General features: G+C 66.0%; 94 protein-coding genes, 2 tRNA genes and 1 pseudogene (1 of these 97 running past the window's edge). 60 read left to right on the forward strand and 37 right to left on the reverse strand.

The features are described 5' to 3' along the window. From eno to Q8Z05_RS13620, 9 genes are all read left to right on the forward strand, one after another. A protein-coding gene (gene eno, locus Q8Z05_RS13580) for a phosphopyruvate hydratase (protein WP_305940148.1) crosses the window boundary here: on the forward strand, nt 1–642 show its 3' portion. Its footprint begins 639 nt before the window's first position; 642 of the gene's 1,281 nt are visible here — the last part of the coding sequence; the start codon falls outside the window, past its left edge; it ends in the stop codon at nt 640–642. Between the two features lie 85 nt (nt 643–727). Continuing rightward, nucleotides 728–1,459, forward strand: coding sequence for an FtsB family cell division protein (locus Q8Z05_RS13585; protein WP_305940149.1), 732 nt, complete (start codon nt 728–730; stop codon nt 1,457–1,459). Nucleotides 1,460–1,568: 109 nt separating this feature from the next. Further along, nucleotides 1,569–2,276, forward strand: a complete 708-nt coding sequence (locus tag Q8Z05_RS13590) for a DUF501 domain-containing protein (protein WP_305943566.1) — start codon at nt 1,569–1,571, stop codon at nt 2,274–2,276. Continuing rightward, nucleotides 2,273–3,220, forward strand: coding sequence for a Ppx/GppA phosphatase family protein (locus Q8Z05_RS13595; RefSeq protein WP_305940150.1), 948 nt, complete (start codon nt 2,273–2,275; stop codon nt 3,218–3,220). The genes Q8Z05_RS13590 and Q8Z05_RS13595 overlap by 4 nt, the downstream gene beginning before the upstream one ends. A gap of 49 nt (nt 3,221–3,269) precedes the next feature. Further along, complete coding sequence (locus tag Q8Z05_RS13600) at nt 3,270–4,649, forward strand: S8 family serine peptidase (protein ID WP_305940151.1); 1,380 nt, start codon at nt 3,270–3,272, stop codon at nt 4,647–4,649. Nucleotides 4,650–4,701: 52 nt separating this feature from the next. Continuing rightward, a complete protein-coding gene (locus Q8Z05_RS13605) occupies nt 4,702–6,171 on the forward strand; it encodes an NAD(P)/FAD-dependent oxidoreductase (protein WP_305940152.1) in 1,470 nt (489 codons plus the stop codon). Nucleotides 6,172–6,256: 85 nt separating this feature from the next. Continuing rightward, nucleotides 6,257–7,201, forward strand: a complete 945-nt coding sequence (locus Q8Z05_RS13610) for an N-acetyltransferase (protein ID WP_305940153.1) — start codon at nt 6,257–6,259, stop codon at nt 7,199–7,201. Nucleotides 7,202–7,221: 20 nt separating this feature from the next. Then, nucleotides 7,222–7,295, forward strand: a tRNA-Leu gene (locus Q8Z05_RS13615). Between the two features lie 256 nt (nt 7,296–7,551). Then, complete coding sequence (locus Q8Z05_RS13620; protein ID WP_305940154.1) at nt 7,552–8,901, forward strand: ABC transporter substrate-binding protein; 1,350 nt, start codon at nt 7,552–7,554, stop codon at nt 8,899–8,901. A gap of 248 nt (nt 8,902–9,149) precedes the next feature. Here the strand turns inward: Q8Z05_RS13620 and Q8Z05_RS13625 are convergent, their stop codons facing one another. The 4 genes from Q8Z05_RS13625 to Q8Z05_RS13640 form a co-directional block, all read right to left on the reverse strand. Continuing rightward, the gene (locus Q8Z05_RS13625; protein WP_305940155.1) at nt 9,150–9,920 is read right to left on the reverse strand and encodes an ABC transporter ATP-binding protein; all 771 of its coding nucleotides are present in this window, start codon (nt 9,918–9,920) and stop codon (nt 9,150–9,152) included. Continuing rightward, complete coding sequence (locus Q8Z05_RS13630; protein ID WP_305940156.1) at nt 9,917–10,903, reverse strand: ABC transporter ATP-binding protein; 987 nt, start codon at nt 10,901–10,903, stop codon at nt 9,917–9,919. The genes Q8Z05_RS13625 and Q8Z05_RS13630 overlap by 4 nt, the downstream gene beginning before the upstream one ends. Before the next feature lie 68 nt (nt 10,904–10,971). Beyond that, entirely contained in the window at nt 10,972–11,940 is a 969-nt protein-coding gene (locus tag Q8Z05_RS13635; protein WP_305940157.1) for a branched-chain amino acid ABC transporter permease, read from the reverse strand. Between the two features lie 9 nt (nt 11,941–11,949). After that, nucleotides 11,950–13,233 carry a branched-chain amino acid ABC transporter permease gene (locus Q8Z05_RS13640; RefSeq protein WP_305940158.1) on the reverse strand — a complete coding sequence of 428 codons (1,284 nt, stop codon included), beginning with the start codon at nt 13,231–13,233 and terminating at the stop codon, nt 11,950–11,952. Between the two features lie 508 nt (nt 13,234–13,741). Here Q8Z05_RS13640 and Q8Z05_RS13645 point away from each other — a divergent pair. Then, the gene (locus tag Q8Z05_RS13645) at nt 13,742–14,683 is read left to right on the forward strand and encodes a Bax inhibitor-1/YccA family protein (RefSeq protein ID WP_305940159.1); all 942 of its coding nucleotides are present in this window, start codon (nt 13,742–13,744) and stop codon (nt 14,681–14,683) included. Between the two features lie 104 nt (nt 14,684–14,787). Here Q8Z05_RS13645 and Q8Z05_RS13650 read toward each other — a convergent pair whose 3' ends face one another. From Q8Z05_RS13650 to galT, 3 genes are read right to left on the reverse strand one after another with little or no spacing between them, the layout of a single operon-like run. Next, nucleotides 14,788–16,026, reverse strand: a complete 1,239-nt coding sequence (locus Q8Z05_RS13650; RefSeq protein WP_305940160.1) for an acetyl-CoA C-acetyltransferase — start codon at nt 16,024–16,026, stop codon at nt 14,788–14,790. 20 nt (nt 16,027–16,046) lie between these two features. Then, a complete protein-coding gene (gene galK, locus Q8Z05_RS13655; RefSeq protein WP_305940161.1) occupies nt 16,047–17,222 on the reverse strand; it encodes a galactokinase in 1,176 nt (391 codons plus the stop codon). Then, nucleotides 17,219–18,409: a galactose-1-phosphate uridylyltransferase gene (gene galT, locus Q8Z05_RS13660; protein WP_305940162.1), complete on the reverse strand. Its 1,191-nt coding sequence runs from the start codon at nt 18,407–18,409 to the stop codon at nt 17,219–17,221. Before galT ends, galK begins: the two co-directional genes overlap by 4 nt. A gap of 179 nt (nt 18,410–18,588) precedes the next feature. Between galT and Q8Z05_RS13665 the strand changes: the two genes are divergently transcribed. Genes Q8Z05_RS13665 through Q8Z05_RS13680 form a run of 4 tightly spaced genes read left to right on the forward strand, consistent with a single transcriptional unit; the run spans nt 18,589 to nt 22,830 of the window. Beyond that, nucleotides 18,589–19,566, forward strand: a complete 978-nt coding sequence (locus Q8Z05_RS13665) for an aldose 1-epimerase family protein (protein ID WP_305940163.1) — start codon at nt 18,589–18,591, stop codon at nt 19,564–19,566. Between the two features lie 46 nt (nt 19,567–19,612). Then, nucleotides 19,613–20,974 (forward strand): AI-2E family transporter, encoded by a 1,362-nt coding sequence (locus Q8Z05_RS13670; protein WP_305940164.1) that lies wholly within the window; start codon nt 19,613–19,615, stop codon nt 20,972–20,974. A gap of 3 nt (nt 20,975–20,977) precedes the next feature. Beyond that, the gene (ilvA, locus tag Q8Z05_RS13675) at nt 20,978–22,216 is read left to right on the forward strand and encodes a threonine ammonia-lyase (RefSeq protein WP_305940165.1); all 1,239 of its coding nucleotides are present in this window, start codon (nt 20,978–20,980) and stop codon (nt 22,214–22,216) included. 5 nt (nt 22,217–22,221) lie between these two features. Further along, nucleotides 22,222–22,830, forward strand: a complete 609-nt coding sequence (locus Q8Z05_RS13680; protein ID WP_305940166.1) for a rhomboid family intramembrane serine protease — start codon at nt 22,222–22,224, stop codon at nt 22,828–22,830. 93 nt (nt 22,831–22,923) lie between these two features. Here the strand turns inward: Q8Z05_RS13680 and greA are convergent, their stop codons facing one another. Next, nucleotides 22,924–23,418, reverse strand: coding sequence for a transcription elongation factor GreA (gene greA / locus Q8Z05_RS13685; protein ID WP_305940167.1), 495 nt, complete (start codon nt 23,416–23,418; stop codon nt 22,924–22,926). A 202-nt stretch (nt 23,419–23,620) separates the two neighbouring features. Then, complete coding sequence (locus Q8Z05_RS13690; RefSeq protein ID WP_305940168.1) at nt 23,621–24,079, reverse strand: DUF4307 domain-containing protein; 459 nt, start codon at nt 24,077–24,079, stop codon at nt 23,621–23,623. Between the two features lie 94 nt (nt 24,080–24,173). Here Q8Z05_RS13690 and mca point away from each other — a divergent pair, with 94 nt between their 5' ends. From mca to Q8Z05_RS13715, 5 genes are all read left to right on the forward strand, one after another. Beyond that, nucleotides 24,174–25,079 carry a mycothiol conjugate amidase Mca gene (gene mca, locus Q8Z05_RS13695; protein WP_305940169.1) on the forward strand — a complete coding sequence of 302 codons (906 nt, stop codon included), beginning with the start codon at nt 24,174–24,176 and terminating at the stop codon, nt 25,077–25,079. Between the two features lie 66 nt (nt 25,080–25,145). Further along, nucleotides 25,146–25,532, forward strand: a complete 387-nt coding sequence (locus tag Q8Z05_RS13700; RefSeq protein ID WP_305940170.1) for a hypothetical protein — start codon at nt 25,146–25,148, stop codon at nt 25,530–25,532. Then, nucleotides 25,510–27,726 (forward strand): thioredoxin domain-containing protein, encoded by a 2,217-nt coding sequence (locus Q8Z05_RS13705; RefSeq protein WP_305943567.1) that lies wholly within the window; start codon nt 25,510–25,512, stop codon nt 27,724–27,726. Before Q8Z05_RS13700 ends, Q8Z05_RS13705 begins: the two co-directional genes overlap by 23 nt. Further along, complete coding sequence (locus Q8Z05_RS13710; RefSeq protein WP_305940171.1) at nt 27,726–27,872, forward strand: hypothetical protein; 147 nt, start codon at nt 27,726–27,728, stop codon at nt 27,870–27,872. Before Q8Z05_RS13705 ends, Q8Z05_RS13710 begins: the two co-directional genes overlap by 1 nt. A gap of 96 nt (nt 27,873–27,968) precedes the next feature. Next, entirely contained in the window at nt 27,969–28,136 is a 168-nt protein-coding gene (locus Q8Z05_RS13715) for a hypothetical protein (RefSeq protein WP_305940172.1), read from the forward strand. Here Q8Z05_RS13715 and trhA read toward each other — a convergent pair. After that, nucleotides 28,133–28,804 (reverse strand): PAQR family membrane homeostasis protein TrhA, encoded by a 672-nt coding sequence (gene trhA / locus Q8Z05_RS13720; protein WP_305943568.1) that lies wholly within the window; start codon nt 28,802–28,804, stop codon nt 28,133–28,135. The two genes, Q8Z05_RS13715 and trhA, sit on opposite strands and share 4 nt — an antisense overlap. A gap of 212 nt (nt 28,805–29,016) precedes the next feature. On the opposite strand from trhA, the gene Q8Z05_RS13725 reads away from it, so the two are divergent. Both Q8Z05_RS13725 and Q8Z05_RS13730 read left to right on the forward strand, forming a co-directional pair. Next, entirely contained in the window at nt 29,017–29,778 is a 762-nt protein-coding gene (locus Q8Z05_RS13725; protein WP_305943569.1) for an isoprenyl transferase, read from the forward strand. A 236-nt stretch (nt 29,779–30,014) separates the two neighbouring features. After that, the gene (locus tag Q8Z05_RS13730) at nt 30,015–31,457 is read left to right on the forward strand and encodes a PhoH family protein (RefSeq protein WP_305940173.1); all 1,443 of its coding nucleotides are present in this window, start codon (nt 30,015–30,017) and stop codon (nt 31,455–31,457) included. 100 nt (nt 31,458–31,557) lie between these two features. On the opposite strand, the gene Q8Z05_RS13735 is transcribed toward Q8Z05_RS13730, so the two are convergent. Together Q8Z05_RS13735 and Q8Z05_RS13740 are read right to left on the reverse strand one after the other, a co-directional pair. Continuing rightward, nucleotides 31,558–32,202, reverse strand: coding sequence for a GNAT family N-acetyltransferase (locus Q8Z05_RS13735; protein WP_305940174.1), 645 nt, complete (start codon nt 32,200–32,202; stop codon nt 31,558–31,560). A gap of 36 nt (nt 32,203–32,238) precedes the next feature. Beyond that, entirely contained in the window at nt 32,239–33,042 is an 804-nt protein-coding gene (locus Q8Z05_RS13740; RefSeq protein WP_305940175.1) for a hypothetical protein, read from the reverse strand. A 59-nt stretch (nt 33,043–33,101) separates the two neighbouring features. Here Q8Z05_RS13740 and Q8Z05_RS13745 point away from each other — a divergent pair, with 59 nt between their 5' ends. Both Q8Z05_RS13745 and Q8Z05_RS13750 read left to right on the forward strand, forming a co-directional pair. After that, nucleotides 33,102–33,662 (forward strand): prepilin peptidase, encoded by a 561-nt coding sequence (locus Q8Z05_RS13745; protein ID WP_305940176.1) that lies wholly within the window; start codon nt 33,102–33,104, stop codon nt 33,660–33,662. Between the two features lie 62 nt (nt 33,663–33,724). Next, on the forward strand, nt 33,725–34,195 hold the full coding sequence (locus Q8Z05_RS13750; RefSeq protein ID WP_305940177.1) for an NUDIX hydrolase: 471 nt from the start codon (nt 33,725–33,727) through the stop codon (nt 34,193–34,195). 23 nt (nt 34,196–34,218) lie between these two features. Here Q8Z05_RS13750 and Q8Z05_RS13755 read toward each other — a convergent pair. The 4 genes and pseudogenes from Q8Z05_RS13755 to Q8Z05_RS13770 all read right to left on the reverse strand — a co-directional run. Then, nucleotides 34,219–34,820, reverse strand: a pseudogene (locus tag Q8Z05_RS13755) (MFS transporter); the annotation flags it as partial. Between the two features lie 170 nt (nt 34,821–34,990). Next, nucleotides 34,991–36,412 carry a class II fumarate hydratase gene (locus tag Q8Z05_RS13760; protein ID WP_305940178.1) on the reverse strand — a complete coding sequence of 474 codons (1,422 nt, stop codon included), beginning with the start codon at nt 36,410–36,412 and terminating at the stop codon, nt 34,991–34,993. A gap of 86 nt (nt 36,413–36,498) precedes the next feature. Further along, nucleotides 36,499–37,113 carry a carbonic anhydrase gene (locus Q8Z05_RS13765; RefSeq protein WP_305940179.1) on the reverse strand — a complete coding sequence of 205 codons (615 nt, stop codon included), beginning with the start codon at nt 37,111–37,113 and terminating at the stop codon, nt 36,499–36,501. Between the two features lie 9 nt (nt 37,114–37,122). Continuing rightward, nucleotides 37,123–37,830, reverse strand: a complete 708-nt coding sequence (locus Q8Z05_RS13770; protein WP_305940180.1) for a DUF4245 domain-containing protein — start codon at nt 37,828–37,830, stop codon at nt 37,123–37,125. Nucleotides 37,831–38,024: 194 nt separating this feature from the next. Here Q8Z05_RS13770 and glpX point away from each other — a divergent pair, with 194 nt between their 5' ends. Beyond that, on the forward strand, nt 38,025–39,047 hold the full coding sequence (gene glpX, locus Q8Z05_RS13775) for a class II fructose-bisphosphatase (RefSeq protein WP_175417425.1): 1,023 nt from the start codon (nt 38,025–38,027) through the stop codon (nt 39,045–39,047). A gap of 60 nt (nt 39,048–39,107) precedes the next feature. Here glpX and Q8Z05_RS13780 read toward each other — a convergent pair whose 3' ends face one another. From Q8Z05_RS13780 to Q8Z05_RS13805, 6 genes are all read right to left on the reverse strand, one after another. Then, nucleotides 39,108–39,500, reverse strand: a complete 393-nt coding sequence (locus tag Q8Z05_RS13780; protein WP_305940181.1) for a hypothetical protein — start codon at nt 39,498–39,500, stop codon at nt 39,108–39,110. Between the two features lie 336 nt (nt 39,501–39,836). Then, the gene (locus tag Q8Z05_RS13785; RefSeq protein WP_305940182.1) at nt 39,837–40,784 is read right to left on the reverse strand and encodes a lipid II:glycine glycyltransferase FemX; all 948 of its coding nucleotides are present in this window, start codon (nt 40,782–40,784) and stop codon (nt 39,837–39,839) included. A gap of 4 nt (nt 40,785–40,788) precedes the next feature. Beyond that, nucleotides 40,789–42,039 (reverse strand): mannose-6-phosphate isomerase, class I, encoded by a 1,251-nt coding sequence (gene manA / locus Q8Z05_RS13790; RefSeq protein ID WP_305940183.1) that lies wholly within the window; start codon nt 42,037–42,039, stop codon nt 40,789–40,791. A 96-nt stretch (nt 42,040–42,135) separates the two neighbouring features. After that, a complete protein-coding gene (locus tag Q8Z05_RS13795) occupies nt 42,136–43,779 on the reverse strand; it encodes an LCP family protein (RefSeq protein ID WP_305940184.1) in 1,644 nt (547 codons plus the stop codon). Between the two features lie 10 nt (nt 43,780–43,789). Further along, complete coding sequence (gene purE / locus Q8Z05_RS13800; RefSeq protein ID WP_305940185.1) at nt 43,790–44,383, reverse strand: 5-(carboxyamino)imidazole ribonucleotide mutase; 594 nt, start codon at nt 44,381–44,383, stop codon at nt 43,790–43,792. After that, nucleotides 44,380–45,528, reverse strand: coding sequence for a 5-(carboxyamino)imidazole ribonucleotide synthase (locus Q8Z05_RS13805; protein ID WP_305943570.1), 1,149 nt, complete (start codon nt 45,526–45,528; stop codon nt 44,380–44,382). The genes purE and Q8Z05_RS13805 overlap by 4 nt, the downstream gene beginning before the upstream one ends. A 230-nt stretch (nt 45,529–45,758) precedes the next feature. Here Q8Z05_RS13805 and Q8Z05_RS13810 point away from each other — a divergent pair, with 230 nt between their 5' ends. Beyond that, nucleotides 45,759–46,355 (forward strand): GtrA family protein, encoded by a 597-nt coding sequence (locus Q8Z05_RS13810; RefSeq protein ID WP_305940186.1) that lies wholly within the window; start codon nt 45,759–45,761, stop codon nt 46,353–46,355. Between the two features lie 16 nt (nt 46,356–46,371). On the opposite strand, the gene Q8Z05_RS13815 is transcribed toward Q8Z05_RS13810, so the two are convergent. Beyond that, complete coding sequence (locus Q8Z05_RS13815) at nt 46,372–47,076, reverse strand: TIGR03089 family protein (protein WP_305940187.1); 705 nt, start codon at nt 47,074–47,076, stop codon at nt 46,372–46,374. Between the two features lie 417 nt (nt 47,077–47,493). Between Q8Z05_RS13815 and Q8Z05_RS13820 the strand changes: the two genes are divergently transcribed. From Q8Z05_RS13820 to Q8Z05_RS13830, 3 genes are read left to right on the forward strand one after another with little or no spacing between them, the layout of a single operon-like run. Continuing rightward, nucleotides 47,494–48,039 carry a WhiB family transcriptional regulator gene (locus Q8Z05_RS13820; protein WP_305940188.1) on the forward strand — a complete coding sequence of 182 codons (546 nt, stop codon included), beginning with the start codon at nt 47,494–47,496 and terminating at the stop codon, nt 48,037–48,039. Between the two features lie 29 nt (nt 48,040–48,068). Continuing rightward, entirely contained in the window at nt 48,069–51,413 is a 3,345-nt protein-coding gene (locus Q8Z05_RS13825) for a glycosyltransferase family 2 protein (protein ID WP_305940189.1), read from the forward strand. Further along, nucleotides 51,406–53,109, forward strand: a complete 1,704-nt coding sequence (locus Q8Z05_RS13830) for a DUF5719 family protein (protein WP_305940190.1) — start codon at nt 51,406–51,408, stop codon at nt 53,107–53,109. Before Q8Z05_RS13825 ends, Q8Z05_RS13830 begins: the two co-directional genes overlap by 8 nt. A gap of 7 nt (nt 53,110–53,116) precedes the next feature. On the opposite strand, the gene Q8Z05_RS13835 is transcribed toward Q8Z05_RS13830, so the two are convergent. Beyond that, entirely contained in the window at nt 53,117–53,644 is a 528-nt protein-coding gene (locus Q8Z05_RS13835) for a metallopeptidase family protein (RefSeq protein WP_305940191.1), read from the reverse strand. Between the two features lie 154 nt (nt 53,645–53,798). Here Q8Z05_RS13835 and Q8Z05_RS13840 point away from each other — a divergent pair, with 154 nt between their 5' ends. The 4 genes from Q8Z05_RS13840 (at nt 53,799) to Q8Z05_RS13855 (ending at nt 57,454) form a co-directional block, all read left to right on the forward strand. After that, nucleotides 53,799–54,188, forward strand: coding sequence for a DUF3499 domain-containing protein (locus Q8Z05_RS13840; protein WP_305940192.1), 390 nt, complete (start codon nt 53,799–53,801; stop codon nt 54,186–54,188). Between the two features lie 91 nt (nt 54,189–54,279). Further along, nucleotides 54,280–54,531 (forward strand): Trm112 family protein, encoded by a 252-nt coding sequence (locus Q8Z05_RS13845; RefSeq protein WP_305940193.1) that lies wholly within the window; start codon nt 54,280–54,282, stop codon nt 54,529–54,531. A gap of 112 nt (nt 54,532–54,643) precedes the next feature. Next, the gene (gene ahcY, locus Q8Z05_RS13850) at nt 54,644–56,122 is read left to right on the forward strand and encodes an adenosylhomocysteinase (RefSeq protein WP_305940194.1); all 1,479 of its coding nucleotides are present in this window, start codon (nt 54,644–54,646) and stop codon (nt 56,120–56,122) included. Nucleotides 56,123–56,221: 99 nt separating this feature from the next. Further along, a complete protein-coding gene (locus Q8Z05_RS13855) occupies nt 56,222–57,454 on the forward strand; it encodes a L,D-transpeptidase (RefSeq protein ID WP_305940195.1) in 1,233 nt (410 codons plus the stop codon). A 14-nt stretch (nt 57,455–57,468) separates the two neighbouring features. Here Q8Z05_RS13855 and Q8Z05_RS13860 read toward each other — a convergent pair whose 3' ends face one another. Next, nucleotides 57,469–58,278: an RDD family protein gene (locus tag Q8Z05_RS13860; RefSeq protein WP_305940196.1), complete on the reverse strand. Its 810-nt coding sequence runs from the start codon at nt 58,276–58,278 to the stop codon at nt 57,469–57,471. 71 nt (nt 58,279–58,349) lie between these two features. On the opposite strand from Q8Z05_RS13860, the gene Q8Z05_RS13865 reads away from it, so the two are divergent. Both Q8Z05_RS13865 and Q8Z05_RS13870 read left to right on the forward strand, forming a co-directional pair. After that, complete coding sequence (locus Q8Z05_RS13865; protein WP_305940197.1) at nt 58,350–59,342, forward strand: stage II sporulation protein M; 993 nt, start codon at nt 58,350–58,352, stop codon at nt 59,340–59,342. A 121-nt stretch (nt 59,343–59,463) separates the two neighbouring features. After that, nucleotides 59,464–60,651 carry a TIGR01906 family membrane protein gene (locus Q8Z05_RS13870; RefSeq protein ID WP_305940198.1) on the forward strand — a complete coding sequence of 396 codons (1,188 nt, stop codon included), beginning with the start codon at nt 59,464–59,466 and terminating at the stop codon, nt 60,649–60,651. Here the strand turns inward: Q8Z05_RS13870 and Q8Z05_RS13875 are convergent. Both Q8Z05_RS13875 and Q8Z05_RS13880 read right to left on the reverse strand, forming a co-directional pair. Beyond that, nucleotides 60,648–62,477 (reverse strand): AMP-dependent synthetase/ligase, encoded by a 1,830-nt coding sequence (locus tag Q8Z05_RS13875; RefSeq protein ID WP_305940199.1) that lies wholly within the window; start codon nt 62,475–62,477, stop codon nt 60,648–60,650. The two genes, Q8Z05_RS13870 and Q8Z05_RS13875, sit on opposite strands and share 4 nt — an antisense overlap. A gap of 91 nt (nt 62,478–62,568) precedes the next feature. Continuing rightward, complete coding sequence (locus tag Q8Z05_RS13880) at nt 62,569–64,275, reverse strand: dolichyl-phosphate-mannose--protein mannosyltransferase (RefSeq protein WP_305940200.1); 1,707 nt, start codon at nt 64,273–64,275, stop codon at nt 62,569–62,571. Between the two features lie 189 nt (nt 64,276–64,464). Between Q8Z05_RS13880 and rsmI the strand changes: the two genes are divergently transcribed. Both rsmI and Q8Z05_RS13890 read left to right on the forward strand, forming a co-directional pair. Further along, nucleotides 64,465–65,307 (forward strand): 16S rRNA (cytidine(1402)-2'-O)-methyltransferase, encoded by an 843-nt coding sequence (gene rsmI, locus Q8Z05_RS13885; protein ID WP_305943571.1) that lies wholly within the window; start codon nt 64,465–64,467, stop codon nt 65,305–65,307. Between the two features lie 155 nt (nt 65,308–65,462). Next, nucleotides 65,463–66,962 (forward strand): NAD-dependent succinate-semialdehyde dehydrogenase, encoded by a 1,500-nt coding sequence (locus tag Q8Z05_RS13890; protein WP_305940201.1) that lies wholly within the window; start codon nt 65,463–65,465, stop codon nt 66,960–66,962. On the opposite strand, the gene Q8Z05_RS13895 is transcribed toward Q8Z05_RS13890, so the two are convergent. From Q8Z05_RS13895 to Q8Z05_RS13905, 3 genes are read right to left on the reverse strand one after another with little or no spacing between them, the layout of a single operon-like run. After that, nucleotides 66,959–69,469, reverse strand: coding sequence for a transglutaminaseTgpA domain-containing protein (locus Q8Z05_RS13895; RefSeq protein WP_305940202.1), 2,511 nt, complete (start codon nt 69,467–69,469; stop codon nt 66,959–66,961). The two genes, Q8Z05_RS13890 and Q8Z05_RS13895, sit on opposite strands and share 4 nt — an antisense overlap. Continuing rightward, nucleotides 69,466–70,866 carry a DUF58 domain-containing protein gene (locus Q8Z05_RS13900; RefSeq protein ID WP_305940203.1) on the reverse strand — a complete coding sequence of 467 codons (1,401 nt, stop codon included), beginning with the start codon at nt 70,864–70,866 and terminating at the stop codon, nt 69,466–69,468. Before Q8Z05_RS13900 ends, Q8Z05_RS13895 begins: the two co-directional genes overlap by 4 nt. A 14-nt stretch (nt 70,867–70,880) precedes the next feature. Further along, nucleotides 70,881–71,999 carry an AAA family ATPase gene (locus Q8Z05_RS13905; protein WP_305940204.1) on the reverse strand — a complete coding sequence of 373 codons (1,119 nt, stop codon included), beginning with the start codon at nt 71,997–71,999 and terminating at the stop codon, nt 70,881–70,883. A gap of 189 nt (nt 72,000–72,188) precedes the next feature. Between Q8Z05_RS13905 and Q8Z05_RS13910 the strand changes: the two genes are divergently transcribed. From Q8Z05_RS13910 to Q8Z05_RS13930, 5 genes are all read left to right on the forward strand, one after another. Beyond that, nucleotides 72,189–73,076, forward strand: a complete 888-nt coding sequence (locus Q8Z05_RS13910) for a TatD family hydrolase (protein ID WP_305940205.1) — start codon at nt 72,189–72,191, stop codon at nt 73,074–73,076. 270 nt (nt 73,077–73,346) lie between these two features. Next, a complete protein-coding gene (locus tag Q8Z05_RS13915; protein WP_305940206.1) occupies nt 73,347–74,525 on the forward strand; it encodes a resuscitation-promoting factor in 1,179 nt (392 codons plus the stop codon). Nucleotides 74,526–74,709: 184 nt separating this feature from the next. After that, on the forward strand, nt 74,710–75,597 hold the full coding sequence (gene rsmA / locus Q8Z05_RS13920) for a 16S rRNA (adenine(1518)-N(6)/adenine(1519)-N(6))-dimethyltransferase RsmA (protein WP_305940207.1): 888 nt from the start codon (nt 74,710–74,712) through the stop codon (nt 75,595–75,597). A gap of 82 nt (nt 75,598–75,679) precedes the next feature. Then, a complete protein-coding gene (locus Q8Z05_RS13925) occupies nt 75,680–76,642 on the forward strand; it encodes a 4-(cytidine 5'-diphospho)-2-C-methyl-D-erythritol kinase (RefSeq protein ID WP_305940208.1) in 963 nt (320 codons plus the stop codon). Between the two features lie 62 nt (nt 76,643–76,704). Further along, nucleotides 76,705–78,531 carry an ABC-F family ATP-binding cassette domain-containing protein gene (locus tag Q8Z05_RS13930; RefSeq protein ID WP_305940209.1) on the forward strand — a complete coding sequence of 609 codons (1,827 nt, stop codon included), beginning with the start codon at nt 76,705–76,707 and terminating at the stop codon, nt 78,529–78,531. A 155-nt stretch (nt 78,532–78,686) separates the two neighbouring features. Here Q8Z05_RS13930 and Q8Z05_RS13935 read toward each other — a convergent pair whose 3' ends face one another. Then, complete coding sequence (locus tag Q8Z05_RS13935) at nt 78,687–79,286, reverse strand: TetR/AcrR family transcriptional regulator (protein WP_305943572.1); 600 nt, start codon at nt 79,284–79,286, stop codon at nt 78,687–78,689. 200 nt (nt 79,287–79,486) lie between these two features. Here Q8Z05_RS13935 and Q8Z05_RS13940 point away from each other — a divergent pair. The 13 genes from Q8Z05_RS13940 to Q8Z05_RS14000 all read left to right on the forward strand — a co-directional run bounded on the left by Q8Z05_RS13940 (nt 79,487) and on the right by Q8Z05_RS14000 (nt 101,050). Further along, a tRNA-Gln gene (locus tag Q8Z05_RS13940) sits at nt 79,487–79,558 on the forward strand. Nucleotides 79,559–79,650: 92 nt separating this feature from the next. After that, nucleotides 79,651–81,177 carry a bifunctional UDP-N-acetylglucosamine diphosphorylase/glucosamine-1-phosphate N-acetyltransferase GlmU gene (gene glmU, locus Q8Z05_RS13945; RefSeq protein ID WP_305940210.1) on the forward strand — a complete coding sequence of 509 codons (1,527 nt, stop codon included), beginning with the start codon at nt 79,651–79,653 and terminating at the stop codon, nt 81,175–81,177. Further along, nucleotides 81,174–82,154 (forward strand): ribose-phosphate diphosphokinase, encoded by a 981-nt coding sequence (locus tag Q8Z05_RS13950; RefSeq protein ID WP_305940211.1) that lies wholly within the window; start codon nt 81,174–81,176, stop codon nt 82,152–82,154. The genes glmU and Q8Z05_RS13950 overlap by 4 nt, the downstream gene beginning before the upstream one ends. A gap of 221 nt (nt 82,155–82,375) precedes the next feature. After that, complete coding sequence (locus Q8Z05_RS13955) at nt 82,376–82,975, forward strand: 50S ribosomal protein L25/general stress protein Ctc (protein ID WP_305940212.1); 600 nt, start codon at nt 82,376–82,378, stop codon at nt 82,973–82,975. Between the two features lie 92 nt (nt 82,976–83,067). After that, nucleotides 83,068–83,652 carry an aminoacyl-tRNA hydrolase gene (pth, locus tag Q8Z05_RS13960; protein ID WP_305940213.1) on the forward strand — a complete coding sequence of 195 codons (585 nt, stop codon included), beginning with the start codon at nt 83,068–83,070 and terminating at the stop codon, nt 83,650–83,652. A gap of 292 nt (nt 83,653–83,944) precedes the next feature. Further along, nucleotides 83,945–86,620, forward strand: a complete 2,676-nt coding sequence (locus Q8Z05_RS13965) for a helix-turn-helix transcriptional regulator (RefSeq protein ID WP_305940214.1) — start codon at nt 83,945–83,947, stop codon at nt 86,618–86,620. A gap of 124 nt (nt 86,621–86,744) precedes the next feature. Then, a complete protein-coding gene (locus Q8Z05_RS13970) occupies nt 86,745–89,378 on the forward strand; it encodes a helix-turn-helix domain-containing protein (RefSeq protein ID WP_305940215.1) in 2,634 nt (877 codons plus the stop codon). A gap of 352 nt (nt 89,379–89,730) precedes the next feature. Next, nucleotides 89,731–92,379 (forward strand): LuxR family transcriptional regulator, encoded by a 2,649-nt coding sequence (locus Q8Z05_RS13975; protein ID WP_305940216.1) that lies wholly within the window; start codon nt 89,731–89,733, stop codon nt 92,377–92,379. Between the two features lie 2 nt (nt 92,380–92,381). Further along, on the forward strand, nt 92,382–95,081 hold the full coding sequence (locus Q8Z05_RS13980) for a helix-turn-helix transcriptional regulator (RefSeq protein WP_305940217.1): 2,700 nt from the start codon (nt 92,382–92,384) through the stop codon (nt 95,079–95,081). Between the two features lie 504 nt (nt 95,082–95,585). Then, on the forward strand, nt 95,586–97,019 hold the full coding sequence (locus Q8Z05_RS13985) for a nucleotide sugar dehydrogenase (protein ID WP_305940218.1): 1,434 nt from the start codon (nt 95,586–95,588) through the stop codon (nt 97,017–97,019). Between the two features lie 65 nt (nt 97,020–97,084). Continuing rightward, a complete protein-coding gene (locus Q8Z05_RS13990; protein ID WP_305940219.1) occupies nt 97,085–98,092 on the forward strand; it encodes a dTDP-glucose 4,6-dehydratase in 1,008 nt (335 codons plus the stop codon). An 80-nt stretch (nt 98,093–98,172) separates the two neighbouring features. After that, nucleotides 98,173–100,149 (forward strand): S-layer homology domain-containing protein, encoded by a 1,977-nt coding sequence (locus Q8Z05_RS13995; protein ID WP_305940220.1) that lies wholly within the window; start codon nt 98,173–98,175, stop codon nt 100,147–100,149. A 133-nt stretch (nt 100,150–100,282) separates the two neighbouring features. Beyond that, on the forward strand, nt 100,283–101,050 hold the full coding sequence (locus Q8Z05_RS14000; RefSeq protein WP_305940221.1) for a hypothetical protein: 768 nt from the start codon (nt 100,283–100,285) through the stop codon (nt 101,048–101,050). A 10-nt stretch (nt 101,051–101,060) separates the two neighbouring features. Here the strand turns inward: Q8Z05_RS14000 and Q8Z05_RS14005 are convergent, their stop codons facing one another. Continuing rightward, on the reverse strand, nt 101,061–102,269 hold the full coding sequence (locus tag Q8Z05_RS14005) for a chitinase (RefSeq protein ID WP_305940222.1): 1,209 nt from the start codon (nt 102,267–102,269) through the stop codon (nt 101,061–101,063). Between the two features lie 590 nt (nt 102,270–102,859). Here Q8Z05_RS14005 and Q8Z05_RS14010 point away from each other — a divergent pair. Further along, on the forward strand, nt 102,860–104,308 hold the full coding sequence (locus Q8Z05_RS14010; RefSeq protein WP_305940223.1) for a polysaccharide deacetylase family protein: 1,449 nt from the start codon (nt 102,860–102,862) through the stop codon (nt 104,306–104,308). A 292-nt stretch (nt 104,309–104,600) separates the two neighbouring features. Further along, nucleotides 104,601–106,046: a glycosyltransferase family 2 protein gene (locus Q8Z05_RS14015; protein ID WP_305940224.1), complete on the forward strand. Its 1,446-nt coding sequence runs from the start codon at nt 104,601–104,603 to the stop codon at nt 106,044–106,046. An 85-nt stretch (nt 106,047–106,131) separates the two neighbouring features. Here Q8Z05_RS14015 and Q8Z05_RS14020 read toward each other — a convergent pair whose 3' ends face one another. After that, entirely contained in the window at nt 106,132–107,190 is a 1,059-nt protein-coding gene (locus Q8Z05_RS14020; protein WP_305940225.1) for a hypothetical protein, read from the reverse strand. A gap of 465 nt (nt 107,191–107,655) precedes the next feature. On the opposite strand from Q8Z05_RS14020, the gene Q8Z05_RS14025 reads away from it, so the two are divergent. The 3 genes from Q8Z05_RS14025 to sufU all read left to right on the forward strand — a co-directional run bounded on the left by Q8Z05_RS14025 (nt 107,656) and on the right by sufU (nt 112,092). Then, nucleotides 107,656–110,184: a helix-turn-helix domain-containing protein gene (locus tag Q8Z05_RS14025; protein WP_305940226.1), complete on the forward strand. Its 2,529-nt coding sequence runs from the start codon at nt 107,656–107,658 to the stop codon at nt 110,182–110,184. Between the two features lie 94 nt (nt 110,185–110,278). Next, nucleotides 110,279–111,610: a SufS family cysteine desulfurase gene (locus Q8Z05_RS14030; protein WP_305940227.1), complete on the forward strand. Its 1,332-nt coding sequence runs from the start codon at nt 110,279–110,281 to the stop codon at nt 111,608–111,610. A gap of 14 nt (nt 111,611–111,624) precedes the next feature. Then, nucleotides 111,625–112,092: a Fe-S cluster assembly sulfur transfer protein SufU gene (gene sufU / locus Q8Z05_RS14035; RefSeq protein ID WP_305943573.1), complete on the forward strand. Its 468-nt coding sequence runs from the start codon at nt 111,625–111,627 to the stop codon at nt 112,090–112,092. On the opposite strand, the gene Q8Z05_RS14040 is transcribed toward sufU, so the two are convergent. After that, complete coding sequence (locus tag Q8Z05_RS14040) at nt 112,089–112,313, reverse strand: helix-turn-helix domain-containing protein (protein WP_305940228.1); 225 nt, start codon at nt 112,311–112,313, stop codon at nt 112,089–112,091. The two genes, sufU and Q8Z05_RS14040, sit on opposite strands and share 4 nt — an antisense overlap. A 197-nt stretch (nt 112,314–112,510) precedes the next feature. Between Q8Z05_RS14040 and Q8Z05_RS14045 the strand changes: the two genes are divergently transcribed. Continuing rightward, nucleotides 112,511–112,648 carry a hypothetical protein gene (locus Q8Z05_RS14045; RefSeq protein WP_305940229.1) on the forward strand — a complete coding sequence of 46 codons (138 nt, stop codon included), beginning with the start codon at nt 112,511–112,513 and terminating at the stop codon, nt 112,646–112,648. Between the two features lie 353 nt (nt 112,649–113,001). Here the strand turns inward: Q8Z05_RS14045 and Q8Z05_RS14050 are convergent, their stop codons facing one another. From Q8Z05_RS14050 to Q8Z05_RS14060, 3 genes are read right to left on the reverse strand one after another with little or no spacing between them, the layout of a single operon-like run. Beyond that, on the reverse strand, nt 113,002–113,223 hold the full coding sequence (locus tag Q8Z05_RS14050) for an SCO4848 family membrane protein (protein WP_305940230.1): 222 nt from the start codon (nt 113,221–113,223) through the stop codon (nt 113,002–113,004). 3 nt (nt 113,224–113,226) lie between these two features. Continuing rightward, complete coding sequence (locus tag Q8Z05_RS14055) at nt 113,227–113,724, reverse strand: DUF2505 domain-containing protein (protein WP_305940231.1); 498 nt, start codon at nt 113,722–113,724, stop codon at nt 113,227–113,229. A 54-nt stretch (nt 113,725–113,778) separates the two neighbouring features. Further along, on the reverse strand, nt 113,779–115,275 hold the full coding sequence (locus tag Q8Z05_RS14060; protein ID WP_305940232.1) for an SDR family oxidoreductase: 1,497 nt from the start codon (nt 115,273–115,275) through the stop codon (nt 113,779–113,781). Nucleotides 115,276–115,343 lie beyond the last annotated feature (68 nt).

Raw genomic sequence — 115,343 nt, forward strand, 5'->3', positions numbered from 1 at the left:
TCCAACCGCGCTGCACTGGACCTGATCCAGGAAGCCATCAAGAACGCCGGCTACACCCCGGGCAAGGACATCGCCTTGGCCCTGGATGTCGCCTCCTCCGAATTCTTCAAGGACGGTGCCTACCAGTTCGAAGGCAAGGCCCTTTCCGCCACCGAGATGAGCGCATACTACGCCGAGCTCGTCGCCGACTACCCGCTGGTTTCCATCGAGGACCCGCTGGACGAGAACGACTGGGAAGGCTGGAAGACCCTCACCGACAGCATCGGTGACAAGGTCCAGCTCGTGGGCGATGACCTCTTTGTCACCAACCCGTCAATCCTGCAGCGCGGCATCGACACCAAGACCGCGAACTCGCTGCTCGTCAAGGTCAACCAGATCGGTTCGCTGACCGAAACCCTGGACGCCGTGTCCCTGGCCCAGCGTGCCGGTTACACCACCATCACCTCGCACCGCTCCGGCGAAACCGAGGACACCACCATTGCTGACATCTCCGTTGCCACCAACGCGGGACAGATCAAGACCGGTGCCCCGGCCCGCTCCGAGCGTGTTGCCAAGTACAACCAGTTGCTGCGCATCGAAGAGGAACTCGACGACGCCGCACGCTACGCCGGACGCAGCGCCTTCCCGCGTTTCAAGGGCTAGTATCCAAAAAAACAGCTGACCGGTGGCTATGGTTGAAAGACCATGGCCACCGGTTCTGTTTTCGGTTCGTTTTTGAAGGAGTGACATGGCCACCCGCCGTCCCAAGGTTCCCCGGGCCACGCCCGCGGCGCGCCAGTCCAAGGACGCCGACGACGGCGCTGAGGTCATCCGCGCGGATTTCGGTGCCACGCGGCACCTGCCCGCTGAAGACGAGGCCACAACGTCCCCCGCCAAAACGTCCCCTTCGCAACGGCCCGCAGCCCAGGGGAAGACCTCCACGGCAGGACGCCTCGGGGCATCGGTCAAAGCCGGCGTAGCTGCTGGCAAACAGGCCGCCCGCGGGCCGGCAGGCAGCCAGGTGTCTGGCAGTTCTGCCGGTAGTGCCCCTGCCAGTGCAGGCAAGGACGGAGCGGACAACCAGGATCCCGTACCCGCCAAAGCCTTCTCCGGCCGGATGCTGGCCCTGGCTGTCGTCATGATTGCCATCACCATCATGCTGGCCCCCACCGTCAAGATCTTCATCGACAAAAGAGCCGAGATCGCCGCGCTGGAGGCGGATATCGCAGCCCGGCAGGCGGAGCAGGAGGGCCTGAAGCTCCAGGTCTCACGCTGGCAGGACCCCAACTACGTGAAACAGCAGGCCCGCGACCGCATTAACATGGTTATGCCGGGAGAAACCGGCTACTGGGTGTTTGGCAGCGATCTGCCGGCCGGGACCGCCAGTGGCCAGGCCGGTTCAGGATCAGCTGAGGACCCGGCCAACCTGCCATGGGTGGACTCGCTTTGGGAGTCCATCAGGCGCTCGGCAACAGACTAGAGGCGGTGCCCTCCGCCGGCTTTCCCACGGGACAGCCACCAAGGGCAGGAAGGCGGCCGCGCCAGTGGACCAGAATGCAGCAGGCTTCAACGCCCAGGGCGGACACCCCGTGTCAGAAAGTGCCCCGACAGCGCCCGTGTCCAGCCACCCCTCCGCCAGGGACCTGGACGTCCTGAGCCGCCAATTGGGGCGGCCCGTGCGCGACGTCGTTGAAATCCCGGCCCGCTGCGTCTGCGGCAACCCGCTCGTTGCGGCGACATCGCCGCGGCTCAGCAACGGCACACCGTTTCCCACCACTTTCTACCTCACCCACCCTGTCATCACGTCCGCAGTGTCGCGGCTCGAGGCCGCCGGCCTGATGAACCGGATGAACGAACGACTGGTCGAGGACTCCGGGCTCGCAGCCCGGTACCGGGCTGCCCACGATGCCTATCTCGTGTCCCGGGCACAGATCGGCGAGCGGTCCGGCATTGGCGCTGTGCCGGAGATCGACGGCATCTCCGCCGGCGGGATGCCCACCCGAGTGAAGTGCCTCCACGTCCTGGTGGGCCACTCCCTGGCTGCAGGCTCCGGAGTCAACCCGCTGGGGGACGAGGCCATCGCCGCCATCAGTGAATGGTGGACAGCGGAGCGCTGCTATTGCGACGGCGCCTGGGACAGCGGCGGGGAAGCACCCTCAAAGGACCTCAGCCGCCACGGACCGCAGGGCCTCCCTGACATCGTGGGCCGTCCGGCGCCCGTCCGCAAGACCCAGCGCCACGCTGATATCAACCACGCCGAAGAGAACACCGACAACTCCCCGGAGGCCGCACAGTGACCCGAGTTGCCGCCATCGACTGCGGAACCAATTCCATCCGTCTCCTGATCGCCGACGTCGACGGAAAGGGGAGCGGCGCCAAGCTGACCGACGTCGTGCGTGAGATGCGGGTGGTCCGGCTTGGCCAGGGCGTGGACGCAACCGGCGAACTGGCGCAGGAGGCCCTTGACCGGACCTTCGCGGCCACCTCGGACTACGCCGCGCTGATCCGCGAACACGGGGCCGGGAAGGTGCGCTTCGTCGCCACGTCTGCCACCCGGGACGCCGGCAACCGGAAGGTATTCGTGGACGGCATCCGCGAGATCCTCGGAGTGGAGCCCGAAGTGATCACCGGTGACGAAGAGGCAGCGCTTTCCTTTGCCGGCGCGAGCAGCGTCCTGCCGTCCCGCGGCTCCGACCCCGTGCTGGTGGTGGACCTCGGCGGCGGAAGCACCGAATTCGTACTTGGCGACGCCGACGGCGTCATCGCCGCCAGGTCGGTGGACGTCGGCTGTGTCCGGATGACGGAACGCCACCTGCGCAGCGACCCGCCGTCGCCGGAGCAGATCGCTGCGGCGGAGGCCGACGTCGACGCCGCCATCAGCGAGGCGGGTCTGGCCGTTCCGCTTGACCGCACCACCGCCGTCGTCGGCGTTGCAGGGTCCGTCACCACCATCACAGCCCATGCGCTCCGGCTTCCGGAGTACTCGCCTGCGGCGATCCACGGCCAGGAACTTCCCCTCGGCACCGTCAGTGCGGCCTGCACCGACCTGCTGGAGATGATCAAAGCCGACCGCGCGGAACTTCCCTACATGCACCCGGGCCGGGTCGACGTCATCGGTGCCGGCGGACTGGTCTGGCGCCGCGTGCTGGAGCGCCTGGCGGAGGTCACCGACGGACGGATCACTTCGGCCGTCGCCAGCGAACACGATATTCTCGACGGAATTGCCCTGAGCATCAGCTGAGGATGTGGCATCAGCTCATGACCTTGCCTGTATAGCCGATTGGACCCGAATGACCAGAGCATCAACCCGCTGGGGCCGCACGGCCTCCGCCGTGACTGCAATGGCCCTTGCCGCAGGCAGCTTGGCAACGTCGCTGATCGCGGCACCGGAAGCCCGGGCCGATTCGTGGCGGGACAAACAGTACTGGCTGGCCGAGTCCGGCATCACCAAGGCGTGGGAAGTCTCCAAGGGCGCCAACGTGAAAGTCGCCGTCATCGACAGCGGCGTGGACGCCAAGCACCCCGACCTGAAAGGCGCGGTCGTTGGCGGGAGCGACGCCTCCGGAGCGGGCAGCGCGGACGGGCAGAAGAGCATCGGCTCGAAGCCTGAACACGGGACCCTGGTGGCGACCATGCTGGCCGGCCGCGGCCACCAGCCGCCGAAAGCCACCGCGAGTCCCACGCCCGGCGCCACGCCGGCGCCCGGCCCCGACGGAATAGTGGGCGTCGCCCCCGAAGCGCAGATCCTGTCGGTGTCCACCTGGCTCGGGTCCCAGAACCCCGGCGGCAAGACGGACCAGGAACAGATCCCCGCGGCTGTCCGCTGGGCAGTGGACAACGGCGCACGCGTGATCAATATTTCGCTGGGCAGTACGTCGCCGGAATGGCCGCAGAGCTGGGACGCGGCCTTCCTTTATGCCGAGCAAAAGGACGTGGTCATCGTTGCCGCGGCCGGCAACCGGGTGGGCGGCAACGTGCAGGTGGGAGCTCCCGCAACCATACCGGGCGTACTGACGGTGGCAGGCCTGGATCGCGAAGGCGCAGCCAGCATCGATTCGTCATCCCAGGGGATCAGTATCGGGGTGGCAGCACCGGCCGAAAACCTGATCGGCGGCATGCCCGGAGACGGCTATGCGGAATGGGCCGGCACGTCCGGCGCCACTCCGATCGTGTCCGGGGTCGCGGCCCTGATCCGTTCCAAATGGCCGGAAATGACAGCCAGCCAGGTTATTAACAGGATTGTGACCACGGCCAAGGATGCCGGGGCGCCGGGCAAGGACCCCATTTACGGGTTTGGCGTCCTTAATGCTGAAGCCGCGTTGAAGGACGACGTTCCCGAAACGAAAATCAACCCGCTGGGCACAGTGGCTGACTGGATCCGGATCCACCGCAGGGGCGAGGCCGCCGCAACCACGCCCGCCACCGAGCCCGGCAACACCCCCACGAGCGCCCCGCCCACCCTGCCCGCCGCCACGATTCCGGTGGCCGAGGCGCCGTCCCAGCTGGACAGTGCCGTGCCTGCCATAGTGGTGGTCGGTTTCGGAACGCTCTTCCTGGCCATCATTGCGGGCGCCCTCTTTCAGCTGCGAAGGGCGTCCAGGAACCCCCGGAACCTGCGCGAGGGGCCGGAGACCGGAGTGCTGGACAAAGTGGACTCCACCGGAACGTAACGGGGACGATTTACTTAGTGAAGATTTTCACAAACTACTGTATTCTTGAGTCATGGCAACAACCCCACAGCTCCAGGACCGTCCCAGGGTACTCGTCGTCGGCGGCGGGTACGTCGGCCTGTACGTAGCCCTCAAACTGCAGAACAAGATCGCGAATGCCGGTGGCATCGTCACCGTCGTTGATCCCCTGCCCTACATGACCTACCAGCCCTTCCTGCCGGAAGTTGCCGGCGGAAACATCGAGGCGCGCCACGCTGTCGTCTCCCACCGCCAGCACTTGAAGCAGACGGAACTTATCCAGGGCCGGGTCACCTCGATCGACCACGCGAACCGGACAGCCGTGGTTGCCCCGTCCGACGGCGGGCCGAACTTTGAGGTGCCGTACTTCGACGTCGTAATGGCCGCAGGTGCCATTACCCGTACCTTCCCCATCAAGGGCCTGGCGGACAAGGGCATCGGCCTGAAGACCATCGAGGAAGCGGTTGCGCTGCGCAACAAGGTCCTCGAGCGGATTGAAGCCGGTTCCACCATTACCGATCCCGCCGAGCGCGCCCGTGCCCTCACTTTCGTGGTGGTTGGCGGCGGTTTCGCCGGCATCGAGTGCATCACCGAGATGGAAGACCTTGCCCGCGCGGCAGTCAAAAACAACCCCCGCGTCAAGCAGGAGGAAGTCCGCTTCGTCCTGGTTGAAGCCATGGGCCGCATCATGCCCGAGGTCACGGCCAAGCAGGCAGACTGGGTTGTGGAACACCTGCGCAGCCGCGGCATCGAGGTGCTACTGAACACCTCGCTGGACAACGCCGAGGGCTCCCTGAAGCTCATCAACCTTCCGGACAAGACCGCCGCGCAGGAATTCGAAGCGGACACCCTCGTCTGGACTGCCGGTGTGCAGGCCAACCCGATGGTCCGCTCCACCGATTTCCCGCTGGAGCCGCGCGGCCGCGTCCGCGTTCTCCCGGACCTCCGCGTCGCAGGCGACGAAGGCATCATCGAAAACGCCTGGGCTGCCGGCGACATCGCCGCCGTGCCGGACCTTACGGGCAGCGGCCTGCCGGACGGCACGTGCGTACCGAACGCGCAGCACGCCCTTCGCCAGGCCAAGCGCCTCGCGAAGAACCTGTGGGCTTCCCGCTGGGACAAGGAGCTCAAGGACTACAAGCACAAGAACCTGGGCGCCGTTGCCGGCTTCGGCGAATGGAAGGGTGTTGCCAACATCAACCTCCTAGGCCGGATCGGGCTCAAGGGCCCCCTGGCCTGGCTGGCGCACCGTGGCTACCACGGAATGGCCATGCCCACGTTCGAGCGCAAGTTCCGCGTTATCTTCAACTGGATCCTGAGCTTCTTCATGGGCCGCGACACCACTCAGCTGGTGGACCTGGAAAACCCGCGCGGAGCATTCGTCGCCGCGGCCACCCCTGCCCCGAAGCCGGCAGCTGCCCCCGCCGCACCGGTGGCTGACAAGCCTGCCGGATCCGGCAGCAGCAGCCAGGCGAAGCAGCCTGTGTCGGCTGACACGAAGTAGCTTCCGTCCCGGCGTCACACCTGAAATCACCGGCAACGGCGGTCGTTCCCCACGGGCACGGCCGCCGTTGCTGTTTAATGGCTCAATGACTGGTGAAAAGGACATCCGGACCCTCCTGGCATCGATCCACCCCGTGCTCCGCGAGGGGGAGTATGTGTATGTTTTGTGGCCCTACGGCAGGCCGCTCGCTCCCGGCATTGAGGCCGCTGTCCGGGAAGCGGAAGGGCTCACCGTGGTGCTGCCCCGGGCCGAGGCAGACAGGCTCGAGCTTCGCTACGACTTTGTTGCCGCCTGGATCACGCTGCAGGTGCACTCCTCGCTTGAAGCACTGGGGCTGACGGCCGCAGTCAGTGCAGCGCTCACCGAAGCCCACATCAGCTGCAACGTCCTCGCCGGATTCCATCACGACCATCTCCTGGTTCCGGTGGCCGACGCGGACCGCGCCCTGGAGATTCTGCACGAGCTCGCGGCGTCAAGCTCCGACAAGCCTGCGCCCCCGCTCGTACTGCGCACCGAGCAGCCGGAAGACCGGCCGGCGATCCTGGAGCTCACCGCGGCTGCCTTCTCTGTGTCGCCGGAGACCGGGCTGCCCGTGGACGGCGAACCGGTGGAAGTGGGTTTGTTGAAGCAGCTCTTCGACTGTGACGAGTACTTGCCGGAGTTCAGCATCGTCGCCGAACAGAACGGCGAGGTGGTGGGCCACGTCATCAGCACGCGGGGCTGGGTGGGGGAGTTGGGGCTGTTGGGCCTTGGCCCCATCAGCGTCGTGCCGCGGCTGCAGCGGCACGGCATCGGCTCGGCGCTGATGCAGGAAACCGTCGTGCGGGCGAACGCCGCGGGGGAGCGGGGCATCGCCCTGCTGGGCGGCCCGGAGTACTACTCCCGTTTCGGCTTTGTGCCCTCGGTTTCACTGGGCATCGAGCCCCCGCAGGCCGAGTGGGGGGACTTCTTCCAACTGCTTCCGCTCGCCGTCTGGCCGGGAGGCATCCACGGCACGTTCCGGTATGCCGGGCCCTTCGAACGGCTCTGACGGGATACCATTGACCGGGCGCCCCAGTAGCCCAATTGGCAGAGGCAGCGGACTTAAAATCCGCGTGTTGTGGGTTCGAGTCCCACCTGGGGTACTTTTCGCGCAGTCGACCTCCCACAATGCCGCGCCTCGATCCGCCGCGCCGGCCTTCAGGCTGACCTCTTCCGGCCGGCTGCTTCCCGCGTGTCCCCGTCTTTTCCCCGTGGTTTCCCATATGCAACGACTGTTATAAGGATGTGACCATAGTCACTTATGTTCGCCGGGAAATTGCATTAGCTTGAATCTAAATCAGGAACACCTGGTAATTCGCATCAAAGGCCGTTCGCACCTTTCGATCGAGGAGACTCTCAATGATTTCACTCCCCCAGGCGGCGCCGCGAGTCGCTAAGCTCACAGCGCTTAGCATCGGCGTCGCCCTACTGGCTACGGCTTGTGGCGGCTCGTCCACCCCGAGTTCGACAGGCTCAACCACCCCTGCAGCATCCGGAATTGCCTGCCCCGCGCCGAGCGCCACCGGCAGTGCCACCACCGGAGCAGGCGCCGGCGGCTCGGTTCCGGCCTCGACCACCACAACCGACACCCCGCTTAAGATTGGATCGCTCCTGCCGACAACGGGGTCGCTGGCGTTCCTCGGCCCGCCCGAAATTGCCGGTGTCAACCTTGGCATCAAGGAAGTCAATGACGCCGGCGGCGTCCTCGGCAAGCCCGTCGAGGTGATCCACCGCGACTCCGGTGACACCAAGACGGACATCGCCACGCAGTCCACCACCGCGCTTCTTGGCAGCGGCGTCAGCGCCATCATCGGCGCTGCTTCCTCAGGTGTTTCCAAGACAGTCATCAACCAGATCACCGGCGCCGGCGTCATCCAGTTCTCGCCTGCGAACACGTCGCCTGACTTCACCACCTGGGATGACAAGGGCCTCTACTGGCGCACGGCTCCTTCGGATGTGCTCCAGGGCAAGGTCCTCGGAAACTACATGGCTACCTGTGGTGCCCAGACCGTCGGCATGATCGTCCTGAACGACGCCTACGGCACGGGCCTGGCAAAGAACGTCAAGTCGGCGTTCGAAGCTGCCGGCGGCAAGGTGGTTGCCGAGGAGCTCTTCAACGAAGGCGATTCGCAGTTCAGCAGTCAGGTAGACAAGGTCATCGCAGCCAAGCCTGACGCCATTGCCCTGATCACCTTCGACCAGGCCAAGAGCATCGTCCCCTTGATGACCGGCAAGGGCATCAAGGCAACCCAGATGTTCCTGGTGGACGGAAACACGTCGGACTACAGCAAGGACTTCCAGGCGGGCACGCTGAAGGGCGCCCAGGGCACCATCCCGGGCACGTTCGCCAAGGAGGACTTCAAGAAGAAGCTGCTGGCCATTGACCCGGCCCTGAAGGATTACAGCTACGCCGGCGAGTCCTACGATGCAGTCAACCTCATTGCGCTGGCAGCCGAGGCTGCGAAGAGCACCAAGGGCACCGACGTCGCCAAGCAGCTGAAGGCAGTCTCCGAATCCGGCGAGAAGTGCACCGACTTCCCGTCCTGCGTCACCCTGCTGCGCAACGGCAAGGACATCGACTACGACGGCCAGTCCGGTCCGGTGACCTTCTCCGAGGCAGGCGACCCGACGGAAGCCTATATCGGCATCTACGAGTACCAGGATGACAACACCTACAAGCCGTCCAAGGAAGAATTCGGCAAGCTGTAAAGCCGCCTCACCCTAGACAACAGAAAGCCCCCGTCCGGCCGGACGGGGGCTTTCTGTTGCCTGGGTGGTGGCTCCAGAACTAAGGGCGCCGGAGGAAGGCGCTTGTGAAAGCGCCTTTGTTGCGTGAGGAACGAGCGCAGGCGCCGAGCAAACGGCTGCTGAGGCGCCCGCACCCATCCCGTGGCCCCGGACACGCAGAAGGGCCGCCACCTTGCGGTGACGGCCCTTGTGCGGCTCCTGGCGGTGGTTTAGACCTCGTCCGCCAGCGTGCCGAGGTACAGCTGGATCACCTTGGGGTCCTTCATGAGCTCACGGCCGGTGCCCGTGTACGCATCCTTGCCCTGGTCCAGCACGTAGGCGCGGTCGCAGATCTGCAGGCAGCGGCGGGCGTTCTGCTCCACCATGATCACCGAGACGCCGGCCCGGTTGATCTCGTGGACCCGCAGGAAGGTCTCATCCTGTTTGACGGGGGAGAGGCCTGCCGAGGGCTCATCGAGCAGCAGGACGGCCGGCTCCATCATCAGGGCACGTCCCATTGCCACCATCTGGCGTTCCCCGCCGGACAGTGAGCCGGCCCGCTGGGCGCGGCGCTTGCCGAGCTCAGGGAAGAGACTGGTGACGAAGTCGAACCGTTCGGCGAAATCCTTGGGCCGCTGGAACATGCCCATCTGCATGTTTTCCTCAATGGTCAGCGTGGAGAACACGTTGTTGTTCTGCGGGACGAAGCCCACGCCCTTGGATACCAGCTTGTTGGCCTTGAGCCCGGTGATGTCCTGGCCCCGGACCACAACGGAACCCGAGTGCACCTTCACCAGGCCGAACATCGCCTTCAACAGCGTCGACTTGCCGGCGCCGTTGGGGCCGATGATGCCGATCAGTTCGCCCTTGCGGGCTTCGATGCTGCAGCCGTTAAGGATGTTGACGCCGGGGATGTAGCCCGCCACCAGGTCGGTGACTTTGACCACCGACTCGTCTGCAGCGGCTGGCGTGGCGGCCGCAGCCGCGCTGGTGGCGCTCATTCTGTGTCCTTCTTCCTGGTTTCGGGCGTCACCGTGGCAGAGTCCGTTTCAGGGGCAATGACGTCGACGGCGATAATGCCGGCGTTTTCGGTGCCCACGATTGACTCCTCGTCGGCCACGAGCTCGGCAGCCAGTTCCTTGATGCCTTCAGCGTCGCCCAGATCGACGTCGTGGTGGGCGCCCAGGTAGGCGTCAATCACGGCGGGGTTCTTCATGACCTCAACAGGCGGGCCTTCGGCGACGATCTTGCCTTCGGCCATCACCACAACCCAGTCGGCGATGTGGCGCACCATGTTCATGTCGTGCTCCACGAAGAGCACGGTCATGCCCTCCGCCTTGAGGTTCTTGATGTGGTCAAGGAGGGACTGGGTCAGTGCCGGATTGACGCCGGCCATTGGCTCATCCAGCATCACGAGCTTGGGCCTGACCATCAGCGACCGCGCCATTTCAAGGAGTTTTCGCTGACCGCCGGACAACGACGCCGCGTAGTCGTCCTTCTTCGCGTCCAGTTTGAACTTCTCCAGCAGGACGTTTGCCTGCGCCGTGATCTCCTTTTCCCGGCCGCCCCACATGCCCTTGAACAGTGCCTTGGAGAGCCGCTCGCCGGGCTGCTCCGAGCCGCCCAGCCGCATGTTTTCCATGACGGTCAGTTTGCCCATCACCTTGGTCAGCTGGAACGTGCGGACCATGCCCATCCGTGCCACCTTGTAGGGGGAGACGCCGGCGAGGCTGTTGCCTTCGAACTGCCACTTGCCGGAGTTCGGCGTGTCAAAGCCGGTCAGCAGGTTGAACAGGGTGGTCTTGCCGGCCCCGTTGGGTCCGATCAGCGCCGTGATCTTGTGCCGGGGGATCTCAAGGTATTCGACGTCGACGGCGTTGATGCCGCCGAAGCTCCGCGTGACATTTTCGGCGACGACGATCGGGTCGCGCTTCTTGCAGCCGGGGGCTGTTTCGCCGGCCGCGATCGGCCGCGTGTCCGTCATGTAGTCAATATTCTCGGTGTTACCGCTGTTCCTAGTGCCACTTGATGTTGGCACATTGCGTTGTTCACTCATGCGAACGCCAACTCCTTCTTGTTGCCGAAGACGCCCTGGGGCCGGAAGATCATCAGCAGCATCAGGGCAACACCCACGAGGATGTAGCGCAGCTGCCCCGCCTGGACCGTGTTCAGCCATGTGACCGCACCGGACTCAATGAGGCCGTAGAGAATGCCCTGGGTGAGCGAAAGCACCACCCAGAAGATCATGGCGCCCACCACCGGACCGAGGACCGTCCCGAGGCCGCCCAGGAGCAGGCAGGTGTACAGGAAGAACGTCAGCTCGGTGCCGTAGTTGGCGGGCTGGACTGCGCCGCGGGGAAGGGTGAAGATCATGCCGGCCAGAGCGCCCAGGACGCCGCCGATGACCAGTGCCTGCATCTTGTAGGCGTAGACGTTCTTGCCCAGCGAGCGGACCGCATTTTCGTCCTCGCGGATGCCCTTGAGGACGCGTCCCCACGGGCTGCGCATCAGGAGCCACACCAGGGTGCAGCAGATGACGACGAGTCCCCAGCCCACAACACGGATGAAGAAGTCCCTGTTGTTCATGCCGAAGTACGAGCCCTCCGGGAACGGGTTCATGGCGTAGAAGCCGCCCTCGAAGGCTGCCAGTCCGTTGGCGGAACCCGTCACGGACGTCAGCTGGTTGGTGGTGACGATGTAGCGGACGATTTCCGCCGCCGCAATCGTCACGATGGCCAGGTAGTCGGCACGCAGGCGCAGGGTGGGAATACCCAGCAGCAGCGCGAAGATCGCCGAGCAGATGACGGCGATGAGCAGGCCGACGAAGAACGGCACGCCGAAAGTCAGCGTGGAGATGGCGAAGCCGTAGGCGCCTACCGCCATGAAGCCCGCCTGCCCGAAGTTCAGCAGGCCGGAGTAGCCGAAGTGAACGGCGAGGCCAAGCGCGGCCAGCGCGTACGCCGCCGTCGTCGGGCTGAAAAGTTCACCGGCAGCGCTGGAGAAAATGAATCCCAAGTCCATGGCTGTCTCCTAACCCACGCGCTCGCGACGGCCCAGGATGCCCTGCGGCCGGAACAAGAGGACAACAATCATGATGAACAGTGCTCCCACATATTTGAGGTCGGCTGCGAGGCCGAACACGGTGGTCAGCTCCACGAAGATGCCGACAATGATGGATCCGATCAGTGCACCGAATACCGTGCCAAGGCCGCCCAGGGTCACACCTGCGAAGATGAGCAGCAGGATCTGGGAACCCATGTCGAACGTGACGCCGGGCCGGTAGTAGGCCCAGAGGATGCCGCCGAGGGAGGCCAGCATGCCGCCCGCCACCCAGACAATCCGGATGACATTGTCGACGTCGATGCCCGAGGCTGCCGCCAGGGCCGGGTTGTCGGCGACTGCACGGGTGGCCTTGCCCAGCCGGGTCTTCAGGAGGACGAAGCCGATCAGCGCGATGACGACGGCGCTGATGACGAGCGACCACAGGTTGTTGGGCGAGATCGACACCGGCCCGATCTGGATTTCCGAGCTCTGGGCGTAGGGCAGTTGCTGGGTGGATCCGCCGAAGTAGAACTGAATAACGTAGCGGACAGCCAATGCGAGGCCGATGCTGACGATCATCATGGGGACCAGGCCCGTGCCGCGGCGGCGCAAAGGCTTCCACAGGCCGGCGTCCTGGACGTAGCCGAAGAGGCCGCCGCCCAGCAGGGCGAGGACCACCGCCAGCCAGAACGGCAGGCTCATGGCATTGAAGGCGAAGACCAGCACGGCGCCGAACGTGACCATTTCGCCGTGGGCAAAGTTGGTGAGGCCGGTGGTGCCGAAGATCAGCGACAGACCCACCGAGGCCAGCGCCAGCAGGAGGCCGAAGCTCAGGCCGGCCACGAGCCTGTTGAGCAGGTTCTGGCCGAAGTCCTGCTGCTGGACCACAATGCCTTTGCCGAAGGCGAAGATGACGGAGAGATTGGACGTCTGGCTGAAGGTGACGGTGCGTGGATTTTCCTGACCGTCGGCGAGCTTGATGCCTTCGGGGAGGGTGGACTCGTCCAGTTCCACTTCATACGTGCCCTGGACCGGGACTCCGATGGTCCATGAGCCGTTGGCGCCTGATTTTGCGGTCCCGGTGAAATCGCCGCTTTTGGCGGTGATCGTAACGTCAGCGATTGGTGCACGTGCGTCGTCACGAAGGAAGCCGCTGATGCTGTTCTGGAACTGCTGGTTCGACGGGGATGGTGTCGGTGAGGGGGTAGTGGCCTGCGACGCCGGGGCGACGACGAGGAGAATTGCCACGACGGCGGCAAAAACAGCCCCCACCGCCTTAAGCAATCTGCCGCGTCGTCTGTGCGACAGGCCTCTCAGTGTGTTTCTCAAAATGAAAACCTCCACATGGGGGTGGACTGGGTTGCGCCTTTACAACCACTGCGAACGGTGCGAGGGGACGTTGTCGTGGCGCCAGATAGACGGCAAATACGCCGAATACTTTGTGATGTCAGTCACCCTGCTTGGGCTTATGTTACAGCCAGCCGGGGCCAAAGAAGCCTCGTGTAGGCACGCCTAAGATCGCGATCGGATAACGACCGTGAAGCCCGGCCACAGGATTGGTGCAGTTCTTCTAAAGAAAACTTTTGTTGATTCTGCGTATTCCTAAACAGTCGCGGCGCCGTGGCTGCTGTGGTATTCGTCACGCCCAGGGGTCGGCCATGTCACGGTTGGGTTTCGGCAGCCCCTTCCGGGGAACTATCCCTGCCGCCCGCGCGTGGAAATTGGTACCTTGAACTATAAGGATCACCACCCAACCCCCTTTATATGGAGGACACCCGCAATGGCACTTGGCGGAAACCCGATCTTCAACGGAAAGAATTTCCGTGGAGCCACCCAGGCACCGCCTGTTCCGCAGGCTCAGTACGGCCAGAACCCCTACGGCCAGCCGCAGTACGGGCAGAACCCGTACGGCCAGACACCGGGACGCACTCCCGGCCAGGTCATGGACGCACAGGGCGGCTGGATGGCCCAGCAGCAGAACATGACCCATGACCAGCTGCAGCAGATGTACAACCAGCCCGCAGCCGGACCGGCCGAAACCGGGCGGATGACCTTTGACGACGTCATCATCAAGACCGCAGCCTGCCTCGGCGTGCTGATGGCCGGTGCTGCCGTGACGCTCTTCGTCAGCATGCCGCTGGCGTCCCTGCTGATGATCGTCGGCGCGCTGGGCGGCTTCGTGCTGGCCCTCGTCAACACCTTCAAGAAGCAGCCGTCACCGGCCCTGATCCTTGCCTACGCGGGTCTGGAAGGACTCTTCCTGGGCGGCCTGACCCGCGTCCTTGACGGCCTCTACCCGGGCGTCGGCCTGCAGGCAGTGATCGGTACACTGTCCGTGTTCGGCGTCACGCTCCTGCTGTTCAAGAGCGGCAAGGTCCGTGCCACCCCCAAGGCCATGCGCTTCTTCATGATCGCGATTATCGGCTACGCGGTCTTCTCGCTGGTCAACATGGTGATGATGCTGACCGGTCTGCAGAACGAAATGTTCGGCCTGCGCAGCGTTGAGATCTTCGGCATCCCGCTCGGCGTCTTCATCGGCCTGCTGGCCATCGGCCTCGCTGCCTTCTCCCTGATCATGGATTTCACCAGCATCGAGGAAGGCGTCCGTAACGGAGCTCCGGAGCGGTTCTCCTGGACCGCCGCCTTCGGCCTCACCGTCACCCTGGTCTGGCTGTACGTGGAGATCATCCGCCTCCTGGCGATCCTCCGCGGCGACGACTAGCACCCAGCCGGCAAACGCCGTCGTACTTCGTCGGAACTTAGCCGAACTTAACAGAATGGGCCCCGCCACACGGCGGGGCCCATTCTGTTAAGCCGGGCGGCTCGTCAGCTGAGTCGCTCGTACACCACCGCCATGCCCTGGCCGCCGCCGACGCACAGGGTCGCCAGTCCGAGGGACCCGTCGCGTTCCCGAAGTCCGTTCAGCAGCGTGGTGGTCATCCGTGCACCGGTCATGCCAAACGGATGGCCGAGGGCGATAGCGCCGCCATGGACGTTGAGCCGTGCGGGGTCGATGCCGAGTTCGCGGGCGCTGGCCACCACCTGCACGGCGAATGCCTCGTTGAGCTCCACGAGGTCGATGTCCGCTATGGCCAGGCCTGCCCGTGCCAAGGCCCGGCGGGTCGCCTCGACGGGGCCCATGCCCATCAGCTCGGGGGAGAGGGCACTGACGCCGGTGGACACAATCCGCGCCAGCGGCTCCAGCCCGAGTTCACGGGCACGGTCGTCACTCATCACCACCACCGCGGCAGCGCCGTCGTTCAGAGGGCAGGCGTTGCCGGCGGTCACCGTCCCCTCGCTGCGGAACACGGGCTGGAGCGCAGCCACTCCTTCCAGGGTGACCCCGGCCCGTGGAGAGTCGTCCCGGTCCACCACGGTGCCGTCCCGGCGCGTGTACGGCGTGATGTCCCGGCCGAAGAATCCCGAGGCCAGGGCTGCTTCAGCCCGGTTCTGGCTGAGGACGGCCCACTCGTCCTGCTCGGCACGGCTGATGCCGTAGGTGGTGGCCACGTTTTCCGCGGTCTGGCCCATGGCGATGTAGATGTCCGGCATCCGCCCGCCCAGCCGGGGATCCGTCCAGGGTGTGTTGGACGCGGACCGGGCCTCGGTCCGCCGCCGGGCCGCTTCGAACAGCGGATTATGGGTGCCGGCGTCGGTTTCCCCGGCGCCCGTCCAGTGGGGATACCGGGAGACGGACTCGACGCCGGCAGCCACGAACGCGTCCCCTTCGCCCGCCTTGATGGCATGGAACGCCATCCGGACGGTCTGCAGGCTGGAGGCACAGAACCTGTTGATGGTGGCGCCGGGCACGTTGTCCAGCCCGGCCAGGATGGTGACCACCCTGGCCATGTTGGAACCGGCTTCGCCACTCGGCTCGGCGCACCCCAGGTAGAGGTCGTCGAGGCCCGGGCCGTGCCCTCCGCGGGGATCGAAGGAGGGGATCTTGTCCAGCGCGGCCGTGACCATCGCCGCGGCAAGGTCGTCCGGCCGTTCGTCCTTCAAAGACCCCTTGAAGGCACGTCCGATCGGGCTTCTGGCAGTGGAAACAATGACTGCTTCTGACATGCGCCCAGCCTACGCCGGAGCTATGCGAGCCGCATCGCCCCGGCCGCGGGGGTAACGGTGAAGATGTCCGGCTTCCGGTAGCCGGCGCGGGAGAAAGCCTGCTCGACGGCGGTGCGCACCTGCTGCTCGGCGGCCACCGGCGTCAGGGCGATCGCTGCCCCTCCGAAGCCGCCCCCTGTCATGCGGGCTCCGATGGCTCCACTGGCCCGGGAGGTGTCGACTGCCGTGTCCAGTTCGGGGCATGAAATCTCGAAGTCGTCACGCATGGAACGGTGGCTGGCATCGAGGAGGGGGCCGATGGCGCCCGGCCCGGCGGAGCCGAGCAGTTCCACGGTCTGCAGGACGCGGTCGTTCTCGGTGACCACGTGGCGGACCCGGCGGAACGTGACCTCATCCAGGAGGCCGCTGGCTTCCGCCAGGTCCTCCACGCCGACGTCGCGAAGCGCTTTGACGCCGAGTACTTCGGCACCGAGCTCGCATGATGCCCGGCGCGACGCATAGCCGCCGTCGGCATGTGAGTGGGAAACTTTCGTGTCGATCACCAGCAGGACCAGGCCCGCCGGCTCCGTTTCGAACGGAACGAGGCGGACGCTCTGGTCCCGGCAGTCGAGGAAGACCGCGTGGCCTTTGGCCCCGCGCAGGGAGGCCGACTGGTCCATGATGCCGGTGGGAGCCCCCACGAAGTCGTTTTCGGCGCGCTGGGTGGCCAGGACCATCTCCTCCGCTTCCAGCCCCGCGCCGGTCAGCTCATTGAGGGCTGAGATGACGGCGCACTCGATGGCGTGGGACGAGGAGAGCCCTGCGCCGAGCGGCACGTTGGAATCCAGCAGCAGGTCAAGGCCGGGTACCGCGATGCCCCGCTCCTGCAGCGCCCAGATGACGCCGAGGGGGTACTTGGTCCAGCCCTTGGCCTGCGGACCGGCCAGCGAGGAGGTGTCCGCCGTCGTCATTCCCTGGTCGCCATACGTGGACAGCAGCCGGAGGGTCGAGTCCTGACGGACCCGGACAGCCACCCGGGCCGTCCTGTCGATGGCGAACGGGAGCACGAAGCCGTCGTTGTAGTCAGTGTGCTCGCCGATCAGGTTCACGCGGCCGGGCGCCTGCCAGACGCCGTCCGGAGCGGAACCGAAGGCGTCCCGGAACCGTGCCTCGAGGTCGCTGCTGCTCAGGTTGCCGTTGCTGAGTGGGGCGGTCATGCGTGTGCGCCTTCCGGGATGGGAGTGAGGGCTGGGGCGGGAACCGTGACGCTGCGCAGCCGCTCCGCCACGAGTTCCGGGGTGGTGTCGTTGATGAAAGCACCCATGGCCGCTTCGGAACCGGCCAGGTACTTGAGCTTATCCTCCGCCCTGCGGGGGGAGGTGAGCTGGAGGTGGAGGTAACCCGCAGGCCGCAGCAGCTCATCGAGCGGGGCCTGGTGCCAGGCCGAGATGTAAGGGGTGGGCGTCGGGTAGAGGGCGTCGAGTCGCTTGAGCAGGTCAAGGTAGACGTGTGCCAGCTCGTCCTTCTCCGCGCCGGTGAGCGCCGCCAGGTCCGGCACCTGGCGGTGCGGGACCAGGTGCACTTCCAGGGGCCACCGGGCCGCGAAAGGAACGTAGGCGCTGAAGTTCTCGCCTTCAAGGACCATGCGGCTGCCGTCTTCGCGTTCCGAGCGCAGCAGGGAGCCGGTCAGCGTTTGCCGGCCGTCGCCGTCGTCGTAGAACTTCCGGGCGGCGGCCCCCATCACTGCTGCGCGGGGCGTCACGTAGGGGTACGCGTATATCTGGCCGTGCGGGTGGTGGAGAGTGACGCCGATGTCCGCGCCGCGGTTCTCGAACGGGAAGACCTGCCGGATGCCGGGAAGCGCGTTCAGGGCGCCCGTACGGTGCGCCCAGGCCTCAACCACCGTGCGGGCCCGGACCTCGCTCAGCCCGCTGAATGAACCGGTGTGCTCGGGCGTGAAGGACACTACTTCGCACCGGCCATAGGCGGCACCGGTTGTTCCCCAGCCGGCATTGTCGGGGACCGGTCCAAGCGCAGGTCCGAGCGACGGGAAACGGTTCTCGAACACCACGACGTCGTAGTCGGGTGCCGGGATTTCGGACGGGTTGGCCGGGGTTGTCGGGCAGATGGGGCACTGGTCCGCCGGAGGCAGGTGGGTGCGGCTCTGGCGGTGCGCAGCCACGGCCACCCATTCGCCGGTGAGGGCGTCGAACCTGACTTCGCCCGGTTCACTCCTTGCCGGCAGTTCGCGGAGGTCGGGGGTGTCCTCGGGCCGGCGTGTTGTTTCCGCCGTCCGGACCGCGGCTGCCGTGGCTCCTCCCGTCCGGGCCCCGCCTGCCGGGGCGTCATCGAAATAGAGCAGCTCCCGGCCATCGGCGAGGTTGGTGCTGGTGATGTGTGTCATGCGTCTAGTCCTTTACGAGCGGCGGCCATCGGAGCCCGCCTTCGAGGGCGCGGCAGCAGGCTCTTCAATTCTCCCACAAAACGATCAAAAAGAAATAGTTTCGAACAAAAAATAACATGAGGAGCTGGCGCGGCTGCGCCGGAGTGAGGTGGCGGGCCTGAACGGGTACGGTTGAGCCCATGACTCCGAGCACCCTCGATTCCGGCCCCAACGGCGCTGGCACCGCCGGCTCAGGCGAAACCGCAAGCGCGCCCCGCCGCTACGCCTCCGGCCGGCAATACGAACTCCGCCGCGGTGATGCCCTGGCCGTGGTCACGGAGCTGGCCGCGGGCCTGCGGCTCTATTCCCGGGGCGGCGTCCAGCTGACGGAAACATACGGGGACGGGGACATCCCTCCGGGAGCCACGGGAATCACGCTGGCGCCGTGGGCCAACCGGGTTGAAGACGGTGTCTGGTACCTGGACGGCAAGAAGCAGCAGCTGGACATCACCGAAGTTTCGCGCAACAACGCCAGCCACGGACTGCTGCGGAACGCGTCCTACGAACTGGTGGATGAATCCGAGTTTTCGGTGACCCTCGAGGCGCCGATCTTCCCGCAGCACGGCTACCCGTTCCTCCTGCGGCACCGCGTCCAGTACGTTCTGGCCGAGGACCTCGGGCTCGTGGTCCGCCAGACACTCCTCAACGATTCCCAGGGGTCCGCCCCCTTCGTCCTGGGAGCGCATCCCTACCTTAGGCTCGGCGACGTGCCAGCCGCGGAACTGGTGCTCACCGTGGGCGCCGCCCGCCGGCTTGTTGCCGATGACAGGCTCATACCCCGCAGTTCAGAGCCGGTCAGCGGCGGGACGGACCTGCGGAGCGGCCGGACCGTGGCCGAACTCGATATCGACGTCGCCTACACGGACCTGGTGTTCGACGGCGGGGTGGCCCGCCAAACGCTCCAGGCGTCCGACGGCCGCAGCATAAGCCTCTGGCAGGACGACAGCTGCGCCTACGTCCACGTCTTCGTCACTGACCAGTACCCCGGCAGGGCAAAAGCCGTTGCCATTGAACCCATGACCGGCCCGGCCAATGCGTTCAACAGCGGTGACGGCCTGCGCTGGCTGCCGGCAGGGGAGTCGTTCACCATCACGTGGGGTATCAGCGCGTCGCTGTAGTCCGCGACGGTTTCCCATCGAGGCGCTGCTGGGGAAGTATTAGGCTATGACGCCAGCTGAGGACGCCGCACCAAGCCAGAGCCAGGATGCCCGCAACGCCGCGGCCCTGCCCGCTTCCCTGGGCGGGACAGCTGAACCTGCGGCCCCGTTGCGGGTGGTGACTGACCGCGAACTGGACCAGGACATTCCCTACGGCGTGCGGATTGCTGCCTCGTGGGCCTGGCGACTGGGGCTGATCCTGCTCGTCGTTGCTGCGCTTGTCTGGCTGCTGAGCAAGATCAGCTTCCTGATCATCCCCGTCATGGTCGCAGCCCTGCTGGCCGGTCTCCTGAGCCCCGTTACCCGCTGGCTCAGGGCGCAGCGCGTGCCCAACGGCGGCGCTGTGGCCATCACAGTGCTGGGCTTCATCGGCCTGATCGCCGGCTCCCTGGCGCTCGTGGGGCGGCAGCTGGTTGCCGGCTTCAGTGAACTGTGGAGTGAGGCGTTGACCGGAATCCAGCAGATCCAGGGCTGGCTGGCGGAAGGCCCGCTCCACCTCACAGCGGCCCAGATCGACCAGTACCTGAAGGAGGCGACGGATGCGCTGCAGAACAACAGCAGCAGCATCCTGAGCGGCGCCCTTTCCTTCGGAAGCACCGCGGGTCACTTCGCTGCGGGCCTCATCCTCGCGTTGTTTGTGCTGATTTTCTTCCTCCTTGAGGGCGACCGGATCTGGGCGTTCCTGGTGCGGCTGCTGCCCAGGAAAGCACGCGCTGCCACTTTCGGTGCCGGCCGCAAGGGCTGGGCTTCCATGGTCAGCTACGCCCGCATCCAGATGTTCGTGGCTTTTGTGGACGCGGTGGGAATCGGCGCCGGCGCCGCCATCATCGGCGTTCCGCTAGCCCTTCCCCTGGGCGTGCTGGTGTTCATCGGCTCCTTCATCCCCATCGTCGGCGCGCTGGTCACCGGCGCCGTGGCCGTGCTCCTGGCCCTCGTGGCCAACGGCTGGGTCAACGCGCTGATCATGCTGGGAATCGTGCTGCTGGTCCAGCAGCTGGAAAGCCACATCCTGCAGCCGCTCGTCATGGGCAAGGCGGTGGCCCTGCACCCGGTGGCCGTTATTTTGTCCGTGGCCGCCGGTTCCTACCTCGCCGGCATCCCCGGCGCACTCTTCTCGGTGCCCATCCTTGCCGTAGCAAACTCGGCGATTCGATATATTGCTGCCAGAACGTGGGAACATGAAGGAGTGCTGGCGGCGGCAACCCCGGGTGTAACCGGGGACACCGGACCCGGCCAAGACAACACCTTCAAGGATGTCTACCTTCCCGGTGCGAATCCGGGCCGCGGCAAGGGCGCCGCACAGTCAACGGGAACTCCCGCCGGACATGCCGGCCCGGACGCCCCAGCCGAATTCCCCAAAGGAGACTAGTTCGTGAAAACCCTCAATAGCCTGCCCGTCACGTTGGACAATGTCCTGGAGGCGCAGAAGCTGCTTGAAGGGATTATTACGCGGACCCCGGTGGAATCCTCCCGGGCCTTGGGCAGCATGGTGGGCGGCGACGTCTACTTCAAGTGCGAGAACCTCCAACGGGCCGGATCGTTCAAAGTACGCGGCGCCTACGTCCGCATGGCCAAGCTCTCCGCCGAAGAGAAAAAGCGCGGCGTGGTGGCCGCGTCGGCCGGGAACCACGCGCAGGGCGTTGCCGTCGCAGCCAAGAGCCTGGGCATCAAGGCGCGCATCTACATGCCGCTGGGCGTGGCCCTGCCCAAGCTGGCCGCCACGCGAAGCCACGGCGCCGAAGTGGTCCTGCACGGGCACAATGTGGACGAAGCCCTCGCTGAAGCCCAGCGCTACGCCGATGAGACCGGCGCCGTCTTTGTCCACCCCTTCGACAACGTCGACGTTGTGGCCGGACAGGGAACGGTGGGGCTGGAAATCCTGGAACAGATCCCCAATGTTGACACCATCCTGATGGGAGTCGGCGGCGGCGGCCTGCTGGCCGGCGTCGCGGTGGCTGTGAAGGCGAGGGCCCGGGAGTTGGGCCGCGACATCCGGATCATCGGCGTCCAGGCCGAAAACGCCGCCGCCTACCCGCCGTCGCTCGCTGCGGACGCCCTGGTGCCGCTGAAGAAGGTCTCCACCATGGCCGACGGCATCGCCGTGGGCCGCCCCGGGCAGCTGCCGTTTAGCATCATCCGCGAACTGGTGGACGACGTCGTGACGGTCAGCGAGGACTCGCTCGCGCGGGCGCTGATCTTCCTGCTGGAACGCGCCAAGATGGTGGTGGAGCCGGCGGGTGCCGTGGGTGTTGCCGCCCTGATGGACGGCAAGATCGAAAACCCCGGCACCACCGCGGTGATCCTCTCCGGCGGCAACATCGACCCGATGCTGATGCTCAAGGTGATCCAGCGCGGTCTTTCTGCGGCGGGCCGCTACATGACGGTCCGCATGATGCTGGACGACCGGCCCGGTTCGCTGGCCACGATTGCCCGGATTATCGCAGAGAACGACGCCAACGTCACAGGCTTGGACCACACCCGGGTAGGCGGCTCCATCAGCATGGGGGACGTCTCCATCACCGTCAACCTGGAGACCAAGGGCCACGAGCACTGCGAGCAGGTCCTGGGCGCGCTCCGTGCCGAGGGTTTCCAGCCGATCGTGGTGCACTAGGGGCCATGGTGCTGGATGCTCAGGGGGGCCGGCCGCAGACGAGGCACACGCCTGCCGCCCGTGCTCAGGGCGGGCTCCTGGTTACGGGGCTGTTCGTCGTCCTCCTGTTTGCGATCGAGTTCGTCAACGCGGCCACGTTCCATGCGTTGAACAGGACGTTCGGCCTCCGCCCGCGCACCGCCGACGGACTGCTGGACATCCTCTCGTTCCCGCTGTTCCATGCCAACCTCGGCCATGTGGTTTCCAACGCGCTGCCGCTGGTCATCTTCGGCTTCCTCGTCTTTATGTCCGGGCTCAGGGTCTTCGTCACCGCAGTGGCGTTCAGCTGGCTCGGCTCGGGCCTGCTGGTGTGGCTGATCGGCGGCTGGGGAATAACGGTGGGCGCCTCCGGCCTGGTCTTTGGACTCTTTGCCTTCCTCCTGGTCCGCGGGTTCTTCAACCGCAGCTGGTGGCAGATAGCGCTGTCAGTAATCCTTTTCCTCAGCTACGGCGGCATCCTGTTCGGTATCCTGCCGGGCGTGGCGGGATTCGTTTCCTGGCAGGCGCACCTGGGCGGTGCACTGGGCGGCGTCGCCGCCGCGGTGCTGCTCAGGCAGCGGCTTCCGCGGGGCTGAACTGCCCGCAGCACAACGCACGACGCCGGCCATCCCCTGGAGGGGAGGGCCGGCGTCGTGCGTTTAGCTGTGCCGTGGGGGGGAGCTGCGCTCCTAGCCCGCGTACGGCTTGGCGGAGATGATCTCCACCGTGATGTCCTTGCCGTTCGGGGCGGTGTAGCTGAGCTTGTCGCCCTCCTTGTGGCCCACAATGGCGGACCCGAGCGGGGACTTCTCGCTGAAGACGTCGATGTCGGAATCGCCAGCGATCTCGCGGGATCCGAGCAGGAAGGTCTCCTCGTCGCCGGCGATCCGGGCGACGACGATCATTCCGGGCTCGACGATTCCGTCATCCGCCGGGGACTCGCCCACGTGGGCATCCCGGAGCAGAACGGTGAGCTGGCGGATGCGGGCTTCAATCTTGCCCTGCTCCTCCTTGGCGGCGTGGTATCCGCCGTTTTCCTTGAGGTCGCCCTCCTGGCGTGCTGCTTCGATCTTCTGGACGATTTCCGCCCGGCCGGCACCGGAGAGGTGGTCCAGCTCTGCCTTCAGGCGATCAAAAGCTTCCTGGGTAAGCCAAGCTGCAGTTGCGCTGTTGGTGGTAGACACGGACTTCTCCTTTTTCGTGGTCAAACAAGTTTGTGGTCAAACAAGTAAAGACCCCGCCACGGTGGCCACTTGTGGAACTCAGTAACCAGCTCAGCGGGGTAGAAGGTATTGATCCATTGTAGTCAATGCGCTGGACAAACCAAAGAAGGCCTGCGGTGTGGGTCACATGCCGGCGGGGGAAAGCAGGCGGAACTGCTGCCCGCTACTTGTCCTCGTCCGGGATCCAGCAGCTGTCCACGACCCCGGAAACCGAGAGCGATTCCGTGCGAACTACTGCGCGGTGGGCGGTGGTGCGGCCGCCGTCGGCCGTGGCATCGGCCGGGTTCGGACCGATATCAAGCACTTTCCAGCCGACCACCGCGAACTTCTCGTCCAGCGCCTTCACCGCACATTTAACGCTGGTTCCGGGTTCCTTGGTGACCTGGAAATCGATCTCGGCCTGGGTAGCGTCCGTGGTGCTGTAGCCGATGTCCTTGAAAGACACGGTCTCGGTGTTCAGGGAGGTGGAGATCCATGCCATAAAGCCGATTCCGGCAGCGAGTGCGGCGATTCCGATGTTGCGCTTGGCCTTGCGCGAGAGGGCGCGCTTTTGGCCCCCGTAACGATTAGCTAGGGTGGTAGTTGGCGGCGCCGAAGTGGCCGGCTGATCCTCGGAAGTCACCGTTCCAGTTTAGTGTGGATCCGAACGGGATATTTCCGCGTCCGCGTAGCCCTGAACCGCACGCCCAACATTCCAAGAAAGTGAGCCGTTTCAGATGACAGCGTCCGCAAGCCAGTCACAACCGCTCCGCCTGCTGGCCGTCCACGCTCACCCTGACGACGAATCGAGCAAGGGCGCAGCCACTATGGCCATGTACGCCGCGGCAGGGGTTGACGTCATGGTGGCCACCTGCACGGATGGATCCCGGGGCGACATCCAGAACCCCGCCATGGAAAACGATCCGCACCCCAAGCGGGACATGGCCGGTGCACGCCGCCTCGAAATGAACAACGCCGCCCGCGTGCTGGGAATCCGCCAGCGCTGGCTCGGATTCGTGGACTCCGGACTGCCCGAAGGCGATCCCCTTCCGCCGCTGCCGCCGGGTTCCTTCGCCCTCCAGCCGCTGGAGGTTGCTGCGGCCCCGCTGGTGAGGCTGGTGCGTGATTTCAAGCCGCAGGTCATCCTGAGCTACGACGAAAACGGCGGTTATCCGCACCCGGACCACATCATGGCCCACCGCGTGGCAGTGGAGGCCTTCGAGGCCGCAGGCGATCCGGAACGGTACCAGGGCATCGGCGAGCCGTGGGCGCCCAGCAAGCTGTACTACGACCGCGCCTTCAGCCCTGAGCGGTTCCGCGCACTGCACTTTGCGCTCGAAGAGGCCGGCCTGCAGTCGCCCTACGCCGAGCGCCTTGCAGCCTGGCTCGAGGCTGACGCCGAAGGCCACACGCCGCCGCCCCCGACGCACCCCACCACCACCCAGGTTGACTGCGGGGACTATTTCGAAGCCCGCGACGACGCACTCCGCGCCCACCGGACCCAGGTGGACCCGCTGGGATTCTTCTTCGCCGTGTCTCCGGACATGCAGCGCCGGGCCTGGCCCTGGGAGGACTACTCCCTGATCCAGTCGCGGGTGCCCGCGGAACTGCCGGAAAAGGATCTTTTCGCGGGGCTAAGATAGAACCAAGCCATGTTCTATGCCCTGTAGAAATCAGGGCCCTCAAGACGCTCCACAGAAGGTCTAAACGTGCATCACTTGCTCCTCGCCCTCGCGACAACCCCGGCGCCCAGCCCCACGCCGTCACTGCGCCCGGGCCTCTCCGAAGACCAGGTGACTCCGGGCATGTGGGGCTTCATCATGACCGCGTTCTTCGTGCTGGCCACCACGCTGCTGATCGTTGACATGGTGCGCCGTATCCGCCGGGTCCGCTACCGTGCCCAGGTGGAGGAAGAGCGCCTTGCCGCGATTGCTGCCGGGGCACAGGACATGGAGATGCCCGGCGACGGGGCGTCGGGCGCGCAAGATGGCACGCAGGCTCCGGGCACGAACGAGCCGGGCACCCTCGGCGGCCCGCAGGGCGGCGCTGACCTCCGCACGGATCGCAACGGTGATGAAGGCCGCGGACAGCGCTAACGGCGCAGCCGGCAACGGCGGGGGAGCCTGGCCCGGTGCAGCGAATGCCCTGGCCGGGGAACCGTCGGCCTACCTGAGGCAGCACGCGGACAATCCGGTCCATTGGCGGCCCTTCGGGGATGAAGCCTTTGACTTCGCGGCGCAGCGGGACGTCCCCGTCTTCCTGTCCATTGGCTACGCCGCATGCCACTGGTGCCACGTGATGGCTCACGAGTCCTTCGAAGACCAGGAGACCGCGGACTTCCTCAACGCCAACTTCGTGGCCATCAAGGTGGACAGGGAAGAACGCCCGGACGTTGACGCCGTCTACATGGCCGCAACCCAGGCGATCAGCGGGGAAGGCGGCTGGCCGATGTCCGTCTTCCTGACCCCTGACGGACGCGCCTTCCATGCCGGAACATATTTCCCGCCGCGGCCCATGCCCGGCCGGCCTTCCTTCCGACAGGTTCTCGAAGCTGTCCGCGAAGCCTGGCTTGAACGGCGCGACGGCGTGGAACACAACGCCGACACCCTTGCACGCGGGATGGCTGAAACGCAGCTTGCCGCGGCCGTCCGGCTGACCGGCCCGCCTGACCCCGTGGATGCCGGGCTGCTCGCCGAGGCCGTCCGGGTCCTGGCCCGCTCCGAAGACGCGCACGACGGCGGCTTCGGCGCCGCGCCGAAATTTCCGCCGTCGCCCGTGCTGGAATTCCTGGTCCGGCACGCTGCCGTGGCGTCGGACACCGCCGCCGCGGCCAGGGACATGGCCGGCCGGACGCTGGCAGCGATGTCCCGGTCCGCGCTGTTCGACCAGCTGGACGGCGGATTCGCCCGGTACTCGGTGACGCGCGACTGGTCCGTGCCGCACTTTGAAAAGATGCTCTACGACAATGCCCAGCTGCTGCGCGCCTACGTCCACTGGGTACGGCTCGGCGGCGACGCCGTATACACGGCCGGGGAGGCCGCGGACGTCGCATCACGCACTGCGGACTGGATGATCGCCTCGCTGCGCCTGCCCGGTGCAGGGGAGGCGGCAGGACATGCGGAGGCGTTCGCGTCGTCCTTGGACGCGGACACGGTGGTGGACGGCAAGCACCTCGAGGGCGCCAGCTACCTATGGACGCCCGAAGAACTGCTGGACATCCTGGGACCGGAGGACGGCCCTCCGGTGGCGCAGCTGATGAATGTCCGTGCCGCGGGCACCGTAACGCAGGCAGCCTCGCCGCTGCATCCGGGCCGCCCGTTCGACGACGCCGAGCGGCGCCTGTGGGACCGGGTCAGGCCGCGCCTGCTGGCTGCGCGCTCGCGCCGTCCGCAACCCGCCAGGGACGAGAAAGTGGTGGCGGGCTGGAACGGGCTGGCGGTCGCCGCCCTGGCTGAAGCAGGTGCCGTCCTGGACCGGCCCGAGCTGGTGGCCGCCGCCGTTAGTGTGGCCGCGTACCTTGAACGGATCCATTGGCGGGCCGCAGGCACCGGGGACCACGACGCCGGTGAGCGGGCCGCGGAACACGGCACCCTGGTGCGCGTATCGCATGCGGGCCGGGCCCGGGGGATCGGCGGGCTGCTCGAAGACTACGCTTTCTGCGTTGACGGACTTCTGGCACTGTTCGGAGTGACTGGTGACGGGCGGTGGTACCGACTCGCCGAGGACATCCTGCGGTCCGCCTGCCTGCGGTTCGCAGCGGACGGAACCCTGGTGGACACCGCCGGGGAATCATCCCAGGTGTTCAACGCCCAGGGCCAGCGGGCCGGCCTGGAGCCTTTCGACAACGCCACGCCCAGCGGTGCGGCCGCGTTCGCCGGGGCCCTGCTGGGTTATGCCGCGCTGTCCGGTTCGGCCGACCACAGGATCATGGCCGGCAATATTCTCTCGCTGCTGCCACCGCTGGCCACACGGGCACCCCGGGCGGCAGGGTGGCTCCTGGCCACGGCGCAGGCTGCCCTTGCGGGGCCCGTGGAGGCCGCCGTCGTCGGGCCTGATGTTCCGGCACGCTCCGAACTCCACCACGCGCTGCTGTTGTCGGCCAGCCCGGGACTGGTGGTTGCGGTCGCGTCCGACGCCGGGAATGGAGCCGTGGCGGCGGTGCCGCTGCTGGAAGGCAGGACTGCGGCGGCTGACGGCTCGCCACAGGTGTACCTGTGCCGCGGGATGGTGTGCGAGCGTCCGGTGGGCTCCGTGGCTGAACTGCTGGAGCGACTGGCTACGATGGCCTGATGACTTCCATGCCGCACCCTGCGTCCGGGGCTCCGCGGGACCCCATTGGGCTGGTCATTTTTGACTGTGACGGCGTCCTGGTCGATTCCGAGTCCGTTGCCATCAGGGTTGACCAGAGGGTCCTCGCGGGACCTGGTGGCGGTTGACGGCATCGTCGAGGCCCTGGCCCGGCTGCAGCTCCCGCACTGCGTGGCCTCCAGTGGCACCCACGCCACGATGGAGCGGAACCTGCCAACTGCGCCGTGGTGGAGGACAGTGTCTTCGGAGTCCAGGCGGCCCGGGCAGCCGGCATGCACGTCTTCGCCTATGGCGGGGGAGTGACTCCGGCGCACAGGCTGGCCGGCCCGGGAACCACGGTTTTCCGGCACATGACTGAACTCCCGGACCTCATCGCCGCGGGTCGGCCCTAAGCACTCCGGCTGAGGACTGCCATGGCGATGGCGATGAAGTGCGCGGCGAAGGCGAACACGGTGAAGGCGTGGAAGAGTTCGTGGAAGCCGAAGTGCCTGTAGCTGAAGTTCGGCTTCTTGAGCGCATAAAAGACGGCACCGGCAATGTAGAGGGCGCCGCCCACGCAGATCAGGACGGCTGAGGCGATGCTGGCCGCGAAAAAGTCCGGCAGGTAGAACAGAGCGCCGCAGCCGAGGGCGATATAGATGGGCACATAAAGCCAGCGCGGTGCGTCGGTCCAAAGCAGCCGGAACAGTACGCCCAGAATCGCGCCGGACCAGATGACCCACAGCAGCACCACTGCCTTGGGCCGTTCCAGCAGCGCCCACGCGAGCGGCGTGTAGCTGCCCGCGATCACCAGCATGATGTTGGTGTGGTCCAGGCGCTTCAGGACGATCTTGACACCGGGCGACCAGTTCCCTCGGTGGTACACGGCACTGATGCCGAACAGGAGTACTCCGGTCACAGCGTAGACGGCCGAGGCAATTTTCAGGTCGGTCGTGGGCGCCAGCAGGATCAGGACCAGCCCGGCGGCGAAAGCCAGCGGCGCGGTGAAGGTGTGGATCCAACCGCGCCACTTGGGCTTGATCATGAGCAACTCCGCGATGCGGACTGCCGCTTCATCCATCGGGCCCGACTTCCGGCTGCGGCCTGCTCCCGGGTCCGCCGGGGGAGAGTTGCGTTCCATGGGTCAAGAATAAACTACGTTCCAGTAAGTTACTTATGGGTAACAAGTCCGGGCCCTGCAATCCGAAGCCGTGTGCACCGTGCCGCCGCCGCGGGCGGGTAGCCTAGGAATGCACTGCCGTCATACATCAAGGAAGTCAGGTGAGTCTCCGGATGGAGTTGCCCGGGATCCTCTATGGCTTCTATGAACGCAGGCTCCTGCGCTCGCTGGACACGGACCGCATCCCCAAGCACATCGGTGTGATGGTGGACGGCAACCGCCGCTGGGCCAAGCAGTTCAACGCTCCCACCAGCCAGGGCCACCAGGCCGGTGCCGACAAGATCCACGAATTCCTCGGCTGGTGCCAGGAGCTCGGCGTCAAAGTCGTCACGCTCTACATGCTCTCCACCGACAACATGAGCCGCTCCGGCGAAGAGCTGGACCTGCTGATGGGCATCATCGCCAACACCCTTGACCGGCTGGACGAGGACGAGGACATCTCGGTCCATGCCATGGGGGCGCCGGAGCTGCTTCCCGACTACCTGGCAGACCGGCTCAACAAGCTCACGGCGCGGACGCCGGCCCACGAAAAACTCCACGTCAACGTCGCCGTGGGCTACGGAGGGCGCCGCGAAATCGTGGATGCCGTCCGGGAGCTCCTCCACGACGCCGTGGCCCGGGGCCAGGACATTAGCAAGCTCGCAGATGATCTCACCGTGGACGACATCTCAAGGTTCCTGTACACCCGGGGGCAGCCGGACCCGGACCTGGTGATCCGCACTTCCGGTGAGCAACGGCTGTCCGGCTTCCTGATGTGGCAGAGCGCCTACAGCGAGTTCTACTTCTGCGAGGCGCTCTGGCCCGCCTTCCGCAAAGTGGACTTCCTGCGGGCCCTGCGCGACTACGCGGGCCGGCAGCGGCGCTTCGGCTCCTGACGCCCGGTTCACGTGGAGTTCACGTGATCGCAACACGAATCGCCGGGAAATAGTTTGGGAAACAAAGCCGCGAGGAATTACGTTGAGCTTATTAGCAGGCACTCTGCCGGCTAATCGGGGAGGCCAGTACATGGAGCGGATTTTCGCACCGGATGTATGGGAGGCCGGAACCGGCCTCGTGGCCGATCCGCCTCACCTATAAATATCCGGGCGTGCGCCCCGGGGCTGGAGTCGATGTGGCTATTTCTGAACAACTGCCCGACGTCATTTCCGACCAGGGAGAGAAAGCTACCTCTCGCGCCAAGCGAGCAACTTCACAGACCGGTGCAGCGAATTATGACGCTGCGGCCGGTCTTGCTGTATCCGGCCAAAATACCGGGACGGACGACACCCTGTGGACCTTCGTCATCGACACCTCGGTTTTGCTCTCGGACCCCCGCGCGCTGCTGCGGTTCGCGGAACACGAAGTCATTGTGCCGATCGTGGTCATCACGGAGCTGGAGGGCAAACGGCACGACCCCGAGCTGGGATACTTCGCCCGCAAGGCACTGCGGCTCCTGGATGACCTCCGGGTCCAGCACGGCGGACTCGACCGTCCCATTCCGCTGGGCGACGACGGCGGCATCCTCATGGTGGAGATGAACCACATTTCCGCTGAGGTGCTCCCGGCAGGGTTCCGCGGCGGAGACAACGACAGCCGAATCCTCGCCGTCGCGAAGAACCTCGCGAACGAGGGCCGGAACGTCACGGTGGTCTCCAAGGACCTGCCGATGCGTGTGAAGGCCTCCGCGATGGGGCTCCTCGCCGACGAGTACCGCAACGAACTGGTGAAGGACTCCGGCTGGACCGGGATGGCAGAGGTCGAAGCCAGCGAGGAGGACGTCTCCACTCTCTACGGCCACGAGCCCGTCTTCATCCCTGCGGCGGCAGAGATGCCGGTCAACACCGGACTGGTGCTGCTCTCGAACCGGGGCTCTGCCCTGGGCAGGGTGGGCGCTGACAAACAGGTCCGGCTGGTCAAGGGGGACCGCGACGTCTTCGGGCTCCACGGACGTTCCGCGGAGCAGCGGCTGGCCATCGACATGCTCATGGATCCGTCCGTGGGTATCGTCTCGATCGGCGGCCGCGCCGGTACCGGAAAGTCGGCGCTGGCACTGTGTGCCGGGCTGGAGGCCGTGCTGGAACGCCGCGAACACCGCAAGGTGATCGTCTTCCGGCCGCTCTACGCGGTGGGCGGACAGGAGCTCGGCTACCTGCCCGGTTCCGAGTCCGAGAAGATGAACCCCTGGGCGCAGGCCGTCTTCGACACCCTTGGAGCCCTGGTCAGCCAGGAAGTCGTTGAGGAAGTCATGGACCGCGGCATGCTGGAAGTCATGCCGCTGACCCACATCCGCGGCCGCTCGCTCCATGACGCGTTCGTGATCGTCGATGAGGCCCAGTCCCTCGAAAAGAACGTCCTCCTCACCGTGATGAGCCGGATCGGCCAGAACTCGAAGATCGTCCTGACCCACGACGTCGCCCAGCGCGACAACCTGAGGGTTGGCCGGCACGACGGCGTTGCCGCCGTCGTCGAAACCCTCAAGGGGCACCCGCTCTTCGGGCACATCACCCTCACCCGCTCCGAGCGCTCGCCGATCGCGGCACTCGTCACGGAGCTGCTGGAAGGGGCGGAAATCTAGGCGTCCTGGTCGGCTGCGCCGGTCACCCTTCCTCTGCGTGCTAGCTCGTTCCTCGCTTTTACGCACGCTGCCGGATGGCTGACCGGCGCACCCACGAGCGCTAGAGTCCCAGAAACCTGGCCGTGGGTTCGTGGCCTTCCACCTTCAGCGTCCAGTCGGGTCGTTGGAAGGTGGCCGGGGTGACGCGGACTTTCTGGACTTCCTGCATTGTGCCGCCCCAGGATGCCCGGGTTGTGCCGTTCAGTTCGTAGCCCAGGGAGCGTGAGACGCCCAGGGATTTGTCGTTCCACGCGGCTGCCTCTGACTCGGCAACTTCCGCTTTGAGGTAGTCGAAGGCGTAACTGACGACGGCGGCCCGCATCTCCTTGCCGAACCCCTGGCCTTGCGCGGACTTCGTGAGCCACGAGCCGCTGGACACCGTCCTGAGCGTAACGAAATCCTTGCCCTCGAGGTCCTGGCAGCCGATAAAGCCGCCGTCATGCCAGATGCCGAGCAGGAGCGTCCACTCCCCGGGCGACATGTTCCCGCGGCAGCGCCAGTACCACTGCGCCATGTTCGGCCCGAGCTCCCCGGCGGGCGACTCGGCCCAGGGTCGGCTGAATGGGCTCCGGCCGGGCTCATGGACGCCGCCAAGGGCAGCTTCAACAGCGGCCGGAATGTCCTCGTCCCGGATGGGACGGAGGACCAGCCGGGGAGTGGTCAGAGTCAGGGCGAACGGGGGCCAGTAGGAGGCGGGCGCAGTCATCAGGGAAGCCTAGCCCTCGCTCCGGCGCGCAGCCAGTCACATGCCGCGGGAGATGTCCCAGCTGATGTGGCGGCGGACGTCGGTCAGGTTCATGGATTCGGCGAGGAACAGGTCATCGAGCATGTATTCGTCCACGGCCAGGATCCGGAGCCAGTGGCCAAGGTCCTTCCATTCCGCCTCCAGCGAGCGGCTTGAGACGCAGACTCCGGTGCCGACGTCGATCCTTACCAGGTTCCGTCCGGGCCGGCAGAGCGGTGCCCCGGGGTCCGAAGGCCGGTAGGCGGCATTGGGGTTGACGGTCGTTTCCAATGCCGGGCGACCCTCATGGTCCACGGCTGTGACGGGGCCGAGTTCCACGGCATTGAGGTTCGGGAACTCGATGGGGACGGGCGCGTTGCCCGCCAGCTCCACCGGATCCAGCGCCGCTGCAAAGCGGCCGTTCCCGAAGCAGGGTTCGCCGTAGGCGGCCTCCGGGCGGCGGCGGACCAGTCCGCCGTCGTCATAGACGGGAGTAACCAAGTGCGGTGGCAGGAGCCATGACCTCCGGGTGGAGCTGACGTAGAAGCCGTCCTTGGAGTCATTGATGCCCGTGGTGCTGTGCAGCACCACGCCGTCCGCGGACTCCAGCCGCAGGGCGCCGGGACGGCGCAGCCAGGCACGCACCGTGTTGTCGGGGTCAGGGTTGCCGGTGTCGGGCGCCGGCCGGTCCACGTATTCGAAACGGAGGCTTTGCCACTTCCAGGGCGAGGACCGGCAGAGGTTTCGGAACCGTGCGGCCGCATCTGCCGGCTGGTTCCGCGGACCGGCTTCCCCTTGGTGCCTCGCGTCCCATGTCGACATATCCACAGTTTACGCGCGGGGCTCAGCGGCGGGGCGGGAAAATCCAGTAGCATCCGAGGGTGATCCAACGACTGGGCGAACTTTGGGAATCCACGCCGCTGGCCTTCTGGCTAGTGCTGGCGGCCTGCGCCTACTTCGGGGTGATGGCCGTGCGTCTGACGGTCATCGACGTCAGGCACCACCTGCTGCCCAACAGCATTGTGTTCCCGTCCTACGCTGTAGGCGGGATCCTCCTGCTGACAGCTGTCGCCGCCGTCCTGATGGCAGGTGCGGACGCGGAGGCAGTGCCCGACGGCGCTGCCCGGCTTTTCGGGCTCCCGGGGGTCCGCGTCCTGGCCGGGGGAGCAGCCCTGTGGGTCTTCTACTTCGTCCTGCGCCTGATCTATCCGCCGGGGATGGGATTCGGCGACGTGAAGCTCGCCGGTGTGCTGGGCATGTACCTCGGCTATCTCGGGTGGGGACACGTGTTCGCCGGGACCTTCGCCGCGTTTCTCCTGGGCGGGCTCTGGAGCCTGGGCCTGCTGGCTGCCCGCCGTGGCACCCTCAAGTCCGACATCCCTTTCGGGCCCTTCATGCTTGCAGGTTCGGCCGCGGCCATGCTGCTCCTGCCCGCGGGCTGATGGCTTGCGCTTGACACTGTGAACGGCCCTTCGGCCCGCGTTGCTGCGTTTAGGCTGGAGGCATGGCAGCACCAGAATTCATCCTCAAGCTCCGCGAAAAGATCGGCCACGACCCGTTGTGGATTCCCGCCGTGCGCGGGGTGGTCTTCAACGACGACGGCCACGTCCTGTTGGGCCAACGCTCTGACAACGGCCGGTGGGCGCTGATCTCGGGAATGCTGGAACCCGGTGAACATCCCGCGCCGGGACTGGTGCGGGAAATCTTCGAGGAAACGGCAATCGTGGCGGAAACGGAACGGATGGTTTCCGTGGGCGTGGTGGGGCCTGTCACCTTCCCGAACGGCGACGTGTGCGACTTCCTGGATATTGTGTTCCGCTGCCGGCATGTTTCCGGTGAAGCCCGCGTAAACGACGACGAATCCCTGGCCGTGGGCTGGTTTCCGATCGAGGGGCTGCCGGACATCAGGCCGGGGGACCGGGAGTGCATCCGCCGGGCGCTGCTGCCCGAGGATGCCGTCCACTACGAACCCTGAGGGTCTCCCGGCCGCGGCACCGGCTACGCCGGCGCCGACTGGCGTTCGGCCTCCAGGCGCTCCGCTTCTTCGCCGCCCACAGCCTCGCCCGGGCCACCATTCCGGCGGTATCGGAGAGCGGGATCTGCTTCAGCGTCAGCGCGAGGATCAGCGCAATGCCCAGGAACGGCAGGAGGTACCAGAACACCGGTGCCAGCGAGTCTGCATAGGCATTCACGATGGCGTCCCGCAGTTGATCCGGGAGCTGGCTCAGGGCCTGCGGGTCGAGGGTCTGGGTGGACTGCGCGGCCTGTTCGACAGACGCGCCGGCTCCCGTGAACGCGCTGGTCAGGGCTTCGGCCAGCCGGGACGTGAAGATTGATCCGAACACTGCCACGCCCAGGGAGGCCCCCACTTCGCGGAAGTAGTTGTTGGTGCTGGTGGCCGTGCCGATCTGTTCGGCGGGCACGGAGTTCTGCACCACCAGGACAATAACCTGCATGATGGAGCCCAGGCCGGCGCCGAACACGAAGAGCTGGACGCAGATGACCCAGATGGGCGTGTCGGCCGTCAGGGTGGTCAGCCACAGCATGGCGCCCATCGTGAGGGCAGCACCCATGATGGGAAACATCTTGTACTTGCCGGTCTAAGTCGAAACTAGTGCAACTTTTGAACTGCCCTTGGAAGGCAGAAACGAACGACGACGGCCGCCCGCCTTCGCTGGGAAGGTGGGCGGCCGCCGTCGCTCCCTACAGGGGCCTCCGCCGCCGAGGGTTCCCTGGCTGAGCGGAGCGAAGGTAGGGAGGTGGTGGGGACCTATGCCTTGTGCGGGGGGCGCGTCATGGACATGACGTCCAGGGCGGTGTCCAGCTGCTCTTCCGTCACCTCGCCGCGCTCCACGAAGCCCATGGCGACGACGGTCTCGCGGATGGTGAGCCCTTCGGCGACGGCCTTCTTGGCGATCTTGGCCGCGTTTTCGTAGCCGATGTACTTGTTCAGCGGCGTGACGATGGACGGGGAGGCCTCCGCGAGGAAGCGGGCGCGCTCGACGTTGGCGGTGATGCCGTCGATCATCTTGTCGGCCATGACGCGGCTGGTGTTGGCCAGCAGGCGCACGGATTCGAGCAGGTTGGCGGCCATGACGGGGATGCCGACGTTCAGTTCGAAGGCGCCGTTGGTGCCGGACCAGGCAATGGCGGTGTCGTTGCCGATGACCTGGGCGCAGACCATGATGGACGCCTCGCAGATGACGGGGTTGACCTTGCCCGGCATGATCGAGGAACCCGGCTGGAGGTCCGGGATGGCGATTTCACCGAGGCCGGTGTTGGGGCCCGAGCCCATCCAGCGGAGGTCGTTGTTGATCTTCATGAAGGAGATCGCAATGTTGCGCAGCTGGCTGGAGGCTTCGATGAGGCCGTCGCGGTTTGCCTGGGCCTCGAAGTGGTCGCGTGCCTCGGTCAGCGGCAGGCCCGTGTCGGTGGCGAGCAGTTCGATGACGCGCTCCGGGAAGCCGGCAGGGGTGTTGATGCCGGTGCCCACGGCCGTGCCGCCGAGGGGAACCTCGGCCACGCGGGGCAGCGAGGCGTTGATGCGCTCGATGCCGTAGCGGACCTGTGCGGCGTAGCCGCCGAACTCCTGGCCCAGGGTCACCGGGGTGGCGTCCATGAGGTGCGTGCGGCCGGACTTCACAACGTCCTTGAACTCAACGGCCTTGCGGTCCAGCGAATCGGCGAGGTAGCCGAGGGCCGGAATGAGGTCGTTGATCAGCGCCGACGTTGCAGCCACGTGGACGGAGGTGGGGAAGACATCGTTGGAGGACTGGGAGGCGTTGACGTGGTCGTTCGGGTGGACCACCTTGTCGCTGCCGGCAGCTTTGAGGGCACGGGAGGCGAGCTCCGCGATGACCTCGTTGGTGTTCATGTTGGAGGACGTGCCGGAGCCGGTCTGGAAGACGTCGATGGGGAAGTCGCCGTCGTACTTCCCGGCAGCAACCTCATCGGCGGCGTCCGCGATCGCCTTGGCCAGCTCGCCGTCGAGCACTCCAAGTTCTGCGTTGGCCTGGGCGGCAGCCTTCTTGACCCGGGCGAGGGCCTCGATGTGCGCGCGTTCCAGGGTTTTGCCGGAAATGGGGAAGTTTTCAACTGCACGCTGCGTCTGTGCACGGTACAGGGCGTTCACGGGGACGCGGACTTCGCCCATCGTGTCATGTTCAATGCGGAATTCTTCAGTGGAAGTCATGGGGCTAGCTTAGGGCGATTGGCGGCCGGGGCTAAAACCGTGAAGCGCTTGAGTCAGCCCCGGCCGGGCGTGCGGAGGGCGGGGATTTAGAGTTCGCCGATTCCCGAAACGAGGTCGGCGCGGCCCTCTTTGAGGCTGTACGACAGGCCGATCACGGCCGCGCGTCCGGTTTCAATTGCGTCTGAAATCACACGGGAGCTGTCTACGAGCCGCTGCGAGGTCTGCTTCACGTGCTCCACCACCATGTCGTTGACTTCGGTTTCGTTGTTGCGCAGCGAGGTCAGCACTGACGGCGTGATCCGCTCAACAAGGTCGCGGATGAAGCCGGTGGGCATCTGGCCTGTCTCCACAGCGTCCTTCGTGGCGCTGACCGCGCCGCAGCTGTCGTGGCCCAGGATCACGATGAGCGGCACGCCCAAAACGCCGATGCTGTATTCGAGTGAGCCCAGGACGGCGTCGTCGATGACCTGGCCGGCGGTGCGGACCACGAAGGCGTCGCCCAGGCCGAGGTCAAAAATAATTTCTGCGGCGAGCCGGGAATCGGAGCAGCCGAAGATCACCGCGAACGGATGCTGGTTCTCCACCAGCGAGGACCGGCGCGAGGCGTCCTGGTTGGGATGGGAGGATTCGCCGGCGACGAAGCGTTCGTTTCCTTCGCGCAGTCGCCGCCAAGCCAGGGCAGGAGTCAGGTAAGTAGCCACGGGGCCACTTTACGGCGAAGGAGTGGCCGAGGGGGAAACTGTGGCGGCAGGATTACTTTCCAAGGACTTCACGACGGCGTCTGCCAGGACGGCGAACTCGTCGAGTTGGGCCGTGCCGGTCAGGATGACGGTGGTGCCTTTGTGGTTAAGGACCATGCTCTTCTCGCCCTTGCCGGTGTCCCGGAGCTCCCAGTCCAGGCCGCCGGCGTTGCGGTTCCCGGTGACCGGGGCGCTCTTGGTCTGCTGGAGCAACCACGTCGGATTCGCCTGGGCGGTCTGGACGAGGCCGATGAACGACTCCTTCGGCGTGAGGTATCCGACCTCCCACGTGGCCACCCCGCTGCCGGTCCCGGACTCCCAGCGGGCGTAATTGGGGCTGAATGTGTCGCCGGTCGCGGGTGCAACGGGTGTGAATCCCGCCACATCGGCGGCGTTCCGGGCCACGGCGCTGACATCAACGTTCGGCCGGTATCCGTCGGTCTTCGGCGACGGGTTCATCAAGACGATGGGGAGGAATGCGGCGACGCTCACCAGCAGTGCGATGATCATGCCGATGACCGAGGCGTTGGCCCTTTTTGCCGCAGCGGCGCGGATAACAGGCTTAACCACGGGTGCGTCCGGGGTGCCTGCCGCGGGTGCGGGGGTGCCCGTGCTGGCCGGCTGGGTTTCGGGGGTGGACTTGTCCTGCGTTTCGCTCACGCTTCTATAGTCGCCCATGTGGAAGCTGTTCTCACATTCCTGCCGGTCCGCCGGTGAGGAAATGCGATGTATCACGGACCGGTCATCCCATGACCTTCGGATGCTGCCGCGACTATGATCAGTAGCAGAGGAATCACCGTGACGGACTGATACCGGCCGCACGGGTTCAATGATCGCCACTCGAAGAAGAGGTTCACGTGTCACCAGCGCCTATGACCCAGCAGTATTCCACGATTTCGCCGTCGCTTGCCGTAGGCATTGACGAACCGGACCGCAACCTTGCCCTGGAACTTGTCCGCGTCACCGAAGCCGCGGCCATTGCCGGCGGCCACTGGGTTGGCTTTGGCGACAAGAACAAGGCCGACGGCGCAGCTGTCGACGCCATGCGCTCCTTCCTCCAGACCGTCCACTTCAACGGTGTTGTCGTCATCGGTGAAGGCGAGAAGGATGAAGCTCCCATGCTTTTCAACGGCGAGCACGTAGGTGACGGAACCGGCCCTGAGTGCGATGTCGCCGTTGACCCCATCGACGGAACCCGTCTGACCGCCCTGGGCATCAACAACGCCCTTGCCGTTCTGGCTGTTGCCGAGCGCGGCTCCATGTTCGATCCCTCCGCCGTGTTCTACATGGAGAAGCTCGTCACGGGCCCGGAAGCTGCCGACATGGTTGACCTGCGCCTGCCTGTGAAGCAGAACCTGCACTTAATCGCCAAGGCGAAGGGCGTGAAGGTCAACCAGCTGAACGTCATGATCCTGGACCGGGACCGCCACCGTCCGCTCGTGGAGGAAATCCGCGAAGCCGGTGCCCGCACCAAGTTCATCATGGACGGCGACGTCGCCGGCGCCATCGCTGCGGCCCGCTCCGGCACCGGGGTTGACGCACTCATGGGTATCGGCGGAACGCCGGAAGGCATCGTGGCAGCCTGTGCCATCAAGTCCCTCGGCGGCGTCATCCAGGGCCGTCTCTGGCCCACCAGCGACGACGAGAAGCAGAAGGCCATCGATGCCGGGCACGACCTCGAGCGGGTGCTGTCCACCAACGACCTCGTCTCCAGCGACAACTGCTACTTCGCGGCCACGGGCATCACCGACGGCGACCTCCTGAAGGGCGTGCGCTACTCCAAGGACAAGGTCCTGACCCAGTCCATCGTGATGCGGTCCAAGTCCGGCACCATCCGCTTTGTGGACGGCGAGCACCAGGCCAGCAAGTGGGAAGGCTACGCCCGCAAGAGCTAGTCCCTGCTTCACCTCCGCCTTGTTCAGCGCGAACGTACACTTGAGGCCCCCAGCAGGGCCTCAAGTGTACGTTCGCGCTTTTGTTTGCCGTTCAATGCCGCTTACCATGGCCGCTCTCACCTTTTCGAGCACGAACGGCTTGTCTCCCTCGAGATCCTCCTTGTAGACCCTGACTTCACGCCAGCCCATCCGATCTGTCAGGGACTGGCGGCGAAAATCGATGCTGACTTGGAGCGGATCGGCGTGGTGGCCGCCGTCGTACTGCAGAGCGATCCGTTGCTCCGGATAGGCCGCATCTGGCCACACGGCCGGCTGTCCCCAGGTGTTCCTGATGACATAATTCAGCACCGGTTCGCCGTGGCCGGAGCGGGCGAGGATCAGCCGCATCCGGGTCTCCTGAGGGGAATCGGCGCCCACACGGATTTCAGAGAGCGCCAGCCTTGCTGTCTTCATCCCCCGCATTCCAGGATGGGCCCCGACCGTTCGGCGGAGGTCGGCCAGCGTGCAGCGGCCCTCCTTGCCGCTTTCGGGTGACACCAAGGTCTTTGGCAGCAAGGTCGGTGAAGGAACCGGCAAGCAGTTCCTGGGGCAGGCGGGTTCGGGGCATGCTTCAGTTTGCACCGGCCAACCGCGCCCGAAGTCGTTATCCACAGGTCGGATTCCCGGGCTATTCGCGAACGGACACTTGACGCCCCAAATGACCGCGAGGGGCGAGGGGCCGCAAGTGTCCGTTCGCGCTAAGTTCGCGCTTGTCTGGCGCTTGGCTTGCGCTCCGAGGAGTGTGCCGGGTCAGCTGCGGAGGGCGCGGAGCTTTTCGCGGGCGCTTCGGGCAAGCTGGTATGCGCCGTACCGGACTTTCTTCACGGGCAGGTCCCAGGTGCCAGGGTAGGCAATTTCGCGGCCGCCGAACGACTTCTTGAACGCCGTGAACCCCGCCCACTTGTGGTTCGGCTGGTCCTCCGGGGCCACGCCCCACAAATCCACGTGCTTCAGGCCCTTCTCCTTGGCATCCGCGATGAGCGTCACCAGCAAAGGTATGCCGGCGCTGAGCTTGCGATGCGCGTCGTCCAGGGCGGCGTGTGCGTACGTGCGGGTGTCGGCGGAGTCGTAGGCCAGGGCCGCGGCGATGGGACCGCCGTGGCGTTCGGCGATGAACAGCGTGGCTGCGCCGGACGGCATGAGGGAACGGGCCACCTGCGTGAGGTACTCATCGCTCTGCGGCTTGAATCCGCTGCGTTTGGCCGTCATGTGCAGGAAGTTCAGCAGCACACGGATGTCTTCGGGATCCTGCGATGCCCGGAAGGTCACGTCCTTCTTGTGGATGTTCCGGTAGAGGTTCCGGTTCACGGGCTTCATGTCGGCCAGGACCTCCTTGAAGTCCCGGTCCAGGTCCACGATCCAGCTCAGTTCCGGCTGCTGGTTGACCGGAGCCGGCCGCAGGCCGCGGCTCCGCAGCACCGTGGGCGCCTCAGCCGCCAAGAATCCGGCGCTGACCGGCTCGATCCGGACAAACGCCGCACCGCACGCGCGTGCCAGTGCCACGAGGGCCGCCAAGGCGGCGTCGAACGCTTCGAGGGAATCGGCTACCGGACCGTACGGGGCGTACAGCACCTTGCCCGCCGGGTTCTTCTCCTCCACGGCGAGGAAGCTCCAACCCGGGCCCGACTCCTGGTGCACCGCGCGCCCCAGGGAACGCTGGAAATCGGCCCACTGCGGCGTCTGCAGGAAATAGTCCACCGGATCAGGCCTCCACTGCTGTGGTCACGGCAAACGCGACGGCGGTCCCTGCGGAGCCGGCCGCCGGGTGCACGTTCACCGGAGCCTCCGCGGCAGGGAGGAAGGCGCTCGCGCCGCGGTCCAGGTGGAGGTCGCCCTTGGGGGAGTCCAGCAACACTGATCCGGAGACCACGATGATCACTGCCGCCCCGGACTGTGCCAGCGGGACGGGCGTGCCGTCAGGTTCCAGTTCGATCCGCTGCAGCTGGAATTCACGGAACGGCGGCCGGTAGAGCTCCTGGCCCAGCTCAGACGTCTCGGCCGCCAGCATGGGAACGCCCACCGACTCGAACTCGACGGTGGCCAGCAGTTCGGGCACGTCCACGAACTTCGGGGTCAGTCCGCCGCGAAGCACGTTGTCCGAGGACGCCATGACCTCGATGCCGAGCCCATGCAGGTAGGCGTGGACATTGCCGGCCGGCAGGTAGACGGCCTCGCCGGGCGCCAGCGAGATCCTGTTCAGCAGCAGCGAGATGAGCACACCGGGGTCGCCGGGATAGTGGCCGTGCAGGCTCACCACTGTGGACAGTTCGGTCTGGTAGGGCGTCATCGGCAGCCCGGCCTTGAGGGCCGCCACGAGTTCGCGCACCGCGTGCGAGACGGCGTGGCCCCCGCCGATGAGCCTGGTGAACGCGGCTTTCAGGGCATCGTGCTCCACCGGCGCGGCCAGGTCCTGCACGACGTCGCGGAACACGTGCGGTACGTCAAGGGACATCGCGTCCATGGACGCCGTGAGGTGTTCAAAGAGGGCACGCGTCGACGCTGCCGGGCGGAAGCCGCAGAGCGCCTCGAAGGGCGTCAGGGCAAAGATCATCTCCGGCTTGTGGTTGTCATCCTTGTAGTTCCGCTCCGCCGCGGAGCGGTCGACGCCGGCGGCCTCCTCGCGGGCAAACCCTGCCCGCGCCTGGTCCAGCGTCGGGTGTACCTGAAGGGACAGGGGACTCTCTGCAGCCAGGACCTTGAGGAGGAACGGAAGGCGCGGGCCAAACTCCGCCACGCTGGCACTGCCCAGATGGTGGTCGGGATCGGAACTGATCAGTGCATCCAAAGGCAAAGGCCCGCCGTCGGCCGCTGTTGCCACCGACGGCGAGTCCGGGTGCGCGCCGACCCACAGCTCAGCCTCCGGCCCGCCGGAGGCCTGACGGCCCAGCAGCCCGGCAATGGCCGTAGTGGAGCCCCAGGCGTAGGGCCGGAGGACATTCTCGATTTCGTACAAGCCTGGTGTCCTTTACCTCAAGGCAGCCGTGCGGCTGCCGCAGTTTCATCGATGAGTGCCGACGCCGGAGGCGGCGGAAGGCGGTGGGCCCGGTGCTCAGAGCGGACGGCATTGGCCGTTGGTGGCCACAAGATCCCGGATCGCCTGCTCGTTGCCCTCACGCTTGAACTGGTTCAACATTTCTTCCGTGATGGGCTCGCCGTCGGGGGTGGTGGTCACCGGTGTGAAGTCCGACGACGACGGCGACGGCGACGGCTGCGTCAGGGGCGCCGCCGGTGCGGCGGCCATCAGCGGGCCCGCGGCCGAGCCTGCCTGCACGATGGCGTCCTCAGCGGCGGGATCCCCGGCTGCACCCGCTGAACCGCCGGACTGCGCGGCAAGCAGCTGATCAACCTTGCTGTGGATCTGGTCGAAGTCCGGAACCGTCGAGAACGAGGCGTCGAAGTCGGGCGGCCCGATGGTCAGCCGGCGGACTTCCGTGCCCTTGGCCTTCATGGCCAGGTCCACGAAGCTGCCGAGCTGGCTCGCCGAGATGTTGGAGTCCACCACCTTGGTGCCGGCGTTGGCAATGTCCTCGAACTTCGAGAGCAGGGTTGCCGGGTCGAGCTGCTTCAGCATCGCCTGCTGGACGCACTGCTGTCGCTGGATGCGGGCGTAGTCGTCCACGAATTCGCGGGAGCGTCCGTACCAGAGGGCGTGGTAGCCGTCCAGGTGCTGGTCTCCGGCGGGGATCCAGCCTGTGGGCATACCGTGGATGCCGTTGGCTTCGTCCACCATGTCGCCGCTCAGGGGCACCCATCCGCCGGCCTTGATCTTGATGCCGCCCATGGCGTCAATGAGCTTTGCGAAGCCCTCCATGTCAACCAGGACGTAGGCCTGGACCGTGATGCCCAGGGAACCCGACACGGCCTCGAGCGTTGCCTGGGCGCCGGGATCGGCGACTCCGGGGTAGAGGTCGGTGTGCTCGTTGGTCACTTCGGTGTTGATCGCGTTGATCAGGCATTCGTTGCCGCAGTCGTAACCGTCCGGGTAGACCTGCCGCATGGGGGAGCCTTCACTGAACTGGGCATTCTGCAGGTTGCGCGGGACAGAGATGATGGCGGTCTGCCCGGTCTTGGCGTCGACACTCAGGACCGACAGGCTGTCCGGGCGGCGACCCGTGCGGTCGTCACCGGCGTCCCCGCCCATCATCAGGAAGTTGTAGCGGCCGTCCACGGGATCGATTGCCGGGCCGGCGGAGAAGATGCTGCCGATCGCGTTCCGGCTCACGTTCAGTACGTACGCCACATACCCAAGGGTGCCGCTGCTGAGCACCATGGCCAGGACCAGTGCGACGCCGACGATGGGCCTCATTCCGGGTGCCAGCAGTACCGGCCGGATGAGCCTGAGGGTGTTGATGAACAGCGCCGCCCAGCCCAGGGCAAGAGCTATCAGGATGACGATGAGGAGGAGGGAGGCCACGGGGTTCGTGACGATCCCGATCAGGAGCGTGCGGTTGGCCAGCAACAGCACCAGAGCCACGATCAGCAGCCCCCAGACGGCAAGCGTCACCCGGAGGGCAATCCTTCCCAGCTTGCGGTCACCGGCCACGATCTGTGCGCTGCCCGGGACGAGCAGGGTCAGCAGCAGGAGGACAAACGCGCGCTTCGTCCGGACGGGCGCCGGAGCATTCGCCGGGTTGCGGACGGGGTCCGTCAGAGCCTGCTTCGGCGCCTGGGGGCGGTAGTGGCTGGTGGTCATCTGCTGATTCCTAACGGCTGCCCCGGAGAACGACGTTGCCGTCGGAGAACACTTCGCTGACTTTGTGCCGCAGGTTCGCGCCCTTGCGGGTGGCGACGTCATTCAGTTCCTGCGCGAACTCAATCAGGTCCCCGCGCAGGCGGACGGCGAGGTCGTCGGTTCCGGATGCCAGCATCCGGACGGCCAGCAGGCCGGCGTTCCGCGCGCCTGCGATCGAAACCGTGGCCACCGGCACACCGGCGGGCATCTGGACGATGGACAGCAGCGAGTCCATGCCGTCGAGCATCTTCAGCGGGACCGGGACACCGATCACCGGCAGCGGCGTCACCGACGCCAGCATGCCGGGCAGGTGTGCCGCGCCGCCGGCGCCCGCAATGATGACGCGCAGTCCGCGCTCATGGGCCGTCTGGCCGTAGCGGATCATTTCGGTGGGCATCCGGTGGGCAGAGACCACATCGGCTTCGAACGGGATGCCGAATTCGGCCAGGGCTTCCGCCGCGGCTTCCATGACCGGCCAGTCTGAGTCGGAGCCCATGACAAGGCCCACGATGGGCGCGGCGGCGTCGGTTTCGGACGGGCGGATTGACGCTGCAGGCGTGCTCATACTGTTCCCTCGGAGTTTCCTGGTGCTGTTCGGGCCGGAGCACGGCCGTCCCGGATGATGTTCGCTACGGTGGTGGCGCGTTGCCGGACGGAATCGACGTCGGCCGCTGCTGCCCCCACAAGGTTGACGTGGCCGATCTTCCGGCCGGGCCGGACAGCCTTGCCGTAGCAGTGGATTTTGGCAGCCGGCTCGTTGGCCATGGCCAGCGGATACGCCGAGAACAGTTCCTGGTTGTCGCCGCCAAGGAAATTCTTCATCACAACAATCGGCCCCAGCGCATCGGTGGCACCAAGCGGGAGGTTCAATACGGCGCGCAGGTGCTGCTCGAACTGGCTGGTCACTGATCCGTCCTGGGTCCAGTGGCCGGTGTTGTGCGGACGCATGGCGAGTTCGTTGATCAGGAAACCGGACCCGACACCGGGAGTTTCAAACAACTCCACTGCCATAACGCCGGTGACTCCCAGTTCGTTGGCGATGCGGATAGCGGCGTCTTCGGCTGCCGCCGCCACTTCCAGGGGAATGTCCTGGGCGGGGGCGATCACTTCGTCGCAGACACCGTCCACCTGGATGGTGTGGACGACCGGCCAGGCGCGGGACTCACCGTCGGGGGTCCTCGCCACAAGCGCGGACAGTTCACGGCTGAACTCCACCTTGGCCTCGGCCAGCAGGGGAGTCATGGCCTCGAACCAGTCAGCCGTTTCAGCCGCCTCCTCAACCGACCCGACCATGCGGACGCCTTTGCCGTCGTAGCCGCCGCGGGGCGTCTTCAGCACCACCGGCCAGCCGGTCTTCTCGCCGAAGGCAACCAGGGCATCGACGTCCGCAACAGAGGCCCAGGCCGGGTTCGGCAGCTCCAGCCTGTCGATTGCCGCGCGCATCACCAGTTTGTCCTGCGCGTGGACCAGGGCGTCCGGGCCGGGCTGCACGTTCACGCCCGCCTCCTGCAGCGCCCGCAGGTGGTCGTTGGGGACGTGCTCATGATCAAACGTCATGACGTCCAGGCCCTGGGCAAACTCGAGCAGGGCGTCGAGGTCCTTGTAGTCGCCCACCGGCGACGTCGGCACGGCGGAGACCGCCGAAACGTCTTCGCCTTCGGCCAGGACACGGAGTTCAAAGCCCAGGGCCGTTGCGGCGGGGGCCATCATGCGGGCAAGCTGGCCGCCGCCAACTACGCCTATTACTGGAAAAGTCACAAGAGCCAGCCTACAGAAGAGCAGGGGAGTTCCGGGCTTCACCACCGTTTCGGCCGGGAATTTGCGTCATTTCGCGGGCCGCCGGCGGCTGCGCCGCGGACCCGTCGGGACCGCTTCCCGCTTACGGGCTAAAATGGGTACTTGGCCCTGTGGCCTGAAATCTCAGACGGCCATGGAGGGTCATGTTTTACACACTTGCAGAACGTTTGCGCGGACTCGCCTCGCTTTTCTGGCGCGAGGTGGCCAAGTTCGGCGCCGTCGGCGGTGTCGCCTTCGTTATAGATAACGGCCTGACCTATTACCTGATGCACGGCCCCATGACGGACAGCGAAGCGAAAGCGCGGTTCGTCGGCGCCACAGTCGCCACCATCTTCTCCTGGATCGCCAACCGGTTCTGGACCTTCCGCCACCGCCGCCAGGACAACGTGATTCGCGAGTTCTTCATGTTCGTCCTGATCAACGGCATTGGCATCGGTATCTCCACGGGATTCACCGCCCTGGCCAAGTACTCATTCGGCATCACGGACAAGAACATGCTGTTCCTGGCGGGCGTGGCCGGCATCCTCGTGGCCACCGTGGTGCGCTTCTTCGCCTACCGGTTCCTGGTCTTCAACAAGGAACTCGACGAAGAGCCGGCATTCTCGCACGATCACGAAATCATCGAGCTGCACCACCACGACAAGCACCCGGTCCCTGTTCCGGGCAACGACGTTCCCGGTAATGTGCCGGCGGAGAGGGTGCAGGATCCGGACCTCCCCGGGCCGACCCGCAGCAGCTAGGCCCGAAGCTAAATACTCAGTCCCCCTGCACGCGCTCGTCGCCGAGTAACTTGTCGGTCACCGTGACGTCAGGGTGGACCAGGACGACTGAACCGTCGTTGCGCCAGGCTCCCAGGGACTGGACCAGGGCTGCTTCAAGCCCGTCGCCGGCCCGGACCAGCAGCCGTACGCCGGTGTCGTGGGAGGCGGCGAAGCCGTCCAGCAGGTCTGAATGCGGGTGCGGGGTGCCCGCTGACGACACGATCGCCCGCAGGGACGCATCCGGATCCTCATGGGCCATGAAAACGTCGCCATGGGACCGCACTTCGGCGGCAAAATCAACGACGCCGGGCGGCAGCTCACCGGGCCAGCGCATGGCGAGTGCCGGAAGCGGCACTGCGATGACGGCGTCGAACCCGGTGCCCTCGGAGCCGGCCTCCGGCGACAGCGTGGCGAGAAGCTCGGCGTCCGCGGAGTCGAGGACCACTTCCATTCCAAGCTGCCAGGCGGCCAACGCCAGGATCATGGACTTCCAATGCGCCGGCAGGTCCAGCCGCAGCCGCATCCCGGGTTCAGCGTCGAGTTCGTCCTGGAGCAAGTTGCTTGTCTTTGCCACCCAGTTGTCCAGCACACGGCCGGACAGTTCCACCCTCTCGGCGTCCGGTCCGTACCAGGTCAGTCGCGGTGACGTGGAATGGCCGGACCGCAGTGCAGTCATCAGGTCGATCGCCGGGATGCTCATGCCAACATCTTGCCACGGTGCCCGCCGGGCCGGGAGAGGTGTAGCGGCGGCCGGAACGCACGCGACGTGCCGGACCCGCATCTTCCGTCGTGTGATCTTCGCCACTGCGGCGTTTGGTCACTTTGATGGCGTAAATGGCGTCCGGGGGACGGGCGGCGCGGGATTCCCGGGAAATTCCCAGAAACTAGTCAGTATGCTGTCAAATTTCGCGGTATGGTGCGGAGCGGGGCAAAAAATCCCGGGCGTGGCGTGGCGGCGGTTTGTGCTCGCGGTTGATTATTATTCCGGCTGCCGCTTGACTCCCAACGACTTACACACGTGTAATTAGTTATCGAACGCCATTGCGCAAATACGGGCCACACAACCGAGTGTCCAGGTATTAAGTCAGGGGCAGCAATTTCAGAAGGGACGCCATAAATGGGGCAAGTTGAGCGTATCCAGGAAGATGCCGTCGTCGCCGGTCAGGCGTCGGCAAAGTACCGTTCGCGGGGGGTGCCAAGTGATTGGTATGTAGATCCGGCCGATCCGGATGCTGCCGAACGGTATAACCGAAGCACTAAAGATTCACTGCAGGACCAGGCCACGGCCTTCCTTGCAGCACATGAAGCACTCCTGGCGGGCAACCCGGACCAGGACAACGATCTCGACGATCCTCCGATGGAAGTGCAGACCCTCCACTCGGAAACCACCGCCCAGCCGGTGTGGATCGGTCTCCCGTTCGAGCAGGACTTCGACGACGAAGGTGAACTCGGATGGCAGACGGACGCCTTGTGCGCGCAGACTGATCCGGAGGCATTCTTTCCCGAAAAGGGCGGCTCCACCCGCGACGCCAAAAAAGTCTGCGGCGCCTGCAACGTCCGCTCGCAGTGCCTGGAATACGCGCTGTCGAACGACGAACGCTTCGGCATTTGGGGAGGCCTCTCCGAGCGCGAGCGCCGTCGGCTGAGGAAGCGAGCGGTCTAATTCTTCAGGAAGTACATGTCACCGCCGTTGTGGTCGCCCACAACGGCGGTGACTATCTCCCCAGCACCCTGGCGGCTTTGTCTCAGCAGACCCGTCCGGTGGACGCATACATTGGCGTGGACACCGGCTCACGCGACGATTCCCTCGTTCTGCTGAGCCAGGCTTTCGGTGAGGCCAGCGTCACCTCCTTCCAGCAGGGGAGGAGCGGGATGGGGGATGCGGTCAAGGCCGGCCTGGCCGCGATTTCCCCCCGGAATGCCGACCCGCGGAATCCTGACGTGCAGGGGGCAGGCACCGAGTGGATCTGGCTGCTGCACGACGACGCCGCTCCTGCGCCGGAAGCCCTTGCCGAGCTGCTCTATGCCGTGGAGCGGGCGCCTTCGGTGACGGTGGCAGGCTGCAAGCAACTGGACTGGGACGCCAGGCGCCGGCTGATCGACGTCGGACTGTCCACTAGCCGCTGGGCCGAACGGCTGACGCTCATCGAAGCGGACGAACTCGACCAGGGGCAGTACGACGGCCGCAGCGATACTTTCGCGGTCAACTCCGCCGGCATGCTGGTACGGCGTGACGTCTGGGAAGAGCTGGGCGGCTTTGACCATGCCCTGCCCGGCACCGGGGACGACGTCGACTTCTGCTGGCGCAACCGCCTGGCGGGACACCGCGTTGTCGTGGTGCCCACCGCACGGATGTTCCACGTCTCGCACCGTCCGCATGCGCTGGGCAGCGCCGGCGCGGCCCGCAAGGCCCAGGTTTACCTGCGCCTGAAGCACTCCGTGGCGTGGAAGCTTCCGCTGCACGCTGCCGGGGCACTGCTGGGGAGCCTCTTCAAGCTCGTGCTGAGCATTGCCGTCAAGGACCCCGGCCACGGATTCTCCCAGCTGATGGCGACGTTCGTGGCGCTGGGCCGCCCCGGGGCAGTGATCCGCGGACGCCGCGACGCTGCACGGACGCGGCGGATCCGCCGTTCCGTCATCAAAGGACTCCAGACCCCGCGGCGCGAGGTCTGGGCACACCGGCGTTCCCTGATCGAGGCCCTGGGCTCCGATGATTCCGATCCTGACCCGGCAAGGACGGATCCGCTGGCCGAACAGCCCAGCGGCGACTCCACGGACGACTTCGCTGCACTTAGCACGTCGGAACGCGGCTGGGTGGGCAACGGTGCCCTGCTTGCCGTGATCCTGACTGCGGCTGCCTCGCTGATAGGGCTTTCGGGCTTTTTCCGCGCCGAGGCCGTCACGGGCGGTGCCCTGATCCCGGTGTCGTCGAAAGTGGCGGACATCTGGCATCACGCCACGAGCTGGTGGATCGGCCTCGGAGCCGGGCTGCCCGGTCACGGCGACCCCTTCGACTTCCTCCTGTGGGTGCTTGGCCTGGTCGGCGGAGGGGACGCTAACGGCGCCCTCGCCTGGCTGCTGCTCCTGGCCATGCCGCTCGCAGGCTTGTTTGCCTGGTTCGCGGCCGGCGGCCTGACCACACGCCGGCGGTTCCGCCTGGTGGCAGCACTTGTGTGGGGCGGGGCGCCCGCCCTGCAGGTAGCGCTGAACCAAGGGCGCCTGGGCGCGCTCGTCGCGCACGTCATGGTGCCGCTGCTGGTCCTTGCGCTGCTGCGCGCCACCGGTACCGCCCGCGGCCAGGGCCGCTTCGCTGTTTCCGAACCCGGAGACCCGCGCTTCCTCGATAAGCCGCTTGCGAAGCCGGGCGTCAACGGCACCCCGTCCTGGACGGCCGCAGCGGCTGCCGGCCTGGCCCTCGCTGTTGTGGCAGCAGGGGCACCGTCGTTGCTGCTTCCATCCGCCGTCGTGGTTGTCCTGGCCGGGGTCCTGCTGGGCAGGCGCGGCCGCACCGTGTGGTGGGCGTTGCTGCCGAGTGCCGCGCTTTTCGTTCCGTTCGGGATCTCCGTGCTCGAACGCCCGCGCGCCCTGCTGGCCGATCCCGGCGTTCCGCTCGGATTTGAAGGCGCACCGTTGTGGCAGCAGATCCTGGGGCAGCCGCTCTATTTCGATGCCTACGGCGGTGTGGCCGGCCTTCCGGTCTTCGACGGATCGGCCGTCCCGTGGGCGCTGCTCCTGGCCCTCGTGATCGGGTTCCCTGTCCTTGCCCTCGCAACGGCGGCGCTTTTTGTCCCGGGCAAGCGCACCCGCGTGGCCCGTGCATTGTGGGTAGCGGCCCTGATCATCCTTGCGGGCGGCTGGCTCGCGGGCCACGTCGCCACCGCTGCCGGCGCCGACGCCCTGGTTACGCCCTTCACAGGACCGGCGGTGTCAGCGTCCGGATTCCTGCTGCTGGGGGCTGCCCTGATCGGGGCCGACGGCCTGCTCTGCTTCGCCGAGAAGACGGCAGCTGCCCCGGCTGCCCGCCGGATGGCCCTGCAGTCCCTGTCCGTCTTGGCAATCGTGCTGCTCCTGGCCGGACCCGTGGCCGGAATGACCGCCTGGGCCGCCGGGAACCTCCTGCAGTCGGCATCCGGGGCGGCGGCCGCAGCGGAGGCAGCGTTGCCCCTGGGAACCCCGCGGCAGATCGCGCCCACAGCCGCCCGCACCCTGCCGGCAACAGCCATCGACCGCGGTCAAGGCCCTGAGCAGACCCGGACACTGGTCATCGACACGGTGGAGGACGGCAGTTTCGACGCGTCCATCGTGCGGGGTGCCGGGACCACCCTGGACGGCCTGTCCACCATTGCAGCCGCCCGCAACATCATGGGGGACCCCGGCGAGGAGACCGTCAGGGATGACGACGCCGCCACGGCAGCCCTTCGCAGTGTCGTCGCCACCGTGGTGGCGGGTCAAGGCGTTGACCCCCGGCCGGAGCTGGAACGCCTGGGGGCAGGATTCGTTGTCCTGCGGGCCTCGGATACCGCTGCGCAGCTGACGGCGAGCCGGATGGATGCCGTGCCCGGGCTGGTGGCAGTGGGGCAAACCAACGTCGGCTGGCTCTGGCGGATCAGCCCGCTCAACCAGCCCGTCATCGATGCCGCCGACGTGGCCCACCGGGTGCGCATCGTGGACGGCACCGGCGCAGCGATCGGCCTGCTGCCCTCGCACCTGGAAACTGTTGATGCCGCTGTGCCGGAGGGGCCGGAAGGCCGCCTTGTGGTTCTGGCTGAACGGGCCGACCCGGGCTGGTCCGCGTGGATTGACGGCAGGCGGCTGACGTCCACGACGTCCGGCTGGTCCCAGGCCTTTACCCTCCCGGCCCAGGGAGGCCAGCTCTCCGTCCGCTACGAAAACCCATGGGCACTGTGGACCGCCATCGGGCAGGCGACGATCATTGGGCTGACCATCCTGCTGGCCATCCCCATGCCCGCCCGCCGGCCGAACACCGGCCTGTCCCGCGACGAAGGCTCCCTGCGTAAGGAACATCAGCATGCATAAGGACGGGAACGACGACGGCGCGCCGCAGGCCGGCCAGGACGATGCCACCGCCGCGGCGGCCGGGTCCGCGCCCGTGGCCGGGCGCCTGAAAGGACTTGCCGCACGCGGATGGACTGCACGCGGGGGCTCCGGCCGTGGAACGGTTGCCGGGATCGCTTCCGCGGTGGTGATCGTGGCCACCGCGGGGAGCATGATCGCGGCAGCGTCGATGGGCCCCCGGTATGCCAGCGGCCGACCGCTCGAAGCACCGCTTACCGCTGTGCCCGCCGGCAGCAACGTGGGGATCTGCCCCGGCCCCGCCCGCCTGCTGGAGGGAACCCCGGTAGGTACCGACCCGCAGTTCAGCCCGGAATCAGCCACCGCCAAAACCCTGGTCAACGCGGCCGTTCTGAGCACCAATGCGGGTGTGCTGCCCGGAAGCCGTCTCGCCGAAATAAATGGGAATCCCCTCGCCGAAATCGCTAAGGATCCCGGCAGTTCCGCCCCCACCGCCGCCGCCCCGCCCGCGTTGCTGGCAGGCGTCGTATCCCAGCGGGCGGTTGACGCCGTCAGCGTCCTGAGCGCGGACGCGGTAGGAAACCAGCAGGCAACGGCCGGAGCCGTCACTAGCTACACCGCCACCGACGGTGACCTCCAGGGCGCAGCCGCAGCCGGCTGCCAGGAGCCGGCCAACGACCTGTGGCTGGTGGGGGCCAACACGTCGTTGGGGCGGACTGCCGTCCTGCACCTCAGTAACGCCTCCAGTACTCCGGCCACCGTCAGCCTTGACCTGTATGGCGCGAAGGGCCAGATCCAGGCGCCCGGCAGCAGGGGACTCCTGGTTGCACCCGGGACCACCCGTTCAATCGTGCTGGCAGGCATAGCTCCTGACCAGGAAAGCCTCAGCATCCGCGCACGCAGCGCCGGAGGGCCGGTCACCGCCATCATCCAGCAGAGCGTTCTCCGGGGCCTCACCCCGGGAGGCGTGGACTTCATTGTGCCCGGGGCGTCCCCGGCCACCCGGCAGGTCATGTCCGGAGTGGACATCCAGGATCCGGCTTCGGCCAAGGCACTCACCGCCAAACCGGGATACGCTGACGCGGCCGCAGCGCTCCAGATCGCCGTTCCCGGACCCGCGGACGCCGTGGTGGAAATCAAGCTCTATGGACGCGACGGCCAAAAGGCACTCCCCGGCGGCGGCGTGGTGACGGCCAAAGGCGGCTCCGTGACCGAGGTTTCGATGGCCGGTGTACCAGCCGGGCAGTACACCGTGGCCGCCAGCTCCGATGTGTCGTTCACCGCTGCCGCGCGGGTCACCCGCGGGCTCGCATCAAACAGCGCCACGGACTTCGCTTGGTCGCCGTCGTCAGCCAGGCTCGGCAGCCAGCACGTGGTCACGGTGCCGCGCGCCGGTGATCGGTACCTGGTCCTGGGCGTCCCCGAGGGGCGGGCCAAGATCACGTATACGCCCATCACTGCCGACGGCAAGGTCCGCGCGGCCGCCACTGCCGACATCGCCGGCGGCACCACGGCCCTCATCAAGGTTCCCGGCGAAGCGGACGACGCCGCCGTGCTGGGCTACATTGTGTCCGCGTCCGGCGATGCCGCCTACGGCACAGTGCTGCTGGAAGAGGACGGGCGTGCGGACATCGCCACCGTGGCGGTGGCCCCGGGCGCAGCGGGCCAGGAGCAGGTCGCGGTGAAGCTGGGCTACTAGCGGCAGGCTAGTAGCGGCGCCGGTAGACGGGGTCCAGCGTTTCCGGCGCGACCCCCAGCATTTCGGCGGTGCGCTCCACCACGACGTCGTGGACCAGGTCCTGGAGTTCCTCCCGGCTGGAACAGGCGTTCTCGATGACCCGCCGGTAGAGGGTGATCACCGGGCCTTCGTCCGCCGTGGCAGGTTCGTACAATCCCATGGGCGCCGGGGACCGGTCCGCGACCAGCTGCTCCAGGCCCTGCGGGATCTCGTCAACAGCGAACCTGACTCCGTCCAGTGGCTTTCCCCAAATGTCGTGCAGGCGCTGGGCGGAGTCCATGACCATCTCGTCGAAGCGGTCTGATCGGGTGCGGTATCCCGGGAGGGTGGGCAGCATCAGTTCGCCGCGCAGGCCCCTGCCGTGGCGGTTCCGGCGGCGCTCCCGGAAACCCTTACCGCGGACCGCTCCTGAGGGCGTGGCGTTGTCCGCCGGCTGGCCGGCTCCCGGGTCAGCCAACCGGACCGTAAATCCCGGAACGTGGTGCGATTGCTGCATACATTGACTCTAAACCCGCCACCTGATTTACGCGACATAACCCGAAACGCCACACTGGCCCGCCCTGCATTGCAGGACGGCTATCGCGACACCGGAGGACGCCGGGGACCGGAATGCACGTTACCTCTGCAAACGGGGAGTAGTCTGTGATGTCGTGGGTGCTATTCGTCAATGTTCAAGGTCAGCCTGCCGTAACTCTGCGGTGGCAACTCTGACGTACGTGTATGCGGATTCCACAGCCGTCCTTGGTCCGCTGGCAACGTATGCCGAGCCGCATTGTTACGATTTGTGCGAACAGCATGCGGGGTCCCTCACGGTGCCCCGGGGCTGGGAAGTGCTGCGCCTGGCCATGCCGGCGACGCCCCCGCAGCCGGGACCCGATGACCTTTTGGCCCTCGCGAACGCTGTCCGGGAGGCTGCATTGCGGCCGTCCGCTGCGGACCCCGTGCCGGGTCAGCGTTCCGCGCACGCCGCGCTCGAAGCCCCGCCGGCTGCCGAGGGCGCCCGAAGGGGACACCTGCGCATCCTCCGCGAACCGTCCTGAGCCGCGGTTGCGGCGGGAAGCTTGTACGCTGGAAGCTGCAAATCCATCGGCCACCGGCGCCTGCTGCGGCGCCCATCAGGGAGCATCCACCATGCCAAAGATCAGTCCTGACCTCCTGTCTGTCCTGCGTTGCCCCGTGACTGGCTCACCGCTGGTGCAGGAAGGCGATGAACTCGTCTCGACCGCCGCCGGCGAGGCCGGGGAAAAGCTGCGCTACGCCATCGAGGACGGCATTCCGCTGCTGTTGCCGCCGGAACTTGTCTCCGCCGCGAACGCCGCGTCGTCGGACCAGCACGACGGCGGCCCGTCGGCGCCGAATAGCTTCCAGTCCGGCGCTGAATAACTCCCCGCCCGGCCCATCGCCCGTCCACTTGGCGCCGAACTTCCCATAGTTCGCCGAACGGACACACCATTCCTCCGTTCCAGTATTTTCCGGATCCAACACAAGGACTCACATGACTTTCGATTACAAGGTTGCCGACATCTCCCTGGCTGAGGCCGGCCGCCACCAGATCCGCCTCGCAGAGCACGAGATGCCGGGACTGATGTCCCTCCGCGAAGAGTTCGGCGCCAGCCAGCCGCTCAAGGGTGCCCGGATTGCCGGTTCCCTCCACATGACGGTCCAGACAGCCGTACTGATCGAGACGCTCACTGCCCTGGGTGCCGAGGTCCGCTGGGCTTCCTGCAACATTTTCTCCACCCAGGACGAAGCGGCCGCCGCCGTCGTGGTAGGCAACGGCACGGTTGAGGACCCGCAGGGCGTCCCCGTTTTTGCCTGGAAGGGCGAGACCCTCGAGGAGTACTGGTGGACTGCCGAGCAGATCCTCACCTGGCCCGGCGCGGACAGCAACCCGGACCTTGGCCCGAACATGATCCTCGACGACGGCGGCGACGCCACCATGCTGGTGCACAAGGGCGTAGAGTTCGAGGCCCTCGGGTCCGTCCCGGCCGCGGCAGAGGACGAGTCCGATGAAGGGCGGGTCTTCCTCGACGTGCTGCGTGCCTCGCTAGCAGCGGACGCGCAGAAATGGACCCGCATCGGCTCCCGCCTGCTCGGTGTCACCGAAGAGACCACCACCGGCGTGCACCGTCTCTACCAGTTGGCGGAGCAGGGCAAGCTGCTCTTCCCGGCCATCAACGTCAACGACTCGGTGACCAAGAGCAAGTTCGACAACAAGTACGGAATCCGCCACTCGCTGCCGGACGGCATCAACCGCGCCACGGACGTCCTGATGGGCGGCAAAATCGCCGTCGTCTGCGGCTATGGCGACGTCGGCAAGGGCGCCGCAGAAGCCTTCCGCGGCCAGGGTTCCCGGGTGATCGTCACCGAAATCGACCCCATCTGTGCACTGCAGGCAGCCATGGACGGCTACCAGGTGGCGAAGCTGGAGAGCGTCCTGGGTGAAGGACATATCTTCATCACCACCACGGGCAACAAGGACGTCATCATGGCCGAGCACATGGCCGGCATGCGTGACAAGGCCATCGTCGGAAACATCGGCCACTTCGACAACGAAATCGACATGGCCGGACTGGCCCGGATTCCCGGCATCAAGAAGGTCGAAATCAAGCCGCAGGTGCACGAGTGGGTATTCGATGAGGGAAGAGACAGCGAGCGTTCCATCATCGTCCTCTCCGAAGGCCGACTGCTGAACCTGGGCAATGCCACCGGCCACCCCTCCTTCGTGATGAGCAACTCGTTCGCGAACCAGACCATCGCGCAGATCGAACTCTTCACCAAGCGGGACCAGCCCGAGGGAGAACGGGAATACGAAAACCAGGTCTACGTGCTGCCGAAGATCCTCGATGAGAAGGTTGCCCGGCTCCACCTGGACGCCTTGGGCGTGGAGCTGACGGAGCTGTCCAAGGAACAGGCCGAATACCTGGACCTGGACGTTGCGGGTCCCTACAAGCCGGACCACTACCGCTACTAAGGACCCGTGGCCCGCCCGGGCGGGCCACGGCGCCCGCCCGGCGTGCGGTAAAATCGTTGGGGGCTGATCAAGGGCCTGTCGGGGGACATGGAGAAGGTCATGACTGAAGTCCACAAGCGGAAAACCATGAAAATATTGGGCGTGGCGGCTATTTGCGGCGCCGTCGCTGCCGGCGGCATCGGTGTAGCCACGGCACCCAGCTGGGCAGAGCCCGCGTTCCAGTCGGAGTCGTCCGCGCCGGTCCGCAACGAACCGGGACTGGCTTCTCCGGTTGTCAAGGCCGTCGAACTCGGCGTGACTCCCACGGACGGCGCCGCGGGTGTCAACCCCGCCGTCGCGCCGTCCGTCAAAGCCGTCAACGGAACGGTGAAGGACGTTGTCCTGGCAACGGCCGACGGCGGCGAGCCGGTCAAGGGCACGCTCAGCGCCGACGGTTCCACCTGGACTGCCCTGGACCCGTTGGAGTTCAACGCGGAGTACGAGTACGCCTTCACGATTGTGGACCAGGCGGGCCGCGAAACGAAGAAAACCCAGACGTTCACCACGGTGGCCACGGCCAACGAAGCCGACGCCGCCGTCTACCCGCAGAACGGTTCCACCGTGGGTTCGGGCCAGCCGATTGAAATCGTCTTCTCCGAGCCCGTCCTGAACAAGGAAGCCATGGAGAAGGCCGTCACGGTTACCCCGTCGTCGGGCCAGGCTGTCGCCTGGCGCTGGTACTCGGACCAGCGCGTGCGCATCCGGCCCGAGGCGTTCTGGGCCTCCGGAAGCCAGGTCACTGTCGACCTCAAGCTGTTTGGCGTGGATTTCGGGAACAAGATGGTCGGCAACATGGACACCAAGGTCAGTTTCAAAGTGGGTCCGCAGCGCGTCGCCGTGGTGGATGACGTCACCAAGACCATGAACGTCTACTTCGACGGCCAGCTGGTCAAGACAGCTCCCGTGACCCTGGGCGACGCCGAATGGCTCTCGCCCACCGGATACGCCGTGATCATGGAACAGGAACGCCATTCCAAGTTCAATGCCGGAAGCATCGGCCTGAAGCCGGGTGACAAAGGCTACTACCCGCCGCTGACGGTCGAATACGCCAACAGGCTCACCTCGTCAGGCGTCTACGTCCACCAGGCCCTCGAGTCAGCCTGGAGCTCGGTGGGCAAGGTCAACGTCTCGCACGGCTGCGTCGGATTGCTGCCGGCGGACGCGGCCTGGTTCTTCAACAACATGAAGACCGGCGACGTCGTACAGACCCTCAACACCGGCGCTCCGCCTGTGGAACCGCTGGAAGGCTACGGCGACTGGAACATCCCCTGGGCGCAGTACGCCAAGCGGTAGGACCCGCCGCCTACTTACCGGGTGTCCCGGGCGTAGGGCAGGCGGTTCAGCCGTTCCCCCACGCCGGTGCTCCGTGCCCGCGCCCGCGTCAACCGGCCCAGTTCCCGTTCGCGGCGTTCCACCAGCACTGCTGCGAGGTACTCTTCCGGGCCGGTGCCGCCAGGCGGCGGCGGGGCGACGCACGCTGAAACCTCCGTGGCCAGCGACACTGCCATGGAGGCGCGCGACGCCGGCGACATCCGGCCTGCCTGGCGGATGAACTGCGCCGAACGGCGGGCTACGGCATCCGGTATCCGGCCGATGTCAGCCAGCGCGGCCCAGGACCTCAGGTGCGGCGGCACGAACGGGACAAACGGCGGTTCTGCCGGCACCCGGCGCCGCAGGGAATAGGTTCCCGCCACAACGTCGCCGAGCCGCTTGGACTTGTCGTTGAACAGCGCGACGGCGATGGCCAGGCCACCGAAGGTCAGGTAAATCTCCAGGAAACCGATCAGGCCGCGGATCAGGGCGTGACGGAAACGGATGGCGCCGCCGTCGTCCCGGACGATCCGCAGTCCGGCCGCCAGCTTGCCCAGCGATAAGCCGCGGGTGAGGGTTTCCACCGCCACCGGGAGGATCACGAAGCAGAAAACCACGCTGACCAGCACCAGGGCGCGCGCTGCGGCCCCGTCCAGGTCACTGAAGGCGGAGGAAATCACCGCCATCATCACCAGGAGGAGCACGACGTTCGCTGCCACGTCCAGGATCAGGCCCAGCGCCCGTGCGGCGAATGACGCCGGGCGGAGCTCCAGTACAACTGCTTCACCAGTGATGATCGAGCTCAAGCCGGGTCCCCGTTCCCTACACGCCGCCTATGGACGCTCACAGTCTAATCGGGGCGCGCTAGGGTGGTGCCGTGGACATCGATGCGTTCTCCGCGGTCAACGGGGACAAGTGGGCGCGGCTCTACGCGCTGGCGTACAAGCGGCGGCTGAACGGAAGCGAAGCCGATGAACTGCTGCGGCTCTACCAGGCGACGTCCGCGCATCTTTCCCTGCTCCGTTCCGTTGCCCCCGAAAGCGGGCTCTCCGCATCCCTGTCCGCCACGCTGGCCCAGGCCCGTACCCGCTTCACCGGGGCGCGGTCCAACTTTATGGACGACCTCGCCCGGTTCTTCGTCATCGCGCTGCCGGCTGCCTTATACCGGATCCGCTGGCTGACCGTCTGGAGCGGGCTGGCGTTCTGCCTGGTGGCCGGCGCGTACGCTCTGTGGATCTCGACGTCCCCTGATGCGCTCCGGGCCCTGGGCTCGGACGCGACCATCAAGCAGTACGTCGAAGAGGATTTCATCGACTATTACTCGGAAAATCCCGCTGCGTCGTTCGCCGGTGCCGTCTGGACCAACAATGCGTGGATCTCCGCGCAAGCGGTTGCCTTGGGAATCACCGGGTTCTGGGTTCCCATGATCCTCTTTGGTAACGCCCAGGCCCTGGGCGTTGCGGCGGGTGTCTTTGCTGCGGTCGGCAAATCCGATGTCTTCTTCAGCTACATCCTGCCCCACGGTTTGATGGAGCTCACCGCAGTGTTCGTCGCGTGCGCGGCGGGCCTGAAAATCTTCTGGGCGCTGGTGTCACCCGGACCCCGGACCCGGGCGCAGGCGGTGGCGGCGGAAGGCCGCTCGCTGATCACCGTGGCCCTGGGGCTCGTCCTGGTGCTGTTCGTGTCCGGCCTCGTGGAAGGCTTCGTCACGCCCAGCAGTCTTCCGGTGTGGGCCAAGATCAGCATCGGCGCGGCAGTTCTGGCTGCCTTCTGGGTTTATGTCCTGGTGTGGGGCAGGCGCGCGTGCCGCTCCGGGGCCAGCGGCGATCTCCAAAGCGCCGACGCGGGATACACGGCTTCGGCCGCCTGAAGACATTCCGGAACGGGGTGGCACCTGCCGCCACGGAGTGCCTGACGGTAGGCTCATCTGGAGATATGTAGCGTTGCCGGATGTGCCCGGCAACGCGGACGCCTACGGAAGTGAAACTGCAGTGACTGAGAAGACGCCCAACCCGTCGAACCGGCAGGATCCCCACCTGGATCACGCTGACGACACCGACGAACCCGCGTTTGACTGGATGAGGCCCGCCGCTGCGGGAACAGCTACTGCGGGAACGGAAACAGCCGCGACGGGAGAGCCGGCAGCGTCCGCCGGCACCGCGCCAGTGCCCCGGGCCGGCGTCCCTGCGCCCCAGGCCGGGAGCCGGGCCGACCGCAAGGCCGCGGAGGCCGCCGTCGAGCCTGCTGCCGAACCGCAGGGGAGGGGGACGCATTTCCGGGAACCCCTGCCCACCTCCGCCCTCCAGGTGCGTCCGCCGCAGGACGAAGTGGAGCGCCGGAACGCCGAACGGGAGCTGGCGAACAATACCAAGCCCGTCCTGCCCCGCGTGATGCAGGTCCTTCTGGCCGTCTTCTACCCCCTGATCCTCCTGGTTCTCGCCGTCCGGGCCGTCACCAGTCCGTTGTTCCTCTGGGTGGAATACAACCGTCCGGGCTTTCCCGGCGACGGCTACGGCTTCAGCACGGATGACCGCATGACGTACGGGTCCTACGCGGTGGACTACCTCAGCAACTGGTCCGGCCCCCGGTATCTGGGCGAACTTGTGAACCGCAGCGGCGATGCCTTGTTCCAGGAGGGCGAAGTCAGCCATATGGCCGACGTCAAACTGGTCATTCTGTCCGCTTTCGCCGGCGGCGCCCTGCTGATCCTGCTGAGCATTGTCGCCATCGTCTACCTGCGCCGCCGCAGCCCCGGCGGAGTGCGCCGCGGCCTGTTCGCCGGCGCGATCGTCACCCTGGCGATCATTCTGGGGCTGGGCACGCTGGCCGCCCTGAGCTGGCAGCAGTTCTTCACTGAGTTCCACCGGATCTTCTTCGCCAGCGGGACCTGGACCTTTGCCCTGGATGACACCCTCATCCGGCTTTTCCCGGGACAGTTCTGGGTTGACGCCGGAATCGTCATCGGGGCCCTGGTGCTGGTTGCGTCCGTTGTGACCCTGATCCTCACCTGGCCCACCAGGAAGCGCCGCGGGCTGGCCGGGGGCGCAGCCGCCACAGGCGAGGTCAACAATGCTGACAAGAGCGGGGATAAGTCCGCAGACACGAACGATGACAAGACCGCCGCCAGGAACGCGGAGGCCCGGGACCGCCGCGCAGGGACCGCGGGCGTACCTGCTTAGCGGTACAGGCCGTTTATGTGTGCCTCGTAGTCACGGACGACGGCGGCCCGCTTGAGTTTCAGTGACGGCGTCAGGTGACCTGACTCAACGGTGAAATCGGCATCCAGCAGGACGAAGCTGCGGATCGATTCGGCTTTCGACACCAGCAGGTTGGCCTGGTCGACCGCGCCTTGGACGGCCTCCCGGACCCGGGCATCGGATGTTGCTTCTGCAACGCCCATGACCGGAATCCGCTGGGCCGAGCACCAGTTCTCCAGGCCCTCCGGGTCGAGGTTGACCAGCGCGGAGATGAAGGGCCGGCCGTCGCCCACCACCACTGCCTGGGCCACGAGCTGATGCTCCCGGATCTTTTCCTCGAGCGGGCCGGGGGCCACGTTCTTGCCGCCGGCGGTGACGAGGAGGTCCTTCTTCCGGCCGGTGATGGTCAGGAAGCCGTCTTCGTCCAGCGACCCGAGGTCTCCGGTGCGGAAGAATCCGTCCACGAACGCTTCCGCGTTGGCGGCCTCGTTGGCGTGGTAGCCCTTGAAGACACCGATGCCCCTGACCAGGATCTCGCCGTCGTCAGCCACCCGGATGGTGGTACCGGGCACGGGAATTCCCACAGTTCCCACTTTGGTCCGCGACGGGGTGTTGGCCGTACACGGTGCAGTGGTCTCCGTGAGGCCGTAGCCTTCCAGGACAGGAATACCGGCGCCTCGGAAGAAGTGCGCGTCGTTGGAGCTGAGCGGGCTGGCGCCGGAGACCGTGTACTTGACCTGTCCGCCGAAGGCCTGCCGGAGTTTGGGATAGAGCAGCCGGTCGAAGACGGCGTGCTTGGCGCGGAGCACTATTCCGGGTCCGTTGCCTTGTCCGCGGGCCTCAGCGTCAAGCGCCTTGGAGTAGTCGATCGCCACGGCGGAAGCGGCAGCGAAGAGCCTCTCCTTTCCGGCCAGGGCGGCCTTGTGGCCGGCACCCGCATAGACCTTCTCGAAGATCCTGGGCACCACCAGCAGGAAGGTGGGCTTGAACGTCGCCAGGTCCTCCAGCAGCTGGGCGGCGCTGGACGTGTGGCCCAGGGTTGCCCCGGCGCTGAGGCACACCACCTGGACGGCTCGGGCAAGCACGTGGGCCAGGGGCAGGAACATCAGGGTCCGGGCGTTCTCCTGCCGCAGGATCTCGGGAAGGAACCCCACGATGTTGGTGGCAACGAGGGCAAAGTTGCCGTGGGTTATCTCGCAGCCCTTGGGCTTTCCCGTGGTTCCGGAGGTGTAGACCAGCGATGCGACGTCGGCAAGGCCCGCCGCGCTGCGGTGCCGCTCCAGCTCCGCGTCGGTGACTCCGGCGCCGGCGGCGGCGAGGCTTGCCAGGTTGGGTGCCCCGCCGTCGTCGTCCATCCGCACAACGGTGACCACGGCGTCGCCGAGCAGCTCGGAGTGGGCGAGGACACCGGCCACAAGTTCAGCCTTCGCGTGGTCCTCTACGAACACCCTGCGGGCGCCGGAGTCATGCAGGATCCATTCGACCTGGCTCGCCGATGAGGTTTCATAGACCGGGACGGTCACGCCGCCGGCGAACCAGATGGCGAAGTCCACCAGGGTCCACTCGTACCGGGTACCGGACATCACAGCAACGGTGTCGCCCGGAGCGAGGCCTCCGGCGATCAGCCCCTTGGCCAGTGCCACGACTTTGTCCATGAACTGCTGGACGGAGACATCAACCCAGCCGTTGGGTCCCTTGCGGGCATAGATGGCATGGGACGGGTCCTTGGCGTGCTGTGCGAGCAGCAGGTCGGTCACGTTGCTGTCCTGATCCAGCTCCACGAGCAGTTCAGTGCTTGCTTCTCTCACAGCCAGTCTCCGTTCCAGATCCGTGATTTGCTTTCCCGTCGCCCGTAAATCGCGTGCGTTGCGTCGCCCGAGGCTCCCTTGCCATCCTGCCCTAGATCCAGGACGGCATCCACATCCGGAACCGCCAGTCCTGGTAGGGAATGATCTCCGCCGTCCAGATGGGATAGAAGAATGCCGAGAGCAGCACCGCACCGGCCACAAACAGTGCCACGAGGTAGAGCCCGGATCGCCGGCGCCACACCGGGTCCTGCCGCCGCCCGAGCACCAAGCCCAAGCAGTATGTCAGGGCGAGGACCAGGAACGGTTCAAAGGAGACGGCGTAAAAAGTGAACATGGTGCGTTCCGGATACAGGAACCAAGGGAGGTAGCCGGCGCCGACCCCGGCCAGAATGGCCCCGGCCCGCCAGTCGCGGCGCCCGGCCCACCAGAACAGCAGGATCACCAGCGAAACAGCGGCGCTCCACCAGATCAGGGGATTGCCCACTGAGAGGATGGCCGACGTGCAGTTGGCAACGTCGCAGCCCGGGCTTCCCTGCTTGGGGGACTCGTAGAAGAACGACGTGGGCCGGCCCATCACCAGCCAGCTCCAGGCGCTTGCCTCGTACGGGTGGTCGGAGCTGAGTCCCTGATGGAACTTGTACGCTTCCAGGTGATAGTGGGCCAGGGACCTCAGGGGCGCCGGGAGCCAGCCCCACTGGTCCGACGGGTTGGTGTCGGCCCAATGGCGGAAGTACGCGTCCTTCGACTGGAACCAGCCGGTCCAGGTGGCCACGTACACGAGGCCGGCCACGGGCACGATGCTCAGGAAAGCGGGAATTCCGTCCTTGATGATGCCGCCGCTGATCCATCCCCGGATGCCGGCGATCCGGCGCGCGCTCAGGTCCCAGAAGACGGTCAGGAGTCCAAAGCCGGCCATGAAAAACAGCGCCGACCACTTGGTGCCGACGGCGAGGCCCAGGCAGACGCCCGCGGCAATGCGCCACCAGCGGATGCCAAGCCAGGGCCCGGAAACCAGCTGGACCACGGATGGCCTGCCCTCCCGAGCGGCCGCGGCCTGGCGGCCCAACCTGGCGGCCAGCCGGCGTCGGCCGTCGTCGCGGTCCATCAGGAGGGCACCGAAGGCGGCGAGCAGCCAGAACATCAGGAAGATGTCCAGCAGGGAGGTCCTGGACATCACCAGGTGGTGGCCGTCAACTGCCAGCAGGAGTCCTGCCACGGCCCCCAGCGTCAGCGAGTGGAAGAGTTTCTGCGCGATCAGGGCGATCAGGAGGATGGACAGCGTCCCGGTCGCGGCAGCACCGAACCGCCAGCCGAGCGGGTTGTCCGGGCCGAACAGCCACATTCCTGCCGCGATCATCCACTTGCCGACCGGCGGGTGCACAACATACTCGGGGGAGGAGAGGATGACGCCGGGGTTCCCGGCCACGAAGGATTCGTTGGCCTTGTCCGGCCAGTTGCGTTCGTACCCGCTGACCAGCAGCGAATACCCGTCCTTGACGTAGTAGGTTTCGTCGAACACCAGACTCCGCGGAGTGTCGAGGCGGACGAAACGAAGGATGCCGCCCATCGCGGCGGTGATGGCCGGTATGAGCCAGAACCACAGCCGCAGCGACGGCGGATAGTCGCGCCAGGAGCGTATTCCGCCCAGCAGCCGTTCCTGGAGGGCACTTTCCGTAAACGCTTCCTGCGGCCGGCGGATCCACCGGTGCCCCTCAAGCTTGCGTCCCGGGGTCCCCGACGCCGGCTGGTCCGGGCGGGACGGATTGGCCTCGACAGGAGGTACGGAGGTCTGCGTCACGTGCCCATGCTACCTTTTGGCGCTGGAAGAGCCTGCCAGCAGTAGGCTGGTCGTGTGGACCAACAACTCAGCACTTCCCGCGCGGCCGGCTCCGATGACGACGGCACTCCTTCAGAGGGAGGCCCGGCTTCGACAACTGGCGCCACGGACGAGGCATGGGCTCCGGCTACGGAGCCGGGGGCCGGCCCCGTGGATGGAAGGCCGGGCAGGATCGTGCTCGCAGCGACGCCCATCGGCAATGTCGGCGACGCCTCCCCGCGGCTTGTCGAACTCCTCACAACGGCTGACATCGTTGCCGCCGAAGACACCCGGCGCCTGCACCGGCTGGTGCAGAACCTCGGCGTAACCGTGGCCGGAAGGATCATCAGCTACCACGAACACAACGAGGCTGCGAAGACCGCCGAACTCCTGGATCAGGTGCGGGCCGGCAAGACCCTCGTGATGGTCACCGACGCTGGAATGCCGTCCGTCTCGGATCCGGGGTTCCGGCTTGTCGAGGGTGCGGTGGCGGCCGGCCTGACGGTCACCGCCGTGCCGGGGCCGTCCGCGGTCCTGACAGCACTCGCGCTGTCCGGGCTCCCCACGGACCGATTTTGTTTTGAGGGATTCCTTCCCCGCAAGGCGGGCGAACGTGCCTCCCGGCTGTCCGAACTCGACGCCGAACGCCGGACCATGGTTTTCTTCGAGGCGCCCCACCGGCTGGAACCGATGCTCCGGGCGCTGCGCGAGCGGTTCGGCGGCGACCGCCCGGCAGCAGTCTGCCGTGAGCTGACCAAGACCTATGAAGAAGTCATCCGCGGCACGCTGGGGGATCTGCTCCAATGGGCGGAAAGCAACGAGGTGCGCGGTGAGATTGCCGTGGTGGTGGGCGGTGCCCCGGAGCGTGAACCGGGCAAGCCGGAGGACCATGTGGCCGCCGTCAACGGTCTGATTGCCCAGGGCATCAGGCTGAAGGAAGCCGTGGCGGCCGTCGCGGACGACGCCAAAGTCAGTAAGCGGGAACTCTATTCCGCGGTCCTGGCGGCCCGCTAGAGGCCGGACTCCGGGCTTGTGCAGCTGCACAGCAAACTCCGGGGTGCGTAGTGCGCGCATGCATAGACGCTCCCGAGCGCCCGGCAGTACCGTGGCTGTAAAGCAGCCAAGTGCTGAACCCATCCCCAACCCGAATTGCTGACGAGGGAGTCATCGTGACTGCAACTGCACAGCCCACTGTTACTGCGGAGCGCGAGAGCGAGCTGCTGGCCTCTGTTCCCACCGGACTGCTGATCAACGGCGAATGGCGCCCGTCCGCATCCGGAAAGACGTTCGACGTCGAGGACCCCGCCACGGGCAAGGTCCTGCTCAGCATCGCTGACGCGGGCGCAGAGGACGGCAGGGCTGCCCTCGACGCCGCCGCTGCCGCCCAGGACTCCTGGGCCAAGGTCCCTTCGCGTGAGCGCGGGGAAATCCTGCGCCGCGCCTTCGAGATGGTCACCGCCCGGGCCGAGGACTTCGCACTGCTGATGACCCTGGAAATGGGCAAGCCGCTGGCCGAGGCCCGCGGCGAGGTGACCTACGGTGCCGAGTTCCTGCGCTGGTTCTCCGAGGAAGCCGTCCGCGCGTTCGGCCGCTACTCCGTGTCCCCGGACGGGAAGTCCCGGCTGCTCGTGACAAAGAAGCCCGTGGGCCCGTGCCTGCTGATCACCCCGTGGAACTTCCCGCTGGCGATGGCCACCCGCAAGATTGCCCCGGCCGTCGCTGCCGGCTGCACCATGGTGCTCAAGTCGGCCAACCTGACTCCGCTGACCTCCCAGCTGTTCGCCGCCGTGATGCAGGAAGCCGGCCTGCCCGCCGGTGTGCTGAACGTTATCCCGACCTCAACGGCGGGGGCCACGACCGGTCCGCTGATCAAGGACTCCCGGCTGCGGAAACTCTCCTTCACCGGTTCCACCGAAGTGGGCCGCCGCCTGCTCTCCGACGCCTCCGAGACGGTGCTGCGAACCTCGATGGAACTCGGCGGCAACGCCCCGTTCGTGGTCTTCGAGGACGCCGACATCGATGCGGCCGTGGCCGGGGCCATGCTGGCGAAGCTGCGGAACATGGGTGAGGCCTGCACCGCGGCGAACCGGTTCATCGTGCACGAGTCCGTCGCGGACGAGTTCGCGGAGAAGTTCGCCGCGAAAATGGCGGAGATGACCACGGCGCGCGGCACCGAACCGGAGTCCAAAGTGGGCCCGCTGATCGATGCGAAGAGCCGGGACAAGGTCCATGAGCTGGTCACCGACGCCGTGAACTCCGGTGCGGTGGCCGTGGCCGGCGGCGGGCCGGTGGACGGGCCGGGCTATTTCTACCAGCCCACCATCCTCAAGGGCGTCACCGAGGGCACCCGCATCCTGTCCGAAGAGATCTTCGGGCCCGTGGCCCCGATCATCACCTTCGACAGCGAGGACGAGGCCGTCCGCCTGGCCAACAACACCGAATACGGCCTTGTGGCCTACGTCTTTACCCGCGACCTGAACCGCGGCATCCGGATGGGCGAACGCCTTGAGACCGGCATGCTGGGCCTGAACGCCGGTGTCGTGTCCAACGCGGCCGCCCCGTTCGGCGGCGTCAAGCAGTCCGGCCTGGGCCGTGAAGGCGGCCTCGAGGGTATCGAGGAATACCTCTACACCCAGTACATCGGTATCGCCGACCCCTACGCAGGCTAGCCCTGCCGCAGCCTCCGCAGGCCGTCGCGCACCGTCCGCCAGAACCGCGCGGCGGCCTGCGCCGTGATGGCGGCGCCCCGCGTTATGCCGCGGAACGGTGCGGAGGCGCTGCGCCCCCAGCGGTTCATGACCGACGGCGGCAGCCACTCAGCCCGTAACCGCCGGGCAGGCCGTGCGTGCCTCCGCAGGGATGCCTGGATCGCGGCGATCCTGTCCGCAGCGGACGGCCCCGAGGCCCCGGGAGGCACGCCGGACCCGGCGGCCGGCCGGCCATACTGCTGGCGTTCATAATCGGCGGTGAGTGACGCCACCGCGCTGGCGCCTGCGTCGTCCGGCCGGTCCGGTTCGCCAAGCGCACCCGAACCGCGAAGCCGGCTGGAGAAGTGCCGGGGAGTTTCACTGAGGCCGGGTGCCAGTCCATAGTCGGTGGCCAGGTCCCGCAGTTCGGCCCAGGCTGCGTCCGCCGTGTTGCCGCCGGCGTGTGGTGCGCCCCTGAGCCGCCGGGTCCGCAGGCCCGCGCGCAGCAGCCGTGGTGACGCAGCGATCAGGGCGAGGACCAGGATGCCTGCGCCTGCGTACAGCGGCATCGTCAGCGGATGCCCTGCTTCTCCCGCCGAGTCCAGTCCGGGCAACGGAGCCTGTGTGGCGCCCGGTGTTGCCGGCGGCGTGGCAGCGTTGGAGGGGACAAGGTCATCGTTGTTTTCGTTGGTGCTGGCACCACCCGGAGTGAAAGCCTGCGACGCGTAGTCCGGCACCACACCACGGGAAGGGGTGGGTTCAAAGGCAACCCAGCCGAGGCCCTGGAAGTAGAGCTCCGGCCACGCGTGCGCATCCCGGGAATCAACTTCGTATTCGGTCAGCGCGCCCTGACCGGGAACCGAAACCGTGGCACCTGTGGCCCGCCCCGGGGCGTACCCGACGGCAATGCGGCTGGGGATCCCTTCCAGCCGGGCCATGACCGCCATGGCCGACGCGAAATGGATGCAGTAGCCGCTCTTTTGAGTCAGGAAGTCCGCGAGGACGGAGAGCCCGTTGCCGTCGTAGCCGCCCTGGACCGGGGACTGAAGTGAGTACGTGAATTCGACCGAGCGCAGGTAGTTCTGGATGGCCATCGCCTTGGCATACGCGGTCCCGCTTCCCTCGGTCACGGTGTCGGCCGTGCTTCGCACAATGTCCGGAACGTTGTTGGGCGGCCGGATGAACTCCTCCGGGATCCCGCGTACGGGCGCCGAGGACCGGGACAGGAGCTCCGGCGTGAGTCGGGGGGAGGTGGACTGCACCAGGTACTGCTGGTTCCGCGAGTTCGTGTCCACTCCCTTGATGCTCAGCGTGGCCGGATCCCAGCTCCAGCGTCCATCCAGGCCGTTGACGGCATCCGGAGCGTACGGGACCGGCAGGTACGGGCTGGTGAAACGGCCGGTGTTGACTGCCGTCACCTGGCGTAGCTGCTCGTCAGCCAGGATCTCGTTTCCCGTGTCCATCCTCCCGACCCCCACCCGGCGGGAAGCGTCGCGGTCGTCCGGTGACCACGAGTCGCCGTCGAACCGGTCTACGGTGACGGACCGCAGGTACGGCGGCCTGCTGCCGCTGGTGGCATAGGTGATGCGCCCGTCACCGGTGGGGCTCCGCAAGCTGTTGCCCAGGCTGATCATGGGGTTCAGTCCGGTGGACGAACCCCACGGATTCAGCCGTGAACCTTGCGGGAAGGTGCCCTGGTCGAAGCCCGGAACGGCAAGGGGGAGGAGCAGCGTGATCACCAGAGCTATGCCGCCGGTGATGGCAGCGCGGCGGAACTGTCCCGGATTGCGGGCGGTGTCGGCCGGGGTGCGGTTGTCCGGGGCGAACCACTGGCTGCAGGCGAGGATCATCAGGTAGCCGGCCGCGGCAGCGGCGAATCCCCAGAGGCCCACGCTTTGCGGTTTGACCATGGCCGGCACCACCAGGATAGCCACGAGGCCCAGCCCGCTGGTTGCCGGCAGGGCCAATGGCACAGCGAGGGCATCAACCAGGATGACCACCAGCCCCAGGACCGCGCAGGTGACTAGGACTATGCCGGCGTTGGGCGCAACCGGGGAGCTTTCAGCCAGGACGGTCTCGCTGGCCCGCCGCAGGTACCTGCCGAGTTGCTCCATGGTGTCCCCGGACGGAATGAACCCGGCAATGCTGTACCTGCGGAAGAACGTGAAGGTCAGGATGAAAACGAGGGACGCGAAGCCGCCCAGCGCCACGAGGAACGGTTGCGCCCGCAGCCACCTCAGGGCCGCCATGGCCAGGGCAACAACGCAGACCGTGGTCAGCACCGGAGGGTACCAGGCCCATCCCCGCAGCACGCCGTTCAGGGAGAGGGCCGCGCCGGCGACAGCAAGGGCGACCGCGGCAGCCATGACCCACGGCTGCGCCCCGGCCCGACGCGACCGTGCGGCCGGAGTCTGTGACGGTGTAACGACTTCGGGTCTGCGGCCGGCCTCCTGGCCGGGACCGGAACGCCGTTGCGGGGTTAAGGTCATCGGGAATCTCCCGTTCCGCGGCGGACGTCTGCGGCGGCCGTGGCGGCGGCCGCATCGCGCTGGTCGAAAAAGGACCACGCCGCCGGCACTGATGTTCCGGGGGAAACGGCCACTGCCCGCCAGCCTCCCGACCTCAGCGATTCAACGGCATCCTGGCACTCGCCCGGATGGTCGGTGACGATCATCGCGAACGCGTTGGCCCCGAACCCGGCGGCGCCGGCCAGCGAGCGTGCCTCTGCCGCCTGCAGATGTCCCAGGATGGCCATGACGGGTCCGCGCTGGCGGTGTGCTGAGAGCTTGTCCATGAGCCGGTCATCGAAGGGGTGCGGCGCTGATTCGGCAGGCGCATGGTGGGCGGCATGGTGTGCGCCGGAGAGTTGAATCGCCGCCAGGCTCTCGGCGATGGACTGCAGGCCGGCGGACCCGGTGTATTCCTCGGCCTCAGGTTCGGGGGCCGAGGGCGAATGCAGGAACGCAGGCTCTCCTGCCGGATCGAGGAAGCGCAAGGCATAGTTCCGTTCCGCCAGGTGGGCGCTGACCGACATGGCGGCCGTTACCGCCCATTCGAAGGTATCGCTGGTCACCAGGTCGTGGCCGTCCTGGCCGGAGGTGGCGGAATAGGCGGCGCCCGGTCCGCGCGCAAACGCCGTCCACCGCTGGTCCAGGATGATGGTGGCCTCCGGAGTGGTCACGGATTCTTCCTGCCTCACCATCAGGGCGCCGTGCCTGGCCGTCGCGGCCCAGTGCACCCGCCGCATGGGGTCGCCATGGCGGTACTCGCGCGTCATGACGTCGTCGTCGCTGGGATTGGCCCGGATCCGCGTGGCGGTGACGCCGTCGTTGCCGCGGGCGCCGGCCAGTCCCGTCGCGGGGAGTTCGACGGCGGCGGGCGTCACCGTGAGCGTGTCGCCGTCGTCGATCGCGTGGCGGTGCAGCGAGAGGCCGAAGGGGTCGGTGAACTCCGCGGTCACCGGTCCGATAACAAACTGCCCCCGTTTCCCGGAACGGAGGTGGTACTCATAGCGGCTGGTCCCGCCGACGGCCGAGCGGGACGGAAACCTGAACGCGGGCGACTCTCCGAAGCGGGAGGGAAGGCGTTCCTCCATGACCACCTGTCCGGCAGCCACGCCGGTCCGGGCCACCGCAAGCCGAACGGTGGTTGTCGACGAAGTTTCCACGCTGGCGGGGTTGAACTCCCGGTACACCTTGAACCGGGGCTTCAGGATACGGATTCCAGCGAGGGAGACCAGCGGGAGGACTATCAGCAGGACGCCCAGCGTGAGCATGTCCCGGCGGCCCATGACCTGCGCGGCCAGCAGGGAAACCACTCCGGCAGCCAGCATCCCCCAGCCGCGTGTGCTGAAAAGATGTCCGGGGAGCCTGTCCGTGAGGGCCATCGTGGCGCCGTCGGCTAGCGGGCGGGCCGCAGGTCCGGTCCGCCGCGCGTGCCCGGCGTCCGGGACGGTGCAGCGGACATCTCCTGCGGTACCGGAAGCTTCCCGAGGATACTGCGGATGACGCTGTGCGGAGTCTCACCCGTGCTGGCCGCCTTGCGGTCAAGGATGATCCGGTGGGCAAGCACGGATTCGGCCACGCTGACGACGTCGTCGGGGAGCACGAAGTCCCGGCCCTCCAGCGCGGCGGTCGCCTTCGCTGCCCGCAGCAGCTGCAGCATAGACCGGGGACTGGCACCGAGCCGGAGCATGGCACTCTCGCGGGTGGCGCGCCCGATGGACACGGTGTACTCCTTGACTGCCTGCGACACGTAGACCCGCTGGACGGTGGCGATCATGGCCGCCACATCCGCGGAGGTGACGACGGCGGTGACCCTGGTCAGCGGCGATGTCGCCTGGTGCGTCTCCAGCATCTCGATCTCGGAGTCCTGGTCCGGATAACCCATGGAGATCCGTGCCATGAACCGGTCCCGCTGCGCTTCCGGCAGGGGATAGGTTCCTTCCATCTCAATGGGGTTCTGGGTTGCCACCACCATGAAGGGCTCATCCAGCTTGTACGAGTCCCCGTCCACGGTGACCTGGTGCTCCTCCATGCACTCCAGCAGCGCGGACTGCGTCTTGGCCGAGGCGCGGTTGATCTCGTCCCCGATGACAATATTGGCGAACACGGCGCCCGGCCTGAATTCGAACAGCCGCGAGGCCTGGTTGTAGATGGAAACGCCGGTCACATCGGAGGGAAGGAGATCAGGCGTGAACTGGATCCTGCTGACCGAACAGTCGATGGTGCGGGCGAGCGTTTTCGCGAGCAGCGTTTTGCCCACGCCCGGAACATCCTCGAGGAGCAGGTGTCCCTGGGCCAGGAGCACCGTGAGCGCCAGCTTGGCGGCCTCTGCCTTGCCGTCGATCACCGTGTTGATGGCCGACAGGATGCGCTCGCTGGCGGCATGGAAGGCCTGCGCGTCCATTGCCGGCGGCCGGCTTCCGTTCAGCTGGTTTCCCACCACTCCCGCACGTTCGGGGAAGCCCTGCTGTTCCGGGAGGGCTTCATCTACTGTGGTGCGTCTGTGGGAGTCCATCGGCAGCCTTTCAGACCTGGGGGAAGCCTGGCACGGGTTGGCAGGAAGTGCCGGCGCCCGCCGTCGGGCGTTCGCCCGTATGCCTACCAGACTACTAACACAACTGCCGGAGCTGACAGAGAGTTCCGGTATTTCCCGGCGGGATCCGGAGTGCCTGCAGGGGCCCGGGCAGGAAGCTAGGGTAGGAGGATGAACACCCCGTTGACGCCAGCCCCGTTTCGCGCGCCCGGAAGCGACGGCTCCGGCCGGCACGGCTATCCGCCCGCACCGGAGCCGCTGCCGGTCCCGGTGATGGACAACCACACGCACCTGGACTTTCCGAACAGAGACGTGACGGTGGACGTGTCCGCCGCCCTGGACGTTGCTGCCTCGGTGGGCGTGCAGGGAGCGGTGCAGGTTGGCTGCGACCTTGAGTCGTCAAGATTCACGGTGCAGGCCGTTGACCTGGACCAGCGGCTGCTCGGCGCGGTGGCTATCCACCCCAACGACGCGCCGGATTACGCCGCCCGGGGGGAGCTGGAGGATGCGCTGGCTGAGATCGAAGCTCTGGCGGCGCACCCCAGGATCCGCGCCATTGGTGAGACGGGCCTGGATTTCTTCCGTACCGAGGGGGAGGGGCTGAAACACCAGCGGTACTCGTTCCGCCGCCACATCGACATTGCCAGGCGGCTCGGCCTGACGCTGCAGATTCACGACCGTGACGCCCACGACGACGTGGTCCAGGTCCTGCGCGAAGAGGGCGCCCCGGAGCGGGTGGTGTTCCACTGTTTCTCCGGAGATGAACAGCTCGCCCGGACCTGCAATACCGAAGGCTGGTACATGTCCTTCGCCGGCACGGTGACGTTCAAGAACGCGGCCAACCTGCGCGAAGCGCTTGTGATTGCCGATCCTGCCCGGGTCCTGGTGGAAACGGACGCGCCCTTCCTGACCCCGCACCCGTTCCGCGGCCGGCCGAATGCCAGTTACCTGATCCCGCACACGGTTCGGGCCATGGCCGAGTTGACAAGCGCTGATTTGTCCGACATTTGTGCTCAAATAGCCCAAAATTCCCTGCGGGCATACGGAACCTGGGACTGACACGGGCGTCACTCAGGCGACCCTCAGGAATACCAGGTATGCACAAAATCTTGGCTGCTTTATAACGCTTCGGTTACAGTGGAAAACTATTAGCCGGGGTCGGGGAAGGCCTTCGGATAATTTCGCTCAGTTCCGGACCTGCCGAGAGGCGGGTATGCGGAGTCCTGAGCTTGGCGGCGCACACGTCTGCTGCAAACATCCGGACCATGTCCGGAGTTGCCCTGAGGGTGTTTGCGTCGGTGGGTGATGTGCGTTTTTCCCCGTGCCCGGATGGTCCTAGAGTTACGGGCAATCGTGGTCAAGTTCTTCACTTCGGACGGTAAATTCAGTTTCGTCAAGGTCGGCGCCCAGCTGGTGGTGCTCTCGGCACTCGTGCTGGGCCTGGTGGCTTTCGTCGGCAACAACAAGACAGTCACCCTGAATGTGGACGGGAAAGTCAGCTCCGTGCAGACGTTCGGCGGGACCGTGGGCCAAGTGGTCAAGAGTGCCAAGGTGGAGCTGCAGCCCGCAGACCGGGTATCCCCGGCGGCGGACGCCCGCGTGGAGGATGGCTCTGTCATCAACGTCAACCTGGCCAAAGCCGTGAAGATCAGCCTCGACGGGGCCGAGAAAACGATCAACACCACGTCCGCGAACGTCGAAGGCCTGGTCACCGAGCTTGGCGTCGCCAGTGCCTCGGAAGTCTCCGTACCCAAGGACGCCCAGCTGGCCGTCTCCGGTTCCTTCGTGGCCATCTCCACGCCCAAGACCGTCAGTATCCTGGCGGACGGCAAGGCCTCCAAGACGACCACGACGGCGGCCACCGTGGCCGAAGTCCTCAAGGACGCCGGGGTGACTGTCGGGGCCGGCGACCGCCTGTCCCAGCCCCGCAACGCGCACGTCGTCAACGACATGGCCATCAAGGTGTCCCGGGTGGATTCCTCGAAGACTGCCACCACCTCCGAAGACGTTCCCTTCGAGACCCTGAGCTCCGAAAGCGCCGAACTGTTTGTGGGCGAGAAAGAGGTCACCCAGGCGGGCGTCGCCGGCAAGGTGGACAAGAACTTCAAGCTGGTTCTGGTGGACGGCCGCGAAGCCTCACGGACCCTCGTCTCCGAGACTGTTTCCCTCCAGCCTGTGACCGAAAAGGTCCTGGTGGGGACCAAGGAAAAGCCCAAGGCCGAAGCTGCCGGCGCGAACACCGGTGCAGCGGCTCCCGCCATGATGAACGAAGCCATGTGGGACAAGATCGCGCAGTGCGAATCCACCGGTAACTGGTCCATCAACTCCGGTAACGGCTACTACGGCGGCCTGCAGTTCGACATCCAGACCTGGCTCGGCGCCGGCGGCGGGGCATATGCACCCAACGCCAGCCTCGCAACAAAAGCCCAGCAGATCGACATCGCCAACCGCGTCTACGCGCAGCGCGGCCTCCAGCCCTGGGGCTGCGGCTGGGCAGCCACCAGCTAGCAGGCACTCCAGCTGGCAGGCGCTGCGACTGACTGCTGCGGCAGCTGACCACCGCCGCGGAAGTTTGAAGGCCGGGTCCGGATTTTATCCGGACCCGGCCTTTCGCCGTCCCCGGCGGAGCTCTGCACAGGCCGCTGCAGCGCAGGCCAGCGGGAGCTTGGAGGCAACGGGATAGGATACCTAGGTGACTGAACCGACCCCCGCCGCCTCCGGCACCGCGCCCGCACCATTGTTCGGCGCCTCCGATGTCCGCCGGCTCGCCGAGGAAATCGGGGTCCGCCCCACGAAGACGCTGGGCCAGAATTTCGTGATCGACGGCAATACCATCCGCCGGATCGTGGCTGCTGCAGACATTCACGCCGATGAGACCGTCCTGGAGGTCGGACCCGGACTCGGTTCCCTGACGCTCGGACTGCTCGACGCCGCCAAAACCGTTGTCGCCGTCGAAATCGATCCCGTCCTTGCAGCCAAGCTGCCGGGCACGGTGCAGCAGTGGCGCCCCGAAGCCGCCAAAGACTTCCACCTGGTGCTGGCAGACGCCATGAAAGTGACCGAACTGCCGGCGGAGCCCACAGCCCTTGTGGCGAACCTCCCGTACAATGTGGCGGTCCCGGTGGTGCTCCACCTGCTGCAGCACTTCCCGAGCCTGCGGCACGGCCTGGTCATGGTGCAGGACGAGGTGGCGGACCGCCTGGCGGCCGGCCCCGGATCCAAGACGTATGGCGTGCCGTCAGTGAAGGCAGCCTGGTACAGCAGCATGCGCAAGGCGGGCGTGATCGGGATGAACGTCTTCTGGCCGGCACCCAAGATCCATTCGGGGCTCGTGGCCTTCACCCGCCGTGAGCCGCCGGTGACTTCGGCGACCCGCGAACAAGTCTTCGCCGTGATTGATGCCGCCTTTGCCCAGCGCCGGAAGACCCTGCGGGCCGCCCTGGCCGGGTGGGCCGGAAGCGCGGCGGAAGCCGAACGCTGCCTGCTCGCGGCGGGCGTCGATCCCACCGCCCGCGGCGAAGTGATCGACATCGCAGCCTTCGCACGCATTGCCGAAGCCCGCCAGGCCTCGCAGGGTTGAGGTCCGGGGCCACCGCCGCCTTCGGCGTCTCCCGGGAGTCGCATGCTTGGAGCCTGATGCCGCCATGCCATAGCTTGGACTCATGAACGCAGTGAGAGGGCGCTTTGCCGCGAGGACGGTCCGGGTCAAGGCTCCCGGCAAAATCAACGTCTCGCTGGATGTGGGCCCGCTGCGTGAGGACGGCTACCATTCCGTCGCCAGTGTCTACCTGGCGGTGTCCCTCTACGAGGAAGTGGCCGCCACCAGTACCGGCACAGAAGGCATCACGGTCAGCATCAGTCCGGCCAGCACGCTGGACCTGGCAGACGTTGACATCCCGCTCGACGAACGGAACCTCGCGTACAAGGCGGCCGCCATCATGGCCGACGTGTCCGAACACTCCACCGGCGTCCACTTGGAAATCACCAAGCGGGTCCCGGTGGCCGGCGGCATGGGCGGGGGCTCAGCCGACGCGGCAGCCACGCTGCTGGCCTGCGACGCCCTCTGGAACAGCGGGCTGTCCCGCGATGAGCTCGCCCACCTGGCCGCAGAACTCGGCGCCGACGTCCCGTTCTCCCTGCTTGGCGGCACGGCAGTCGGGCTGGGTGTGGGCGACGAGCTGTCGCCCGCGCTGGCCAAAGCGCAAATGGACTGGGTCCTGGTCACCGCTGACTACGGGCTGTCAACACCGGAGGTGTTCCGGACCCTGGACCGGCTCCGGCTTGCAGAAGGCGTCGCCGTGGAGGAACCCACCGCCGTGGATCCGAAGATCCTGCAGGCGCTGCGCAGCGGCGATGCGGATGCGCTCAGCCGGGTCCTGGTCAACGACCTCCAAAGGGCCTCCATTGAGCTGGCGCCGGGCCTCCGGGATACCCTTGGACTTGGCGAATCGTGCGGAGCCATCGCCGGTCTTGTGTCAGGCTCCGGCCCCACGGTGGCCCTGCTGACGCACAATCCCGCGGCGGCTGCCGGCCTCGCCGAGGAACTCAGCCATCATGGCCTGAATGCCCTCGCCGTCCACGGGCCGGTGCCCGGGGCGCGCATCATCTCCGATACGCTCCTTTAGTACTTCCGACTCCGGTCGCCCCCTTATGTTCAACGAATTTCCACCGAAGAAAGCAGTTCCCAGTGGCTCACCTGCTCGGCGGCGAGAACCTCACGGTCTCGTATGCAACCCGCACCGTCCTCGACGGCGTTACCCTCGGCCTTGAAGAGGGTGACCGGATCGGCATGGTGGGCCGCAACGGCGACGGCAAGTCCACCCTCATGCGCCTTCTGGCGATGCGCTCCACGCCGGATTCGGGACGGGTGACCAAGCGCAGCGAGGTCAACATCGGCTACCTGGACCAGAGCGATGTGCTCGACGGCGACCTGACGGTCGGCGCCGCCATCGTCGGCGACCAAGCCGACTACGAGTGGGCCCGCAACCCGCAGATCCGCGAGGTCATGGGCGGACTGGTGTCCGACGTCGACTGGCACGCCAACGTGCACGCGCTCTCCGGCGGCCAGAAACGGCGCGTGGCCCTGGCGAAGCTGCTGATCGAAGACCATGACGTGATCATGCTCGATGAGCCCACCAACCACCTCGACGTCGAAGGCGTCGCCTGGCTGTCACGCCACCTGAAGACCCGCTGGCGGGCCAACCAGGGCGCGTTCCTGGTGGTCACCCACGACCGCTGGTTCCTCGATGAAGTCTGCAACAAGACCTGGGAAATCCACGACGGCATCATGGACCCGTTCGAGGGCGGCTACGCGGCCTACGTCCTGGCCCGCGCCGAACGTGACCGCTCGGCCTCGGTCATGGAAAGCAAGCGCCAGCAGCTCGTCAAAAAGGAACTCGCCTGGCTGCGCCGCGGCGCCCCGGCCCGGACGGCCAAGCCAAAGTTCCGCATCGAGGCAGCCAACGCGCTGATTGCCGATGTCCCGGAGCCCCGCGACTCGATGGCGCTCAGCAAGATGGCGACGGCGCGCCTTGGCAAGGACGTGCTGGACCTGGAGCACGTTTCCCTGGACTTCCGCGGCGGCGAGCCAGGGCAGAAGCTCTTCGACAACATCACCCTCCGCCTTGCGCCGGGGGAGCGGCTGGGACTGGTCGGCGTCAACGGCGCCGGCAAGACCACCCTGCTCAAGCTGCTCAACGGCGAAATCGAGCCCACCTCCGGCAAGGTCAAGCGCGGCAAGACGGTTGTCACCGCCGTGCTGACCCAGGAGGTCAAGGAACTCGACGACGTCAAGGACCTGCGCGTCATCGAAGTGATTGAGCGCGAAAAGCGGTCCTTCAACGTCGGCGGCAAGGAATTCAGTGCAGGACAGCTCGTGGAACAGCTGGGCTTCACCAACGAGAAGCAGTGGACACCGGTCAAGGACCTCTCCGGTGGCGAACGCCGCCGGCTCCAGCTTCTGCGCCTCCTTGTCGGTGAGCCGAACGTGCTGATGCTCGACGAGCCCACCAACGACCTCGACACGGACACCCTCGCCGCCGTCGAAGATGTCCTGGATGGCTGGCCGGGCACGCTCGTTGTGGTGAGCCACGACCGCTACCTGCTGGAGCGCGTCACGGACCACCAGATGGCGCTGTTGGGCGACGGCAAGATCCGCGCCCTGCCCCGCGGCGTGGACCAGTACTTGGAACTGCGCGAAGGCGCGCTGGCCGGCTCCACGATCACCGGCGGCGGCAACCCCGTGATCGGTGCCAGCGGCAGCGCGGCCCCCGCGGCCGCAGGCCCCTCGGAGGCCGAGAAGCGGGACGCCCGCAAGGCGAAGAACCGCATCGACCGCCAGCTGGGCAAGCTGACCCAGCAGGAAGAAAAGATCCACGCCCAGATGGTCAAGAGCACGGCCGACAACGACTTCGACGCCATGGCCGAGCTCAACAAAAAGCTCAAGGCCCTGGCCGAAGAACGCGAAGCCCTGGAACTCGAATGGCTCGAAGCCTTGGAAGTCCTCGGCGAATAGGTATCCCGGAACTATCGGCAATAGCGGAGCGGGGGACCTTCGCGTAGTCGCGCATCGCGGCGCATCGTGGCGTGAAGGTCGCCCAGCGACCGAAGCGTCACCTATGCGTCGTGTCTAAGCGACGGCGAAGGGCACCTGCGCCGCGAAGGTGCGCACTAAGCCTCGCTGCGGAGTTCCGGTTCCTTCTGCAGGCCGGTGAGGCCGTTCCAGGCGAGGTTCACCAGGTGCGCGGCCACGGCACGCTTGTCCGGGGTGCGGCTGTCCTGCCACCACTGCCCGGTCATCGCCACCATTCCCACCAGCATCTGGGCGTACATTGCGCCGTCGGCGGCGCTGAAGCCGCGGCGGGCGAATTCGTCGGACAGGATGTGCTCCACCCGGGCGGTGACGTGCGAGAGCAGGGTGGAGAAAGCGCCTTCGGGCTGGGACGGCGGGGCGTCGCGCATCAGGATCCGGAAGCCGTCGGTGCGGTCCTCGATGTAGGTCAGCAGCGCCAGCGCGGCCCGCTCCACCTGGACCCGTGGCTTGGCTTCGTCCGTGAGGGCGTCGTTGATTGCTGCCAGCAGGATCCGGAACTCATGCTCCACCACCTGGGTGTACAGGCCTTCCTTGGACCCGAAGTGCTCGTAGATCACAGGCTTCGACACTCCGGCAGCAGCGGCAATCTCTTCGATCGTGGTGCCGTCCAGGCCCCGGATCGCGAAAAGCCCGCGTCCGATTTCGATCAGCTGTGAGCGCCGCTGCGCCCCGGTCATGCGGAGCCGGGGCACGTATCCGGGGGCCCTGACGGGCCTGCCTGGATGGTTTCCGGCACCCTGGGGTGCACCGTTGATCTTGCTCACCGTCCCATCATGCCTTAAGGGGAATGCCTTGGCAGGAGCGCACCGAGTCGCACGCGTGCCGACCTTCGTGGCAGAATTGGTTCTCGTGCCGCCGGGCCATGGCCCGGGCACGGTCCGCTCTGGTGTAATGGCAGCACCCCGGCCTTTGGAGCCGTGGAGTATAGGTTCGAATCCTATGGGCGGAACTGCCGCTGTTGACGGGTGACGTATCCGGAACAGGCCGGCAAGGTGTGAAAGTGCGCGCAACTGAGATCCACCAAGCAAGGAGAGCCTGTACGTGAGCCCCGAGACAACCGGCCCCGCCGCCGTCATCGTCCTAGCTGCAGGTGCCGGTACCCGGATGAAATCGCGTACCCCCAAGATCCTCCACGAAATCGGCGGACTGTCGCTGGTGGGCCATGCCCTGCGCGCCGCCCGCACCATCGATCCCCGGCAGTTGGCCATTGTGGTCCGGCACGAGCGCGACCTCGTCGCAGCGCACGTGTCCTCGCTCGATCCTGCAGCCCTGATCGTTGACCAGGATGACGTGCCCGGCACCGGCCGCGCGGTGCAAGCAGCGGTGGAAGCCCTCGACGCCGGCGGCCCGCTCAGCGGCACCGTGGTGGTCACATACGGCGACGTCCCCCTTCTCTCGGCGGAACTGCTTGCCGAGCTCGTCCTGATCCACGAACACGAACGCAACGCCGTCACCGTCCTGACCGCTGTCCTGGACGATGCTGCCGGTTATGGGCGCATCCTCCGCGCCGCCGACGGCACCGTCACCGGCATCCGCGAACATAAGGACGCCTCGGACGAGGAACGTGAAATCCGCGAAATCAATTCGGGGATCTACGCGTTTGACGCCGCTGTCCTGCGCGACGCGTTGGCTCATGTCACCACGGACAACGCGCAGGGCGAGATGTACCTCACCGACGTCCTGGGGCTTGCCCGTTCGGCCGGAGGGCGCGTGGCCGCCGTGGTCACCACCGACCGCTGGCAGGTGGAAGGCGCCAACGACCGCGTCCAGCTCTCCGCGCTGGGAGCCGAACACAACCGCCGCACTGTCGAAGCCTGGATGCGTGCGGGCGTCACGGTAGTGGACCCTTCCACCACCTGGATCGACTCCACGGTGACGCTGGCAGAGGACGTCCGGATCCTGCCCAATACCCAGCTGCACGGCGCAACGACCGTGGCGCGGGACGCCGTCGTCGGCCCCGACACCACGCTGACCGACGTCGCTGTGGGCGAGAGCGCCAAGGTGACCCGGACGCACGGATCCGGCGCCACGATCGGGGCCAACGCCAGCGTCGGGCCGTTTACCTACCTCCGCCCGGGAACGGTGCTGGGCGAGACCGGGAAGATCGGTGCCTTCTACGAGACCAAAAACGTGAGGATCGGCCGCGGTTCGAAGCTGTCGCACCTGGGCTACGCCGGCGACGCGGAGATCGGCGAGGACACCAACATCGGCTGTGGCAACATCACAGCCAATTACGACGGCGAGAACAAGCACCGCACGGTGATCGGCTCGGGCGTGCGCACGGGTTCCAATACCGTTTTCGTTGCTCCGGTCCAGGTGGGCGACGGCGCCTACAGCGGCGCCGGGGCAGTGATCCGCCAGGACGTGCCCGCCGGCGCCCTGGCCATTTCGGTGGCCAGGCAGCGGAACTCGGAGGGCTGGGTCGTCTCGCACCGGCCGGGCTCCATCTCAGCAGTACTGGCCGAAGCCGCGGGGGCAACGGCGCCGGTCAGCGAAACGGCAGCGGCTCAGCCGTCCCAGGTTTCTCCAAGTACCCCGGCATCTACAGAAGAAGGCAAGCAATCATGACCGAAATTACGGCACGCGGCGAGAAGAAACTGGTTCTCGCCGCTGGGCGGGCACACCCCGAGCTTGCACGGGAGATCGCCAAGGAGCTGGGTACGGAACTGCTGCCGGTGGATGCCTACGATTTTGCCAACGGGGAAATCTACGTGCGCGCCGGGGAAAGCGTCCGCGGCACCGACGCCTTCGTGATCCAGGCGCACCCCGCGCCGCTGAACAACCACCTGATGGAACAGCTGATCATGATTGATTCGCTGAAGCGGGCGTCCGCCAAGCGCATCACCGTGGTTTCGCCGTTCTACCCGTATTCCCGCCAGGACAAGAAGGGCCGCGGCCGCGAGCCGATTTCGGCCCGTCTGGTGGCCGACCTGTACAAGACCGCCGGTGCGGATCGCATCATGAGCGTTGACCTGCACACGTCACAGATCCAGGGATTCTTCGACGGCCCCGTGGACCACCTCATGGCCATCCCGCTGCTGGCTGACTACATCCGCACCCGGGTGGCAGCGGACAACATCACCGTGGTCTCGCCGGACACGGGCCGCGTCCGTGTGGCCGAGCAGTGGGCAGAGCGCCTCGGCGGGGCCCCGTTGGCCTTCGTCCATAAGAGCCGTGACCTCACGGTTCCCAACCAGGCTGTCTCCAAGACCGTCGTGGGCCAGATTGAGGGCCGCACCTGCGTCCTGATCGACGACATGATCGACACCGGCGGAACCATCTCCGGCGCTGTCCAGGTGCTGAAGAACGCCGGTGCCAAGGACGTCATCATCGCGGCGACCCATGCTGTCTTCTCCGACCCGGCGGCCCGCCGGCTGGCCGAGTCCGGCGCCCGCGAAGTGGTGGTCACCGACACCCTGCCCATTTCGGCCGACAAGCGCTTCCCGCAGCTGACAGTGCTGTCCATCGCACCGTTGATTGCACGCGCCATCCGCGAAGTGTTCGACGACGGCTCCGTCACCAGCCTTTTCGACGGTAACGCCTAAGGGCCCTGACCTCAGCCCGCCGGCGTCGGGCTCCGTTTTCAGTAACGGGGCCCGACGCTGGTAAGCTGGTCCACGATACCTTGGCGAGGGAGAGCAGTCTCCGTTATCGACTGGGTCTGAATCTCCCTTCTTGAAGGGCCGGCCACGGGCCGCCCCGGCGTTGAAGGTCGCAAACAGACCTCCGCCCTTGCTGAACACCGTTTAGATTCAAGGAGATATTCATGTCTGAGCAGAAGCTCGCAGCAGAAGTACGCACCGAATTCGGCAAGGGTTTCGCACGCCGCGCCCGCATGGCCAACCTCATTCCGGCTGTCATCTACGGCCACGGCGCAGACCCGATCCACATCACCCTTCCGGCCAAGGCCACCACGCTGGCCGTCCGCGTGCCCAACGCCCTGCTCTCCCTCGACATCAACGGCGAAGGCCACCTGGCCATCGTCAAGGACGTCCAGCGCGACCCGATCAAGCAGATCGTTGAGCACATCGACCTCCTCACCGTCCGCAAGGGCGAGAAAGTCACCGTGGACGTTCCCGTGCACGTGACCGGTGAGCTTGCTCCGGGCAACGTCTACAACCAGGAAATGACTGTTGTTTCCCTCGAGGCCGAGGCGACGCACCTGCCCACCGCCGTCGAGGTCAGCATCGAAGGCCGCGCAGCCGGCGAGCACATCCACGCCTCCGACCTGGTCCTGCCGAAGGGCTCCGTCCTGCTGGCTGACCCGGAATCCCTGGTCGTCAACATCTCCGAGGCCACCGAGGTCACCGAGGAAGAGGCTTCCGAGGAAGCAACCTCCGGGGCCACCGAGGCCGCAGCCGAGTAATTCGGCAACCGGTTCAGCAGTGGCCGGGTCCCCGTCGGGGCCCGGCCACTGCCGTGTTAAAAGCCCGTTTGGATTAACCCTAGGATTGACGCATGACTGACACCTGGCTGATCGTAGGCCTTGGCAACCCCGGCACCGAATACAGCAACAACCGGCACAACGTCGGCCAGATGGTGCTCGATGAACTGGCCCGCCGGGTGGGCGGCAGTTTCAAAGTGCACAGGGCACGCGCCCACGTGCTGGAGGGCCGCCTCGGCATCGGGGGCCCCCGCATCGTCCTGGCCAAGCCGATGAGCTACATGAACGTCTCGGGGGGACCGGTATCCGCGCTGGCGAAGTTCTACGACATCGATCCGGAACACGTCGTCGCGGTCCATGACGAAATCGACATACCCTTTAACACCGTCAAACTAAAGATCGGCGGAGGCGAGGGGGGACACAACGGCCTGCGGGACATTTCAAAAGCCCTGGCCACCAAGGAATACCTGCGGGTCCGCGTCGGCGTGGGCCGTCCGCCGGGACGGATGGACACCGCCGACTTCGTCCTGAAGGACTTCTCCACCGTCGAAAAGAAGGAGCTCCCTTTCCTGCTGGATGACGCCGCCGATGCGGTGGAGGCAGTGGTCAAGGACGGACTCGCGTCCGCACAGCAGAAATTTCACACGGCACTTCAGTAACGTTGTCCCAAAACCGCTGTGAGAGGGTAACCTGCGGGTGGGGGACTGGTCACGGTAGGTGCAGTGGAATTGGTTAACCAATTGCATAAATGCGGCCTAATTGTTTAGCCATACCTGCTATGGTAATTTTCACATTCAAGGCCTTGTTGCCTCGTTTGGCGGCATCGGAAAACTGAACACCCGACGGCTCAGCCAAGTCGCATCAGCTCGAGCCACGAAGGTAGCGTGATCGATCGTGCATGCATCACCAGGCTCTGAACATGGGGGGCTGCTGGAGACTGAACGCCGGGGCATGGGAGCCTCAGAGCGTCGTAAGTGGTCGTCTCTGGTCAGGCAGGACCTTCAGGCGTCCGTTGTATCGAGCCTTGGCGACAACGATCTTCACGGCGTCGTTGTCGTAGGTGCGCAGGGCGTCGGCAAGTCCACGTTTGCACGTGCGGTGGAATCCCAGCTGGTGGGGAAGATGCATGTCATCCACTTGCATGGAACAACCACGGATCCCGCCATTCCCTTTGGCCAACTCGCGTTTCTTGTGGCCAGGCTTCCCGGGCATGTGCTGGAATCGCCCGGCGAAATTGTCCACGGTATTTCCAGGCTCATCCGTGAGGATGCCGCCGGACGTCCGGTTCTGGTGGTGCTCGAGGACCTGCCGGCCATCGACAGCATGAGCACCGCTGTCCTCATGCACCTCATCCTGAGCGGCGCCGCGAAGCTCATGGTGACTGTCCGGAACGTCACGGACATGCCGGAAGACCTGATCAGGCTCCTTCGCAACAATTCACTCGAGGAAGTCCGGCTGGAGGTTTTCACCCGGCCGGAAGTGAGCAAATTGCTTGCCGGAGTCCTCGGGCGCCCTGTGACCGCCACCGCGGGCAGTTCCCTCTACGCCGCGAGTGGCGGAAACCCGCTGGTTCTGCAGGCAATTGTTATTGAGCAACTTCGTTCGGGCAACCTCCACCTTGCCGGAAAAGTCTGGGCGCTCCGCGGCGGTATCAACCTCGCGGAAGCCGACGCCCTGGTGGACCTGGTTCGGTCCAGGCTGGCACGTGAGACCCCCAAGGTCAGAGAGGGACTGGAGTGGCTGGCCCTGATCCGCCGGGTCCCTTTGTTCGTCCTGCTCGATGTCCTGGACCCGGCAGTTGTTGCGGACCTTGAAAAGGCCGGTTACCTGCAGGTGGGTGAGACGGGCCGCCGCTGGGTGAGCCTGAAAGATGAGTACGTGGGCGAAGTGATCCGGGGCTGGATGGACCTGCCGCGGCGCAAGGAGCTCCACCAGCTCGTGGCGAGGGTTGTGGGAGCAACCCCGGCAGAGATGGATGTCGAAGAGCTCCTCGGTTATGTGGCCTGGACACTTGACTGCGGTGAACCCGTGGAGCCGGCGTTTGCGCTGGCCGCGGCCGCTGCGGCGAACCGCCTGTTCGATCCGGTGTTCGCACTGGAGGCCCTGTCGCAGATCCACGTCGGAGACCCGCATTGGGCTGAGGCAGCCCGGCAGCGTGCGGCCGCCTACATGACCCTGGCTGAACATGAACCGGCAGTGGCAGTCCTGGAGGAAGTCACGCCCGAACAGTTGTCTGAGCTTCCCGCGACCGCGTACGCGGGGTACGTGCAGGACTTTTGCAGTGCGCTGCTCTGGGTCCACGGCGGATACACCCGGATCGCGGGCATCCTTTCGGCCGCCCGGCAGGAGCTGGCACGGCGGGAGAGGACATCCATCGGCAATGAAACGCCGGCCGACTTTGCCCGCGCGCATGAGCTGATCAGGCTCGCCGAATTCGAGCAGATGATCCACCAGGGCGACTATGAAGCCGTTGCCGAGGACCTCGAGCGGGCCTACAAGGAAGACGGCGATCCGCTGTATGTCCTCAACTGCGCCTGCCTGCTGACCATGGCCTGGGCAGTCCTGGGCAGGGAAGCGGATGCCATTGCCCTGGCGGCCGGGATTGAGCACCGCATGGAGCAGTCCCACGTGGCGCCCGGGATGCTGGGCTGGAAGGCTGAAGGCCTGTTTGCTGCCCTGCTCTGCAGCGGCCAGTGGGAGGACTGCGTCCGGATACTCACTGAAGCCCTGGACCAGAAACCCAAAATCATGCAGTATCTCGGCGGGGCGGCCGAACTCGCGCTGGGTGTGGCCTATACCTATGCCGGCCGGGCCGACCTCGCCATCGACACACTGCTGGGTGCCCAGGCCCAGCTGGAAATCAGGAGAAGTTATTACGGACCGGCGCTGGCCTGCTCCGCGCTGGCCTTCGCCTATGCCCAGGCCGGCGATATCCAGGAATCCCGAAACTTCCTTGACCTGGCTGCCCAGGAGGAACAGCACGTCGCCTGGTTCACCTCCTGGATGGCTGACTTCTGCGTGCGGATGGCCAAGCGGTGGCTCAAGGATCCGGGCGCCAAGCAGAAGCTGATCGAGTCCGCCCACGAGGATATTTCCAAGGGGCGGACAACCACTGCCTCCATCAGCCTGTTCGGTGCTACCGTGCATGGAACGGAGGAAGAACTGGTCCTGCTGACCGAGGTTTCCTCCCGCCGGCAAGGGAAAATGGCCACCGTCAATCGGCTGGTCGGGGAGGGGAGCAGGAAGAAGGACTCCAAGGTCCTGCTTGAGGCGGCGGCACTGGCCCACGAACTCCACCTCGACGCGGTGGAATCCAGGTGCGTGGTGCTGGCGCTGGACATCGCGAGGGAAAAGGGGGACTCCCAATCCGCACGGGCAGCCCAGCATCGTCTGGACCGCCTCGTGGAGACGCTCCCTGTGCTGCCGCTGATGCCGCACACGGTGGGACCGGAACTGACAGAACGGGAACGGCAGGTTGCCAGGATGGCCAGCCAGGGATTGAGCAACAAGGAAGTCGCCAACCGGCTGCAGCTTTCCATACGTACAGTGGAAGGCCATCTCTACCAGATCTTCACGAAAATGGGGATTTCATCGAGGAGTGAGCTTGAAGGATCCGCTCAAGTCTGACGGGAAGGCTTCGGGGCGGTCGCGCGCCGGGACCCGGCGCCAGAATGCTGATGAACCCTGGATCGACCGGGGGGACATGTTGTCGGCAGTCACAGATGCCCTTGCGTCTGATGACTGTTGGGCAGTGTTCGTGGTGGGCGACGCCGGGCTGGGAGCGTCGTCGCTGTTGGCGCAATTGAACAACTCCGGAAACGGCCGGCAGGCCGTCATGACTGTCCACGGAAGCCCCTCACTTTCACCGGTTCCGTACGGGGCGTTGTCCCCCTACCTGGCTGACCTCTCCGTTGAGGACGTCACATCCAAGGTGGCCGTCCTGCGGGCGCTGTGGGCGCACCTCGAAAAGGTCAGGAAGAGCCCGGGACCCGCGCTGTTGCTGGTCGACGACGCCCACGACCTCGACACCGCCACGGCCGAGATGATTGCTGAACTTGTCCAGGCCGGCTGGGCCAAACTCGTGGCCACCTGCATTCCGCGGCCCGGCATACCGCAGCCGCTGCTCCGGCTCTGGCATGACGGTACTGCCGAACGGTTCGATATTGCCCCGCTGACCATGGAACAGGGACATCGTCTCTGCGAAGCGTTGCTCCAGGGCAAAGTCCTCAACAGCACGTCGCGTGAATACTGGCAGGAGGCGGGAGGGAACACCTTGCTTCTTAAGACGCTGGTCCGCGAGGCCCAGCGTTCCGGCGACCTGATCCAGCGCAACGGCGTGTGGCTCAATGCGGGCTCGTCCCACGTCCGCACCCTGGAGCTCACCGCCGTCGTCAAGGTCCAGCTGATGCGTATTTCGGCCGACGGCCGGGAAGCACTGAACCTCATCGCGCTGGCGGAACCCGTGGACAGAACGCTCGTAGGGGAGATCGCGGGCGAGCCTGCCGTCAAGGAACTGCTGGACCAGCGGCTCGTCGTCCAATCGGTGGACAGCGAGCCGACGCTCCGGCTGGTCAGCCCGGTCTACGGGGAGGTCCTGCGCCGGATCGTTCCCGCCGCCCGAAGCCTGCAGCTGCACAAGGAACTCGTGTCCCGGATGGAAATCTCTGTCGACAAGCCGGAGTCGCTGCTTCGGATAGTTTCCTGGTCCCTGGACTGCGGGGCAGAAGTGCCGGGCCGCCTGCTGATCCGGGCGGCTGTTCTGGCGTGCAAGCTCTTCCAGAGTGAAGCGGCCCTGCGCATCGCCTGGGCCGTGCGGGACCCCGAACTGCAACAGACTGCGCGGGCCGTGATGGCCCGCTCGCACTATAACCTCGGACACTACGACGAAGCTGCCGCCCTTCTGAACGTCAACGTGGACACCGGAAACGGTCTGGTGCATATGGCCGTGAACAGCCTTTTGAGGTCCGCCACCCGGACCGCACTCGGGCACCCCGCCTCGGATATCGCAGAGGATGCCCGCCGCCTCCGGCAGTGGGGCCAGGAAGAGGCTGCGGCCAAGCCTGCGGACTCGGCGGCCATCCTCAAGGTCACGGCGCGCCGGGCGTCCCTGGTGGAACTCATGGCGTATTCGCTCTCCGGCGATTACCGGCAGATGGGTCCCCGGCTGGATGAGTTACTCGAAGCCGGCGGGTGGGCCGGGGAACCCGACGGAGCCCTCACCAGGTCCATGGCGCTGGCACTGCAGGCCGAGCGGCTGTGCGCGCTGGGATATCCCCTTCAGGGGCGCCAACTTGCCATGGAGGCCTACGGCCAGGCCCAGCCTCCCGACAACGACATCTTCTTCCTCCCCGAGTTCATCGTTGTCCGACTTGTCGCCTGCGATCTGGCCGCCGGTGAGTGGGCCGAGGCGCAACAGCTCCTGGACGGCTATGCGGAGACATCCTTCGGATCCGCCATGGTTTCATTCAGCGGCGCCGCCTACGTGGTGATGGGCTACATTGCCGTGCGTCAGGGAAAGCTCGCCGATGCCCTGGAGCTACTGACCACCGGGCTCGAGGCCCTCCGCGACAGTGATCCCCAGCAGATGTTCCGGTTCTGCGCGTCCATGGCCTTCTACGTGGCGGCCGCCCAGGGCCTCAAAACGGAGGCCGACAGGCTGAGGTCTGACTACGAGGCCTGGGGCGAGCGCGGCATGCACCTGGTCACAGCTTTTGCCCGGGATTTCCTGGCCGCCGGTGAGGAACACCTGGCGGGGGACGGATCCGGCCTCGCGGCCCTGCACCGGAGTGCTGAGGAAGCGGCGGAACAGAATGCCGTCTTCCTGGAGCTGAACGCCCTCGCCATGGCCCTCGGTCTTGGCGACACCACCAGGCTGGAGCGGCTGCGGGAGCTTGCCGGTTCAGCGGAAGGAACCTGGGCGGCGGCGCTGGCGGAGTACTGTGCGGCCTTCTCGAGTGGCAGCGCTGAACTCTACCTCCGTGCCGGGGACGCCCTCTGCACTGCCTCGGCGTTCCAGCTGGCCTCTGATGCGTATGCGGCGGCGCTGTCCTCATTGGACCGGAGCCGCAACCGGGAGCTGGCTGCCTTGGCACGCGCCGGCGTCGCGCGGTGTAACGAAGAGCTGGGCCACGCGGGCACCGAAGCCCAGCCGGACACGGTGGCTCCCATCCTGACCAAGCGTGAGCGGAACATTGTTGGACTGGCGGCAACGGGACTCAGCGACCGGATGATCGCGGACAAGCTGCAAATCTCGGTCCGTACGGTGGAGGGCCACCTTTACCGTTGCTACCTGAAGCTCGGGATTGCAGGACGTGATGAACTGGCCGCGGCGGCAGGACTCGCAGAGGACCCGGGAGTGCAGGCCAAGAAAGCACCCGGGACGTGAGTACCTGGCCGGCCGGGTACTACCCGGAGACCCGGCTGGACCCGGTGGCCCCAGCGACTTGTTAACTATGTTGCTGCGTCCGTAGCAGCAGGCGGAACCGTTTTCGGCCGCGGATCCGCGGATCCGCGTGGCCTGACCGGGCGACCAGGGGTACTTGCTTTCCGAGTACAGGTATGGGTGACAGGCAAATTCGAGTACTCACTACTGGTGCCCGCGGGCGTGCGAGCTGGTTAATTTGGGGTACCAGGAATCGCTCGTAATTACAGAGGTCTCACTCATGTTGACAGCCGATAATGTGGCCAGCTCGCACGCCAACAGATCCGCCGGAATGACGCGGGGTGCCGCTTGGCCTTTGATCGGTCGAAAGCAGGCGGTCAGTGACATCACCCGGGCCCTGGCGGAGTCCACCGGCGGAGTCCTGGTGACCGGTACGTCGGGCACTGGGAAGACATTCCTGACCACCCACGCGCTGAAACAATTCCGAGACGATTCCCTGGTTGTGGCGCTTCGGTGCAGTGCAGCCCTTTCCCGTTCACCCTACGGCGCACTCAACATGCTGTTGAGCGACCTGGAGCCGGGGTATCTGAACCATCCGGTGCTTGTGCTGTCCGGCCTCATGCGGCTCCTGCGCGAACGGGCCCACGGGAAGACCGTCTACCTCTTTGTCGACAACGCAGGCGAAGCTGATGAGCTGACGGCCGTGACCATCGCACAGCTGGCCCGCAACCGTGCAGTCCGCCTGGTCCTGACGTGTTCCGATCCGCTGCGGCTGTCGGCGGAAATCTCGGGACTGTGCGACGGCGGGTTCCTCACGCGCGTGAACCTCGAGCCGCTGTCCTTCCGCGAGGCCGTCAGCTGGCTCGAAGAGGGCCTCAGCGCCAAGGTTTCGCACTCGGCCGTCCAATCGCTCTGGGCCGCCAGCGACGGCAACCCTCACTACCTCAAGATGCTGGCCATGGAACTTGCCGACTCCGGTTCCCTGGTTGTCCGGGACGGCGTGTGGGTCCTGACGGCGGACCACCATGTCCACGGACGGGCCATCACCGACCTCATCGCCACGCGGCTCGGGCGGATGGGCGAGGCTGACCGGCGGATCCTGGAAATCCTGTCTCTGGCAGAAACGCTGCCTTTGGATACGTTGCTCACGCTCGTGGACGCCGATGACGTTGACGCACTGGAAGAGCGCGGTGTCCTGGCGGTGGAGGACTCCCTGCCCCGCCGCGTCAGGATCCAGAGCCAGTTGGTGGCCGACGTCGTGCGGGAAAACGTGCCGCCGGGCCGGAGCAGCGAACTCCGAGAGATGGTCCTCCTCGCAGCGGCCCCTTCGCTCCGGACGCCTGCCACGGAACTGCCATTCGCGGTCTGGGCCCTTGACTGCGGTGCCTCCCTGTCACAGGAGGAGTCCCTGTCAGCCGCACGCCTTGCCAACAGGCGGCTGGATGCGGCTCTCGCGCTGCGCTTCGCCCGGTCCATCCCCGGCCACGAAGCACTTGCCGCGGCAGTCACAGAGGAAGTGCTGGCGCTGATGACGCTCGGCGAGGTGGATGAGGCATTGGACGTGGTCCGCCGGCATCGTCAGGCGGCGCCGGAGAACGCCGCGCTCGCCGAATGGATCGGTCTGCTGCTGGCCGAAAGTTCGGTGTTCCTGGCCACCCCGGACGCCTGGCAGGAAGCCTCGGGTTCCTTGGCCAAGGCGCGGAAAGTACTTTATGAGGACACCTCCGGTCCGGCGGCCGGAATGCCTGCACCGGAACTCCGGCGCATCCGGGAACAACTGACTCTTGCCGAGGCTGAAGCCGCAAGCTACGCCGGAACCTACCGTGAGATGGCTGCCACCCTCGCAGAGGCCTTGGATAATGTTGAGTTCCACAGCGCGGAGTTCCGGCTCCAGGCAGGCAGCTGGCTGTGTGAAGCGTGGGCAGTGACGGGACGCCAGACGGAAGCCGCCGAGCTCGCCGAGCAATTGAAGCTGCAGTGCTTGCGGCCTGAGATCCCGGTGGCGATCGCGCAGTCGGTGATCTCCCGGCTGCGCTTCGCCTACCTCGTGGCCGGCAGATGGGATGAGGCGGCAGCGGCCCTGCCCACTGAGGACTGGCTCCCGTCATCCGTCATCTACCGGCGGTTTAGCGCGACGGAGGTTCCGGAGGCGATCTGCGCCTGCATGCAGGGGCGTGGACGGGACGGGCTTGACCTGCTTGTTCCGGGGATCAGCCAGTTGCGGATCCAGGACACCGACGGCATCCTGCCCCTCGCCTGCGCTGCGGCTGCCTACGCATCGGCACTGCAGGGCGAGCGCGAACGGGCGCTTGGGTACCTTGCGGAGACGGAGTCCGGTTCCAGGCGGAAAACGTGGAAGGTCTCCCGGGCGGAAGGCTACTTCACGGCACTTGCCCGGGCGGAGCTCGAGGGCTCCCGGACGGGAATTGAACAATTGCTGCGCATGGCGGAGGACGATCGCGGTTCCGGAAACGTCGGGCATGAGCTGCTGTGCCTCAGCTCGGCTGTCCGGCTGGGGGAGGCAGGTGCGGCGCCGCGGCTGTTGGCCAGTGCAGGCGACAGCCAGGGTCCTTTCGCGGAACTGTGCGGGCAATACGCCCGTGGCGTTATTTCAGGCGAAGCCGACGAACTCATGGCGGCTGCGAACCTTGCAGCCAGGATACACAACGACAGGTTTGCCCTGGACATCGCCGAGTCGGTGCTGAACCTCGACCAGGCGCGGATCGAACGGAGCCTTGTCCGGCAGGCCAAGCACCTGGCGGAGACCTGCCGGAGGAGGTTGCGGACCCCGCAGGATGGAACGCACGACCGGCTCACGCTGACGGCCCGCGAACTCCAGATAGCGCAACTCGCCGCCGCCGGCGCGAGCAACAAGAGCATTGCGGCCCAGCTGCACGTTTCGGTGCGGACCGTGGAGGGCCACCTCTACCAGATTTACGGCAAGCTAAAAATCGAAGAGCGCTTGGAGCTTCCGGTGGCCCTTGGAAGTACAGGAGATGACTAGCCATGAGTGACACCACCATCACGGCAGAGCGGCTGATCGGGAGATTCGGCATGGTCGCGTCGGTTGTCGACTGCCTTCTGGACACCAATGGACCCGGGGCGCTGATTCTGGGCGACGCCGGCATTGGCAAGACCGCGCTCACCAACGAAGTCATTTTTGAGCTTGGCAGCCGGATCCGGACGTTTTACGTCTACGCGGGTCCGTCGCTGTCGGAGGTTCCGTACGCAGCCCTGGCGCCCCTGCTGACCGCATTGACACCCGGACAGACCGACCAACCACGGGCCGTGCTCAAGGCGTTGGTCACTGAACTGAATCCGGAGGGACTGAGGGACCAGTCCCAGGCGGTGCTGGTGGTGGAGGACGCCCAGCATCTTGATGACAGCAGCGCAGCAGTCATTGCGCAGTTGGCCGCCGCGGAGGCCGCCCGGGTGGTGCTGCTGTGCAGGCCGCACCCGTCGCCGCCGCCGGAGGTGCTGCAGATGTGGTCCGAAGGCCTGGTGGACCGTTTCGAACTGCAGCCGCTGAACAGCGAGGAATCGGACGAGTTGTGCACGCGGGTGCTCGGCTCCCCGCTGGTGCCCAGCGCCAGCGCCGTCCTGTTCAGGTCATCCGGCGGAAACCCGATGTTCCTGCTGGAACTGATCGCTCATGCCAAGACCCGCGGCCATCTGCTGCAGCGCAATGACACGTGGGTCCTTTTAGGCGAACCGGGGGCAGCCACTGTCCGGCTGATGGACCTGGTCAGGAACCAGATCATGCAGCTGAACCCCCAACAGCGTCAGGCCCTGGAATCAGTGGCGCTGGCCGAGGCCATCCCGCTCAGCGTCCTGCAGCGTGCCAGCGACAGCCACGCCGTCGATGAACTCAAGGAGCTTCAGTTCATCGCGATCTCGGCCGACGCCGCGAGGCATGTCCGCCTGGCCCAGCCTCTGATCGGGGAAGTGATCAGGCAGCTGGTCCCGACAGCACGCAGCGTCACCATCCGACGGCGGATCGTTAACCTTCTGGACTCGAGGCCTGAGACCCTGGACGGCAGGCTCCGGCATGTCACCTGGGCCCTGGAGTCCGGGGCAACGGTCCCTGATGCCGACATCCTTGAGGCCGCCCAGTTGGCGAACCGCCTCTTCATCCCCGACTACGTGGAACGGGTAGTGGGTGCCATCAGGGATCCGTCCCTGAAGCTCGCGGCACAAGTGGAGTTGGCCCGTGCCAAGCTGTATGGCCGCGATCCCATCGGAGCCGGCCTGTGCCTAGAGGGCGTGGTGGAACAAGCCACCGACCTGCGCACGGTCCGGCAGGCGTCGATGCTGGCAGCCCAGCTCGCAGCAGGCAAGCGAAACGGGCCGGAAGCCGTGCTGCGAGCGGCCGATGCGTGGGCAGAGGCTGTCTCCAGACTGGAAGCGGCCGAGCCCGGCTTCGACGCGAAGGAACTGGAGACATCGCGGCTGGGCAGCAGGCTCCTGGCTCTGGAGGGTTACCAGGCTGCAGGCCGCCACGTGGAAGCGGAGCCGGAGCTACAGAAGATCTGGGAGTCCACGGACGACGACGAGTCCCGGCTTCTGGCCGGAACGTTGCTGGCGGAGTCGCTGGCGCTCACGGGACGTGCCGTTTCAGCATTGCAGATAGTGATGGTGGTCGAGGACATCCTTGCCGCCAGTGGGGACCGGCGTCTCGAGTACGCCGAGTTCGTGATGCGGCGCTATCTGCTGGCGTTGCTCCACGCAGGTGAACTCGACGTCCTCGACAAGTACCTGCAGAACCATATTGCCCAGGCGTCGAACTCCCTCATCTACTTTGGCGGGATGCTGCACCTCGCCGCGGGCACCGCGGACCTGCGCCGGGGGACCATCGCGGCCGCCCTCCCGAAACTGAGCCAGGCTGCCGAGGTGCTGCGACTCTCCGACGCCGGCGGCGACCTGCCCGACGCCTTGGCGGCCACCGCATACGCCGCCTCCATCCTCAACCGGACAGAAACGGCCAAAGCGCATGCCGAGGCCTATGACGCACTGCTGCCTGACCACCGCCATGCGTCGCTGCTGGGGCAGGCGTACACTGTTGCGGCGCTCGCTGAACGCATCGGTGTCCCGGCCGCGGTATCCAGGCTCACGGCGCTGGCCGACGCGGCGGCATCCTCCGGATTCCTTAGCTACGAGATGGAGATCCTGTCCCTTGTCCTCCGGTTGGGGGACCTCTCCGTCGTCCCGCGCCTGGCTGCAACCGCGGAGGGCTGTGAGGGACGCAGCGCGGAGTTCCTGGCCGCATACTGCCGTGCCCTCGCTGCCAAGGATGTCAACCGGCTCGTGGAAATGAGCGACGCCGCGGCACGGGACGGTCTGGACCTTTCTGCAGCCGAATGCGCTGCCCATGCCCTGCGGATCCTGGAGACGCGTGGAGACAAGCCACGCCAATTCGAGGCCCAGAAACTGGTCAAACAGCGCAACGCAGCGCTCAACAAAACCGGGGGTTCGGCTACCGAGGTCCCGCCGGACCTCCACAAGCTGACGCGGCGCGAGCAGGAAATTGCCGCCCTTGTCCAGGCCGGGGCCAGCAACCGGGAAATTGCCCTTCGGCTCGGGCTGTCACTCCGGACTGTGGAAGGGCATCTTTACCGGATGTTCGCGAAACTCGGCATTAGTCATCGGGAAGACCTGGCTTTGGTCGCCTACGGCGCCCGCCACGCCGGGCTGCACGGGACAGCCTGACCCGGCGCCGGTTCAGCACCCGTCTCTCCGCACGCACCGGCCGTCAAGCCTCCGGTGGCCCGTGCAATTTTGTCGCGCCCGCTCATCGGACCGCCCCTGCATTCTGGCTGCTCTCATGCGAGTACCGATGCGAGTGGTAGGGGCGGAACGGGCGGGTACCACCCCGTTCCCCTCAGTGATGCACCCGTAAAGACGGGTAGAGCCCACTCGCGCCCCCGCAGGTGGTTGGTTAATACGCTGTAGTTTGTTGGGCCGCAGGCATCTATTGGGGAAAGTAGTGGGTCTTTAAATGCATCAACCAGCTGACACTTGGCTTTCGGAATTTCATGTGGCGATCCACCTGGAACACTCCTCCAGGGCGACCAGCATACCGCCGATCGCGGGCACCCCATTCGAGCCGGCGACGATCCGGGCAGCGTCTCCTGAGACCAGGACCTGCCTGCCTTCGTCGTCGTCGGCTTTCTTACAAACGGGACATATAGGACACCGGGAGGTCGGTTTAGCATGACACCGAACACCAAACTGAAGACCCATAAGGCCGCGCTGACCGGGGCCGAGCTTCCACCGTTGCTGGAGGCTGCCCGGAAGTGGCCGGAAAACGGCTCGCCGGCGCCTGAGCTGGCCGCCGGGACAACTGAAGCTGATTCTTTGGCGAACGACGCAGCCGGCCAGGACCACACGTTCACGTTCGACGTCGCCATCGTCGGACTGGGCTACGTTGGCCTGCCCACCGCGCTTGCCATCAACGCCTCCGGACGGCGCGTCCTGGGACTGGACGTGTCCGAGAACAGGCTCGCCATCATCCGGTCCCGGCAGGCAGACCTGCTGGACTCGGACAAGGTCCGGCTGGGTGAGGCGCTGGAAGATCCCTCGTTCATGATCAGCACGGACCTCTCATTGCTGGCCCGGGCAGCAGCAGTGGTGGTATGCGTCCCCACCCCTGTGGATCCTTACCTGGTGCCCGACCTCGGGATCCTTCGGGCGGCATGCGCCTCCGTGGTCGAATTCGCAGTACCTGGCCAGCTGCTGATGCTGACGTCCACCACCTACGTGGGCTCCACCCGGGACCTGCTGGCAGTGCCGCTGGCCGCCAAGGGTCTGATTCCCGGACGGGATGTGTACGTGGCCTTCTCGCCGGAACGCATCAACCCCGGAGTAGATGCCTTCTCGCATGAGGACGTTCCCCGGGTCGTGGGCGGCGTAACGCCGGCTTGCGGTGAAGCCGCAGAGGCGCTGCTCCAGGCCAGCACCAAGCTGGTGCACGTCGTGCCGTCCGCCGATGTGGCAGAGATGACCAAACTCGTCGAAAACACCTTCCGGGCGGTGAACATCGCCCTGGCCAACGAGTTTGCGGACATCTGCCACGAGCTGGGCATGGAGGTCATGGACGTCATCGATGCTGCCTCGACGAAGCCTTACGGCTTCATGCCCTTCACTCCGGGTCCCGGCGTCGGAGGCCACTGCATTCCCTGCGACCCGCACTACCTGCTGTGGCAGCTGAGGAAAGCCAGGGTTACAGCGCCAGTTATCGAGCACGCCATGGCAGGCATCGCCGGAAGGCCCCACCAGGTAGTGGAAAAGGCCCGCCGCATCCTGTCGGACCGGAACCACGGAATCAAGGGAGCCCGTGTGTTGCTCCTTGGCGTCGCTTACAAACCCGATGTGGAGGACCTCCGCGAGTCGCCGGCCCTGGAAATCATCGCCGCAATGGTGGCCGACGGCGCTGTCGTCGCCTACCACGATCCGTGGTGCCCCACCGCTCCCGACGGCCAGGGAAGTGCCTTGGAGTCTCTGGCGGATCCGTCGGACTGGGACGCCGACCTGGTCATCCTTCACACCAGGCACTCCGAGATGGACATCGACTGGCTGCGCGACGCGCCCGCCGTCCTTGACACCACCTACCGGCTTCCAGCCGGAAGCAACGTCACGCGGTTGTGAGTCAGGGTCCTGATTCCAGGTAGTGATTCCAGCGGCCCCGCTGAGCTCAAAAGAAAGCAGGAGAAGTGAAAACAGCAATCACCGGCGGAGCCGGCTTCATTGGGAGCCATCTCGTGGAGCACCTCCTTGCGGCCGGGGACACCGTCACCGTACTGGATGATCTCTCAACCGGTCGCCTGGAAAACCTGAGGGCTGTCATCGGCCACCGGGATTTCCATTTCGTGGAAGGCAGCATCCTGGACCGCGAGGCCGTGGACAAGGTGGTTGCCGGCGCAGACAGGGTCTTCCACCTGGCGGCCGCCGTCGGCGTAAACCTCATCGTGGAGCACCCACTGGAGAGCCTGCGCACCAACATCCATGGCACGGAAGTGGTCCTGGACGCTGTCCTGGAATCCGGCGCCACGCTGCTCCTCGCGTCCACCAGCGAAATCTATGGGAAAAACACGTCGGACAGCCTCTCGGAGGAGTCCGACCGGATCCTCGGCTCCGCGCTCAAGTCCAGGTGGACCTACGCGGCGGCCAAGGGCATCGACGAGGCATTCGCGCACGCATACTGGCGGCAGTTTGGCCTCCCTGTCGCGATCGTGCGGCTGTTCAATACGGTGGGCCCACGGCAGACGGGCCGTTACGGAATGGTGGTGCCGCGCCTGGTCAAGCAGGCACTCGCAGGAGAACCGTTGACTGTCTACGGCGACGGTCACCAGACACGGTGCTTCTCGTACGTTGGCGACATCGTCCCGGCCATCACCAAAATCTCCGAAGAGAAATCCGCCTACGGCAATGCCTACAACCTGGGCGGCAGCTACGAGATCTCGATCCTGACGCTCGCGCAGCGGATCGTGGAGCTGCTCGGCAGCGAAAGCCCGATCACGCTGGTGCCCTACGAGCAGGCGTATGCCGAGGGATATGAAGACATGCGCCGCCGTGTGCCAAACAACGGTAAGGCGAAGGACCTGGTGGGCTTCGACCCTAAAACAACACTGGACCAGATCATCTTGAACGTGGCGGCCGACCACCGCCCGGTGAAAGCACCCGATCCGCTCGGGTGGAAAGTCACGATGGCGGCCAACTAGCCGTCCGTGAGGTGCCGCGCCGTACGGGGGGCGGCAACCGTCAAAAGTTATGTGCACCTTCGACGAAAGAGTTGAGTTCCATGACGCTTCTGCAACGCTACACTGCGGTCTCGGAGCCCCGACACAGGGCTGAGCGACCTCCCGGCCGGCGCAAGTCACGCTGGCTGGCAGCTTCCACAACGGTGGCCCTGGCCGCCTCCTTGCTGGGGCTCACCGCCCCGGCCGCCAACGCTGTTGGCGAAACTGTCGTGACGCTGACGTTCGACGACGCCAACGCCGACCAGATTGCGGCCGCGGCCAAGATCAATGCGCTGGGGATGCCCGGCACGTTCTTCCTGCCGTCGGGCTACATGAACCGGCCGAACTATATGACCGCCGCGCAGGCCAAGGCCCTGCAGGATGCAGGTAACGAGATCGGCGGCCACAGCGTGACCCACGCTGACCTGGCTGCGGTGGGACCCGATGAGCTGAAGCGGCAGGTCTGCTCCGACCGGGTGACGCTGGCAGGCTACGGACTGGACATCCAGAACTTCGCATATCCCTTCGCGTCGGCCAATGATGCCGCCAAGGCGGCCGTTGCAGCGTGCGGATACAACAGCGCACGCGGTCTGGGCGACATCCGGAGCAAGGTGGCGGGATCCGAGACCTTTCCGTTTGCCGAGAGCCTGACCCCGGGAGATCTTTACTATACCGGCGCGCCGGACCAGCTCGATGAGACCTGGACGTTGGCAGACCTCAAAACCCTGGTCACCCAGGCGAAGGCAAACGGGGGCGGCTGGGTCCAGCTGACCTTCCACCACGTGGGCACCGGCATCGACCCCGTCTCGGGTGTGAAGGATCCCCTGACCATCAGCACGGACGTCTTCAACCAGTTTGCCGACTGGCTGGCAGGTGAGGAAACCTCAACGGCAAACACTGCCACTCCGGTGCAGGTCAAGACCGTCAAGGAAGTCATTGGCGGAACCACCAAGCCGCTGGTGGCGGGCCCGCCGGCTCCGGCACCCCGGACCACCGGCAACCTCATCAAGAATCCAAGCCTTGAGACCCCCGGACTCAACGGGTCGCTGCTTCCGCGTTGCTGGCAGGGTGGCGGTTACGGAACCAACACCCGCACGTTCTCCAACGTTTCACCCGGCCACGGCGGCACAGCCACGGCTGCACAGCAGCTTGTGGTCTCGGGGTACGCCACCGGAGACGGTAAGCTGCTGCCTCAGCTGGACACAGGGGAGTGCGCTCCCAGCGCGATTCCCGGACACACCTACGTGGCCAAGGCCTGGTACAAGGCAGTGGGCGGTGTGACGCAATTCGACGCCCACTACCGCACGTCCCAGGGTGCCTGGGTCTATTGGACTTCGAGTCCCTGGTTTGCCGCGTCCGACACGTGGGTCCAGGCCTCGTGGGAGAGTCCGGCTGTTCCAGCGGATGCCACGGCCATCAGCATCGGTCTGAATCTCTTTGCCAACGGCACCCTGACCACCGATGACTATGAGCTGTATGACAAAGCAGGCGTCAAGACGTTCACGGACATTCCTTCGACGTTCCTCTTCTACAACGAGATCAGCTGGATGGCGAACAACCTGATCACCACGGGTTACGCCGATGGAACATTCAAGCCGGGGCAGACCTTGGACCGCGGAATGATGGCGGCTTTCCTTTACCGCTTTGCGGGAAGCCCGGCCATACCGGCCGGTCCGCAAAGGTTCCCGGATGTTCCAACTACCCATGATTTCTACAATGAGATCCAGTGGCTTGCCTCGCAGAACATCACCAGGGGGTTTGCCGACGGCGGGTACCATCCCTACGAGCAAGTCAACCGTGACCAGATGGCGGCGTTCATGTACCGAATGAACGGCAGCCCGGCGGTCCCGGCAACGGCCCCTGTGTTCCCCGACGTCGGACCCGGTAACGGCTTCTACAACGAGGTGCGATGGCTGGCTGCCATGGGAATTACCTTCGGCTTTGCCGACGGAACCTTCAGGCCCGGCGCATCCATAAACCGCGACCAGGTGGCGGCCTTTATCTACCGCTATAACCTGAACTTCCCCAAGGGCATGTAAGGCGCCCGGGTAGGTCCCAGCACGGCCGGGGCGGCCGCGCAGTCGGAGGAATCTCCTACGCGCGGCCGCCCTCGCCGCTGTTCAGTCCAGTACAGTCCGCAACACTGAAAATTCATCGGTTCGGGGGGATCAAGTGAGGGACCCAGGCTTCAAGCGCCGCCGCCGCTTACGCGGCCTCCTGGCGGCCGTCCTGCTGCTGGCAATGATGGCCACGGCCTGCACGCCCCAGGAACCGAAGCCAAGATCACAGGGGAAGTACCCCTGGCACACTGATATTGTGGCCACCACCTTCTGGGTGGGCGAAGTCTTTGACCCCAACGCCTCCGATGGCAGCCAGGTCTTCTCCACCTATGACTCGAAGTGGATGGAGAGCTACGGCGGCTGTGACGGCCGGCTCACGTCGGACGGCTGTGAGACTGAACCCCGGTCAAGTTCCAACGGCTACGCTCCCGCCAGCATGAAGCCCAAGGAGAACCCCTTCTACCTTGACCTGCCGTACGACGACATTAACAATGCCGCTGCCTTCCGTGAACGTGCCACAGTCATTCCCTGGGCCAACGACGAAGGATACAAAGGCCAGGCCACCAACCGCTCCTTCAGTTACATGAAGAACCGCTGGGTGAAGATCCGCAAGGACGGCAGGGAATGCTACGGCCAGATCCAGGATGCGGGCCCGGGGGAGTACCAGGACAAAGAGTACGTCTTTGGCGCAAACGATGCGCGGCCTGCCAACAGGAAATTCAACGGCGCAGGAATGGACGTTTCGCCCGCCCTCAACGGCTGCCTCGGTTTCAGCGCCCTGAACGGACAAGCGGACAAGGTCGATTGGCAATTCGTGGACCGGCAGGATGTTCCGCCGGGCCCATGGCTGAACCTGGTCACTACTCGCCAGGTGAGGTAGCAGCCAGCGGTCAGCCCATCCTGCCCGGAAGTCCGGATCCCAGGAGATCGGAGAACCTCGTAGTTCCCTGGTCCACGCCGCTGCAGGTGAAGGTGGCGCCTTCCTCCTGCTCACCGGATGCGCAGGGAGCGTCGCGGTTGAGCGACCACATTGAGAGGCGTTGGACCTCCAACTCCACCGCGTAGTCCTTCAGGGCACGGGCCGCGTCCAGTTCGAAGATCTCGCCCGGCAAATCGTTGCGGCCGATCATGGGCGTTAACCCGATTTTCTTCCAGGTCTGTTCGCGGCTGAGGTTGATGCCGGCGCGCTGGTACACGATGCCCAGCTGGTCATGCGTTGCGTCCGCCGCGGCCTTGGCGGCCTCCAGCATGCTTTGGGAACTCCCGCGGCTGGCCCCGTAGTTCATGGTCATGATGTTGACGCCGGCCAGCTGGACGCCCGCCTGGAGCATCTGCTCCACTGCCGCTATGCCGGCGTCGGTCAGGCCGCGGGGAGAAGCCGGAAGCGTTAACCAGACAGCGAGCTCTTTTCCGGAAGAATTCCGGTCACCCTGCAAGGCGGCCACTGCCCGTGCCCTGCGCTCGCCGCCGGCCTGGTCTATGAGGTCAGCGCCCTCAAGATCGAAATCGACGAATGCCGGCTCATAGCGTTCGACCACATCCCTGTACGCAGTGCGGAGCTTCGCTTCATCCCGGCACGTGGTGGCCAGTTCACTGTTCCGGGCGCCGCCAAAGGACACGGCGGCGGACCCTCCCCGGGAACGGAGATCCGAGATCCGCTTCTCCAGGCCCAAGGCGCTGTTTGCCTCGTCAAGGCCGTAGGCTGCGCCCCAGCTGGCCACGCAGAGGTCCTCTGGGGATGCGACGAGGAATGCCAGCACCACATCCCTGGTGCCGTCCGTCGCGGCCTCTTCGAAGTCATAGGGCGGAGAAACAGTGACGTCCACGTAGCCGGCAAACCAGGTGGGTTGCGCTGCCCCCGTGGCCAGTCCGGACCGCCAGGCCCAGAAAAAAATGACGACGGCCAGGATGACGGCCACGGTCAGCCCGGTCATCAAGGGCGACGAAGGCCAGCGCAGCTGCAATCCGGAACGGGTGAACCGCTGGGCCAACCGCTGGGCGGTCGCGCGATGGACGGGGGACCCGTCGGCTAGCCCCGGTGGGGCAGGGTCCGTTTCCGCCGTGGCGCCCGGATCCGAGCCGCGGTTTATGGCTGTCATCTGGACCCCACGCCCCCCTCTGGTTTACTTAGACACCATTTCACCACGGCAGCCCTGCTGGTGGCCTCTACGGGCCGGCCCCTCCGGGTGTATTCGAGTGGGCAACGAGTAGCGAATCGCGTAGTGGGCGAGTGGCGCCAGGACCGCCCGTCAGCTGCGGCAATGAAAGACGGGTAGGCACCACTCGTGCCGCCGGACTTCCCTCTTAATAGGCTTTGGATGTCGGATAGATTCAGAGTTCCGGGGGAGAAACGGGTCTCGAAATGGGAATGGACGCAACGTTGCGGGCGAAAGCGCGCAGCCAGGCCCCTGAACGGCGTTTCGTGACGGCCACGGCGGCAGGAATGCCGGGGGCAACTAAACCCGCCGTTGACTTCCCTCCCTATTCTGCCGATGCAGCTGCCTCAAGGCAGCCAGCCCTGGTGCACAAGCCCGGGGCCCGTGAACGGGGGTCGGTGGCGAACAAGCCTTTGAGACCAAGGCTTCCCCCCAGTCGTCACCGACCCCTTCAAAGGGTCATTTCATGAAGTACTGCGGCCTGGGGATCCTCTTGCGGCCGGGCGATACGGATGTAAGAGGGGATATCTGTCATGAGCCAGAGGCATGAACTGCCGGGGGAACAGGCCGTTCCGCCCGGAGCCGGGGTGACGAAGCAACGAAAACGGACCACGCTCTGGGCTGTCTCGTGGCTGGCCGGGCTTGCGCTCCTGACAGGGTCCGCCGCCTTCGCCCCGGGCGGCGGGACGCCGCCGGCCGGAAACGCGCCGGGGCCACTGAAAAATTTTGCGGCACCGGTGGACACCAGCCTGGCGCTGACCACCGTAACACTGACGTTCGACGGCGGTCGGGCAAGCCAGATGTCAGCCGCCCAGACCCTGCGACGCCACGGTTTGCGCGGGACGTTCTTCGTCAACTCGGGATTCATGGGGGCAAAGGACCACATGACTGTGGAGGACCTGCACACTCTGGCCGCCGACGGCAACGAGATCGGCGGCCACACGGCAACCCTTGCCGACCTGACGGCACTCGAACCTGATGAAGCCACCCGGCAGGTCTGCAATGACCGGACCAACCTCAGTGACTGGGGGTTCAAGGTCACATCCTTTGCCTATCCGTTTGCCGCAACGTCGCCGGAAGCCAGGAACATGGTGGCCGGCTGCGGCTACAACAGCGCACGCAGCCAGGGCGAACTCCGCAGCCGGCTGGGTTGCGCTGATTGCGCTGTGTCTGAAACGGTGCGGCCGGCCGATCCATTCAGCACGAAGTCGACGCCGGAGGTCGGCGCTGCCTGGACCCTTGCAGACCTGCAGCAGTCAGTGATGCAAGCTGAAACCACTGGAGGCTGGTTGCAGCTGGGCTTCTACGACATCGATGACAGCGGCAGTCCGCGGTCCGTGGCACCGGCGCTTTTCAACGACTTCGTCGCCTGGCTGGTGACGCGCACGGACGAGGGGACCACCGCGATCCGTACAGTGCACGATGTCATTGGTGGCGGAGCCAAGCCGGCAGTTCCGGGACCGTCTGCCCCGCCGGCACCGCCGGGCACCAATGCGCTCCGCAACCCCGGGCTGGAAACGCCCGGCAAATACGGTCTCCCTGAATGCTGGCAAGTTTCCTCCTACGGCGAGAATTCGCACGTCCTCAGCACGCTGACTCCGGGCCGCACCGGCGCTATCGCCCGGCGGCTGGACGTCACCGGTTACGCTTCCGGCGACGCGAAGCTGCTGCCTGTCCTGGACCTGGGGGCATGTGCGCCGAGCGTTGTCCCCGGCCACAGTTACACGCTGCGGGCGTGGTACACGTCCACGGCATCCACGCAGTTCGAGTTGTACTACCGCAACAAGGTTGGCACCTGGACCTATTGGACAGCTAGCCCTTGGTTTCCCGCCAGCGCTGCCTACCGGCAGGCTGAGTGGACTGCACCGCCGGTGCCGGCAGACGCCGTCGGCATCAGTTTTGGTTTGAATCTGTTTAGCGACGGGGAGCTGACAACAGATGACTACGAGATGTTCGATACGGGGGCGCCGCCGGCGCCGTAGGCCCCGCCCGTTGCCAGCGCAGACGCTCCACGGGCTCGAAAACCAGAATCGAGTCGATTCCCATGAGGTTGGAAACTTCCGGGCGATTAGCAAGTCATAGTAGTGCGGACCAAAAAAGCGGCCGTGATATTAGCGGCGACAACCTAATGCATCCGCGGTTAGTGGCCTTGCCATCGGCTGGCACTGCCCGGCGCGCGCGTAATGAGCCGTCCAACGTGTCCAGCTTGTTCAGTAACGGCACGCTCGTCACGGATGACTATGCCATGTACGACACGATTGGAGCGCCGTCGCTGTGATAGCCGTTTACATCGTCCTTGTCCTCGGAGTCAGCACCATCTTCTGGTCGTTCGTTGGCCTGTTGCGTCTTGCCAACGAGCAGTACGTCCGGCGGGTCACGCTGGGACCGCCGCTGAGCGGCCGGATGCTGCGGTTTCTCCAGCGCATGCCGCTGGCCAGCCGGGTGGGCTCAGGCGCCCATGGCGCCCACACGCTGCCAGCGCCACGGGCGCACCGGGGGATGATCCAGCGGGAGCACGGCCGCCACCGGGTCAGGGGCCCGAGGATATTGCCGGCAAATGTTGCCGTGCTCATTGCAGCCCACAACGAAGCCCTCGTCATCAGGGAGACCCTCCGGGCAGCATCCGCACTGGTGCCGCTCAGGAACATCCACGTGATCTCGGACATGTCCACGGACGACACATCGGCCATAGCCCGCGCGTGCGGAGTCAAAGTGCTCGATCTGGAAGCGAACAGGGGAAAGGCGGGGGCACTGGCCGCCGGGATCGCCCATTTCGAGCTGTGCCGGAAGTTCAAAGTGGTGCTTCTGCTGGACGCGGACACCCGGCCAACACCGGACTACCTGGAGACCGGGTTGCCGCTCTTCCAGGATCCTTCGGTGGTTGCCGTGGCCGGACGGGCAAAGTCCATCATGACCCCGCCTGCACCCACGGCACTTGGCCGTTTCCTGGTGGCCTACCGGGAACGGCTGTACATCGTGGTGCAGTTGCTGCTCAAGTACGGCCAGGCGGCAAGGGGCGCAAACGTCGTGTCGATCGTGCCGGGCTTTGCCAGCATGTACCGGACAAGCGCCCTCGCGAAGATCAAGGTGCTGGCACCGGGACTGGTCATCGAGGACTTCAACATGACCTTTGAGATCCATGCCAAGAAACTGGGGCGGATAGCCTTCCACCCGTCCGCGGCCGTGGCGTACACACAGGATCCGGACAACCTGCAGGACTACACCAGGCAGGTCAGGCGGTGGCTCCTCGGCTTCTGGCAGACGGTCCGGCGGCATCGCCTGCAGGCCGGAAAGTTCTGGTTCGTGCTGGTCCTGTATATCATCGAACTGGTCCTGAGCTGCATGTTCTTCGTGTTGTTGATTCCAGTCTTCCTCCTCTCGCTGGTGGCATCGATGCAACTCCAGGCGTTCGGGGCCAACGGCGAATCCTTCCTTTACCTGTCCGGGCTCCTGCGTCCGCAGGACGTCTTCCTGGGTGTCCTCATTCCTGACCTCGCGCTCACGGTAGTCGCGGCCATTGCCCTCCGCCGGCCGGGAATCCTGCTCATGGCGCCGTTCTTTCCGCTGATGCGGATCCTCGACTCCGTGATCTGCCTGATGGTTCTGCCCAGGGCATTCTCCGCAGCCTCATCGGGTGTGTGGGTCAGCCCGGTGCGGCGCGTCCAGGGCGAGGCGCTCGAGTTGGAAGAAGCCACCGCGGGCGCCGGCATCACCCGGTAGCACACAAGGACAGAAAAACGCCCCTGGTGCTAGGACACTGCGGTCCTGCACCAGGGGCGTCTCTGCGTTCAACGCGAGGGCGCTGCTACCAGTTCACGCCTGACGTAGTTTCCACCTTCAGCCACGGTCCGGCCGGAACGTCTGCGCGGTCAACAAACCTCCACGAGACGTGATCGCCGCTGCCGTCCAGTTCGGCGAAGCCGAGGCAGCCGTTCAGTGCCGGGGAAACATCCATTCCCGCGCCCTGGGTGCCGTCGGCGGAGAAATCGGTGTTTGCCGGGCGGGCGTCGGCGGCGCCGAAGACGTAGTTCGCGTCATGGTATTCGGAACCGCTGGAAGGACCTGCGTCCTCGATCTGGCCGTAGCAGACGTTGCCGTTCGGTCCGGTCATCTGCACCCAGCGGTTCTTCATGTATGAATAGCTGCTGTCCGCGCAGTGGTTGACACCGGTGGCGGCGTTGTCCGCGGCGGCCCACGGAATGACCTGGCAGCGCTGCTGGAACGCAACACTGTCATTCACGTCGTCGTAGGGAAGGTCAAGGTAGAACGGGTTTTCCAGCGGGGTGGGCTGGTTCTTGGGGAAATACCCGTTGGACGCATCGCGTGCTTCGGTGGCGCAAGTAAACGAGCTCCCGGAACCGGAGCTCACGCCGTCGCACCCGCCGTAGATGCTGCCGGGGCAACCGGAAGCCGAGGCGGGCGTGGTTCCCGCGTTGATTCCCGTGTGCTGGAAAGCCCACTGGCCGTTGTACGTGGAGCAGACCTGGGATCCGTCAGCCAGGCTGGCGTTGAAGATTTCGCCCACCCAGAAAGTGGTGCTCACAACGTTGGTGTGCAGCGGGTATTTGCTGGCAGCCGGTGCGGCCACAGGCTCAGCTGCGGCCACGGCCACCGGCGCAGGGGCTGCGGCGGCAGGCTCGGGGGCGGACGCCGCAGCGGGTGCAGGCTCTTCGACGGGGGCCGCGGCCGGCGTCGAACTAGGTGGCGGTGAGGCCTTCAGCGGTGCCTGCGACGCTTCGGCGCTGGCTGACGAAGGACTGGGGGAGGCCGACGGGCCGGGCGCCGATTCGGCGGCACAGCCGGCGGTCAATACTCCGACAAGGAGGATCAACACAGCCATGATGGGTGTGGTCGTGTGTTTCATTTATGGGATACATATCTGTTGGGGACATTAACAGGGATGGCGGGAGCCCCATGAGGGCACGCCAAGTACGGGTCATGACCGCCGGAAGGGCGCAGCGATGGCCGCGCCCGGAATGGATGCTGATAGTGAAATCAGCTGAGCCGCTTACTCCCCAGAAGTAGCCAGCGGGACCGTCAGGAGACCCGAAGAGACCGTTAACACCCGCTCCACTTTACACGGATGCCCGTGAGTAGCCTGAACTGGCGTGAGAGCAACGGTCCGGCATATTCGAGTAGTCACTACTCACGCCAGCCGCGGCACCGGATAGGTAGCGTTGGAATTGCTAAAGCCGGCAGATGGTTGGGGGCGGTCCGGAACTTCGCGCTCCGCGGCTAAGGAATCGACGCAACCATGGACGTTAGGGCAGGAAATTCACCTTTCCCCCCGGTAATTCGTGTGGCCGAACTTCGGAAGACAATCACTGCCTTGTCCGGTTCAGACGGTAAAGGCGTCATTGTCACCGGTGCCGCGGGCTCGGGCAGGACAGGGCTCCTTGCCGCGGCGGCGGAGGCGCTCTCCGGTCAGCTCACGGTCATTGTCCACAGTATTCCGGAGTCCTGCCGCCGAATGAAGTTTGGCATCGGCAGCGTGTTGGCGCCCGCCCTGCCCTCCGGGTCCAAAGTGTCGCCGCTGAACATCGTTCGGGCGTGCCGGGATGCACTCCGAAGCCAGGACCCGAAAACAAACGGGATCCTGATGGTCCTGGACAATGTGGACTACCTGGACGGGACATCCCTGTGGGTCCTGAACCAGCTCCTGGCCGAACCGGACATCAAGATGCTGGCAAGCCACCGCGCCGACCGGCAGCTGCAGATGGAGCTGATGGAATCCGTGGTTGCCCGGCAGCTGTCCATCGTGACGCTTGATGACCTGACACTGGACCAGCTCCGGACCTTCCTCGACTACAAATTGCCCGCCCGGCCCGGCCGGACCCTGGTGCGCGACATCCACGCCGCCTCGGGGGCCAATGCGTTAACGGCAAGCTGGCTCGTCGAGGAAGCGCTGGCGTGCGGCAACATTGTGGAGAGCGGCGGCCGGTGCGCCCTGGTCCGGCCGCCTGACCCGGCAGAGGCACGCCAATTCGACCTCGCCCGCAGGCGGATTGAGGCCCTGCCCGCGGAGCAGCGCCAGGTTGTCGACTTCCTGGCGGCCGGTGATCCTGCTCCGCTGTCCGTCCTCGCCCGGGCCGTCCCTCCGGACGATCTTTCTGCGTTGGAGCAGGGCCAGGTCATCCGGATCCAGATCCGGAGTGACGGCGGTGCTGACGTCATCCTGAACCACGAGGTGGAAGCCAGTGCGGCACGGAATTTTCCGGGCGGGACGGGGCCGCTGGACCTGCACGGCGAAACGGACCTGCGCGAACGAGGGGCCGGTGCCCCCGGGCGGGCGGGGGATGAGCCTCTGTGGGATCTCCTTCGGCGGGTGGAAGCCAGCTTGGATTCCGGGGCCGCTGTTGCGGACCTGGACCTCCTGGCCGTGGCCACTGCCGCGAACAATCTCTATGACAGCGACCGTGCGCTGAAGGCAGCCGAAGCGGTCAAGGCACCGGAACTCCAGCTGCCGGCACAGACGGAGGCGGCCCGCGCGCTGTTCCATTCCCACGAGTACGGCCGGAGCGCCGAGGTGCTCCGGGGCCTGGTGGAAACCACCCCCGCAGTGTTGAGCATGGAGTTTGCCAGGGCAGTGGCCCTGCTCCTGCAGGCACTCATGCCCACGAATCCGGGCCGCGACACCCTCCAGTCCGTGCTGGACAGTGCAAGGCGGCGGCTGACCCTTGCGGCGGCCGCATCCATCGGAGACGCGGCCGCTGACACTTACCAGAACGCCGTTCAGGATGAGCTGGACGTCCTGCAGCTCTACCTGGAGTCGCGGGATGGAAACTGGCCGAGCCCGGGCGGGGAGCTCTTCCACCGTCTCTGCCCGCCCGGCGTCTACGACGTCGGCCCCGGCGCGGAGGAGCCGACGGGTACCCACGCAGGCATCCTGCTTCTGGCGCTTGCTTCCCAAGGGGAGTCAGTGCAGGGAAAGCCCGCTGACGCCGTCGCCCTTTCCGCCCGCGCGCTCAACGCGGTGGAGCGCTTGCCGCGGTGCAGCGTTGATTTCCACACCACGGTGCTCACCATCCACGCCTCCAACCTGGCACGGCTGGGGCAGAGTCCTGAAGCCGGGACCACGGACAAACGCGCCGGCCGCAACAAATGGATGAGCTACCCCGGCGGGCCGCTGCAAATCTTCCGGGCCATGATGTTCTGCCGGCACGCCGCCGCAGGCCGTGCAGGCGTGGGCGCGTACGGCGCGGAAGCCTTAACTGCCGCTGAACCGGACGATCCGCTGGCTCTCACTGTGGGCGCGCAGGCCACCGCGGAGTGGCTGACGTGGGACCTTGCGCCGTTGCCCGGCTCTTTACATTCCGCGGCGGTTGTTTCCGGGGATCCGGCGGGTGAACATCGGGCAGGTGCCGGCGGGGCATCCGACGGCGACGTCGCGGCCCGTCTGGTCGAAACGTACGCGTCGGTGGCACGTCCGGCCGTTACCGGGGCCTCCGGTCCGCCCCAGAGGTCGTCCGGAAGAACGGCCAAAGCGACGGGCGGCGGGAGGGGCCGCCGGGCACGTGAGCTGCTGAACCTTGGTGCCGCAGCGAGGCCCGACAGTACGGCGCTTGAGCATGCCGCGGACGGACCGCCGGACTGGCGGTGGTCGAGTGACGGGAACGGCACTCCTTTGCCCGGCCAATCGCAGGACCGGCCGGGAGCCGCAGATCCCGCCAGGCTCTCGCAACGGGAGCGCGAAGTGGTGACGCTTGTGGTCACCGGGATGGGAAGTGCCCGCGTGGCGGAGGAGCTCGGGATCGCCGTGAACACGGTGAACGCGCACCTGCAGAGGATCTACGGCAAGTTGGGCGTTTCCCGGCGACAGGAGCTGGCTGAACTCTGGAACAGCCTGGACGGGCAATAGTGGGACAATTGTGGAGTAGCACCGCGGACGCAAGCGGTGTGCCTGCCCGTGGCGGCGAGCCGTCGGCAGGTCTTGCCTATCAAGGAGCTCCAGTTTGGTCATGGTATCCACTCCCGCTACCGCAGTCAGCCAGGTCGCGCTCAGTGATGTCGAGGTCCTGCGGATCCGCAACGACTTCCCCGTCCTGGACCAGGAAGTCAACGGCCGGCCCCTCGTATACCTGGATTCCGGCGCCACCTCACAGAACCCCCGAAGCGTGCTGGAAGCCGAACAGGAGTTCTACGAGCTGAGGAACGCCGCAGTGCACCGCGGCGCCCACCATCTTGCCGTCCAGGCCACCGACGCGTTCGAGGACGCCCGTGCCACCGTGGCCGCCTTTATCGGCTCGGCGGAGGACGAACTGGTCTGGACTGCCAATGCCACCGCTGGCCTGAACCTCCTGGCCTACTCCTTCTCGAACGCCAGCGTCGGCACCGTCCGGGGCGAGGCCGGCCGCTTCGCCCTGGGACCGGGAGACGAGGTCGTGGTGACGGAGATGGAACACCACGCGAACCTGATCCCGTGGCAGGAGCTCTGCCGGCGCACCGGTGCCACGTTGAAGTTCATTCCCATTGACGACGACGGCGCGCTGCGGCTTGAGGAGGCCGCGCGGCTGATCACAGGGCGTACCAAGGTCCTTGCGTTCACCCACGCGTCAAATGTGCTCGGAACCATCAATCCTGTGTCCGAGCTTGTGAAGCTGGCCCGCGACGCGGGCGCGCTCGTGGTGCTGGACGCCTGCCAGTCTGCTCCGCACCTGCCCCTCGACGTTAAGGCCCTGGACGTCGACTTTGCCGTCTTCTCCGGCCACAAGATGCTGGCTCCCACCGGGATTGGCGGCGTCTACGGGCGGCGGGAGCTCCTGAACGCCATGCCTCCGTTCCTGACCGGAGGCTCCATGATCACCACCGTGACGATGGAAAAAGCGGAATACCTTCCGGCGCCCCAGCGGTTCGAGGCCGGAACCCAGCCCATCTCCCAGGCGGTGGCGCTCGCCGCCGCAGCCAACTACCTGCGCGAGACCGGCATGGAACGCATCGCCGGCTGGGAAGCTGCCCTGGGCCAGCGGCTGGTCACCGGGCTGGGCGCCATTGACGGAATCCGCGTTGTGGGGCCGGGGGCAGGTGTGGAACGGCTCGGCCTGGCAGCCTTTGACGTCGCTGGCGTGCACGCGCACGACGTCGGCCAGTATCTGGACAGCCTCGGTATCGCCGTCCGCGTGGGCCACCACTGTGCGCAGCCGCTCCACCGGAGGCTGGGCCTGACTGCCACCACCCGGGCGAGTACGTATTTGTACAACACCACCGAAGAAGTGGACCTTCTGCTTGAGGCTGTGGCCCAGGTCCGGCCCTACTTTGGTGTCGCGGGCACGGGGGCATCGAAGTGAGCGCACTGGACGCGATGTACCAGCAACTGATCCTGGAACATGCGAAGACCCGCAGCGGATCCGACCTGACGGATGAAGATGCCGCGGCAATGCCTGACCAGGCGGGCGTGGGCCAGTGCCACCAGCTCAACCCGGTGTGCGGCGACGAAATTACGCTACGCCTGGAGTTGGCGGAAGCGGGTAACCAGTCAACGGTGAAAGGAATCCACTGGAACGGTGACGGCTGCGCCATCTCAATGGCCTCTGCCTCAATACTGAGCGAACTGTCCGACGGTGCATCGCCGGATGAGCTGGCGGAGATGATCGATCACTTCAGGGAGCTCATGCGCTCACGAGGCCGGCTGGAGCCGGACGAAGAGATTCTGGGTGATGCGGCGGCCTTGGCCGGGGTCGCAAAATATCCGGCCAGGGTTAAGTGCGCCATGCTGGCGTGGGTGGCTGCAGAAGATGCGCTGCGGCAGGCCGTAGCCACCAGCCGCTAGGTCTTGCCGGCCTCCGGATGCTCATCGTCCGAGAGCGTGGAATGGTGCTGGACGTAGTCCTCGATGGCGTGCTCGGGAACCCTGTACGACCGGCCAAAGCGGACGGCCGGCAGGTCGTGCGCCTTGACGAGCCGGTACACGGTCATCCGGGACAGCCGCATGACTTCGGCGACCTCGGAAACTGTGAGGAAACGGGTATTGGAAAATCCTTCAGCGGCCACTGTTCTCAGCTCTCCTGGGACGTAGTTCAATCCTGGGGACGTACTTCGATCCTGAGATAAACGTCGCTGAGCCGATCGCCGATCCTACGGCTACTTTATGGCATGGTGAGCTTGATGTGAAGAGCGCACCGCTATGGGGAAAAAGACAAGTAGTGGTTACTCTAGTCGCGTTCAGGGGAGGCACGTAGCCTCGTCATATGGTCGATAGCCAGGACGAGAGCGAATGGCGGCAAACGCAGCACAGGATTCACAGGGCTGAAATTGTCTGCGTTATAGCGCTGGTGGTGCTCACGGTGCTGACGATCATGGCAGGGTTCTCCGATTTTGTCCGGTAATTCCGCTTGCGCTGGTCGCGGGACGCAATATCCGCCGGCGCGGAAAACAAAAAACTCCGGCAGGTGGAGACCCGCCGGAGTTTTGTTTGGTTTGGAAATTCGGAAGATTAGTGGGGAAATACAAGAATTACCCACGCGATAAGCCCCAATAGGGTCAGTGCGAAATACAGCGACCAGTTTCTGCGGTCGACTTTACGGTGGCTGCCATGCCAAACCCGTTCCATATCGTTCGCGTCCATAGCAGAAATTTACGGCTTATCACGTTCCGATAACAGCGTGTCGCACACCTCACTTATGCCCCCTCATACTCCATTTGCAGCTCCGGGTACTCGAGTGGCCGGCCGGGCCGCCCGCTAGCTGACCAGCGCGGCGATGCCGATGGCCGCCGTGGCGGCGCCAAGCACCAGCGAGACGGACACCAGGACCACGTGGATCGTGAGGAACCGGGTGGCCTTGCCGGCCGTGTCACGGGCCCGCGGATCCTTCATCACTCGCTTAAGGAACTGCGGCCAGACCACCAGGGACCAGACGCCGGCGACGATCAGGACCCAAGCCAGGGCAACAGGAAGCTGCACCGGTCAGTGGCTTTCCAGCCAGGCCTGCGCCTGCTGGGACTGGATGTTCAGTGCCTTGCCCACCATGGGCTCGGCAGCATCGGCAATCTTGCCGCCCAGGAACGGAACCGAGGATGTCACGTTGCCCTCGAGTTCAACACGGGTGCTGCCGCCGTCGGCGACCAGCCGCTGCACTGCGCTGACGTCCAGCGGGGCACCGGCGATCTTCAGGCTGATGCTGCTCTGCCGTGAACCGTCAGCACCAGGGGCTTCCCACGTCTCGAGCTGGGTGACAGTCAGGCGTTCGCCCACGAACTTGCGGGCAATCTCCGGCAGCCGGGTGGTGGGCAGGGTGCGCACCGAGGTGGTGCTGAAAGCGCCGGCAACATCGCCGTCGACCTTGAACGATTCAAGGGTTCCGCCCACCAGTTCACTGGTGTGGCGCTGGAAGTCTTCGTTGGCGAACACAGCGGTGATGCGATCGACGCTGTGCGGCAGGGTGGTGGAAGCACTCAGTGCCATTGTTCCTCCATGGGGTTGGGGGGTGTGGGGCATCGGTTTTTTGCCTCACACATCCTACGTGGTGGAAGTGGCGGACTCCGATTCGGCCTCAGCCAGTTTTTGGGCAGCAGCTGAAATGTTGTGTGACATGGCCGGAAAAATGACGCTGTGGAACGGCAGCACGGCGAGCCAATACAGTTTTCCGCTGAGCCCCTTCGGGAAGAAGATGGCGCGCTGCCGGTAGAGGCTGCCGGTGCCTTCCGGCTCCACTGAAAGCTCCAGCCACGCGCGGCCCGGTGCACGCATTTCCGCCCGAAGCCGCAGCAGGCGGCCCCGTTCGATCCGTTCGGCGCGCCACCAGTCCACCACTTCACCCTCGGCAAGCAGGTGCGGGTGCCGGCGGCCGCGGAGGAGTCCGGCGCCTCCGGTCAGCTTGTCCAGCCAGCCGCGGACCCGCCACGCCAGCGGGAGGGAGTACCAGCCGTTGCGGCCGCCGATTCCCTCGATGATGGTCCAGACATACTTCGGATCCACCGGGCTGGAGTAGCTTCGCTCATCGACGTAGACCCTGTGTCCGGCCCAGTCCGGGTCGCTCGGCAGCGGGTCGGCGTCCGCGCCGGCGCTTGCCCAGGTTGTTTCCACCTGGGCATCGCGTTCCTTGCCCAATGCGAGAGCGACGGCCCGCCGGTACGGCGTCAGGCCGCCCTCAGGCTGAGGTATGAAGTCGTCAATGTCGTGCTCCCGCGCTACGGCGTCGTGCTGGAGCGATTCAACGAGCGGCAGCGACATGGACAGCGGGATGGGCGTGGTCAGGGCTACCCACATGCCTGCGAGCTTCGGCGCGGGAATGGGCAGGGCGAGCACCACGCGGTAGGGCAGGCCCGCCTCGGCGGCGTACTCCTTCATCATTCCCGCGTAGGTAAGAACCTGCCTGCACCCGATGTCGAAGCTGCGGTTGATGTGCCCTTCCAGGGACGCCGCGGAGACGAGGTAGTACAGCACGTCCCTGACGGCGATTGCCTCGATCCGGTTCCGCACCCAGCTCGGGGCCGGCATGAGGGGGAGCGTCTCTGAAAGGTGCCGGATCATCTCGAACGATGCCGAGCCGGATCCGATCACGACGCCCGCCTGGAACACCACCGCGTCCACCGGACTCGCGAGGAAGACCTTGCCGACGGCCTCCCGGGAGCGCATGTGCGTTGAGAGTTCGGCGCCCTCCGGGTGCAGGCCGCCGAGGTAGACAATTCTCTTCACGCCTGCACCGGCGGCCGCTTTGGCGGCGGTCTCCGCCATGGCTTTCTCTTTGGCCTCGAAACCGGCACCGGCAGCCATTGAGTGGACCAGGTAGTAAAGCACGTCGACGCCGTCCAGCGCAGTCCGGAGCATGTCGCCGTCGTCGAGGCTGCCCTGGATGACCTCGACCTGATCCAGCCACGGCACGCCGGCAATTTTGGCCGGAGTCCGGACCACAACCTTCACCGTGTGCCCGGCCTCGAGGAGCCGGGGGACCAGCCGCCCGCCGATATAACCGGTGGCGCCGGTAACAAGCACGGTTTTCGGGATGCCGTTCATGTGGATCTCCTTGGAACGTCGCGGAATGCGTCGATGCACAGCCAGCTTATCAATCCAGGTTTTTCCAG

Source organism: Arthrobacter oryzae, from assembly GCF_030718995.1.
Lineage (GTDB): Bacteria > Actinomycetota > Actinomycetes > Actinomycetales > Micrococcaceae > Arthrobacter > Arthrobacter oryzae_C.

Excerpts from the sequence above, each read along its gene's own strand:
- Q8Z05_RS13585 (WP_305940149.1), top strand. The coding sequence starts at position 728 with ATGGCCACCCGCCGTCCCAAGGTTCCCCGGGCCACGCCCGCGGCGCGC.
- Q8Z05_RS13600 (WP_305940151.1), top strand. The coding sequence starts at position 3,270 with ATGACCAGAGCATCAACCCGCTGGGGCCGCACGGCCTCCGCCGTGACT.
- Q8Z05_RS13605 (WP_305940152.1), top strand. The coding sequence starts at position 4,702 with ATGGCAACAACCCCACAGCTCCAGGACCGTCCCAGGGTACTCGTCGTC.
- Q8Z05_RS13610 (WP_305940153.1), top strand. The coding sequence starts at position 6,257 with ATGACTGGTGAAAAGGACATCCGGACCCTCCTGGCATCGATCCACCCC.
- Q8Z05_RS13620 (WP_305940154.1), top strand. The coding sequence starts at position 7,552 with ATGATTTCACTCCCCCAGGCGGCGCCGCGAGTCGCTAAGCTCACAGCG.
- Q8Z05_RS13625 (WP_305940155.1), bottom strand. The coding sequence starts at position 9,920 with ATGAGCGCCACCAGCGCGGCTGCGGCCGCCACGCCAGCCGCTGCAGAC.
- Q8Z05_RS13630 (WP_305940156.1), bottom strand. The coding sequence starts at position 10,903 with ATGACGGACACGCGGCCGATCGCGGCCGGCGAAACAGCCCCCGGCTGC.
- Q8Z05_RS13635 (WP_305940157.1), bottom strand. The coding sequence starts at position 11,940 with ATGGACTTGGGATTCATTTTCTCCAGCGCTGCCGGTGAACTTTTCAGC.
- Q8Z05_RS13645 (WP_305940159.1), top strand. The coding sequence starts at position 13,742 with ATGGCACTTGGCGGAAACCCGATCTTCAACGGAAAGAATTTCCGTGGA.
- Q8Z05_RS13650 (WP_305940160.1), bottom strand. The coding sequence starts at position 16,026 with ATGTCAGAAGCAGTCATTGTTTCCACTGCCAGAAGCCCGATCGGACGT.
- galK (WP_305940161.1), bottom strand. The coding sequence starts at position 17,222 with ATGACCGCCCCACTCAGCAACGGCAACCTGAGCAGCAGCGACCTCGAG.
- galT (WP_305940162.1), bottom strand. The coding sequence starts at position 18,409 with ATGACACACATCACCAGCACCAACCTCGCCGATGGCCGGGAGCTGCTC.
- Q8Z05_RS13665 (WP_305940163.1), top strand. The coding sequence starts at position 18,589 with ATGACTCCGAGCACCCTCGATTCCGGCCCCAACGGCGCTGGCACCGCC.
- Q8Z05_RS13670 (WP_305940164.1), top strand. The coding sequence starts at position 19,613 with ATGACGCCAGCTGAGGACGCCGCACCAAGCCAGAGCCAGGATGCCCGC.
- Q8Z05_RS13680 (WP_305940166.1), top strand. The coding sequence starts at position 22,222 with ATGGTGCTGGATGCTCAGGGGGGCCGGCCGCAGACGAGGCACACGCCT.
- mca (WP_305940169.1), top strand. The coding sequence starts at position 24,174 with ATGACAGCGTCCGCAAGCCAGTCACAACCGCTCCGCCTGCTGGCCGTC.
- Q8Z05_RS13705 (WP_305943567.1), top strand. The coding sequence starts at position 25,510 with ATGAAGGCCGCGGACAGCGCTAACGGCGCAGCCGGCAACGGCGGGGGA.
- Q8Z05_RS13710 (WP_305940171.1), top strand. The coding sequence starts at position 27,726 with ATGACTTCCATGCCGCACCCTGCGTCCGGGGCTCCGCGGGACCCCATT.
- trhA (WP_305943568.1), bottom strand. The coding sequence starts at position 28,804 with ATGGATGAAGCGGCAGTCCGCATCGCGGAGTTGCTCATGATCAAGCCC.
- Q8Z05_RS13725 (WP_305943569.1), top strand. The coding sequence starts at position 29,017 with ATGGAGTTGCCCGGGATCCTCTATGGCTTCTATGAACGCAGGCTCCTG.
- Q8Z05_RS13735 (WP_305940174.1), bottom strand. The coding sequence starts at position 32,202 with ATGACTGCGCCCGCCTCCTACTGGCCCCCGTTCGCCCTGACTCTGACC.
- Q8Z05_RS13740 (WP_305940175.1), bottom strand. The coding sequence starts at position 33,042 with ATGTCGACATGGGACGCGAGGCACCAAGGGGAAGCCGGTCCGCGGAAC.
- Q8Z05_RS13750 (WP_305940177.1), top strand. The coding sequence starts at position 33,725 with ATGGCAGCACCAGAATTCATCCTCAAGCTCCGCGAAAAGATCGGCCAC.
- Q8Z05_RS13760 (WP_305940178.1), bottom strand. The coding sequence starts at position 36,412 with ATGACTTCCACTGAAGAATTCCGCATTGAACATGACACGATGGGCGAA.
- Q8Z05_RS13770 (WP_305940180.1), bottom strand. The coding sequence starts at position 37,830 with ATGGGCGACTATAGAAGCGTGAGCGAAACGCAGGACAAGTCCACCCCC.
- glpX (WP_175417425.1), top strand. The coding sequence starts at position 38,025 with ATGACCCAGCAGTATTCCACGATTTCGCCGTCGCTTGCCGTAGGCATT.
- Q8Z05_RS13780 (WP_305940181.1), bottom strand. The coding sequence starts at position 39,500 with ATGAAGACAGCAAGGCTGGCGCTCTCTGAAATCCGTGTGGGCGCCGAT.
- Q8Z05_RS13795 (WP_305940184.1), bottom strand. The coding sequence starts at position 43,779 with ATGACCACCAGCCACTACCGCCCCCAGGCGCCGAAGCAGGCTCTGACG.
- purE (WP_305940185.1), bottom strand. The coding sequence starts at position 44,383 with ATGAGCACGCCTGCAGCGTCAATCCGCCCGTCCGAAACCGACGCCGCC.
- Q8Z05_RS13805 (WP_305943570.1), bottom strand. The coding sequence starts at position 45,528 with ATGATGGCCCCCGCCGCAACGGCCCTGGGCTTTGAACTCCGTGTCCTG.
- Q8Z05_RS13810 (WP_305940186.1), top strand. The coding sequence starts at position 45,759 with ATGTTTTACACACTTGCAGAACGTTTGCGCGGACTCGCCTCGCTTTTC.
- Q8Z05_RS13815 (WP_305940187.1), bottom strand. The coding sequence starts at position 47,076 with ATGAGCATCCCGGCGATCGACCTGATGACTGCACTGCGGTCCGGCCAT.
- Q8Z05_RS13820 (WP_305940188.1), top strand. The coding sequence starts at position 47,494 with ATGGGGCAAGTTGAGCGTATCCAGGAAGATGCCGTCGTCGCCGGTCAG.
- Q8Z05_RS13830 (WP_305940190.1), top strand. The coding sequence starts at position 51,406 with ATGCATAAGGACGGGAACGACGACGGCGCGCCGCAGGCCGGCCAGGAC.
- Q8Z05_RS13835 (WP_305940191.1), bottom strand. The coding sequence starts at position 53,644 with ATGCAGCAATCGCACCACGTTCCGGGATTTACGGTCCGGTTGGCTGAC.
- Q8Z05_RS13845 (WP_305940193.1), top strand. The coding sequence starts at position 54,280 with ATGCCAAAGATCAGTCCTGACCTCCTGTCTGTCCTGCGTTGCCCCGTG.
- ahcY (WP_305940194.1), top strand. The coding sequence starts at position 54,644 with ATGACTTTCGATTACAAGGTTGCCGACATCTCCCTGGCTGAGGCCGGC.
- Q8Z05_RS13855 (WP_305940195.1), top strand. The coding sequence starts at position 56,222 with ATGACTGAAGTCCACAAGCGGAAAACCATGAAAATATTGGGCGTGGCG.
- Q8Z05_RS13895 (WP_305940202.1), bottom strand. The coding sequence starts at position 69,469 with ATGACCTTAACCCCGCAACGGCGTTCCGGTCCCGGCCAGGAGGCCGGC.
- Q8Z05_RS13900 (WP_305940203.1), bottom strand. The coding sequence starts at position 70,866 with ATGGCCCTCACGGACAGGCTCCCCGGACATCTTTTCAGCACACGCGGC.
- Q8Z05_RS13905 (WP_305940204.1), bottom strand. The coding sequence starts at position 71,999 with ATGGACTCCCACAGACGCACCACAGTAGATGAAGCCCTCCCGGAACAG.
- Q8Z05_RS13910 (WP_305940205.1), top strand. The coding sequence starts at position 72,189 with ATGAACACCCCGTTGACGCCAGCCCCGTTTCGCGCGCCCGGAAGCGAC.
- Q8Z05_RS13915 (WP_305940206.1), top strand. The coding sequence starts at position 73,347 with ATGGTCCTAGAGTTACGGGCAATCGTGGTCAAGTTCTTCACTTCGGAC.
- Q8Z05_RS13925 (WP_305940208.1), top strand. The coding sequence starts at position 75,680 with ATGAACGCAGTGAGAGGGCGCTTTGCCGCGAGGACGGTCCGGGTCAAG.
- Q8Z05_RS13935 (WP_305943572.1), bottom strand. The coding sequence starts at position 79,286 with ATGACCGGGGCGCAGCGGCGCTCACAGCTGATCGAAATCGGACGCGGG.
- Q8Z05_RS13950 (WP_305940211.1), top strand. The coding sequence starts at position 81,174 with ATGACCGAAATTACGGCACGCGGCGAGAAGAAACTGGTTCTCGCCGCT.
- Q8Z05_RS13955 (WP_305940212.1), top strand. The coding sequence starts at position 82,376 with ATGTCTGAGCAGAAGCTCGCAGCAGAAGTACGCACCGAATTCGGCAAG.
- pth (WP_305940213.1), top strand. The coding sequence starts at position 83,068 with ATGACTGACACCTGGCTGATCGTAGGCCTTGGCAACCCCGGCACCGAA.
- Q8Z05_RS13965 (WP_305940214.1), top strand. The coding sequence starts at position 83,945 with ATGGGAGCCTCAGAGCGTCGTAAGTGGTCGTCTCTGGTCAGGCAGGAC.
- Q8Z05_RS13980 (WP_305940217.1), top strand. The coding sequence starts at position 92,382 with ATGAGTGACACCACCATCACGGCAGAGCGGCTGATCGGGAGATTCGGC.
- Q8Z05_RS13985 (WP_305940218.1), top strand. The coding sequence starts at position 95,586 with ATGACACCGAACACCAAACTGAAGACCCATAAGGCCGCGCTGACCGGG.
- Q8Z05_RS13995 (WP_305940220.1), top strand. The coding sequence starts at position 98,173 with ATGACGCTTCTGCAACGCTACACTGCGGTCTCGGAGCCCCGACACAGG.
- Q8Z05_RS14005 (WP_305940222.1), bottom strand. The coding sequence starts at position 102,269 with ATGACAGCCATAAACCGCGGCTCGGATCCGGGCGCCACGGCGGAAACG.
- Q8Z05_RS14010 (WP_305940223.1), top strand. The coding sequence starts at position 102,860 with ATGAGCCAGAGGCATGAACTGCCGGGGGAACAGGCCGTTCCGCCCGGA.
- Q8Z05_RS14020 (WP_305940225.1), bottom strand. The coding sequence starts at position 107,190 with ATGAAACACACGACCACACCCATCATGGCTGTGTTGATCCTCCTTGTC.
- sufU (WP_305943573.1), top strand. The coding sequence starts at position 111,625 with ATGTACCAGCAACTGATCCTGGAACATGCGAAGACCCGCAGCGGATCC.
- Q8Z05_RS14045 (WP_305940229.1), top strand. The coding sequence starts at position 112,511 with ATGGTCGATAGCCAGGACGAGAGCGAATGGCGGCAAACGCAGCACAGG.
- Q8Z05_RS14055 (WP_305940231.1), bottom strand. The coding sequence starts at position 113,724 with ATGGCACTGAGTGCTTCCACCACCCTGCCGCACAGCGTCGATCGCATC.
- Q8Z05_RS14060 (WP_305940232.1), bottom strand. The coding sequence starts at position 115,275 with ATGAACGGCATCCCGAAAACCGTGCTTGTTACCGGCGCCACCGGTTAT.